This is a genomic window from Aeromonas sp. R7-4 (assembly GCF_040908055.1).
Classification (GTDB): domain Bacteria; phylum Pseudomonadota; class Gammaproteobacteria; order Enterobacterales; family Aeromonadaceae; genus Aeromonas; species Aeromonas sanarellii.
The window spans coordinates 57,672-150,624 of sequence record NZ_JBFODA010000054.1 but is presented as its reverse complement, the minus strand read 5'-3'; the positions used below and the strand labels follow the sequence as shown (position 1 = coordinate 150,624).

General features: G+C 63.3%; 87 protein-coding genes and 3 tRNA genes (1 of these 90 running past the window's edge). 49 read left to right on the top strand and 41 right to left on the bottom strand.

Annotated features, from left to right (window positions below):
- Positions 1 to 9: 9 nt before the first annotated feature.
- The 5 genes from AB5Y72_RS14820 to yjjG all read left to right on the top strand — a co-directional run bounded on the left by AB5Y72_RS14820 (position 10) and on the right by yjjG (position 2,774).
- A tRNA-Met gene (locus AB5Y72_RS14820) sits at positions 10 to 86 on the top strand.
- Between the two features lie 96 nt (positions 87 to 182).
- A tRNA-Met gene (locus tag AB5Y72_RS14815) sits at positions 183 to 259 on the top strand.
- Positions 260 to 355: 96 nt separating this feature from the next.
- Positions 356 to 432, top strand: a tRNA-Met gene (locus AB5Y72_RS14810).
- 144 nt (positions 433 to 576) lie between these two features.
- Positions 577 to 2,061 carry a leucyl aminopeptidase family protein gene (locus tag AB5Y72_RS14805; protein ID WP_368199119.1) on the top strand — a complete coding sequence of 495 codons (1,485 nt, stop codon included), beginning with the start codon at positions 577 to 579 and terminating at the stop codon, positions 2,059 to 2,061.
- A gap of 32 nt (positions 2,062 to 2,093) precedes the next feature.
- Complete coding sequence (gene yjjG / locus AB5Y72_RS14800) at positions 2,094 to 2,774, top strand: pyrimidine 5'-nucleotidase (protein WP_042075643.1); 681 nt, start codon at positions 2,094 to 2,096, stop codon at positions 2,772 to 2,774.
- Between the two features lie 73 nt (positions 2,775 to 2,847).
- Here the strand turns inward: yjjG and AB5Y72_RS14795 are convergent, their stop codons facing one another.
- From AB5Y72_RS14795 to elyC, 4 genes are all read right to left on the bottom strand, one after another.
- Entirely contained in the window at positions 2,848 to 4,104 is a 1,257-nt protein-coding gene (locus AB5Y72_RS14795) for an amidohydrolase (RefSeq protein ID WP_325782630.1), read from the bottom strand.
- 1,323 nt (positions 4,105 to 5,427) lie between these two features.
- Positions 5,428 to 6,399, bottom strand: a complete 972-nt coding sequence (gene pfkA, locus AB5Y72_RS14790; RefSeq protein WP_010674852.1) for a 6-phosphofructokinase — start codon at positions 6,397 to 6,399, stop codon at positions 5,428 to 5,430.
- 141 nt (positions 6,400 to 6,540) lie between these two features.
- The gene (gene tpiA / locus AB5Y72_RS14785) at positions 6,541 to 7,296 is read right to left on the bottom strand and encodes a triose-phosphate isomerase (protein WP_325782631.1); all 756 of its coding nucleotides are present in this window, start codon (positions 7,294 to 7,296) and stop codon (positions 6,541 to 6,543) included.
- Positions 7,297 to 7,431: 135 nt separating this feature from the next.
- Positions 7,432 to 8,217, bottom strand: coding sequence for an envelope biogenesis factor ElyC (gene elyC, locus AB5Y72_RS14780; RefSeq protein ID WP_325782632.1), 786 nt, complete (start codon positions 8,215 to 8,217; stop codon positions 7,432 to 7,434).
- Between the two features lie 97 nt (positions 8,218 to 8,314).
- Between elyC and cmoM the strand changes: the two genes are divergently transcribed.
- The 7 genes from cmoM to AB5Y72_RS14745 all read left to right on the top strand — a co-directional run bounded on the left by cmoM (position 8,315) and on the right by AB5Y72_RS14745 (position 17,448).
- A complete protein-coding gene (cmoM, locus tag AB5Y72_RS14775; RefSeq protein ID WP_325782633.1) occupies positions 8,315 to 9,091 on the top strand; it encodes a tRNA uridine 5-oxyacetic acid(34) methyltransferase CmoM in 777 nt (258 codons plus the stop codon).
- Positions 9,092 to 9,206: 115 nt separating this feature from the next.
- On the top strand, positions 9,207 to 10,526 hold the full coding sequence (mukF, locus tag AB5Y72_RS14770) for a chromosome partition protein MukF (protein WP_325782634.1): 1,320 nt from the start codon (positions 9,207 to 9,209) through the stop codon (positions 10,524 to 10,526).
- A complete protein-coding gene (mukE, locus tag AB5Y72_RS14765; protein WP_041997033.1) occupies positions 10,507 to 11,244 on the top strand; it encodes a chromosome partition protein MukE in 738 nt (245 codons plus the stop codon). Before mukF ends, mukE begins: the two co-directional genes overlap by 20 nt.
- Positions 11,245 to 11,289: 45 nt before the next feature.
- Positions 11,290 to 15,717, top strand: a complete 4,428-nt coding sequence (gene mukB, locus AB5Y72_RS14760; RefSeq protein ID WP_325782635.1) for a chromosome partition protein MukB — start codon at positions 11,290 to 11,292, stop codon at positions 15,715 to 15,717.
- Positions 15,718 to 15,888: 171 nt separating this feature from the next.
- The gene (locus tag AB5Y72_RS14755) at positions 15,889 to 16,284 is read left to right on the top strand and encodes a septal ring lytic transglycosylase RlpA family protein (protein ID WP_216991830.1); all 396 of its coding nucleotides are present in this window, start codon (positions 15,889 to 15,891) and stop codon (positions 16,282 to 16,284) included.
- A gap of 147 nt (positions 16,285 to 16,431) precedes the next feature.
- On the top strand, positions 16,432 to 16,905 hold the full coding sequence (locus tag AB5Y72_RS14750; RefSeq protein WP_042075628.1) for a cupin domain-containing protein: 474 nt from the start codon (positions 16,432 to 16,434) through the stop codon (positions 16,903 to 16,905).
- Positions 16,906 to 16,956: 51 nt separating this feature from the next.
- Positions 16,957 to 17,448: a histidine phosphatase family protein gene (locus AB5Y72_RS14745; protein WP_325782636.1), complete on the top strand. Its 492-nt coding sequence runs from the start codon at positions 16,957 to 16,959 to the stop codon at positions 17,446 to 17,448.
- A gap of 104 nt (positions 17,449 to 17,552) precedes the next feature.
- Here AB5Y72_RS14745 and AB5Y72_RS14740 read toward each other — a convergent pair whose 3' ends face one another.
- Positions 17,553 to 17,891 (bottom strand): hypothetical protein, encoded by a 339-nt coding sequence (locus tag AB5Y72_RS14740; protein WP_325782637.1) that lies wholly within the window; start codon positions 17,889 to 17,891, stop codon positions 17,553 to 17,555.
- Between the two features lie 384 nt (positions 17,892 to 18,275).
- Positions 18,276 to 18,479, bottom strand: a complete 204-nt coding sequence (locus tag AB5Y72_RS14735) for a hypothetical protein (RefSeq protein WP_325782638.1) — start codon at positions 18,477 to 18,479, stop codon at positions 18,276 to 18,278.
- Between the two features lie 238 nt (positions 18,480 to 18,717).
- On the opposite strand from AB5Y72_RS14735, the gene AB5Y72_RS14730 reads away from it, so the two are divergent.
- Positions 18,718 to 19,584, top strand: a complete 867-nt coding sequence (locus AB5Y72_RS14730) for a PhzF family phenazine biosynthesis protein (RefSeq protein ID WP_216990317.1) — start codon at positions 18,718 to 18,720, stop codon at positions 19,582 to 19,584.
- Positions 19,585 to 19,964: 380 nt separating this feature from the next.
- Here AB5Y72_RS14730 and AB5Y72_RS14725 read toward each other — a convergent pair whose 3' ends face one another.
- Positions 19,965 to 20,543, bottom strand: coding sequence for an alkylphosphonate utilization protein (locus tag AB5Y72_RS14725; protein ID WP_216990316.1), 579 nt, complete (start codon positions 20,541 to 20,543; stop codon positions 19,965 to 19,967).
- Between the two features lie 179 nt (positions 20,544 to 20,722).
- Here AB5Y72_RS14725 and AB5Y72_RS14720 point away from each other — a divergent pair, with 179 nt between their 5' ends.
- From AB5Y72_RS14720 to AB5Y72_RS14690, 7 genes are all read left to right on the top strand, one after another.
- Complete coding sequence (locus AB5Y72_RS14720; RefSeq protein WP_325782640.1) at positions 20,723 to 21,916, top strand: methyltransferase; 1,194 nt, start codon at positions 20,723 to 20,725, stop codon at positions 21,914 to 21,916.
- A gap of 196 nt (positions 21,917 to 22,112) precedes the next feature.
- Positions 22,113 to 23,558, top strand: coding sequence for a chitinase (locus tag AB5Y72_RS14715; protein WP_368199118.1), 1,446 nt, complete (start codon positions 22,113 to 22,115; stop codon positions 23,556 to 23,558).
- 133 nt (positions 23,559 to 23,691) lie between these two features.
- Positions 23,692 to 24,063 carry a VOC family protein gene (locus AB5Y72_RS14710; protein ID WP_325782641.1) on the top strand — a complete coding sequence of 124 codons (372 nt, stop codon included), beginning with the start codon at positions 23,692 to 23,694 and terminating at the stop codon, positions 24,061 to 24,063.
- A 174-nt stretch (positions 24,064 to 24,237) separates the two neighbouring features.
- Positions 24,238 to 24,636, top strand: coding sequence for a GFA family protein (locus AB5Y72_RS14705; protein WP_216990312.1), 399 nt, complete (start codon positions 24,238 to 24,240; stop codon positions 24,634 to 24,636).
- A 39-nt stretch (positions 24,637 to 24,675) separates the two neighbouring features.
- On the top strand, positions 24,676 to 24,885 hold the full coding sequence (locus AB5Y72_RS14700; RefSeq protein ID WP_209792468.1) for a DUF4287 domain-containing protein: 210 nt from the start codon (positions 24,676 to 24,678) through the stop codon (positions 24,883 to 24,885).
- Between the two features lie 71 nt (positions 24,886 to 24,956).
- On the top strand, positions 24,957 to 25,568 hold the full coding sequence (locus AB5Y72_RS14695) for a histidine phosphatase family protein (RefSeq protein ID WP_368199117.1): 612 nt from the start codon (positions 24,957 to 24,959) through the stop codon (positions 25,566 to 25,568).
- A gap of 124 nt (positions 25,569 to 25,692) precedes the next feature.
- The gene (locus AB5Y72_RS14690; protein WP_368199116.1) at positions 25,693 to 26,103 is read left to right on the top strand and encodes an SRPBCC domain-containing protein; all 411 of its coding nucleotides are present in this window, start codon (positions 25,693 to 25,695) and stop codon (positions 26,101 to 26,103) included.
- 41 nt (positions 26,104 to 26,144) lie between these two features.
- Here AB5Y72_RS14690 and smrB read toward each other — a convergent pair whose 3' ends face one another.
- Complete coding sequence (smrB, locus tag AB5Y72_RS14685) at positions 26,145 to 26,669, bottom strand: endonuclease SmrB (RefSeq protein ID WP_209792461.1); 525 nt, start codon at positions 26,667 to 26,669, stop codon at positions 26,145 to 26,147.
- 82 nt (positions 26,670 to 26,751) lie between these two features.
- Between smrB and prmB the strand changes: the two genes are divergently transcribed.
- Entirely contained in the window at positions 26,752 to 27,687 is a 936-nt protein-coding gene (prmB, locus tag AB5Y72_RS14680; RefSeq protein ID WP_042075606.1) for a 50S ribosomal protein L3 N(5)-glutamine methyltransferase, read from the top strand.
- Between the two features lie 16 nt (positions 27,688 to 27,703).
- Positions 27,704 to 28,792 carry a chorismate synthase gene (gene aroC, locus AB5Y72_RS14675; RefSeq protein ID WP_368199115.1) on the top strand — a complete coding sequence of 363 codons (1,089 nt, stop codon included), beginning with the start codon at positions 27,704 to 27,706 and terminating at the stop codon, positions 28,790 to 28,792.
- 74 nt (positions 28,793 to 28,866) lie between these two features.
- Here aroC and AB5Y72_RS14670 read toward each other — a convergent pair whose 3' ends face one another.
- Positions 28,867 to 29,670, bottom strand: coding sequence for a substrate-binding periplasmic protein (locus AB5Y72_RS14670; protein WP_368199122.1), 804 nt, complete (start codon positions 29,668 to 29,670; stop codon positions 28,867 to 28,869).
- A 315-nt stretch (positions 29,671 to 29,985) separates the two neighbouring features.
- On the opposite strand from AB5Y72_RS14670, the gene AB5Y72_RS14665 reads away from it, so the two are divergent.
- Positions 29,986 to 31,386 carry a DEAD/DEAH box helicase gene (locus AB5Y72_RS14665; RefSeq protein ID WP_368199114.1) on the top strand — a complete coding sequence of 467 codons (1,401 nt, stop codon included), beginning with the start codon at positions 29,986 to 29,988 and terminating at the stop codon, positions 31,384 to 31,386.
- A gap of 118 nt (positions 31,387 to 31,504) precedes the next feature.
- On the opposite strand, the gene AB5Y72_RS14660 is transcribed toward AB5Y72_RS14665, so the two are convergent.
- The 5 genes from AB5Y72_RS14660 to cra form a co-directional block, all read right to left on the bottom strand.
- On the bottom strand, positions 31,505 to 31,891 hold the full coding sequence (locus AB5Y72_RS14660; RefSeq protein WP_318161419.1) for an MAPEG family protein: 387 nt from the start codon (positions 31,889 to 31,891) through the stop codon (positions 31,505 to 31,507).
- A 179-nt stretch (positions 31,892 to 32,070) separates the two neighbouring features.
- A complete protein-coding gene (locus AB5Y72_RS14655; RefSeq protein ID WP_325782646.1) occupies positions 32,071 to 32,754 on the bottom strand; it encodes an RES family NAD+ phosphorylase in 684 nt (227 codons plus the stop codon).
- Positions 32,755 to 32,762: 8 nt separating this feature from the next.
- Complete coding sequence (locus AB5Y72_RS14650; RefSeq protein ID WP_325782647.1) at positions 32,763 to 33,167, bottom strand: MbcA/ParS/Xre antitoxin family protein; 405 nt, start codon at positions 33,165 to 33,167, stop codon at positions 32,763 to 32,765.
- Between the two features lie 252 nt (positions 33,168 to 33,419).
- Positions 33,420 to 34,613: an aromatic amino acid transport family protein gene (locus AB5Y72_RS14645; protein ID WP_368199113.1), complete on the bottom strand. Its 1,194-nt coding sequence runs from the start codon at positions 34,611 to 34,613 to the stop codon at positions 33,420 to 33,422.
- Positions 34,614 to 34,915: 302 nt separating this feature from the next.
- Positions 34,916 to 35,920: a catabolite repressor/activator gene (cra, locus tag AB5Y72_RS14640; RefSeq protein ID WP_209792449.1), complete on the bottom strand. Its 1,005-nt coding sequence runs from the start codon at positions 35,918 to 35,920 to the stop codon at positions 34,916 to 34,918.
- A gap of 308 nt (positions 35,921 to 36,228) precedes the next feature.
- Between cra and fruB the strand changes: the two genes are divergently transcribed.
- Genes fruB through fruA form a run of 3 tightly spaced genes read left to right on the top strand, consistent with a single transcriptional unit; the run spans position 36,229 to position 40,039 of the window.
- A complete protein-coding gene (gene fruB / locus AB5Y72_RS14635; protein ID WP_368199112.1) occupies positions 36,229 to 37,329 on the top strand; it encodes a fused PTS fructose transporter subunit IIA/HPr protein in 1,101 nt (366 codons plus the stop codon).
- Positions 37,329 to 38,318 carry a 1-phosphofructokinase gene (gene pfkB / locus AB5Y72_RS14630; protein ID WP_325782652.1) on the top strand — a complete coding sequence of 330 codons (990 nt, stop codon included), beginning with the start codon at positions 37,329 to 37,331 and terminating at the stop codon, positions 38,316 to 38,318. The genes fruB and pfkB overlap by 1 nt, the downstream gene beginning before the upstream one ends.
- Positions 38,315 to 40,039 carry a PTS fructose transporter subunit IIBC gene (gene fruA / locus AB5Y72_RS14625; RefSeq protein WP_209792444.1) on the top strand — a complete coding sequence of 575 codons (1,725 nt, stop codon included), beginning with the start codon at positions 38,315 to 38,317 and terminating at the stop codon, positions 40,037 to 40,039. Before pfkB ends, fruA begins: the two co-directional genes overlap by 4 nt.
- Before the next feature lie 73 nt (positions 40,040 to 40,112).
- On the opposite strand, the gene AB5Y72_RS14620 is transcribed toward fruA, so the two are convergent.
- Positions 40,113 to 40,364 (bottom strand): DUF1289 domain-containing protein, encoded by a 252-nt coding sequence (locus tag AB5Y72_RS14620; protein ID WP_325782654.1) that lies wholly within the window; start codon positions 40,362 to 40,364, stop codon positions 40,113 to 40,115.
- Between the two features lie 150 nt (positions 40,365 to 40,514).
- Between AB5Y72_RS14620 and mltA the strand changes: the two genes are divergently transcribed.
- A complete protein-coding gene (gene mltA, locus AB5Y72_RS14615; RefSeq protein ID WP_270821235.1) occupies positions 40,515 to 41,666 on the top strand; it encodes a murein transglycosylase A in 1,152 nt (383 codons plus the stop codon).
- A 111-nt stretch (positions 41,667 to 41,777) separates the two neighbouring features.
- Here mltA and yfaE read toward each other — a convergent pair whose 3' ends face one another.
- From yfaE to ubiG, 5 genes are all read right to left on the bottom strand, one after another.
- The gene (gene yfaE / locus AB5Y72_RS14610) at positions 41,778 to 42,077 is read right to left on the bottom strand and encodes a class I ribonucleotide reductase maintenance protein YfaE (protein ID WP_269472855.1); all 300 of its coding nucleotides are present in this window, start codon (positions 42,075 to 42,077) and stop codon (positions 41,778 to 41,780) included.
- Positions 42,078 to 42,146: 69 nt separating this feature from the next.
- The gene (gene nrdB, locus AB5Y72_RS14605; protein ID WP_368199111.1) at positions 42,147 to 43,280 is read right to left on the bottom strand and encodes a class Ia ribonucleoside-diphosphate reductase subunit beta; all 1,134 of its coding nucleotides are present in this window, start codon (positions 43,278 to 43,280) and stop codon (positions 42,147 to 42,149) included.
- Positions 43,281 to 43,358: 78 nt separating this feature from the next.
- Positions 43,359 to 45,626, bottom strand: coding sequence for a class 1a ribonucleoside-diphosphate reductase subunit alpha (gene nrdA, locus AB5Y72_RS14600; RefSeq protein WP_200164786.1), 2,268 nt, complete (start codon positions 45,624 to 45,626; stop codon positions 43,359 to 43,361).
- 566 nt (positions 45,627 to 46,192) lie between these two features.
- Positions 46,193 to 46,879, bottom strand: a complete 687-nt coding sequence (locus AB5Y72_RS14595) for an HAD family hydrolase (RefSeq protein WP_368199110.1) — start codon at positions 46,877 to 46,879, stop codon at positions 46,193 to 46,195.
- Positions 46,879 to 47,595: a bifunctional 2-polyprenyl-6-hydroxyphenol methylase/3-demethylubiquinol 3-O-methyltransferase UbiG gene (ubiG, locus tag AB5Y72_RS14590; protein ID WP_216990303.1), complete on the bottom strand. Its 717-nt coding sequence runs from the start codon at positions 47,593 to 47,595 to the stop codon at positions 46,879 to 46,881. The genes AB5Y72_RS14595 and ubiG overlap by 1 nt, the downstream gene beginning before the upstream one ends.
- A gap of 199 nt (positions 47,596 to 47,794) precedes the next feature.
- Between ubiG and gyrA the strand changes: the two genes are divergently transcribed.
- Entirely contained in the window at positions 47,795 to 50,542 is a 2,748-nt protein-coding gene (gyrA, locus tag AB5Y72_RS14585) for a DNA topoisomerase (ATP-hydrolyzing) subunit A (RefSeq protein ID WP_368199109.1), read from the top strand.
- 82 nt (positions 50,543 to 50,624) lie between these two features.
- Here the strand turns inward: gyrA and AB5Y72_RS14580 are convergent, their stop codons facing one another.
- The gene (locus AB5Y72_RS14580; protein ID WP_368199108.1) at positions 50,625 to 52,022 is read right to left on the bottom strand and encodes an alpha-amylase family protein; all 1,398 of its coding nucleotides are present in this window, start codon (positions 52,020 to 52,022) and stop codon (positions 50,625 to 50,627) included.
- Positions 52,023 to 52,319: 297 nt separating this feature from the next.
- Between AB5Y72_RS14580 and AB5Y72_RS14575 the strand changes: the two genes are divergently transcribed.
- Complete coding sequence (locus AB5Y72_RS14575) at positions 52,320 to 52,475, top strand: hypothetical protein (protein ID WP_368199107.1); 156 nt, start codon at positions 52,320 to 52,322, stop codon at positions 52,473 to 52,475.
- Positions 52,476 to 52,506: 31 nt separating this feature from the next.
- Here the strand turns inward: AB5Y72_RS14575 and AB5Y72_RS14570 are convergent, their stop codons facing one another.
- A complete protein-coding gene (locus AB5Y72_RS14570) occupies positions 52,507 to 53,562 on the bottom strand; it encodes a PA0069 family radical SAM protein (protein WP_368199106.1) in 1,056 nt (351 codons plus the stop codon).
- A 166-nt stretch (positions 53,563 to 53,728) separates the two neighbouring features.
- On the opposite strand from AB5Y72_RS14570, the gene AB5Y72_RS14565 reads away from it, so the two are divergent.
- The gene (locus AB5Y72_RS14565) at positions 53,729 to 54,319 is read left to right on the top strand and encodes a tetratricopeptide repeat protein (RefSeq protein ID WP_368199105.1); all 591 of its coding nucleotides are present in this window, start codon (positions 53,729 to 53,731) and stop codon (positions 54,317 to 54,319) included.
- A 4-nt stretch (positions 54,320 to 54,323) separates the two neighbouring features.
- Here AB5Y72_RS14565 and AB5Y72_RS14560 read toward each other — a convergent pair whose 3' ends face one another.
- The gene (locus AB5Y72_RS14560) at positions 54,324 to 54,536 is read right to left on the bottom strand and encodes a hypothetical protein (protein WP_128313741.1); all 213 of its coding nucleotides are present in this window, start codon (positions 54,534 to 54,536) and stop codon (positions 54,324 to 54,326) included.
- Positions 54,537 to 54,877: 341 nt separating this feature from the next.
- Here AB5Y72_RS14560 and thrS point away from each other — a divergent pair, with 341 nt between their 5' ends.
- From thrS to AB5Y72_RS14495, 13 genes are all read left to right on the top strand, one after another.
- Entirely contained in the window at positions 54,878 to 56,806 is a 1,929-nt protein-coding gene (gene thrS, locus AB5Y72_RS14555; RefSeq protein ID WP_042074195.1) for a threonine--tRNA ligase, read from the top strand.
- 21 nt (positions 56,807 to 56,827) lie between these two features.
- Complete coding sequence (infC, locus tag AB5Y72_RS14550) at positions 56,828 to 57,358, top strand: translation initiation factor IF-3 (RefSeq protein WP_234923365.1); 531 nt, start codon at positions 56,828 to 56,830, stop codon at positions 57,356 to 57,358.
- A gap of 86 nt (positions 57,359 to 57,444) precedes the next feature.
- Positions 57,445 to 57,642: a 50S ribosomal protein L35 gene (gene rpmI / locus AB5Y72_RS14545; RefSeq protein ID WP_005300673.1), complete on the top strand. Its 198-nt coding sequence runs from the start codon at positions 57,445 to 57,447 to the stop codon at positions 57,640 to 57,642.
- A gap of 15 nt (positions 57,643 to 57,657) precedes the next feature.
- On the top strand, positions 57,658 to 58,014 hold the full coding sequence (rplT, locus tag AB5Y72_RS14540; protein ID WP_010674800.1) for a 50S ribosomal protein L20: 357 nt from the start codon (positions 57,658 to 57,660) through the stop codon (positions 58,012 to 58,014).
- A gap of 309 nt (positions 58,015 to 58,323) precedes the next feature.
- A complete protein-coding gene (pheS, locus tag AB5Y72_RS14535; RefSeq protein ID WP_041211447.1) occupies positions 58,324 to 59,307 on the top strand; it encodes a phenylalanine--tRNA ligase subunit alpha in 984 nt (327 codons plus the stop codon).
- A gap of 12 nt (positions 59,308 to 59,319) precedes the next feature.
- Positions 59,320 to 61,707 carry a phenylalanine--tRNA ligase subunit beta gene (gene pheT / locus AB5Y72_RS14530; RefSeq protein WP_368199104.1) on the top strand — a complete coding sequence of 796 codons (2,388 nt, stop codon included), beginning with the start codon at positions 59,320 to 59,322 and terminating at the stop codon, positions 61,705 to 61,707.
- Between the two features lie 3 nt (positions 61,708 to 61,710).
- Positions 61,711 to 62,007 (top strand): integration host factor subunit alpha, encoded by a 297-nt coding sequence (gene ihfA, locus AB5Y72_RS14525; RefSeq protein ID WP_005300715.1) that lies wholly within the window; start codon positions 61,711 to 61,713, stop codon positions 62,005 to 62,007.
- Between the two features lie 54 nt (positions 62,008 to 62,061).
- Positions 62,062 to 65,982, top strand: a complete 3,921-nt coding sequence (locus AB5Y72_RS14520; RefSeq protein ID WP_368199121.1) for a transporter substrate-binding domain-containing protein — start codon at positions 62,062 to 62,064, stop codon at positions 65,980 to 65,982.
- Between the two features lies 1 nt (position 65,983).
- A complete protein-coding gene (locus tag AB5Y72_RS14515; protein ID WP_325782666.1) occupies positions 65,984 to 67,234 on the top strand; it encodes a response regulator in 1,251 nt (416 codons plus the stop codon).
- A 3-nt stretch (positions 67,235 to 67,237) separates the two neighbouring features.
- A complete protein-coding gene (locus AB5Y72_RS14510) occupies positions 67,238 to 67,852 on the top strand; it encodes a GNAT family N-acetyltransferase (protein WP_216990297.1) in 615 nt (204 codons plus the stop codon).
- A gap of 72 nt (positions 67,853 to 67,924) precedes the next feature.
- Positions 67,925 to 68,698, top strand: a complete 774-nt coding sequence (cobB, locus tag AB5Y72_RS14505) for a Sir2 family NAD+-dependent deacetylase (protein ID WP_042074190.1) — start codon at positions 67,925 to 67,927, stop codon at positions 68,696 to 68,698.
- Between the two features lie 84 nt (positions 68,699 to 68,782).
- Positions 68,783 to 69,259: a hypothetical protein gene (locus AB5Y72_RS14500; protein WP_042074189.1), complete on the top strand. Its 477-nt coding sequence runs from the start codon at positions 68,783 to 68,785 to the stop codon at positions 69,257 to 69,259.
- Complete coding sequence (locus AB5Y72_RS14495; RefSeq protein ID WP_325782668.1) at positions 69,256 to 70,914, top strand: diguanylate cyclase; 1,659 nt, start codon at positions 69,256 to 69,258, stop codon at positions 70,912 to 70,914. The genes AB5Y72_RS14500 and AB5Y72_RS14495 overlap by 4 nt, the downstream gene beginning before the upstream one ends.
- Before the next feature lie 57 nt (positions 70,915 to 70,971).
- Here the strand turns inward: AB5Y72_RS14495 and AB5Y72_RS14490 are convergent, their stop codons facing one another.
- From AB5Y72_RS14490 to AB5Y72_RS14460, 7 genes are all read right to left on the bottom strand, one after another.
- Positions 70,972 to 71,997: a substrate-binding domain-containing protein gene (locus AB5Y72_RS14490; RefSeq protein WP_325782670.1), complete on the bottom strand. Its 1,026-nt coding sequence runs from the start codon at positions 71,995 to 71,997 to the stop codon at positions 70,972 to 70,974.
- Positions 71,997 to 72,929 carry a ribokinase gene (rbsK, locus tag AB5Y72_RS14485; RefSeq protein ID WP_325782671.1) on the bottom strand — a complete coding sequence of 311 codons (933 nt, stop codon included), beginning with the start codon at positions 72,927 to 72,929 and terminating at the stop codon, positions 71,997 to 71,999. The genes AB5Y72_RS14490 and rbsK overlap by 1 nt, the downstream gene beginning before the upstream one ends.
- A 94-nt stretch (positions 72,930 to 73,023) precedes the next feature.
- A complete protein-coding gene (rbsB, locus tag AB5Y72_RS14480) occupies positions 73,024 to 73,899 on the bottom strand; it encodes a ribose ABC transporter substrate-binding protein RbsB (RefSeq protein ID WP_209792394.1) in 876 nt (291 codons plus the stop codon).
- A gap of 30 nt (positions 73,900 to 73,929) precedes the next feature.
- The gene (gene rbsC / locus AB5Y72_RS14475; protein WP_042074184.1) at positions 73,930 to 74,898 is read right to left on the bottom strand and encodes a ribose ABC transporter permease; all 969 of its coding nucleotides are present in this window, start codon (positions 74,896 to 74,898) and stop codon (positions 73,930 to 73,932) included.
- The gene (rbsA, locus tag AB5Y72_RS14470; RefSeq protein ID WP_216990291.1) at positions 74,895 to 76,427 is read right to left on the bottom strand and encodes a ribose ABC transporter ATP-binding protein RbsA; all 1,533 of its coding nucleotides are present in this window, start codon (positions 76,425 to 76,427) and stop codon (positions 74,895 to 74,897) included. The genes rbsC and rbsA overlap by 4 nt, the downstream gene beginning before the upstream one ends.
- 18 nt (positions 76,428 to 76,445) lie before the next feature.
- Complete coding sequence (gene rbsD, locus AB5Y72_RS14465) at positions 76,446 to 76,865, bottom strand: D-ribose pyranase (protein ID WP_216990290.1); 420 nt, start codon at positions 76,863 to 76,865, stop codon at positions 76,446 to 76,448.
- A gap of 262 nt (positions 76,866 to 77,127) precedes the next feature.
- On the bottom strand, positions 77,128 to 77,745 hold the full coding sequence (locus AB5Y72_RS14460; RefSeq protein ID WP_209792389.1) for a glutathione S-transferase family protein: 618 nt from the start codon (positions 77,743 to 77,745) through the stop codon (positions 77,128 to 77,130).
- A 272-nt stretch (positions 77,746 to 78,017) separates the two neighbouring features.
- On the opposite strand from AB5Y72_RS14460, the gene AB5Y72_RS14455 reads away from it, so the two are divergent.
- Complete coding sequence (locus tag AB5Y72_RS14455) at positions 78,018 to 78,773, top strand: hypothetical protein (RefSeq protein ID WP_216990289.1); 756 nt, start codon at positions 78,018 to 78,020, stop codon at positions 78,771 to 78,773.
- 63 nt (positions 78,774 to 78,836) lie between these two features.
- The gene (locus AB5Y72_RS14450; RefSeq protein ID WP_325782672.1) at positions 78,837 to 79,502 is read left to right on the top strand and encodes a DUF2987 domain-containing protein; all 666 of its coding nucleotides are present in this window, start codon (positions 78,837 to 78,839) and stop codon (positions 79,500 to 79,502) included.
- 72 nt (positions 79,503 to 79,574) lie between these two features.
- On the opposite strand, the gene ttcA is transcribed toward AB5Y72_RS14450, so the two are convergent.
- The 11 genes from ttcA to ccoN form a co-directional block, all read right to left on the bottom strand.
- Positions 79,575 to 80,483, bottom strand: coding sequence for a tRNA 2-thiocytidine(32) synthetase TtcA (gene ttcA / locus AB5Y72_RS14445; RefSeq protein ID WP_042074174.1), 909 nt, complete (start codon positions 80,481 to 80,483; stop codon positions 79,575 to 79,577).
- A gap of 67 nt (positions 80,484 to 80,550) precedes the next feature.
- On the bottom strand, positions 80,551 to 81,498 hold the full coding sequence (uspE, locus tag AB5Y72_RS14440) for a universal stress protein UspE (RefSeq protein ID WP_209792386.1): 948 nt from the start codon (positions 81,496 to 81,498) through the stop codon (positions 80,551 to 80,553).
- A 139-nt stretch (positions 81,499 to 81,637) separates the two neighbouring features.
- Complete coding sequence (locus tag AB5Y72_RS14435) at positions 81,638 to 82,393, bottom strand: FNR family transcription factor (protein WP_042076225.1); 756 nt, start codon at positions 82,391 to 82,393, stop codon at positions 81,638 to 81,640.
- A 68-nt stretch (positions 82,394 to 82,461) separates the two neighbouring features.
- Positions 82,462 to 83,148: a sulfite exporter TauE/SafE family protein gene (locus AB5Y72_RS14430; RefSeq protein WP_325782673.1), complete on the bottom strand. Its 687-nt coding sequence runs from the start codon at positions 83,146 to 83,148 to the stop codon at positions 82,462 to 82,464.
- The gene (ccoS, locus tag AB5Y72_RS14425; protein WP_318161387.1) at positions 83,132 to 83,332 is read right to left on the bottom strand and encodes a cbb3-type cytochrome oxidase assembly protein CcoS; all 201 of its coding nucleotides are present in this window, start codon (positions 83,330 to 83,332) and stop codon (positions 83,132 to 83,134) included. Before ccoS ends, AB5Y72_RS14430 begins: the two co-directional genes overlap by 17 nt.
- Before the next feature lie 131 nt (positions 83,333 to 83,463).
- Positions 83,464 to 85,860: a heavy metal translocating P-type ATPase gene (locus tag AB5Y72_RS14420; protein ID WP_325782675.1), complete on the bottom strand. Its 2,397-nt coding sequence runs from the start codon at positions 85,858 to 85,860 to the stop codon at positions 83,464 to 83,466.
- Between the two features lie 88 nt (positions 85,861 to 85,948).
- Entirely contained in the window at positions 85,949 to 86,437 is a 489-nt protein-coding gene (locus AB5Y72_RS14415; protein ID WP_042076229.1) for a FixH family protein, read from the bottom strand.
- Positions 86,438 to 86,562: 125 nt separating this feature from the next.
- Entirely contained in the window at positions 86,563 to 87,540 is a 978-nt protein-coding gene (gene ccoP / locus AB5Y72_RS14410) for a cytochrome-c oxidase, cbb3-type subunit III (protein ID WP_042076230.1), read from the bottom strand.
- Complete coding sequence (locus AB5Y72_RS14405; protein WP_042076232.1) at positions 87,540 to 87,719, bottom strand: CcoQ/FixQ family Cbb3-type cytochrome c oxidase assembly chaperone; 180 nt, start codon at positions 87,717 to 87,719, stop codon at positions 87,540 to 87,542. The genes ccoP and AB5Y72_RS14405 overlap by 1 nt, the downstream gene beginning before the upstream one ends.
- A gap of 11 nt (positions 87,720 to 87,730) precedes the next feature.
- Positions 87,731 to 88,345 (bottom strand): cytochrome-c oxidase, cbb3-type subunit II, encoded by a 615-nt coding sequence (gene ccoO, locus AB5Y72_RS14400; RefSeq protein ID WP_042076233.1) that lies wholly within the window; start codon positions 88,343 to 88,345, stop codon positions 87,731 to 87,733.
- A gap of 18 nt (positions 88,346 to 88,363) precedes the next feature.
- Entirely contained in the window at positions 88,364 to 89,788 is a 1,425-nt protein-coding gene (gene ccoN / locus AB5Y72_RS14395) for a cytochrome-c oxidase, cbb3-type subunit I (protein WP_042076236.1), read from the bottom strand.
- Between the two features lie 279 nt (positions 89,789 to 90,067).
- Between ccoN and AB5Y72_RS14390 the strand changes: the two genes are divergently transcribed.
- The 4 genes from AB5Y72_RS14390 to prc all read left to right on the top strand — a co-directional run.
- On the top strand, positions 90,068 to 90,526 hold the full coding sequence (locus tag AB5Y72_RS14390) for a hypothetical protein (RefSeq protein ID WP_368199103.1): 459 nt from the start codon (positions 90,068 to 90,070) through the stop codon (positions 90,524 to 90,526).
- A 111-nt stretch (positions 90,527 to 90,637) separates the two neighbouring features.
- Positions 90,638 to 91,096 carry a GAF domain-containing protein gene (locus tag AB5Y72_RS14385; protein WP_368199102.1) on the top strand — a complete coding sequence of 153 codons (459 nt, stop codon included), beginning with the start codon at positions 90,638 to 90,640 and terminating at the stop codon, positions 91,094 to 91,096.
- Positions 91,097 to 91,198: 102 nt separating this feature from the next.
- The gene (gene proQ, locus AB5Y72_RS14380) at positions 91,199 to 91,843 is read left to right on the top strand and encodes an RNA chaperone ProQ (RefSeq protein ID WP_042076240.1); all 645 of its coding nucleotides are present in this window, start codon (positions 91,199 to 91,201) and stop codon (positions 91,841 to 91,843) included.
- A gap of 8 nt (positions 91,844 to 91,851) precedes the next feature.
- On the top strand, positions 91,852 to 92,953 hold the 5' portion of the coding sequence (prc, locus tag AB5Y72_RS14375) for a carboxy terminal-processing peptidase (RefSeq protein WP_042076241.1). Its footprint extends 914 nt past the window's final position; the window shows 1,102 of its 2,016 coding nt (coding positions 1-1,102); its start codon is at positions 91,852 to 91,854; its stop codon lies beyond the right edge, outside the window.

Genomic DNA, 92,953 nt, shown 5'->3' with positions numbered 1-92,953 from the left:
CAATTCGGACGCGGGGTGGAGCAGCTCGGTAGCTCGTCGGGCTCATAACCCGAAGGTCGTCGGTTCAAATCCGGCCCCCGCAACCAACTATTTGTGTCCATGGCAAGGCAAACGCCTGGCGGTGGAGACGAAGACAGCAAGGGGCATCTGCTCAGCCTCTTGTGGTGGCAGTACAATTCGGACGCGGGGTGGAGCAGCTCGGTAGCTCGTCGGGCTCATAACCCGAAGGTCGTCGGTTCAAATCCGGCCCCCGCAACCAACTATTTGTATTCATGGTAAGGCAAACGCCTGGCGGTGGAGACAAAGACAGCAAGGGGCATCTGCTCAGCCTCTTGTGGTGGTAGTACAATTCGGACGCGGGGTGGAGCAGCTCGGTAGCTCGTCGGGCTCATAACCCGAAGGTCGTCGGTTCAAATCCGGCCCCCGCAACCAACTTCTGACTGCTTTTCTTCTGCGTTACCTCTCAGACTCTCTCCAGCATCTGTTGCTTGCACACAATAATGTGTGTTTTTCCGATCCCTCTCGCCAATTGTTCGGTATCATCCTGGTTTCTGTTCATGGATGAGGCCGCAACCTGTGATGACCCCTTTCAGCTATTCCCCTCCCACAATCACGATGCAGACCGCCTCCCTCGCCGAGGTGATGGCGAGCACGGTGCCCGTCAAGCTCCTGCTCATTGCCGAGTCAGAGCGGGAGACCCTGCTGGCTCAGGCCCCCTTCGCCCCCGTGGCGGCCCAGATAGCCCTGGGTCAGAAGGCCCCCTATTCCCTGACCGACAGCCAGGGCCTGCAACAGGTGATCTTCGTCGAGCCCAGCCCCGCCCTGGATCATCGACTCTACAAGCAGGTACGTACCTGGGTGGCCCCCCTTTCGGGGCTCAAGGCGACGGAGCTGGCGCTGCACCTGGAGGGCTTCGATGCCGTCCACAGGGTGCGGCTGGCGGAGCTGGTGATCGCCGCCCTGCTCGCCGCCGACGTCCCCCTGCCGACCCAAAAGCGGGACGAGGAGGCAAGGCCCGGCTATCAGCAGCTGTACCTCTCTCCCCCGTGCGAGCTGGACCCGCCCCGGGTGGCGGCGGAGGCCGAAGGCAACGGCTTGGCCCGCCACCTGGCGGTGCTGCCCGCCTCCGAGCTTGACGCCCAAGGCTACCGGGCCTTTGTGCAGCAACTGGCGCAGCAGGAGGGGTGGCAGTGGCAGGAGTTTGACGAGGCGGCCCTCGCCACCCTGGGCGCCGGCGCCTTCCTGGCGGTGGCCAGGGGCTCGGCGAACGGTCAGGCCGCCATCGTCAGGCTCAGCTACTGCCCGGCCAACCCGGTGCGCCGCCTCGCGCTGGTGGGCAAGGGGATCTGTCACGACTCCGGGGGCTACAACCTGAAAGTCGGTGGCAGCATGTATGGCATGCACCTGGACATGGGGGGCAGCGCGGTGGCGCTGGGGACGCTCCATGCCATCAGCCGGGCGAAACTGCCCGTTGAGGTGCACTGCTGGCTCGCCATCGCCGAGAACCACATAGGCCCGCAGGCCTACCGGCCCGGGGAGGTGGTGACTGCGCTGAACGGCACCACCATAGAGGTGGTGGACACCGACGCCGAGGGGCGCATGGTGCTGGCGGATGCCCTGACCCTGGCGGCCGGGGACAAGCCCGATCTGCTCATCGACTACGCCACCCTGACCGGGGCCTGCAAGCGGGCGCTCGGCAGCCGCTACAGCGGCGCCTTCACCAATCGATCCGAGTGGCTACCCGAGCTGATCAGCCTGGGCCAGCAGAGCGGGGAGCGCGTCTGGCCCTTCCCCCTGGACGAGGATTACGACGACAACCTCGAGAGTGAGTGGGCGGATCTGTTACAGTGTGCCCCCGGCGCATCGCCGGATCATATCGATGCCGCCCGTTTCCTCAGCCGCTTCGTGCCCGAGCAGACGCCCTGGCTGCACCTCGATCTGAGCGGTTTTCGCAGCAAGGGGGGCAACGGCGTGGTCGGCAGCGAGGTGACCGGTTTTGGCGTCAGGCTGACCCTGACCCTGCTCGACAGCCCATTGGGGATGGCCGCGCCCGACGCATGATACGTGGCCAAGCACAACCAATAAGGACAAGCGTGAAACAAGCAAGCTATGACTGGGTGCTGTTCGATCTGGACGAAACCCTGCTCGATTTTCCGGTCGCCAGGGCGCTGGAGCGGACCCTGCAGATCTACGGCGTGGCGCCGACTCCCCCCAAGATGGCGGAGTACCATGCCCTCAATCAGCGGCTCTGGCAGCAGTACAACTCGGGCGAGATCGACGCCGCCCACCTGCAGCAGACCCGTTTCTCCCTGTTTGCCGAACAGGTGAACGTGGCGCCCATGGCGATGAACGACACCTTCCTGCAGCAGATCATCGCCCTGAGCGTGCCGCTGGAGGGGGTGGAGGAGACGCTGAAGACCCTCAAGGACAAGGTCAGGATGGGGATCATCACCAACGGCTTCAGCCTGCCCCAGCGCGGGCGCCTCGACAAACTGGGCTGGAACGCGTGGTTTGAGCCTCTCGTTATCTCTGACGAGGTGCAGGTGACCAAGCCGGCGGCGGCCATCTTCCAGCATGCCCTGGCGCAGATGGGGCAGCCGAGCCCGGCGCGGGTGCTGATGGTGGGGGACAACCCCAAGACCGACATCGCCGGCGCCGCCGCCCAGGGGCTGGCCACCTGCTGGTACAACCCGGGCCGTGAGGCGGGGCCCTGCGACGCGACCCACGAGATCCACCACTTCGCCCATCTCTCCGCCATAGTGCTGGGAGCCTAGGCACAACCCTTGCCTGCAAGGGCGTAAAAAAACAAGGCAGCCCATGGGCTGCCTTGTTTGCATCCGGCGCCAGCTATCGCCCGAGGCGGGCGAGCAGCCAGGCTTCCAGCAGCGCCACACCGGGGGCCAGCACGGCCTCGTCGAAGTCGAACTGCGGGTGGTGGTGGGGCGCCGCCAGGTTGGCCCCCAGGATGACATAGGCGGCCTGACCGCCGTGCTGCTGCACCCGCTCGATGAGAAAACCGGCGTCCTCGCTGGCCCCGAAGCGGCGGGTGTGGATAGTCTCGAGCGCTATCTCCTGTGCGAGGGGCACGAGCTCCTCGATCAGGGCCGGGCTGTTCTCGATGCCGATGGCTTCCCCTTGTTTGCGGATGAGGTAGGTGGTGCCCTGCATCAGGGCGGCCCCTTCCACAATCTGCTGCACCTGGTTGAACATGTAGTCGTTGAGGGCCGGCGTCGCGCCGCGGGTCTCTCCCATCAGGCGGGCATGGCCCGGGATGACATTGCGCCCGCTGCCGCCGTTGAGCTGGCCCACATTGATGCGGGTCATGCCGTCCCGATGGCGGGGAATGCCGAGCATGGCCGTGGTGGCCATGCAGGCCGCCGCCAGGGCATTGTGGCCCGCGTTGGGCTCGAGCCCCGCATGGGCGGCTTGCCCCATAAACTCCACATCGAATTTGGTGGAGCAGAGAAACTCGGTGGGGTTGACCACCAGCTCGCCGCTGCTCGCGTGAATGCCGATATGCAGCGCCAGCAGGGCGTCCACGTCGTCGAGCTGGCCCCCTGCCGCCAGCGCCTTGCCGCCGCGGCAGCCCTCTTCGGCCGGCTGGAAGAAGAGCTTGATACGGCCATGGAGGCGATCGGCGAGGGCCGCGATCCGCTCGGCCAGCACCAGCCCGATGGCGGTATGACCGTCGTGGGCACAGGCGTGCATCCAGCCCGGGTTGGCGGAGTGCCACCCCTCCCGGCCGGGCTGGTGCGCCGCCTCCAGGCTCTCTTCGACCTCCACCGCATCGATGTCGAAGCGAAACGCCAGGGTGGGGCCGGGACGATCGCTCTCCCAGAGTCCCATCACCCCGGTGAGCTCGTCGATGCGTGCCAGCCACTCCGGGTGCGCACCTTGGTGCAAAGCGCGCGCCTTCTGGGCCTCGACGTCTACTTCCCGTCCCATGATGAGATTGCTGGCGAGCAGCTGATCCCCCAACACGACGGAGAAACCGAGCTCATGGAGACGTTGGGCGATGAGGGTGGTGGTGCGAAATTCACACCAGGCGGCTTCGGGGTGACGGTGAAGGTCGCGGCGCCAGTGGCGCAAGGCATCCTGAGTCATGGTGATTCCTGCATGGCAAATCCAGCGGCCATTGTGACGGGCAGGGGAGCAAGAGTAAATCCCGGGATGGCGGATGCGACAAGGGGAGCCTGGGGTCCCCTTGAAAGATGGCATGGATGCCGCGAGGTCGTTTTATGCGCGCAGATCGCATTCAACGATGGCTTGGCGCCATCCTTTGCCAGAGCGAGTCAAAAACCCATGTTTCAGTCTGTTTTTTGAACCCGTTCGGTCTGTATCGAGTCGCAGGCGAACAACAGTGGCTGATTGACCGGCTTAGAGCTGTGCCAATGAAGGCATGGAGACGGCAACCAGGGTGAAAAACACGGTGAAAACGGCGGTAACTACGAACTCTTTCATGATTCTATCTCCCTTGGTTGGCTCATGATGGAACCAAGATACCACAACGGAACGATAAAACAACGAAAAATGTAATTATGTGGCAAAAGTTGTTGGGAGGTGAAATATGGCTGCATTTGTGCAAGTTTAAGGACGTTTTTTGTCCTGACAAGGATTTCATGGTGATGTCAGTGAAAGAAGATATATATAAATCCTTTAAATACATTTAGTTATGTTGTTGTTGTAACTCTTTCTATTGTGGTTTCGATTGGAGTCTTCGTGGTGGCTTCCATTTTACGGTAGCAAAATGGCCTGCGGGATGCGCCGATTTATGTCGTCATGGGACGGTTGGTGGCTGCCAGCCAGGTTTTGTCATCCCATGTCATGTTTTCTCACGACTTGTGCCCTAACCCCAGTCTGCAAGGCTATTTCCAGCCAGGGTTATCCGATGAAGGCTCAATTTTCTGCTCATCCCAAACAGGATGGGAGCAAAAAGAGTACGGAAAAACGACAAAACGGTCGCCAAAGGAGCATGGAAGGGAAAGGGGGGAGGCGGGAACATGGGGGATCGATCTTCATGGGGCCTTGGGTGGCCGGACGCCCCGTTTCTCTCTGTTTTCTTGGGGGGCGAGCCACCGGGCCCGCGCGCAGGAGGAGCGGGAGATATCGTCGGCCCACCCGGGTTGCTATATGGCGCCTGTGTGATGGGATGAAGGGCAGGGGAGCCCTGGCGCAGGGCCGTGGCACTGCGGCACCAAGGCCTTTATCCGGACCTGTCGCGAACAAGGTGAGCAAGCAGAAAAGCAGGGGAAAGAAGTAAAGGAGAAGGTCGTGGGGTCAGAGGCTCAGGGCCGTCGGGCAGGGGTAAGACATGGCGACAGTGGCAAGTGGATAGTGGATAGTAGGGCCCCACAGAGGGGGCTGGGGGGTGAGGAGCCCGCATAAAAAAACCCTCCAGAGGAGGGTTTTTTTGTCAGGCCACCGCGCTTAGAACAGGGTGGTGGAGAGATCGTACAGCTCCTGGTTGAACGGGCGCTTGAGGTTCTCGATGCAGTCGATGATGTCGTGGTGCACCATCTCGTTGCCCTGGATACCGACGCAGCGGCCACCCTGGCCGGCCAGCAGCTGCTCGACGGCGAAGGCGCCCATGCGGCTGGACATGATGCGATCACGGGCAGTGGGGGAACCGCCGCGCTGGATGTGGCCCAGGATGGTGGCACGGGTCTCGCGGCCGGTCATGGCCTCGATGTCTTTTGCCAGGGCGTTGACGTCGGTGACGTGCTCGCAGATGGTGATGATGGCGTGCTTCTTGCCCTTGGCTTCGCCTTCCTTGATCTGTTGCAGCAGCTTCTCCTTGTCGAAGGCCACTTCCGGCACGATCACGTACTCGGCGCCACCGGCCACGGCAGCGGACATGGCCAGATCGCCGCAGTGGCGGCCCATGATCTCGACCACTGAGATGCGGTGGTGGGAGCTGCAGGTGTCGCGCAGGCGGTCGATGGCGTCAACCACCACGTTCAGGGCGGTATCGAAGCCGATGGTGAAGTCGGTACCGGCGATATCGTTGTCGATGGTGCCCGGCAGGCCGATGCAGGGGAAGCCCTCTTCGGTCAGCTTCTTGGCGCCCATGTAGGAGCCGTCACCGCCGATGACCACCAGGGCGTCGATGCCGTGCTTCTTCAGGTTCTCGACCGCCTCGGCACGGACTTTCGGGTCCTTGAAGGCGGGGAAGCGGGCGGAGCCCAGGAAGGTGCCGCCGCGGTTCACCACGTCGGAGACGCTGTGGCGCTCGAGCTTGACGATCCTGTCCTGATGCAGACCGAGGTAGCCATCATAGATGCCGTAGACTTCCAGGCCATGATGCAGACCGGCGCGCACCACGGCGCGGATGGCTGCGTTCATACCCGGTGCGTCACCACCACTGGTCAAAACACCAATACGTTTGATTTGTTTGGTCATGAGTGCCTCTGGATCTGAGTTGTCGAAAATCTATATCTGAAAAATACGGCGAGCCCGCTTTTACTATATCGGCTTTCCTATGGCGAAGGGTCCATAGGAAAGCGATATGAAGAGAGGGGCAAGCCCCTCTCTTCTGGCCGCTTACTTGGCGGCGCCAGCGATGATCTGGGAGAAGTCGTCCACTTTCAGGGACGCACCGCCCACCAGGCCGCCGTCGATGTCCGGCTGGCCGAACAGGTCGGCAGCGGTAGCACCGGTCACGGAGCCGCCGTACAGGATCTGTACCTTGGTTGCCACGTCTGCGTCAAAGCCGGCCAGGTACTGGCGGATGTGAGCGTGCACGGCCTGGGCGATTTCCGGGGTGGCAGTCTTGCCGGTGCCGATGGCCCAGACCGGCTCGTAGGCGATGACGGCGTTGGCAAAGGAGGCGATGCCGCAGCGATCGATCACGGCCTTGAGCTGGGTCTCGACGACCTGGTTGGTGGTACCGGCTTCGAACTGGGCCAGGGTCTCACCGATGCACAGGACAGGGACCAGGCCGCCCTTCTGGATGGCTTCGTACTTGGCAGCGACCACGTCGTCGGTCTCTGCGTGCAGGGTACGGCGCTCGCTGTGACCGACCAGGGAGTAGGTGCAACCGAAGGCTTTGAGCATGGACGGGGCGTTCTCGCCGGTGAAGGCGCCGGACTCGTGAACGTCGGCGTTCTGGGCACCGTAGGCGATCTTGCTGCCGGCGGTCAGCTGTTCAACCAGACCCAAAAAGATAACAGGCGGGCAGACGGCGACTTGCACGGAAGGATGAGCGGCAGCAGCCGGGGTCAGTCCTTTGATCAGAGCTTCCACGGAAGCCTTGGTGCCGTTCAGTTTCCAGTTACCCATTACCAGGTGCTGTCTCATCTTCTATATCTCCTAGGCATTTGATTGCGCAACATTATATGAATTGAACCGAGCCCAAGATAGCTGACCCGGCGGCAAATGACGTAATTTTTTTTCGCTTTCCTGATCCAAATCAGGAATGAAAGGCGCGATTGCTCACTCGGTGACCTGCCCCCGCAAACGGGCCCACCATACCCCAATCCACTCGTGAATGGCAGCCTCGGAATACATCAGATAGCGCCCCTTGGGGAGGTAGGTATAGAGGGGTTGCGGCACCTGACTCTGCTTGGCGGTGTAATCGGTGGGGGCCGGCACCGTATCGAGTCCCTGACCGCGATAGAGGGCCATGGCGCGAGGCAGATGGGTGGCCGAGCTCACCAGGGCCACCCGCTTGCCCTTGAGGTGGCGGGCGATGCTGACCGCCTCGTCATGGGTGTCTTTGTTGTTTTCAAACAACGTCATCCGGGCGCGGGGGATGCCGAGCGTCTCGGCCATGCGGGCGTTGACCTCGGCATTGGAGAGCGGATCCCCGGAAACATAACCGGAGAAGACCAGCTCGGCTCCTGGATAGGCCTGGGCGAGGCGCACCCCCTCCAGGGTGCGAGCCAGGGAGATGTTGTTCTGCCAGGAGCGCTCGGGCACCGCCGGATCGCTCACATGGCCGTTGCCGAGCACGACGATGGCCTGGATGTCCGGATGCTGGCTCACCTCGAACGGCGGATAGGTCTGCTCCAGGCTGCGGGCCAGTTCATAGCTCACCGGCCGGGTCCCCATCAGGGCGATGATCACCAAGGAGAGGGTCGCCAGCAGCCTGCCGCTTTTTTGAAAGCGGGTGAACCAGAGCAGCCCGAGCGCCAGCAGCAATAAGGAGAGGGAGAAGGGGAGCGGCATCAGCAGCTGGCCCAGCCATTTCTTGATGACAAAGAGGTTGAGCTCGAACACGGCAGCGACGTCCTTGAGTTTTCAGCAAATTCGGGATGTGACAGAATACCCCTCTTTTTGGTCTGGCCCAATCCTGCGGCCAAGAGTTGAGTGTGTCTTGAAGCAAGATCAGAGTTTTGACGGGCGTGCGGACAAGTTCGCCCGCAACATCTACGACTCCACCAAGGGGTGCATCCGCACGACCGTGGTGTGGAGCGACATCGAGGCCTGCCTGGCGCGGCTGGGCAACCGGCCACTGCGCATCCTGGATGCGGGGGGCGGCTTTGGCTACTTCACCCAGAAGCTGGCGGCCATGGGCCATCAGGTGGAGCTGTGTGATCTCTCGGCGGAGATGCTGGCCCTGGCCCGCACCCAGATCGCCGAGAAGGGGCTGGAGGACAGAATTCGTCTCATCCATTGCCCCATTCAGGATCTGAAGCAACACGTGACCGGTACCTTCGATCTGGTGCTCTGCCATGCGGTGCTGGAGTGGCTCGCCGAGCCGCGCCAGACCTTGCTGGGTCTGTTCCCTTTCGTCAAGGCTGGGGGCATACTGTCGCTGCTTTTTTACAATCGTCACGGCCTCCTGTTCCAGAGCCTGGTGGTGGGCAATTTCGATTATGTGCGCCTGGGCCTTCGCAAGAAGCGCCAGACTGCCCTGACCCCCACCAATCCCCAGATCCCCGAGCAGGTCTATGACTGGATAGGCCGGGGAGGCTTGCGGATCATCGGCAAGACCGGGGTGCGGGTCATCCACGACTACATGCGCCACAAGCAGGATCAGGTCGAGAAGTTCGACGATCTGCTGGCCATGGAGCAGCAGTACTGCCGGCAGGAACCCTTTGTCTCCCTGGGTCGCTATATCCATGTGATGGCCCAGAAACCGGCCGGTTGAGACACACCGGCGTGAATACGATGCGGGATCCAGCCGCCGGGGCGCCACCGACCCCGGCCTATATCACCACGGCGGGCGAGTGACCCGCCGGCTATAACAACGAGATGATAACGTCATGATGAGTACATCCCGTACCCTGCCAGAGACGGTGGGATGGGTCAGACAGGAGGGGTTGTCCCTGAACCTCCCCACCGACAGGCTGGCCTTTCTGATCGCGATCAAGACGCTGTCCGAGGACGAGTCTGATCTCTCCGAGGCCGCGCTGCACGATGCCTTTGGCTATGTGAGCAGTGCCTTCGGCCAGATGGACGAGACCCTCACCGGTCGCGCCAACAACGCCATCAACGATCTCATTCGCCAGCAGCTGCTGTCGCGTTTCACCACCGACATGGTGGCGGGGGAGAGCCTCTACCGCCTGTCGCGCCTTGGCATGAGCATCGTCGACTTCTTCCTGGAGAGCCGCCAGGTGGACTCCATCAAGCTCTCCATCCTGCTCGAGCACCTGGCCGCCGAGCTCGACACCGCCCGCAAGGCGGCGCTCGAGACCAACACCCGGGAGCAGTGGGATGCCGAGGTGCTGCCACGGCTCACCTTCTCCCTGGAGGAGACGCTCGGGCGCATCGATCTCACCCAGCGCGCCATGGACGAGCAGCAGAACCAGGTCAAGAGCGAGATCGCGGCCCTGCTGACCCAGAACTGGGTCGATGCCATCCACAGCTGCGAGAAGCTCCTGCATGAGACCGGCCAGACCCTGCGCGAGTTGCAGGACACCCTGGACGCCGCCGGCCACCGCCTGCAGGCGGGACTGCTCAACATTCAGGAAGCGGCCCAGGGGCGCGACGATCTGTTCCATGTCGAGGAGCTGACCCATGCCCTGCAGGGGCGTCTGGACGTCATCACCGCCTGGGGCCAGCAGTGCATCGAGCTCTGGTCCCGCTACGACAGGCACGTCCACAAGTTCATCCGCAACGCCATCGACATGGACAAGAACCGCGCCTTCAGCCAGCGGCTGCGCGAATCCATCCGCAACTTCGAGCAGCACAGCTGGTTGTTGCGGGTGGCCGAAGAGCCACGCCTGCTGGAGCTGCGGGATGAAACCATCGCCATCCACGACGAGGAGGTGACCGGCGAGGTGCCCCTCGAGATGGAGTACGTGGAGATGGTGGACATCAACCAGGAGCTGGCGGAGCGCATCGAGCGCTACCTGGCCCGCTATCCCGAGCAGGGGGATCGGCTGGATCTTGCCGACGTGCTGCGGGAATACCTGCTGGACTACCCGGCCCATGCCCACTTCGACGTGGCGCGCCTCCTGATCGATCAGGCCGTGCGTCTCGGCCATGCCAGCGGTGAGCGCGAGCACCACCGCCAACCCGCATGGAAACCCATCAACCAAGCTGGATCCAAGGTTCAGGCCTATGTCATCGATCAATACTGAATTCCCCTTGCCCCTGCGCCTCGCAGAGGCCATCGCCAACCCCTTGTTTCCGCGCATCGATACCGCCCTGCGCTCCGGTCGCCACATCAGTGCCGACGAATTCGAACAGCACTCGGCCCTGGTGGAGTACCACCAGGAGCTGGAGATCTTCTACGGCCGCTATCAGGTGGAACTCATCAAGGCGCCGGAAGGCTTCTTCTACCTGCGTCCGCGCCCGAGCGCCGATATCGGCACCACTGTGCTCTCCGAGCTCGATATGCTGGTGGGCAAGGTGCTCTGCTACCTCTTCTTGAGCCCGGACCGTCTCGCCTCTGAAGGGGTGTTCGCCATGAGCGAGCTGCAGGAAGAGGTGCTGGGTCTGGCGGACGAGAAGCAACTGCTGCGTATGGTCAACAGCCGCTCCGGCGGCACGGATCTGGACAAGAAGAAACTCCTCGAGAAGATCCGCACCTCCATGCGTCGCCTCAAGCGCCTCGGGATGATCACCCCCCTTGGCAACAGCGACAAATTCCGGGTCAACGAATCCGTGTTCCGCTTCGCCGCCGACGTGCGTTCCGACGAGGATCCCCGCGCGGTGCAGCTGCGGATGATCCAGGAAGGGGAGGCCATCTTCCACGACGACGAGATGCCGAGCAGCGATTCCCTGTTCGAGGATATCGAAGAGGATCTGGACGAAGAGCAGCTGGAGCTGGAGGTGGAAGATGATCTGCAACGTTAATGTGCCGGCACTGATGGTGTCTGCCGGTTTGATGGAGAGTGTGGCGTGAGAGGCAAATTCAAATCCCTGACCATGGTCAACTGGAACGGCTTCTTCGCCCGCACCTTCGATCTCGACCAGCTGGTCACGACCCTTTCCGGCGGCAACGGCGCGGGCAAGTCCACCACCATGGCGGCCTTTATCGCGGCCCTGATCCCGGATCAGTCCCTGCTTCATTTCCGCAACACCACGGAGGCGGGCTCCAGCAGCGCGTCACGCGACAAGGGGCTCTACGGCAAGCTGCAGCGCGGCCACTGCTATTCGCTGCTGGAAGTGATGAACAGCCGCGAGCAGCGGATCTGGGTCGGCGTCCACCTCGAACAGGTGGCGAACCGGGACAACAAGGTCAACATCACCCCGTTCGCCCTGGTGGATGTGCCCGAGCATCTGGCGCCCACGGATCTGCTGCTGGAGAAGCTCGACGACGGCAAGGGCCGGGTACGTGCCTTCGCCGATCTGAAGGGGGCGGCAGCGGAGCTCGGCGCGCTCAAGGTCGCCAAGTTCAATACGGTGACCGATTATCACAACTTCATGTTCGAGTTCGGCATCACCCCGAAGAAGCTGCGGGATCAAAAGGATCGCGGCAAGTTCTATCGCCTGATCGAAGCCTCCCTCTACGGCGGTATTTCGTCTTCCATCAGCCGCTCCCTGCGTGAATACCTGCTGCCGGAGAACTCCGGGGTACGCAAGGCGTTCCAGGACATGGAGGCGGCCATCTACGAGAACCGCCGCACCCTGGAAGCGATCAAAGAGACCCAGGGTCAGCGGGATCTGTTCAAGAATCTCATCACCGAGACCACCCACTATGTAGCGGCTGAGTATGTGCGGGGCGCCGCCGAGAAGAGCCGTCTCTCCGAGCTGGCCCTCAAGGCGCGCTCTGAACTCGCCGGCAAACGCCGTCTGTTGGCCGAGGAGAAGCAGCGTGCCATCTATCTGGCGGACGAGGTGGATCAGCTCACCAACCGCGAGAAGCTCCTGACCGACGAGCTGGAGTCTGCCGCCGAGCACCTGGCCAAGGTGATGGCGGCCGTGGCGCTGCAAAAGAAGATTGCCCTCTATCGCGCCGATCTGGCGGAGCTCAACGACAAGCTGGAGCAGCAGCAGGCGGTGGTGGAAGAGATCCACGGCCAGTTGCTGGAAGTGGAAGAGCGCAAGGAGCTGGCCCAGGCAGAGGTAGACAGCCTCAAGACCCAGCTGGCCGACTACCAGCAGGCGCTGGACATCCAGCAGACCCGCGCCATCCAGTACCGTCAGGCGGTGCAGGCCCTCGATGCTGCCCGCGAGCAGTGCGAGCTGCCGGGGTTGACCGCCGAACAGGCGAGCGACACCCTGCACCAGTTCCGCGCCGCCGAGCAGAGCCTCACCAGCCGGGTGCTGGGGGCCGAGCAGCAGCTGGCGCTGGCCAAGGCGGCGGTGGCCGAGCACGAAGCGGCCCTGGCGCTGCTACTCAGCATCGCCCCCGACACCGTGCGCGAGGCCGCCTGGCCCACGGCGCAGGCGCTACTCAAGCGCCATATCGAGGACAAGGCCCGCATTGCCCAGGGGCAGGGGCTGCGCGCCGCCCTGGCTCGCCTCGAGAAAGAGAGCGAAAGCCAGAAGAATCTCTTCAAGTTGCGCGACGAATTGCAGCAGGCTTGTGGCCAGCTGATCGCGAGCCAGGACGAGCTGGAGATCTTCCTCGAAGCCCAGCGCACCCGTCAGGAGGAGCTGAGTGAGCAGCAGGCGGAAGTCAACCAGCGCCGCGCCAGCCTCGAGCATCAGGGCACCCAGCTCGGCCGAGATATCGCGGAGCTGACCAAGCTGGCGCCGCGCTGGCTCAAGTCGTTCGAGAAGCTCGAACAACTGCGCGAGCAGAGCGGATTGCCGCTCGCCACCGCCGAGGCGCTCTCGGCCGGCATGCAGAGCGTGCTCGACAAGGAGCGGGAGTTCGAGCAGGAGAGCAACCGCATTCAGGGCCAGAAACAGGCGCTAGAGCTGCAAATTCGCAACCTGCAGCTGGGGGCCGGCGAGGCGGATCCCCGTCTTGCCCGCATCGCCGAGCAGGTGGGGGGCGTGCTGCTCTCCGACGTCTATGACGACATCTCCATCGACGATGCCCCTTACTACTCCGCGCTCTACGGCCCGGCTCGCAGCGCCTTGGTGGTGCTCGACCTCGAAGGCGCCATCGAGCGGCTGAAAAAGCTGGAAGATTGCCCGGAGGATATCTACCTCATCCAGGGTAACCCCGACTCCTTTGACGAGGATCTGGTCGAGGCCGACGAGTTGGGGGACGCCGTGCTGGTGCGCACCAGCAAGCGTCAGGTGCGCTTCTCCCGTTACCCCGAGCTGCCGCTCTTTGGTCGCGCTGCACGGGAAAAACGGATTGAACAGCTGGAGCTCGAGCGGGAAAACCTGGTCGAGGGTTACGCCAAGGCCGCCTTCGAACAGCAGAAGTACCACCGCCTCTACGGCCACTTCCGCGACTTTATCGGCCAGCATCTGGATATCGCCTTCCGCCCGGACCCCGAAGCCGAAGTGCAGGCCAAACAGCACGAGCAGCGCAAGCTGCAAGAAACCATAGCCGAGTGCAACAAGCAGCTGGCCGAGGCCAAGGCGGCCGCCGCCCAGCTGACTCGCCATATCCAGCTGGTGCAGGGGATGCTGCCCTTCGCCCACCTGTTTGCCGAGAAAGAGCTGGCGGCCCGCCTCGAGGCGGCCCGTGCCGATGTGGAGGCCCTTAACACAGCCGAAGCTTTTATCGCCAGACACGGCAAGGCGCTCGAGAAGCTGGAAACCCAGGTGCAGGTGCTGCGTCAGGATCCCCAGGATCTGGCCGCCCTGCAGGCGGCCTATGATGAGGTCAGCGACCTGCTGGCAGAGCAGAAGCGCCGCTGCTATGCCCTCGATCAGCTGGTGGCCCGTCTGCCGCACTTTGCCTATCAGGACGCGCAAGACCTGCTCGGCAAGGCCTCCGAGATGAGCGAGCGGCTCAAAGAGAAGCTCAAGGCGGCGGAGCTTGCCGCCCGCACCGCCGGTGAGCAGCACAAGCAGATCACCCAGCGCCACACCGAGGCGCTGCAGCTGCGCACCGCGCTCGATTCCAGCGCCTCGGCCAAGGGCCAGACCCTGGCGGAGTTCGAGCAGGAGCTGGCGGCCATGGGGCTGACCCTGTCGGATGACATGGAAGAGAAGGGCCGTGCCCACAAGAAGGAGATCGAGGAGCTGCTTATCCGCACCCGGACCCGTCGCACCAGCGCCGAGGCCCAGTTGCAGGTGTGCAAGCGAGAGATCGAATCCCTCGGCGGCCGCCTCAAGCTGGAGGGCAAGGATTACTACGGCGCCCGCAAATCCCTGGTGGGTCACAAGGCGAGCTGGTCGCGGGTGGTGCGTCTGGCGCGGGAGACCGACGTCGAGAAGCGCCTCAACAAGCGCGAACTGGCCTATCTTGACAGCGACGAGCTGCGCTCCATGTCGGACAAGGCCCTCGGGGCCCTGCGAGTGGCGGTGGCCCACGACGAGGCTCTGCGCGATGCGCTGCGTCTGTCGGAAGGCAACCGCAACACCGAGCAGAAGGTCGCCTTCTACGTGCAGGTCTACCGTTACCTCAAGGATCGCATCCGCAACGACATCATCCGCTCGGACGATCCGGTGGAGGCCATCGAGGAGATGGAGATCGAGCTGGCGCGGCTCGCCGACGAGCTCAAGCAGCGGGAAACCCATCTGTCGCTCTCCTCTCACGAGGTGGCGGCCAAGATCACCAACATCATCCGCCGGGAGCAGAACCGCATCCGGGTGCTCAACCAGGGCTTGCAGAACATCGCCTTCGGTCTGGTGCGCGGGGTGCGCCTCAACGTCAACATCCGCGAGGCCCACACCCGTCTGCTGACGGCGCTGGCCGACCAAACCGCCATGCACAACGATCTGTTCGCCGACAAGGATCTCAGCTTCTCCGAGGCGATGGCCAAGCTGTTCCAGCGTCTCAACCCGCAAGTGGAGCAGGGGGATCGCAGCTATCAGGTGATGGGCGACGTGCTGCTCGACTATCGCAATTACCTGGAGCTCGAAATCGAGGTGCAGCGCGGGGCCGATGGCTGGCTGCGGGCGGAGAGCGGTGCGCTCTCCACTGGCGAGGCGATCGGTACCGGTCAGGCCATCTTGCTGATGGTGCTGATCAGCTGGGAGGAGGAGTCCCGCCGTCTGCGCGGCAAGGACATCGCTCCCTGCCGCCTCTTGTTCCTGGACGAAGCGGCGCGGCTGGATGGCAAATCCATCGCCACCCTGTTCGAGCTGTGCGAACGCCAGGACATGCAGCTCCTCATCGCGGCGCCGGAGAACATCAGCCCGGAGAAGGGCACCACCTACAAGCTCATCCGCAAGGTGCAGGGCAAGCACGAGCACGTGCACGTGGTGGGACTGCGCGGCTTCGGTTTCGCCGACGACAAGCTCATCGCCTGAGGGGGATACCCTGACAGGGGCTGACGGAGCGATACGCAAAACGGGAGGCCTGGGCCTCCCGTTTTCCATGGGAAATATGAGAGAGTAGGCCCCTGTTCGCGGGAGCCCGCCTGGCCATGAAAGCCGGGCGGGGTAAACGCGATATCTCATAACGGGTCGAGGAAGTCGATGATGAGGATCATGGTGCAAAAAGGGTTGCTGGCCTCCCTGTGCCTGCTGCTGGCAGCCTGCAGCAGTCAGCCGGACGTGAGTGGCGGATCGGACGGCAGCTGGCGCGGTTATACTCAGACGGGGCTGGCCTCCTACTATGCCGATCGCTATCACAACAAGAAGACGGCGAGCGGCGAGCGATACAACAACAGTGCCAGCACCGCCGCCCACATGACGCTGCCCTTCGGTACCATGGTGAGGGTGACCAATCTCGCCAACGGCAAGAGCGTGGTGGTGCGGGTCAACGACAGGGGCAACTTCGCCAGGGGGCGCATCATCGATCTCTCCAGGGCGGCCTTCAGCCGCATAGGCAACACAAGATCCGGCCTTATCAAGGTCAGGCTCGAGGTGATCTAGGGTGTGGCAGGGGCCTCAGTCTGCGCCTGTGGCAAGTGCCCAGGACTGCTGACTAGCCCTTCCACCCCTTGCCCGTGTTTCGCCGCCAAGATCTGGGGTCAAGGTTCGGGGTATAACTAAGAGAGCATCCACAAGGAGGGTCAAAACATGGCTGGCAAGAGGCCCATTCAGGCAACGGCAATTCCCGAGAACACGGCAAAGTCCCTCTATCCGGAGCCCTTTGCCACCCTGGTCAAGCACCGCACCAAGCGCAAACTCGGGGATCATTTCGGCCTTGCCAACTTCGGGGTCAACCTGACGACCCTGGCGCCAGGCGCCATCTCGGCGCTCAAGCACCATCACGGCAGGCAGGATGAGTTCGTCTATGTGCTCTCGGGCACGCCCACCCTGCGCCACGGGGAGGAGGAGTACCAAATGTCGCCGGGGGAGTGCATCGGTTTCAAGGGGGGCAGCGGACTAGCCCACCAGCTGCTCAATCACGGGGAGGTGGACGCCGTCTATCTCGAAGTGGGGGACAGGCTGCCAGGCGACACCGTCGAGTACCCGGACGACGATCTGGCCCTGATGCAGGGTGCCGATGGCGCCTGGTCTGCCCGACATAAAGATGGCTCGCCTTATTGAGCATGGATTCGGCGGGCTGACGGTCGCAGCCCGACAAGTGAGGAAGGGCAGATGAAGAGAACGTTGATCCTGGTGCGCCATGGCAAGTCGAGCTGGGAGCAGGTCAGCCTGGCGGATCGGGAGCGCCCCCTGGCCGCACGGGGGCTGCGCGATGCCCCCCTGATGGGGGGGCGCCTGGCAAGGGAGGGGGTGAGGCCAGATCTCATCCTCTCGAGCCCGGCCTGCCGGGCGCTGTCGACGGCCCGGCTGCTCGCCCATGAGCTGGGCTATCCGGTGGGCAAGATAGCCATCGACGATCGCCTCTACGAGAGCGATGTCGAGACCCTCCTCGGGGTGATGGGCGAGCTTGCGGACGAGCTTATGAGCGTGCTGCTCGTAGGGCATGACCCCGAGTTCACCGCCCTGGCCCACGGCTTCTCCCGCGGGATCGTCCGGATGCCGACCTGCGCCGTCGCCCGCTTCACCTTCGATGCCCCCTCCTGGTCTAGCGTCCCGTTCCGCAAGCCGGTGACGGCGGTGCTTGACTATCCGAAACAGGGGTAGGGGGCCGCAGCGCTGCCTCCCGCGGGCCGACGGGCCCGCAAGCATGACGACAGATCAAACAGCAAGGGGAGCCTGGCGCTCCCCTTGCTGTCACCCTTGTGCGCCTATCTGGCTGCGATGGGGCCCTTGGTTCCTGCGTCCTTGTCGACCCAGCCATCTTCCCCCTTGAGTCGGCGATCCCCCTGGATGCGATAGGTGACCATGCCCTCCTCGAACACCAGGGCGCCGTCGGATTTCCTGGCCTTGACCTGCTTGTCGTTGACCCAGACCCTATCCCGGTCGTCGATGCGGATGCTGGCCACGGTGGCGCCCGTTTCGGGGAAGGTGGCGACCCAGTTGCCGGCATAGGGGCTGGTGCTGACCGCAACGGGGGCGGCGCCAAACCCGGCGGCGGCGTTCTCGGCTCTGGTCTTGTTGATGTCACAGCCATTGAGTTCGCTCACCTGGGTGCTGCAGCCAGAGCGCTCCAGCTTCAGCTCATAGCCCAGATTCAGACCGCCGTCGGCGGCCGGGACAGCGGTGCCAAATCCTGCCCTGGCATTTTCCGCCTTGCTCTTGTGAGTATCGCAGCCCTGGGCCTCGGTGACCTAGGTACAGCCGGAGCGTTCGAGTTGCTCGGCGTATTTGGCGTTGATGGCCTGAACCTGGGCGCTGCCCAGCAGGGAGAGGGTCAGGGCGAGAGCGGCATGTCTGAACATGGTCAATTCCTCGGGAGGTGGGTCATTCAGGCGCGCCGCCCCCTGGCGGCAACGCGCATGGGCCGGCAATGGCGAGCGCGAGACCGTCTCTCACGATAGCAGGGCGGCTCGGCGCATGACACCTCGCACTCAGTTTTGGGGAATGCGCACGCCCTTGTCGAGGTAGAGGCTGCTGTAATGGGCACGGTGGGTGACAAACATCACCTGATGGCGGCTGCCGTCGGAAAGAATGAGGAAATCGCCGGCCTGGGCCGGGCTTTGCAGGCGGATCTCGTGCTCGGGGGCGGTCAGCTTGTCGGCCTCCTCCCGGAAGGTGAGGGTGTAGGAATACATATGGCGCTCCACTGCAGGCTCATATCCGGACACATCAGTACAACTCTAGCCCCGACGCCCGGGGTCCGCGGCGCCCAAGCGGCACCGCTGCTGCAGAACACCCTAGCGCGCCTCCAGGCCCTGTGCGTCCGCCCCTTTTATGGGTAAGCTGGCCTTCAATCCCTGACGTGCGGGGCTGGCACGCCAGGATGAACGCAGGATCACCCTGAGTACGAGAGATGAGAGACAAGGAGTCACCATGACCACACTCGCCACCGAGCTGGTACGGATCGCCGCCTTTTCCGAGGGGGAGCAGGGGGGTAACCCCGCCGGTGTCTGGATAGGGGATGACCTGCCCGCGCCGGAGGCGATGCAGCGGATCGCCGCCGAGGTGGGATTTTCGGAGACCGCCTTCGCCGCCCCGCTGGCCGGGGCGCCAGGGGAGGGAATGCGCCGATGGCGGGTGCGCTACTTCTCCCCCGAGGCCGAAGTGCCTTTCTGTGGTCACGCCACCATCGCCCTCGGGGTGGCGCTGGCCCGCCGCGTGGGGGCCGGGGAGCATGAACTCTGCCTCAACCAGAGCCAGATCAGGGTAACCGGCTGGCAGGACGACGCGGGGCTGTGGCAGGCGGCGCTGCAATCACCGCCGACCCGCAGCCGGCCGGCGCCCGCCGATCTGATGCGCGAGGCCTTGGCGCTGTTTGGCTATGACGCGGCCAGCCTGGATCCCCGCCTTCCTCCTGCACTCATCCACGGCGGCGCCGACCACCTGGTGCTGGCGCTCAAGGAGCGCTCGGCACTGGCGGCCATGAAGTATGAGCTGGCCCAGGGGCGGCTGCTGATGCGCCGGGAGGGGCTGGTGACCATACTGCTGGTCCATGTGCAAGGGGATAGGCTGTTCCATGTCCGCAATCCCTTCGCCTATGGCGGCGTCTACGAGGATCCGGCCACGGGCGCCGCGGCCGCTGCCTTCGCCGGCTATCTGCGGGATCTCCACTGGCCCCACGGCGGGGCCATCGAGATCCGGCAGGGGGAGGAGATGGGCATGCCGTCGCGGCTCCATGCCGAGATCCCGGCCGAGCCCGGCAGCGGGATCCGGGTCTCTGGCCGGGCCCGTCTGATGTAGCCCTTGCAATAAAAAAACCGCCTGATGGCGGTTTTTTTATTGCGCAGCCCCTATTTCAGGGCTTTTTTCAGCTTCTTGATCTTGCCTTCGTGCTTGGCAATCTTCGCCTGGCGGGCGGCGATCTGCTTCTTGATCTCTTTCTTGCTGGCCATGGGGCTGCTCCTTGGTGTCTTGGGCGTCATGGGGATCATGGTGCCCGGGGTCTCTCCATGCGTGCCGGGAAGGCCCTCTCCATTGGCGCACTGGCAGCCAGGGGAGGGGGCATACCGCGGAACTGGTTTGCAGGATAGTCCAGTTTTCCGGTGGCGCCATTCCATTTGCGCCCGAAGGCGGCAACAAAAAAGCGCCCCCGGGGGCGCTTTTGGCTGGCTGGGGCGTTATCAGGCCTTCTTCAGGTAGGCGGCCACCAGCACGATCTGCATGCCGTTCACCTTGCCCTCGATGTGCAGCGGGTTGTTGGTCAGGCGAATGCCCTTGACCAGGGTGCCGCGCTTGGCGGTGAAGCCCGCGCCCTTGACGTCCAGATCCTTGATCAGGGTGACGGAGTCCCCTTCGACCAGCACGGCGCCGTTGGAGTCGACGGTCGGCACGCTGTCGTCATCGTCGCTCGCCATGCCGGCTTCTGCCCAGGCCTTGACCTCGTCTTCCATGTACATCATGTCCAGCATGTCCTGGGCCCAGAGCTCGCCCCGGGCGGCGAGGGCCTTCAACTGGCGCCAGGCCATCACCTGCACCGCCGGCACCTGGCTCCACATGCTGTCACCCAGGCAGCGCCAGTGGTTCACCTCGGTGGTGTCCGGCTGCTCCAGCTGGCCGCGGCAGGTGTCGCAGAGCGCCACGCTGTGGTCGTCGTCGCTGGCGGGGGAGTGCGGCACCGGGAAGGCAGTCAGCGCATGTTCTGCGCCACACAGCTCGCATTTGGCGTTTGCACGGGCTTGCAGGATGGCATTGATGGTCATGATTGGGTTCCGTTTATAGGGGTAAAGCGGCCCGCCGTGGCGGGCTGCGCGAATGAGGGGGCGGAATATAGCACAAATCCATGCTTTTTGTCAGGCTACCGGAGACCCACGGGCGAGTGCTTTTTGACGGCAGATCGCTAGAATAAGCCTCCCTTTTTGCGCCAAAGGACAGGTTCACCGTGCTGGCCCACCGTTTTCGACAACTGGACTGCTTGCTCACCGACGAGCGACGCTGGTGGCAATACCAGCCCTATCACCACCTGGGGCTCGCCTTTGCCAGCGAGGTGCCAGCTCTTGCCGAGTGCCTGGAGGCGCTGAGCCTGGAGGAGATAGCGCGCCTCGATGGCGACATGGATGCGCTCTGCACCCTGCTCGCCCCCTGGATCCCGGCGGGGGCCGAGTTGCAGGCCCTGAGCGAACTCGCCGACTTCGTCCCCGAACCCGTCCAGTGCGCCAGGACCATGGCGATGTACATGCCGGGGCGCAAGCAGGCGCAGATAGAGGCCTTCACCGGCTGTCTGCCCCCTCACCAGGGCCCCTATCTGGAGTGGTGCGCCGGCAAGGGGCATCTGGGGCGCCTGGTGTCGCTGCACCGTGGCGCCGACATCCTGAGCCTGGAGTGGCAGGGGGCGCTCTGCGAGGAGGGGCGACGGCTCGCCGCGCGCGACGGCGCCAGCATGCAATTCGTGGAGGCGGACGCCTTCGCCGCCGAGTCCGGGGGGCTCATCGCCCCGCACCATCACGCCATGGCGCTCCATGCCTGCGGCGATCTGCACACCCATCTGCTGGCGCGGGTGGCCGAGGGGCGCGCCCAGGGGGTGACTCTCTCCCCTTGTTGCTACCACCTCATCAGGGAAGAGCGCTACGCGCCCCTCTCCCGGGCCGCCAGGGCCAGCGCCCTGCGCCTTGGCAAGAGCGACCTGAAGCTGCCGCTGCAGGAGACGGTGACCGGCGGCGCCCGCATCGCCCGATTGCGGGAGCAGGAGGTGGTGTGGCGTCTCGCCTTCGACTGCCTGCAGCGCCGGGTACGCGGGGTGGATGAGTACCTGCCGGTGCCCAACCTGCAAAAGAGCCTGCTGGCGGGGGGCTTCGAGGCCTTCTGCCACTGGGCCGCCGAGCGCAAGGGGATAAGGTTGCCGACGGGGCTCGACTACGCCGCCTTCCTGGCACAGGGGGAGCGACGTTTTGGCGATGTCGCCCGCATGGAGCTGGTGCGCCACCTGTTTCGCCGCCCCCTCGAAGTCTGGCTGCTGCTCGATCGCGCCCTTTTCCTCGAGGAGCAGGGCTACCGGGTGGAGGTGGGCACCTTCTGCCCCAAACCCATGACCCCGCGCAACCTGCTGATCCGGGCGGTGCGCGTCGGCGGTGTCTGAGCAAGGCCCCTGACCGGCGCTGGCGGCTGCGCCAACAAGACCATGGGCTGGGGCTGGATATCCCTGCTAAACGAGCGCCATCTGAGTGCAGGGTGGCATGGCTCACAATTTCGCCAAATTCTTAATTCTTGTCGTGAATTTAGTTGTGCGGATGCCTATGCTCGCCCTGACATTTTCAAGACAAGGATGCTTACCCATGTTCATGCTCACGCGCACCGCCTGCCTGGTTGCCCTCGTCTGGGCGCTGCCCGGCCAGAGCGCCATGACAATCCAGCCCGATCCCCAGAACAGCGGCGGCTATGTGATCGCCGCCGCCGATCTCGCCAGTGCGGCCCAGGCCAAGACTGCCAACCCCATGTACGGGCTCTGGGCCAAGGCTCTGGCCACCCGGCCCAATACGGTGGTGGAGGCCATAGTGGCGCGAGCCCCCGGCAACCCGGACAACGTCAAGCGAGTCGAGCGGGTCTTCACTGAATCGGATTGGGAGTTCCTGACCCAGATGGCCGCCCCGGAGTACACCTACGAGCGCTTCCTGCGGGCGGTGGGCAAGTTCCCCGCCTTCTGCGGCGACTACACGGACGGGCGCAATGCCGACGCCATCTGCAAGAAGTCCATCGTCACCGCCTTCGCCCACTTTGCCCAGGAGACCGGCGGCCACATCGCCAGGGAAAATGTCTCCGACAACCCCCTGGGGCTGGAGGAATGGCAGCAGGCGCTGGTGCACGTGCGGGAGATGGGTTGGTCGGAAGGGCAGACCGGCTACACCACGGGGTGCGGCCAGAATGACTGGCAGAACAGGAAATGGCCCTGCAGCACCGGCCAGGGGTACTTCGGTCGCGGCGCCAAGCAGCTCTCCTACCACTTCAACTACGGCGCCTTCTCCGAGGCCATGTTCGACGGCGATGCCACCGTGCTGCTGAACAACCCCGGCCTGGTGGCGGACTCCTGGCTCAACCTCGCCTCCGCCATCTGGTTCTTCCTGACCCCCCAGGCCCCCAAGCCCGCCATGCTGCACGTGATCGACCGCACCTGGGTGCCCTCTCAGCGTGAGCTGGCGGCGGGCATCGGCTACGGCTTTGGCACCACCATCAACATCATCAACGGCGGCATCGAGTGCGGGGAGCAGAACAGGGACAAGGGCCAGCCGGTCAACCGCATCCGCTACTGGGAAGGGCTGGCGGCCCACTACGGGATCCCGCTGCTCCCTGACGAGAAGAACACCTGCTGGCAACAGACCCCCTATGGCAGCCTCAACCTGAACGGCGCCACCGACGTGCTCTACACCAACTGGGACGGCAACTGGAAATACTACCCGGACAGGCCGGGCGGCTACTCCTTCGAGTGCGAGCTGGTGGGATTCCAGACCGCCTACTCGGCCCTGGTGCCGGGGGACTACGAGAAGTGCGTGACCAACTTCTACGGCTCCCACGCCAGCTGGCCCAAGGTGCGTGTGGTGGCACAGCTGGATCCGGCACCGGTCGATCCCGGCACGCCGCCGGTGGACGGGGTACCGGCCTGGGAGGCAGGCAAGGTCTACACTGCGGGCAACAAGGTGAGCCACAAGGGCGTCATCTATCAGGCCAAGTGGTGGACCCAGGGCAACGAGCCGGGCAAGGGGGATCCCTGGGCGCCGGTGACCTGAGCGCCAGTATGAGAGGACGAACCCCAGGGGAGGCAGCGCGCCTCCCTTGTTGATCGGCGGTCGGGCCACCCCCTTGCTGCGCCTCTTTTGGCACTGATAGAGTGCGGGTTCACACCTAGGGAGGGGCTTTACCATGAACATCGCCATCCATTTTGAAATCCCGGTGCAGGATCTGGAGAGAGCCATCCGCTTCTACGAAGCGGTCTTCGACCTTGCTCTGGAGCCGGTCGAGATCGATGGCAACGAGATGGCGCTCTTCCCCCTGCATGAGGGGCAGGAGGGGAGTTCAGGCGCCCTGGCGAAAGGGGAGAGCTATGTGCCGAGCCTGGATGGCACCCGGATCTATTTGCAGGTGACTGACATCGACCGGACCCTGGGGCGGGCGCTGCAGTTGGGTGGGGAGTGTCTCTACCCCGTGACCCGGGTGAGCGAACAGATCCGGGTGGCGGAATTCAGGGATTGCGAGGGCAACCGCATCGCCTTGCAGGAGATGGGGCGAACCTGACTCATCAGGGGCATGGTGCCATGAACGGGATGGGACCATTCCCCGACTTGAGCCTTGTGATGGGCCTCAAGATGGTCAGTTGCCCCTTCCTGGTTTGCGTGCTACTTCATCGGGGGCGGCAAGGAGCCAGGATAGTCTTGGTTCCGTCTGCCGCCCCAACTCTTAGGAGGCATCATGGAAGGTCATTGTCTGTGTGGCGGGATCACCGTTTCGAGCGGCGATCACAAGGAGGTCAACCTCTGTCACTGCACCATGTGCCGGCGCTGGTCCGGCGGACCCATGTTCGCGGTACACGGCGGCAAGGAAGTGCGCTTCACCGGGATAGCCCCGGTGGCCTACCGCTCGTCCGAGTGGGCGGAGCGCGGCTTCTGTCCCACCTGTGGCACCCATCTTTTCTACCATCTGCTGCCGACGGACGAGTACATCCTCTGTGCCGGGCTGTTTCAGGAACAGGTGTTCGAGCTTACCGGGCAGATCTTTATCGACGAGAAACCCGACTTCTATGCCCTCAAGAACGACACCCCGACCCTGACAGGGCAGCAGGTGTTCGAGCAGTTCGCCCCCAAACCCTGAGCCTGTCGCCGCGCCGGCGCAAATCCCAAGGAGTCAATCATGGATGAACAGCAGAAGGTGAGGGGGCCTGCCTCCTATTTTCCCGCCATCGAGCAGAAGTACGGCCAGCCGATCGCTCACTGGCTGACCCTGCTGGCGGGGCGGGAGGAGCGCAAACACATGGCCCTGGTGGCCTGGCTCAAGGCCGAGCATGCCATGGGGCACGGTCATGCCAATGCCCTGGTGGCCCATTTTTTGGCGCAGGGCTGAACCCCGTCTCGGCCCTGATCGCTTTCGGGTGTCAGGGCTGTCGACCACGGCTGATGAAGCAAGGATGGAAGATGGAACTGGTGGTGATCCGCCATGGACAGACTCAGGCCAACGCCGAGGGACGTTATCTGGGAGCACTGGATATCGGGCTTAACGAGATAGGGTGGGAGCAGGTGGCAGCGCTGGCCCAGGATCTTGCCAGAGAGGTGCCGTTTCAGCGTTTGTTGACCTCCCCTTTGTTACGGGCGAGGCAGAGCGCGCTGCGGATCTCCTTGGCACTGGATCTGCCCATCAAAACGGTTCCTGCATTTCGTGAACGCCATGTGGGGCTGTTCGAGGGGCTGACTCAGACAGAGGCGAGGGATCGATACCCCGAGTTGTGGGCGTGCAACATCACCCGACGTTGGGCTGAGGGGCCGCCCGGCGGTGAGTCGCTGGATGCGGTGATAGTGCGGATTTCCCAGGGCTTGGCCGAGTTGGTGCATGACTACCCTGGTGAGCGGGTATTGCTGGTGGCACACGGGGTGGTGGCCAAGGTGATCCGCGCCCTCACGAGAGCAGGTTTTGACGACTTCTTCGAGTGGCAGTTGCATAACGGCGGCAGATTGGTGGTCAAGCTGGACTCGGCTCAACCACCGATATTTTACCATCGTCCCACAGGGCAGGATGAGCTTCGCTATTGACTAAGGCATAGCCGAGTCGTTCAGCTGGCGCCTTACCGGTGAGATCAGGGGGCCGGTTTTGTATTGCAAGAGAAAGTGACCGCTGGCCGGAGCGTCGGTCAGGCCTTTTGTACAGGAGTGTGAGATGAAGTTAAGCATCAGCGTCTGGGTCGCGCGGCCGATTGACGCCGTGTGGCAGGGCTGGAACACCCCCGCCAGCATCATGGCGTGGAACGCCGCCTCCCCCGAGTGGCACTGCCCCCAAAGCCGGGTGGATCTGCGGGTGGGTGGGCGCTTCTGTCACCACATGGCGGCCAGGGATGGCAGCATGGGGTTCGACTTCGAGGGCACCTTCACCGAGGTCACGGCGCCGACGGGGCTCGGCTACGTCATGGACGATGGCCGCGCAGTGAGCGTGCGGTTCGTGGAAGAGCGGGGCGGTACCCGGGTGGAGGAGGCGTTCGATGCCGAGTCCCTGCATAGCGGCGAGCAGCAGCGGGCCGGCTGGCAGAGCATACTCGACCACTTCAAGCGGTATATGGAAAGCGCGCCCTGAGGCGCGCTTTTCGATCCGGTGGATGGGGGCTGATGCGGCCTTTACTCTTCGACATCCAGCAGCACCAGGATGGCGCTCTCGCCGCCCCACTCGCGGGGGGCCTGATGGAAGGCGCGCACATTGGGGTGCTGGGCCAGCCAGCTCGGGATGCGCTGCTTGAGGATGTGCTTGCCGATGCCGTGCATCACCGAGGCGACGTGAATGTTCTCCTTTTGGCACAGGGTCAGCAGGGCCGCCAGCTCCTGCTTGGCCTGGTGCTGGGTCATGCCGTGCAAGTCGAGGTAAATTTCCGGCGGATAGCTGCCGCGCTTGAGCTTTTTCAGCTCGAATTTTGACACGTCTTCGCGCACGTAACGGGTCGGTCCGTCCGCCTCGAGATGGGGCTGGTACTCGTCGCTGAAAAAGTGGTCAACCCCAAGCTTTTCGCGGCTTTCCCGCACTTCGCGTTTCTGCTTGACCGGGCGCAACTCGGCCCTTATGGTATCTTGCCTAATTTTCCGGGTACCTTTGACCGCATCGCGAAACAGCAGGCTTTCCTCGTCTGTGGGGGAGGGCGTTTTTTTCATCAGAGACTCGTTTTTTAGAGATGCGTCTTGCCCGCTATACAGTGGGTGCTCGGGCCGGATATTACTCGACTTGGAGGTGGATTTGGACAAGATATTTATCGATGAGGTGGTTGCCGAGATGCACACCATCCAGGACATGTTGCGCTGGGCCATGAGTCGTTTCAACGACGCCGGGATCTTCTACGGACATGGTACCGACAACGCCTGGGATGAGGCCGTGCAACTGGTGCTGCCCGCGTTGCATCTGCCGCCGGACGTGGATCCCGCCATGCGCCACTCCCGCCTGACCACCAGCGAGCGTCACCGCATCGCCGAGCTCATCATCCGCCGGGTGCAGGAGCGCATTCCCGCCCCCTACCTGACCAACAAGGCCTGGTATGCGGGCTGGGAGTTCTACGTGGACGAGCGGGTGCTCATTCCGCGCTCCCCCATCGCCGAGCTGGTGGCCAACCGCTTCGCCCCCTTCCTGAAAGAGGAACCGACCCGGATCATGGATCTGTGCACCGGCTCCGGCTGCATCGCCATCATCATGGCCCACGAGTTCCCCCACGCGGAAGTGGATGCCATCGACATCAGCGTCGATGCCCTCAACGTGGCCGAGCGCAACATCAATGATCACGGGCTCGAGCAGCAGGTCATCCCCATCCGCTCCGATCTGTTCCGGGATCTGCCGGCGGGTGACAAGTACGATCTCATCGTCTCCAACCCCCCCTATGTGGATTCCGAGGACATGTCGGATCTGCCGGAGGAGTTCCGGCACGAGCCTGAGCTGGCTCTGGCGTCGGGCTCCGATGGCCTCAAGCTCACCAAGCGCATCCTGGCCAACGCCGCCGATTTCCTGAAGGATGACGGCGTGCTGGTGGTCGAGGTGGGCAACAGCATGATCCACCTGGAAGCCCAGTTCCCCGAGGTGCCCTTCACCTGGGTCGAGTTCGAGAACGGCGGCCACGGCGTCTTCGTGATGACCCGCGCAGAGCTCGAGCAGTACCAGGCCCATTTCGCGATTTACAAGAACTAAGCAGCAAGGAGCATCCATGGCAGGGAACAGTTTTGGCCAACTCTTTCGGGTCACCACCTTCGGCGAGAGCCACGGCCTGGCGCTGGGCGCCGTGGTCGACGGCTGCCCGCCAGGGCTCGAGATAAGCGAGGCGGATCTGCAGGGGGATCTGGACAGGCGCAAGCCCGGCACCTCCCGCTACACCACCCAGCGCCGCGAGGCGGACGAGGTGAAGATCCTCTCCGGGGTGTTCGAGGGCAGGACCACGGGTACCTCCATCGGGCTCTTGATCGAGAACACCGATCAGCGCTCCAAGGATTACTCCGAGATCAAGGATCTGTTCCGCCCGGGCCACGCCGACTACACCTATCACCAGAAGTACGGCCAGCGCGATTACCGTGGCGGCGGCCGCTCCTCCGCCCGTGAGACCGCGATGCGGGTCGCGGCGGGGGCCATCGCCAAGAAGTACCTGAAACAGGTGCACGGCATCGAGATCGTGGGCTTCCTCTCCCAGCTCGGCCCCATCAAGGCGGAAGGGTTCGACGAGAGCCAGATCGAGCAGAACCCTTTCTTCTTCCCCGATGCGGGCAAGCTGGAGGCGCTGGATGAATACATGCGTGCCCTCAAGAAAGAGGGCAACAGCGTGGGGGCCAAGGTGTGCGTGGTGGCGCGCAACGTGCCGGTCGGCCTGGGTGAGCCGGTGTTCGACCGCCTCGACGCCGACATTGCCCACGCCATGATGGGCATCAATGCGGTGAAGGGGGTCGAGATCGGTGACGGCTTCGCGGTGGTGGAGCAAAAAGGCTCCGAGCACCGGGACGAGATGACCCCGAGCGGTTTTGCCAGCAATCACGCGGGCGGCATTCTGGGTGGCATCTCCTCCGGTCAGGAGATAGTGGTGAGCATGGCCCTCAAGCCCACCTCCAGCATCACGGTGCCGGGCAAGACCATCACCACCAGCGGCGAGGCCACCGAGATGATCACCAAGGGACGTCACGACCCCTGCGTCGGCATCCGTGCCGTGCCCATCGCCGAGGCCATGCTGGCCCTGGTGCTGATGGATCACCTGCTGCGTCACCGCGCCCAGAACCTGGGCGTGCACACCCAGACCCCGCAGCTGCGCTGATCGCGCAGAGGTCAGGGTGAGTGATCACCAGAGACGACAAGGCGACCCCAGGGTCGCCTTTTTGATGGGGCGGGTTAAGAGCCCCCGTCGTCAGGGGGCGGGGTGGCATCGAGGCGGCACTCGGGCGCGGCAAAGGCGGGGCTGGGCGGGGGCAGGGTGGCGATGGCGGCATCGATGCGGGCCAGGGTTGCCTCGCTCACGGCTTCCCTTGCAAGCATCAGGCTCACCGGCTGCTGGTGCAGCAGCACCTGGCACTGGGTGAAGCTGCTTGCCCCGAGCTGTTCGAGCCTGTGGTGGGCGTGTTGCCACTCCATGATGACGCCGTCGAGGCGACGCGCCAGCAAGAGGGTGATCAGCCTGTCGTCCGAGTTGAATTCGGTTGCCTGCCTGAGGGCGGGGCACTCCTCGCTCAGGGGCAGGGGGCGGGTGCCCCGCAGCTTGCCAAGGTGCAGCCCAGTCGTTTGGCACAGATCCGTCAGCCGCTCCAGCCCTTGCCAGCGATCGGGTTCGCCCGGCCCGGGGCGATGGCTCAGCAGCACGAAACTGGCGCGCCGGTAGGGGGCCGAGAAGCGGGCAAACTGCTCCCGCTCCGGGGTCTTCAGGGCGCCCATGGCCACATCCAGCTGCTGGTGCTTCATGAGATGCAGGGCCCGGGCCCAGGGGAGGTTGCGAAACACGGGGTAAAAGCCCGCATCATGGAGGATCTGGCGGGTCAGGGTCACGTCCAGTCCACCCAGGGTACCGTCGGCGTCGATCTGGCTGAAGGGGGGCCAGTGGCTCCAGGCTACCGACATCGTCTCCCTGGCGCCGAGCGGCAGGCTCAGGAGTAGCGGCAAGGCGAGGGCCAGGGTGCGCCGGATAACGGCGGGGGTGAACATCCTTCTCAAGCAGAACCTCCTGTTCCATGTGTTGCGCCGCCCCCTCCCTCTTGCGCAGGGGCCCAGAGCCATACGGCCGCATTTTCGCCATTCTGCCGCGCCCTGACCGGCTTTTCCACCCGTGCTGGGAGGCCCATCACATTTTCCTCGTGTAAGTGCGCCAACTCCGTTAGACTGCACCTCTATTCTTTCCCCTTTGCTCTGCTCCCCGGGGAAATCGTGTTTTCTCCATAGGCCCGGATCCTGTGAGATGGCATCGGCTCGGCAGAGGAGCCCCTCCACAATCCCCGGCGCCGCTATCCCTAGCAGGTAACTATGAGTTTTACTTCCCTCGGTCTGGCCGAACCCTTGTTGCGTGCCGTTGCCGAGCAAGGCTACGACACCCCGTCTCCCATTCAGCAACAAGCAATTCCGGCCGTCCTGGCTGGCCGTGACCTGATGGCCGCCGCCCAGACCGGGACCGGCAAGACCGCAGGCTTCACCCTGCCGATGCTCCAGCGCCTCACCGAGAGCAAACGCAAGGTCTCCCCGAACCGTATCCGTGCCCTGGTGCTGACCCCGACCCGCGAGCTGGCCGCCCAGGTGGGCGAGAGCGTGCGCAACTACGGCAAGCACCTGCCGATCCGCAGCCACGTGGTCTTTGGTGGCGTGAGCATCAACCCCCAGATGATGGCGACCCGCCGTGGTCTGGACGTGCTGGTGGCCTGCCCGGGCCGCCTGATGGACCTTTACAACCAGAACGCCGTCAAGTTTGACGAAGTCGAGATCCTGGTGCTGGACGAAGCGGATCGCATGCTCGACATGGGCTTTATCCGCGACATCCGCCGCATCCTGGCCTTGCTGCCGAAGAAGCGTCAGAACCTGCTCTTCTCCGCCACCTTCGCCGACGAAATTCGCGAGCTGGCCACCGGCCTCCTGGACAACCCGGCGGTGATCGAAGTGACCCCGCGCAACAGCACCGCCGAGCGCATCGAGCAGCTGGTGCACCCGTGCGACAAGGCCAACAAGATCGCCCTGCTGAGCCACCTCATCTCCAGCAACGACTGGCAGCAGGTGCTGGTCTTTACCCGCACCAAGCACATCGCCAACCGGGTTGCCGAGAAGCTTGAGAAAGACGGCATCAGCGCCGCCGCCATCCACGGCAACAAGAGCCAGGGGGCCCGTACCCGCGCTCTGTCCGGCTTCAAGGATGGCAGTGTGCGCGTCATGGTGGCGACCGACATCGCCGCCCGCGGCCTCGACATCGACAAGCTGCCCCAGGTGGTGAACTTCGAGCTGCCCAACGTGGCGGAAGATTACGTGCACCGTATCGGTCGTACCGGCCGTGCCGGCGCCGCCGGTCACGCCATCTCCCTGGTGGCGGCGGACGAGGGCAAGCTCATCAAGGCCATCGAGCGCCTGACCAAGCAGAGCATCCCCTGCGAGCAGGTGGCGGGCTTCGAAGCCTCCCGCGAGACGCTGGACAACATCGCCCGTGGCATCGGTGCGCCGCTGCGCAAAGAGCCGCGCGACCCGAGCGAGCAGCGCCGTGCACCCCGTCCGCAAGGTCAAGGCCAGGGCCAACGCCAGGGCGCCGGCCGCTCCGGTAATGGTGTCAATGCAGGCGGTGGTCGTGGTGGCAACGGCGGCAAGCCCCAGGGCGGTGCCCGTCCGGAAGGCGGTGCAGCCAAACCGGCCCAGGCCCGTCGCCCCCGCCGCGCCAGCCATAACCAGTAAGCGGCTCGGGAGCCAGGCTCCCAGGCTGTTCGGTTGCTAAAAAAGCCCCGCCAATCTGGCGGGGCTTCTTTTTTTGGTGAATCGGGTTTTGGTGAATCAGATGTTGGCAGTGAAAGAGTCAGGGGAGCAGGGGGGTGATCAGGATATGGGCCGCGCTCACCAGGATCACCGTGAAGGTGAGCCCCATGCCCAATACCCTGTAGCGGAAATTCTCCGGCGTGCGGCTCATGCCAAAGGCGTGGCAGAGGCGGGCAAACAACAGGGTGGCCCCCAGCAGATGGACTAGCCAGGGCGTGTGGCCGGAGGCTTCGACAAAATAGATGAGCAGCAGCGCGAGGGGGACATACTCGGCAAAGTTGGCATGTACCCGCATGACTCGAAGCATGGCGGGATCATCCCCGTGCCCCAGCGCCACTCCCTGACGGCGGCGGGTGCGAATGGTGCGTACGCTGAGCAAGACAAAGAGTAGGGCGAGCAAGGCTGCGTAGATGGGCACTATGGTCATATGAGTGGCTCCGTGGTGGTTTGCTTGATTTTGCTGATGATCCAATGGCTTGTCTCTGAGGCTAGCAGCAATCTTTGCCGGGTTGGCACGTCCGTTGTCCACCCCAAAAGCCAAGCCCCGTCAACATCGGTTGGCGGGGCTTGTGTCATTCATGGTTGGTTTGAGGGGCCTTTCTCTGATCACTCTCCATACAGCCTGATCTGCAGCACATTGGCGATGGCGCTGCCGTTCCAGTGGTACTCCAGATGCTGGGTCTGGTGGATCTTGGTGATGAGGCGGGGGCGGTAGAGCACGTAGCAGTCGTGGCCGCTATGGCGTACCGAGCGGTAGTGGATGCCGTCCGTCCCGCCTCGCTTCTGCTCCCGGGCGAAGGCCTGGGAGTGGCCATAGTCGGTGGCGTGATAGAGGGGGGAGGCGAGGTAATCCTCCCCCCGGATATCGACGAGGCGGGCGCAGAACTCGGTGTGCAGCACCCGCATCTGCAGCTTCTGGGGCGGTTCATTGGTGTAGCCGAAGATCTGCTCCTGGTGATAGACGGTCTCTTTCACCGCGGTGTCGAGCAGGGGGGCGCAGTAGTAGCCGCCGAAGTCTCCCGTGGTGAAGCGGGCCCCCTCCGGATTGAGGTGAGTGAAGGCGGCCATCACATAGCTACCGCCGGCCAGCCCCACCAGCCAATCCTCTTTCGGCACTCGCGCCAGCTCCCCGGCCTCTTCCCGCAGGCGATCGTTGGTCAGGGCCTCGACGGCCCAGACCGCCTCCAGCTCGTCCGCGTTGGCCACGTCCTCATAGAGGCAGATGGGGGGATAGCGGCTCGGGATGATGCGAAAGGCCTGCTGATCCTGCAGCTCGCGCGATGGCGGCATCGCGGACATCAGGCCATGCCTCCGCGCCAGGCGTGCAACCGGGTGGCCACCTCATAGAGATCGGCGACGCGCCCCCCCTGCATGACGTCCATGGCGCTGCGCCCGGCGAAGAAGGGGTGGCTGTTGGGCTTGCGCACCCAGCCGTAGATGCTCTCATCGACGCTGAACAGCAGTCGCAGGCTCTTGTGGATGTTGAGGATGTAGCTCATCCGCTCCTGCAGATCGGCGCTGAGACGGATGCCACCGCTCGCCTCCTTGTACTTGTTCAGAGTTGAACGGGAAGAGATGCCGAGCAGCGTCAGCTGTTCATCCGTGCTGCACCGCCATTTGTCCAGGATGCGAAACACCACCGGCAGCGCCTTGCTGGGATCGACGGCATTGTCCCGGTGATTGGCTTGTACTGTGGCGACCATGGCTCCTCCTTATGGGTTGCATCGGGGCGAACCTCGGTGTGGGTTCGCCTTGTTCTCAGTATGGTGGAGTTGTCCATATATGTACAAACATATGGAATTTTGTTCATATCGGGACGCGGATGGAGAGAGTGCAAGCAGAGAGTGGAGGCTGAGGGACAAGGGCCGGCATCCCGCCGCAGGGCGGGCAAATGACGAGAGGCCCCGCCAACCCGGTTGGCGGGGCCTCTCGCGAGCCGCAGGGAAAGTCGCGGCTTAGAGCGCGGGCAGCATGCCGAGGCTGACGCTGACCTGGACGCCGACGATCAGTACCCCCATGGCACCGGCCAGACCCAGGGCCAGCACGCCGCCCGGAACCCGGTAGTGGTGGGGCTCGGCTTGCTTGCGGCTCTGCCACACCAGGGCCACCGGCAGTAGCACCGCCAGCACCGCGAGCGCGATGGCCGCGTAGCCGAGCGCCATGATGAAGCCCTGGGGGAAGTAGAGGGCGAACAACAGCGGTGGCACGAAGGTGATGAGACCGGTCTGGGTGCGCCCCTGCCAGTTGTCCTTGCGTTGGGTCACCTTGGCCATGAAGTCGAACAGCCCCAGCGTCACCCCGAGGAAGGAGGTGGCGAGCGCGAGATCCGCAAAGAGGTGCATGGCCTGGTTGAAGGCGGGCCAGTTCACCAGGTTGCCGACGCTGGCGAGCAGGCTGTCCAGAGCGCCGCCAGTCTGGATCAGGGATTGCTGGCCCAGCAGCCCCAGGATCGCCACCTGCCACAGCACGTAGAGGATGAGGGGGAGGGCGGAGCCCCACACGAAGACCCAGCGTAGCTGCCTGGGGCAATCGCCGAGGTAGAGCATCACGCTCGGGATGGAGCCGTGAAAACCGAAGGAGGTGAAGATCACCGGCAGGCCCGCCAGCAGCAAGCCCTGACCGAGCGGCATGGCAAGCAGGTGTTGTCCCTCGGCGCGCGGCAGCAGCAGGGCCAGTACCCCCACCATGATCACCAGTTTCACGGTGAACATCAGGCGGTTGAGGTAATCCACCTGTTTGGTGCCGACGCAGACCATGCCGCCGAACAGCAGGGTGAAGGCCCAGGCCGCCTGCTCCTGGCTGACGCTCATGCCGGCATCGGTCAGCGCCTGAACCAGCAGGCTGCTGCCGCCGCTGATGTAGGCGGAGGCCAGCGCGTAGAACAGCATCAGGATGCAGAAGGAGGCGATGCGCTTGCCCCAGGGGCCGAGCAGGTGATCCGCCAGCTGGTGCAGGTACCACTTGCCGGTGTTGAGGCTGGCTTCCACCTGCAGCATGGCGGTGAAGGCCATCAGGGCCCAGAGGCCGATCATCAGCAGCAGGGTGGCGGGCCCCCCCAGGGACGAAGAGGCCAGCGGCAGAGCCAGCATGCCGGCCCCTATGGTGGTGCCGGCGATAAGCAGGGTACAACCGAGAGTCTTGGTGTTCATAGTATCCATCCGGGATTGAGAAAAAGAGTGCCTGGGCAAGGAAGGGGGCGCCTCCGGGGTCGAGGCCGGAGGCTAGCAATATCGGAGTGGAGACATCGTTACGAACAGCCGCAGGTTGTAAAACAGGGTTGCCAACTTAACGGATTAAAATATCGAAAACAAGCGAGATTGCGCGAGTGTTCTGCTGTGAAAGTCAAAAAGGTGGAAATAAAAGATGACAGTTCGGCTATGGCCGTGGGGCGGCGCTGTGGGGCCAGCATGACCGAAGGCGACCCTGTCGCCCCCGGCGTCTGCGCCCTGGCCTAGCGGCGGCGTTTCAGGGTGCGGCTCACGTAGTGCAGGCCGGCGCGGTAGGTGCCATTGATGGCCTCGAGGGCCAGGGTGAGCGCCTGGCCGGCCAGGGCGTCATGCTGCTGGGGCAGGGAGTTGATGCCAAAGGGGAGGAAGTCGAGCAGACGGTCATCCCCGAAGGTGGCCATGGCGATCCGGCTCATGTCGCTCTCCTGCCCCAGCTCTCTTTCCAGCAGATAATCGAGCACCCCCTCCATCAGGATGTAGGAGGTGGTCACCAGGGCCTCGGGCAACTGGCCGAGTTGCCGGTGCAACGCCTTGATCAGGCGATACCCCTCGGCGCGGGAGAACTGCGCACCTTCGCAGATGTGGGCCGTCAGGGGGCTGGCATGGCTGGCCAGGGCCTGTTCGAAGCCGGCGCGTCGCTCATGGCTGATCGTGAGGGTGGGCAGGGCGGTGATCAGCGCCACATGGCGCAGGGCGGGGCTGAGCAGGGAGGCGGTGAGATCGAAGCTAGCCTTCTGGTTTTCGCTCGCGACGGTGACGAAGTGATCGGCGCTCATGGCCCGGTCGATGGCGAGGATCTGCACCCCCCTGGTCTGCTGTTCCAGATAGAAGGGATCCGCCGGGGGCAGGCAGCTCGCCACCAGCAGTGCATCCACATGACGGCTGACCAGCATGCGGGCCAGCTCCTTCTCGGTGTCCGGTTCGTCTTCCGAGCAGACGATCAGCAGCTGATAACCCTGGGTGCGGGCCCCCTGTTCGAGGCGCTTGGCGAGCTTGGCATAGCTGGCGTTCTCGAGGTCGGGCAGGATGAAGCCCAGTGTCCTGGTCTGGCCGCCACGCAGGGAGGCGGCGCGGCTGTCCGGCTGATAGTTGTGGGCATGGACCACGGCCATCACCTTGTCGCGGGTGGCCTGGCTGATGCGGTATTGATCGGCCTTGCCGTTGATCACATAGCTGGCCGTGGTACGCGAGACACCGGCCAGCGCGGCGATTTCATCCAGTTTCATCATATTGGCTCTGTTTGAGTTGCAAGGCCCGCGCCGGTTCCTGGTGGGGGCACCGAAAAAGTGTGCGCGGGATCATATCATTGAAACCTGCTCTTCGTGGGATCTTGAACAATTGGCTGAAACGATTCAGTCTGAGTATAAGTGAAACGATTCAGCTTGTCAGTAGGCGATGATTATCTGAGCTTTGAAATGGGTTGCGGCTCACCAAAGCGAGAGATCCCCGTCTATTGTCAGCAGGCTAGTTACCCGAAAATCAAGTTGAGTTGAGCCGGTACGCCGCGAGGCGCCGCCGGACCTGATGGAGAATCTCTATGTTGAAGTTGGCGCGACAGCAAATCCTGCTGGGACAAACGGTGGCGACCAAGGCGGACGCCATCGCCCTGCTGGCAAGCAAACTGACCGAGGCCGGTCTGGTGGAGGCGGGCTATGTGGACGGCATGCTGGCGCGGGAAGCGCAGCACGCCACCTACCTGGGCAGCGGCATCGCCATTCCCCACGGCACCACCGACACCCGCCATCTGGTGAAGAGCACAGGCGTCATGGTGGCCCAGTTCCCCCAAGGCATCGAGTGGGACGACGGGCAGACTGCCTATGTGGCCATCGGCATCGCCGCCAAGTCCGACGAGCACCTGGGCATACTGCGCCAGCTCACCCACGTGCTGGGTGATGAACAGGCGGCCGCTCAGTTGAAGGAAGCCACCGATGAAGAAACCATCATCAATATCCTGACCGGGGCGACGGCGGCCAAAGAGGTGCAGTTCCTGACCCTGGCCGACTTCCCGGCGGACGATCGCGACCAGCTGTTGCTGGGCGCCGCTGCCCGTGCCAAATCCGCCGGCTGGGGCGATGCCGCCATGGTGAGCGCCCTCCTAGCTAGCGAACCCGCCTACCTGGGCGAGGGCATCTGGCTGGCGCGGTCACAAGCGGCCCAGACCGGCTGGGTGTTGGCCACGCCTAGCACTGTGCTGAGCGTAGGGGGGCAACCGGTCAGCGCCCTGCTGCTGCTGTGCGCCGCAGATAGCAGCCATCTGGCGCAGCTCGATAACCTGGCCAAACTGGCCGCTGCCGGCCAGCTGGCCACGCTGGCAGGCAGCGAGGGGCTGGCCATGCTGCAAGCGGGGCCGGCCAGCGGTCTTTCCGACACCTTCACCATCGTCAACCCCCACGGCCTGCACGCCCGCCCGGGCGCCATGCTGGTCAAGGTGGCCAAGGAGTATGAATCCGACATTCGCGTCGCGAATCTGGATGGCAGCGGCGAGGCGGTCTCCGCCAAGAGTCTGATGAAGGTCATCGGCCTTGGGGTCAAGTGCGGTCATCGCCTCGCGTTTCGTGCCGAAGGGCCGGATGCCGAAGCGGCCCTCAAGGGGCTGGGCGAGGCCATCGCCGCCGGTCTGGGCGAGGGGGCGCACTGATGGACATCGTCACCATCACCCTGAACCCGGCGCTGGATCTCACTACCCGCCTGGAAGCCATGCACCTGGGGGAGGTGAACCTGGTGGGCGAGGCCAACTTGCGCGCCGCCGGCAAGGGGATCAACGTCGCCGTGGTCTTGAAGGATCTCGGTCGTGACGTGGGCCTGACCGGCTGGCTTGGCGCCGAGAACCAGCAGAGCTTCGTCACCCTGTTCGAGGAGCGTGCCCTGGCCGATCGCTTCGTGCGCGTGGCGGGGAGCACCCGGATCAACGTCAAGATCTCCGAGCAATCGGGCCGGGTCACCGATCTCAACCTGCCGGGCCTCACCGTGCGAGACGCCGACGTGAGCGCCCTGGAGGCGGTGCTGGACGAACTGGCCCCTCAGGCCGACTGGTTCGTGCTGGCGGGCAGTCTACCCAAGGGGGTCGCCCCCGACTACTGCGCCCGCCTCATCAGCCTGCTCAAGGCCAGGGGCAAGCGGGTGATCTTCGATTGCAGCGGGGCGGCCCTGGGGGAAGGGCTCAAGGCGGCGCCGACCCTGGTCAAACCCAATCTGGAGGAGCTTGAGCAGTGGGCCGGGCGCCCCATCAGGACCTTGAGCGATCAGGCCGAGTGTGCCCGTGCACTGCAGGCCGCCGGGATCCCCCACGTGGTGGTCTCCAACGGCGCAGACGGCCTCGTCTGGTTTGGCCCGGACGCCACCTGGCAGGCCATTCCGCCGCGCATGGAGGTGGTCAGCACGGTCGGTGCCGGCGACTCCCTGGTGGCGGGGCTGGCCCATGGCCTCAGCCTCGGCTGGACGCCGGAGCAAACCCTGCGTCTGGCCACCGCCGTCTCGGCCCTGGCGGTCAGCCAGGTCGCGGTCGGTTTCGACGATGTGCGCGAGCTGGATCCCTTGCTCGAGCGGGTGCGCGTACAGCGTCTGGATGACCTGGCACCGGCTCAACCCCATACCCATTCAATGTCTAACTCAGGAGATGCCCAATGAAAGCAATTCTGGTTACGGCTTGCCCGGCGGGCATTGCCACCAGCTTTCTCGCTGCAAAACGGATAGAACAGCAGGCCAAGCAAGCGGGTTGGGAGCTGACGCTTGACGTCGACTCCAGCGTGCAACCCCGTCAGGTGCCGGGCAAGGAGCAGATTGCCGCCGCCGACTTGGTGCTGGTGGTGGCAAGCAGCCCCGTTGATCTCGCCGCCTATGACGGCAAGCCGCTCTATCGGGGTGACATGGACCTGGCGCTGCAGGATCCTGCCGCCCTGCTGGAGGCCGCCGCGAGCGGCGCCAGCGTCTATCGCCACCAGGCCGCGCCCGCCGTGGCCAAGGCGGCTGCCGGTGCCAAGCGCATCGTCGCGGTGACCGCCTGCCCCACCGGGGTGGCCCACACCTTTATGTCGGCCGAGGCCCTGGAGACCATGGCCAAGCAACTGGGCCACCAGATCCGTGTCGAGACCCAGGGTTCGGTCGGTGCCCAGAACGCCCTGACGGCGGACGAGATTGCCGCCGCCGATCTGGTGTTCCTCGCCACCGACATCGAGGTGGACATGGCGCGCTTCGACGGCAAGCCTGTCTATCGCACCAGCACGGGGGCGGCCCTGAAGAAAACCCGGGCCGAGCTCGACAAGGCCTGGACCGAGGCCAAGACCTATCGCCACAGCGGCGGCGCCCAACCCAAGAAAGAGGAGAAGGCGGGCCCCTACAAGCACCTGCTGACCGGCGTCTCCTTCATGCTGCCCATGGTGGTGGCGGGGGGCCTTATCATCGCGCTCTCCTTCATCTTCGGGATTGAGGCATTCAAGGAGGAGGGAACCCTGGCCGCGGCCCTGATGAAGATCGGCGGTGGCTCCGCCTTCGCCCTGATGATCCCGGTGCTGGCGGGTTACATCGCCTACTCCATCGCCGACCGTCCGGGTCTGGCCCCCGGCATGATCGCCGGCATGCTGGCAAGCTCCCTGGGCGCCGGTTTCCTCGGCGGCATCGTCGGCGGTTTCCTGGCCGGTTACAGCGCCAAGTACCTGAGCGACAAGGTGCGCCTGCCGGTGACCCTGGAGGCACTCAAGCCCATCCTGATCATCCCGCTCTTTGCCAGCCTGTTCACCGGCCTGGTCATGATCTACGTGGTGGGCGGCCCGGTGGCCGGCATCATGAACGCCATGACCGAGTTCCTCAACAACATGGGCTCCGCCAACGCCGTGCTGCTGGGGGTCATCATCGGCGCCATGATGTGCTTCGACATGGGCGGTCCGGTCAACAAGGCGGCCTACGCCTTCGGGGTCGGCCTGCTCGCCTCCAAGACCTATGCCCCCATGGCTGCCGTGATGGCCGCCGGTATGGTGCCGGCACTGGGGATGGGCATCGCCACCTTCCTGGCCAGCAAGAAGTTCATCAAGGCGGAGCAGGAAGCGGGCAAGGCCTCCTTCGTGCTGGGTCTGTGCTTCATCTCCGAGGGGGCCATTCCCTTTGCCGCCAAGGATCCCATGCGCGTCATCCCGGCCTGCATGGTGGGTGGTGCCCTGACCGGTGCGCTCTCCATGCTGTTCGGCTGCGAACTGGTGGCGCCCCACGGCGGTCTGTTCGTGCTCTTCATCCCGAACGCCATCAGCAACGTCATGATGTACATACTGGCGATCGCGGCTGGCTCGCTGTTGACCGGGGTCTCCTACGCCATGCTCAAGCGCGGCGAGGAGCAGGCCAGGTTGGCTACCGCCTGAGTCGGATGTCGGTGAATGAAAAAGGCGGCCTGCGGGCCGCCTTTCTTATGGTTGGCAAAAAGGGTGGAAAGCGTCAGAGATCCAGACCGGGCTGCGGGGGGGATTCGGGCGGTTCGCCCTCTCTGGCCTTGCGCCGGGCGGCCTCGACCCTGGCCTTGCGGCCCCGGCACAGGCGCATCACCTCCTGCTGCTGGGCAGGGGTCATGGCAAGCCAGTTGAAACGCTCCTCGCGGCTTCGCAGGCATCCCTTGCAATACCCCTTGTTGTTCAGTTCGCAGACCCCGACACAGGGGCTCTGGAGCGGGAAGATTTCGAGCTGTTCCATCCATGACCTCTCACACCTTGTCACCTTGTTATAACCCAGAAGATCACGGCAGGAGAAATCCGTCGTCAGGGGCGTGAAGGCGTTTGCTTTCCCCGGGCAATTTTGGCATCTTCCCCGCCGTGCAAGACACTCGGTGTTATATGAGGACATATGAATAGACATGCGTACTGGTTGGCCGCCGCCGTGGTGGGGCTGGCCGGTTGTGCGGGCAACCCTGAACCGGTCAAGGTGCCCCAGAAGAAGGCGGAATCCGGATGTTTTCTGAACTGCGAGATCCCTGTGAATCTGGGCAAGCAGTATCTGGATGGTGCCCTGCCGGGGGATCTGGTGCGGGTGGAGCGGATCAACAGCCGCGCCCGCGCCGACTACAGCAAGTTCGGTCCCCAGAGCCGGATGGTGATGGAACGCTCCGGCCGCATGGCGAGCCGCTATGGGGAGCTCTACCGTCAACTCTCACGCTGGGTCGCCAATGGGGGCAATCCCGCCCATATCACCCAGTACGGCATCAGCCTGGCGCAGCTTGGCGGTGCCGACCGCATGGGCAACGTGCTCTTCACCGGCTACTACTCGCCGGTGCTGGAGGTGCGCCATCGCCCGGACGCCCAGTACAAGTATCCCATCTATGCCATGCCCAACTGCGGCGGTCGCTGCCCGAGCCGGGCCGAGATCCACCGGGGGGCGCTGGCCAACCGGGGGTTGGAGCTGGGCTACAGCAAGTCCCTCATCGACAACTTCCTGATGGACGTGCAGGGTTCCGGCTTCGTTCACTACGGCGATGACGACCGGCTGCAGTACCTCGGCTACAGTGGCAAGAACGGCCACGGCTATGTCAGCATTGGCCGGGTGCTCATCGACCGTGGCGAAGTGCCCGAGGAGCAGATGTCCATGAAGGCCATCAAGGAGTGGGCCAATCGTCAGCCGGAAGAGAGCGTGAAGGAGCTGGTGGAGCAGAACCCCTCCTATGTCTTCTTCGAGCGCCGTCCCACCAACGACGTGGTGGGGGCCGCCGGCATTCCGCTGTTGCCGATGGCGGCGGTGGCTGCCGATAAGACTCTGCTGCCCATGGGCACCCCCATCCTCGCGGAAGTACCGCTGCTGGACAAAGAGGGCAACTGGACCGGCAAGCACCAGCTGCGGCTGCTGATTGCGCTGGATGTGGGGGGCGCGGTGAAGAAGGGCCACCTCGATCTCTACCACGGTATGGGTGAGAAGGCCGGTGTCGCGGCCGGTCATTACAAGCACTTTGGCCGGGTCTGGAAGCTGGGTCTGCACCACGGGCCGACCGCCGCCCCCTGGTTGTAACGCAAGAGGGTCATGGCCCCTCATTTAAGAGACGGGACATTCCCATGAAAAAAGCCGCCGGAGCAATCCGGCGGCTTTTTGTTTGCGGGGCAGATCTGGCGATAAGGGCCGTCAGCCCTTTCGGATATCGAGCTTGATGGCGCCCACCGGCTGGCAGCAGCAGGGGAGGCACTCCCCCTGGGAGACAAAGGCGAGCGGGACGGCGGCGTAGTGCACCTTGCCCGCCAGCAGCGGGGTGCGGCAGGCGCCGCAATAGCCGCTGCGGCACTGGAACTCCACGTGATGACCGTGGCGCTCCAGGGTCTCCAGCACGCTTTCGCCGGGATGGGGGTGCAGCACACCGTCCAGGGTCTGTACCTGGGGGGCTTGTCCCTCCGGCGCCGTGGTGGCGGTATGCAGGGGCGCGTTCAGGGTGGCGGTGGCGTCACTCACGGACGTCGCTCTCCCGCATCATGGTCTGCCAGCAGAGGTCGCCTTGCATCACAGCTCGAAGTCACCCAGATCGTCGGCGTGCACTTCGCTGTCGATCTGGCCCACCAGATAGGAGCTCACCTCCACCTCCTGGGGCGCCACCTGCACGTTGTCGGAGGAGAGCCAGGTGTTGATCCAGGGGATGGGGTTCTGCTTGGTGCCGGCAAAGGCCGGTTGCAGGCCGACGGCCGCCATGCGCAGGTTGGTGATGTATTCCACGTACTGGCAGAGGATGTCCTTGTTCAGGCCGATCATGGAGCCGTCCTGGAACAGGTACTCGGCCCACTCCTTCTCCTGCAGGGCCGCTTCCTTGAACAGCTCGAAGCAGGCCTGCTCGCACTCGACGGCGATCTCCGCCATCTCGGGGTCGTCGTTTCCGCTGCGCATCAGGTTCAGCATGTGCTGGGTGCCGGTCAGGTGCAGCGCTTCGTCGCGGGCGATCATCTTGATGATCTTGGCGTTGCCCTCCATCAGCTCGCGCTCGGCGAAGGCAAACGAACAGGCGAAGCTCACGTAGAAGCGGATCGCCTCCAGCGCGTTGACGCTCATCAGGCACAGATAGAGCTTCTTCTTGAGATCCCGCAGGCTGATGGAGACCTCGCGATCCCCCACCCGGTGGGTCCCTTCGCCGTGCAGGTGGTAGACGGAGGTGGCCTCGATGAGATCGTCATAGAAGTGGCTGATGGAGCCGGCGCGCTTGAGGATCTGCTCGTTGGTCACGATGTCGTCGAACACCTGGCCCGGGTTGTTGACGATGTTGCGGATGATGTGGGTGTAGGAGCGAGAGTGGATGGTCTCGGAGAAGGCCCAGGTCTCGATCCAGGTCTCCAGCTCCGGGATGGAGACCAGGGGCAGCAGGGCCACGTTGGGACTGCGGCCCTGGATGGAGTCCAGCAGGGTCTGGTACTTCAGGTTGGAGATGAAGATGTGCTGCTCGTGGGGGGGCAGGGCCTGGAAGTCGATGCGGTCGTGGGAGACGTCCACCTCTTCCGGGCGCCAGAAGAAGGAGAGCTGCTTCTCGATCAGCCGCTCGAAGATGTCGTGCTTTTGCTGATCATAACGGGCCACGTTGACCGACTGGCCGAAGAACATCGGCTCCTTGAGCTGATCGTTTTGGGTCTGGCAAAAAGTTGAATAGGCCATGGTTCGAATGTCGTGAAATAGGGGAAACAGGAAGGCGGGAGCTTCTGCTCCCGCCCGGTTCATCGGATCGTTTCGCGGTTAGATCTTGCAGGCCCCACCGGCACAACCGTCATCCTGCAGATCGGTCTGGGTGTCGTCGGCCCCGTCGCGGGTGTTGTGATAGTAGAGGGTCTTGAGGCCGTATTTGTAGGCGGTCAGCAAGTCCTTGAGCAGCTGCTTCATCGGCACCTTGTTGCCTTCGAAACGGGCCGGGTCGTAGTTGGTGTTGGCGGAGATCGCCTGATCCACGAACTTCTGCATGATGCCGACCAGCTGCAGGTAACCGTCGACGCTCGGCTGCTTCCACAGCAGCTCGTACTGATCCTTGAGGCGGTGGTATTCCGGCACCACCTGCTTGAGGATGCCGTCCTTGGAGGCCTTGACCGAGACCAGGCCACGGGGCGGCTCGATGCCGTTGGTAGCGTTGGAGATCTGGCTGGAGGTCTCGCTCGGCATCAGGGCGGTCAGGGTGGAGTTGCGCAGACCCACGGTGCGGATCTCTTCGCGCAGCGCTTCCCAGTCGAGGTGCAGGGGCTCATTGCACAGGGCGTCCAGATCCTTCTTGTAGGTATCGATGGGCAGGATCCCCTGGGCATAGGTGGTCTCGTTGAACGCCGGGCAGGGGCCGAACTCGCGGGCCAGCTGCACGGACGCCTTCAGCAGGTAGTACTGGATCGCTTCGAAGGTGCGGTGGGTCAGGGCCAGACCGGAACCGTCGGAGTAGCGGGCACCGTTCTTCGCCAGGTAGTAGGCGTAGTTGATGACACCGATCCCCAGGGTGCGGCGGTTCATGCTGCCCTTCATCGCGGCCTTGAGCGGGTAGTCCTGATAGTCGAGCAGGGCATCCAGGGCGCGCACGGCGAGATCCGCCATCTCTTCCAGATCTTCCAGCTTCTCGATGGCGCCGAGGTTGAAGGCAGACAGCGTACAGAGCGCGATCTCGCCATCCTCGTCATCCACGTTGTTGAGCGGCTTGGTGGGCAGCGCGATCTCGAGGCAGAGGTTGGACTGGCGCACCGGTGCCACGGCCGGATCGAACGGGCTGTGAGTGTTGCAGTGATCCACGTTCTGGATGTAGATGCGACCGGTACCGGCGCGCTCCTGCATCATCAGGGAGAAGAGATCCACCGCCTTCAGGGTCTTCTTGCGAATGGCCGGATCCTGCTCGTACTTGACGTAGAGCTCCTCGAACTTGTCCTGGTCCGCGAAGAAGGCGTCGTACAGGCCAGGTGCGTCGGACGGGGAGAACAGCGTGATGTCGCCGCCCTTGATGAGGCGCTGGTACATCAGCTTGTTGATCTGCACGCCGTAGTCCATGTGACGGACCCGGTTCTCTTCCACGCCGCGGTTGTTCTTCAGCACCAGCAGGCTCTCCACCTCGGTGTGCCACAGGGGGTAGAAGAGGGTGGCCGCACCGCCGCGCACGCCGCCCTGGGAGCAGCACTTCACGGCAGTCTGGAAGTACTTGTAGAAGGGGATGCAGCCGGTGTGGAAGGCTTCGCCGCCACGGATGGGGCTGCCGAGACCCCGGATGCGACCGGCGTTGATGCCGATGCCGGCGCGCTGGGAGACGTAGCGCACGATGGCGCTGGCGGTCGCGTTGATGGAGTCCAGGCTGTCGTCGCACTCGATCAGCACGCAGGAGCTGAACTGGCGGGTCGGGGTGCGCACGCCGCTCATGATGGGAGTCGGCAGGGAGATCTTGAAGGTCGAGACCGCATCATAGAAGCGCTTGATGTAGTCCAGACGGGTATCTTTCGGATACTTGGAGAAGAGGCAAGCCGCCACCAGGATGTAGAGGAACTGCGGGCTCTCGTAAATTTCGCCGGTGACGCGGTTCTGCACCAGGTACTTGCCTTCCAGCTGCTTGACCGCCGCGTAGGAGAAGTCCATGTCGCGCCAGTGGTCGATGTGGGCGTTCAGCTCCTCGAACTCGGCCTGGGTGTAGTCTTCCAGCAGGTGCTTGTCGTACTTGCCCATGTCTACCAGCCTGGCGACGTGCTGGTAGAGGTGGGGCGGCTCGAACTGGCCGTAGGCCTTCTTGCGCAGGTGGAAGATGGCCAGGCGGGCGGCCATGTACTGGTAGTCCGGGCTCTGTTCGGAGATGAGGTCAGCAGCAGCCTTGATGATGGTCTCGTGGATGTCGGCGGTACGGATGCCGTCATAGAACTGGATGTGGGACTTGAGCTCCACCTGGGAGACCGACACGTTGTCGAGCTTCTCGGCGGCCCAGTCGAGCACGCGGTGGATCTTGTCCAGATCGATGGGTTCTTTGTGTCCGTTACGCTTCGTCACAAACAAGTTCATTGGCTGATGACCCCTTTAGTTGATGCCTGGCGGCATCGGTGGATTCCCGAAAAACCATCGCGCGACGCTCCCGACGGACCAATCCTGGCGACGGAGTAGGGGCGTAATACGCGATGAATCACAAGATATAGTGTTATTTTGAATGCGAACTACAAGATAGTGAGGTCGGCACGGCATTGCAATCTGTGGATAACGCAATTGCTGTGGATAAATTGTGGGTGTCGGGAGTGGAGTTAGTGGACGCTCACAGCGAACGGGTTTTCATGCGTCCGATCCGGCAAATGCAAGTCCGGCGATCGAAGATGGAAAATTAAAATAACTTTTTTTGCTTGCGAAAGCGGGGTGTTTTTACTAGCAAATTCAGCCTGGTTATCCCTTGCGCAGACAGGGTCAAAAGGTGTCCTGTCCCCCTCTCTGGAGGCTTGCCAAACCGTGAAAAAGAGGGATCGTTTGAGATCCCTCTCTCATTTGGCACGCCGGGCCGTCAGGCATGAATGGTGCTCATATGGACATTGATGATCCCAAAAGCTGCCCGGGCAATCCATCTATAAGACGGCGAGGCGAACTCAGCCCAGTTCGTAGCGCAGCCAGTGGTGCAGGGCCTGCACCGTATCGAAGTGCAAGTCAGCGCCCCAAAGGGCGGGATCCTCGTCGCCGTGCAGATAACCCCAGCCCGCCACCGCGGTACGCATGCCGGCGTTGCGGCCCGCCTCGATGTCCCGCACATGATCCCCCACATAGAGGCAGTGCGCCGCGTCCACCCCGAGCCGCTCGCAGGCAAAGAACATGGGGGCGGGGTCGGGCTTGCGCACCGGCAGGGTGTCGGCGCTGACGGTGACGCCGCAGTTGGCGAGCGCCGGCAGGGCGGCCAAGAGCGGCTCGGTCAGAAAGCCCGGCTTGTTGGTGACGATGCCCCAGGGCATCTTCCGTTCGTCGAGCCATTCGATAAGGTTCACCATACCCTCGTAGGGGCGGGTGCCGACGCAGAGGTTGGCCGCGTAATGGTCGAGCAGGGCGGTGCGAAGGCGAGTGGCCCCCAGCTCCTCGAGCAGCTCGTCGCCAAGACCGGCCCTGAGCAGCCCCAGGGCCCCGTGGGAGGTGGTCTGGCGGATGATGTCGTCAGAGAGCGGCGCAAAACCTTCGCTGACCAGCACGTGGTTGACGGCGGCGCCGAGGTCCGGCGCGGTGTCGAGCAGGGTGCCATCGAGATCGAACAGCACGCAGCGAAGGGGCATCGGGTGGGGTACGCTCATCAGCCTTGCTCCGGGCGCTCGAACGCCACCATGTAGTTGACGTCGACGTTCCTGCCGAGCTTGAAGCGGTTGGAGAGCGGCGCATAGTGCACGCCGCTCATGTCCCGCACAAGCAGGCCCGCCGCCTCACCCATGCGGCACAGCTCCGCCGGGGTGATGAACTTCTTGTGATCGTGGGTGCCCTTGGGGACCATCTTCAGCAGGTACTCGGCCCCGAGGATCATCATCAGATAGGCCTTCGGGTTGCGGTTGATGGTGGAGACGAACACCTTGCCGCCCGGGCGCACCAGGGTGGCGATGGCGCGCAGCACCGAGGCCGGGTCCGGCACGTGCTCCAGCATCTCCATGCAGGTGACTACGTCATACTGGCCGGGAGCTTCATCGGCGTGGGCTTCGGCGGTGATCTGGCGATACTCGAGCTCCACCCCCTGCTCCAGAGCGTGCAGGCGAGCGACGCCGAGGGGCTCCTTGCCCATGTCGATGCCGGTGACCCGGGCACCACGGCGGGCCATGCTCTCGGAGAGGATGCCGCCACCGCAGCCGATGTCGAGCACGCGCTTGCCAAACAGGCCGCCGCTCTTGTCGGTGATCCAGTCAAGGCGCACCGGATTGATCTGGTGCAGCGGCTTGAATTCGCCCTCCATGTCCCACCAGCGGGAGGCGATGGCTTCGAATTTGGCGATTTCTGTCAGATCGACATTGGCGTCACTGTGCATTTTTTGATGATCCTGTGGCAGGGCGCACGGCTTGGAGTCTGGTGCGCAATCTATTGTCCTGGCGGGCATTATAACGGACGGACTTTGTCACACCAGCCTGACTTGTTACCGGATTTGTGGCTTAAGGTATTTGGCTCAGTGTGTTACCATGTCGCGCTGTTTAAGCCAAAGAACAACTAATTAGGGATTAAGGCTTTCTATGAGCGATCTGGCCAGAGAGATCACGCCGGTCAACATCGAAGAAGAGCTCAAGAGTTCCTATCTGGATTACGCCATGAGCGTGATCGTAGGACGAGCTCTGCCGGATGTGCGTGATGGCTTGAAACCGGTTCACCGCCGCGTTCTGTATGCAATGAACGAGCTGGGGAACGACTGGAACAAGCCCTATAAAAAATCGGCCCGTGTGGTCGGTGACGTAATCGGTAAATATCACCCCCACGGCGACGTTGCCGTGTATGACACCATCGTCCGCATGGCGCAGGATTTCTCCATGCGCTACATGCTGGTCGACGGTCAGGGCAACTTCGGTTCGGTGGACGGCGACAACGCCGCGGCCATGCGTTACACCGAAGTGCGGATGGCGCGCATCTCCCACGAGCTGCTGGCCGATCTGGACAAAGAGACCGTGGACTGGGTGCCGAACTACGACGGCACCGAGATGATCCCGGCGGTCATGCCCACCAAGGTCCCCACCCTGCTGGTCAACGGCTCCTCCGGTATCGCGGTGGGCATGGCGACCAACATCCCGCCTCACAACCTCACCGAGATAGTCAACGGCTGTCTGGCGCTGATCGAGAATGGCGACCTCACCATCGACGAGCTGATGACCCATGTCACCGGCCCGGATTTCCCCACCGGTGGCATCATCAACGGTCGTTCCGGCATCGTGCAGGCGTACCGTACCGGTCGCGGCTCCGTCTATGTGCGGGCCAAGGCCGAGGTGGAGGTGGACGAGAAGAGCGGTCGCGAGACCATCATCGTCCACGAGATCCCCTATCAGGTGAACAAGGCGCGGCTCATCGAGAAGATCGCCGAGCTGGTCAAAGAGAAGAAGATCGAGGGCATCAGTGCCCTGCGCGACGAGTCCGACAAGGACGGCATGCGCATCGTCATCGAGATCAAGCGCGGCGAGTCCGGCGAGATTGTGCTGAACAATCTCTACAAGCACACCCAGATGCAGACCACGTTCGGCATCAACATGGTGGCGCTGGACAACAACCAGCCCAAGGTGATGAACCTCAAGGAGATCCTGGATGCGTTCCTGCTGCACCGCCGCGAGGTGGTGACCCGCAGGACAGTGTTCGAACTGCGCAAGGCGCGGGATCGGGCCCACATCCTGGAAGGGTTGGCGGTGGCCCTGGCCAACATCGACCCCATCATCGAGCTCATTCGCCACAGCGCGACCCCGGCGGATGCGAAAGTGGCGCTGGTGGCCAAGGGCTGGGCGCTCGGCAACGTGGCCGCCATGCTGGAGAAAGCCGGCGACGACGCGGCCCGTCCGGAGTGGCTGGAGCCGGAGTTCGGCATCCGTGAAGGGCAGTACTTCCTGACCGAGATCCAGGCCCAGGCCATCCTCGACCTGCGTCTGCACAAGCTGACTGGCCTCGAGCACGAGAAGATCCTGGAAGAGTACCAGTCTCTTCTGGATCTCATCGCCGAGCTGTTGCACATCCTGGCAAGCCCGGAGCGCCTGATGGAAGTGATCCGTGACGAACTGATGGCCGTGCGCGAGCAGTACGGCGACGAGCGTCGCACCGAGATCAGCATGTCCAGCGCCGAGATCAACATCGAAGATCTGATCACCCCGGAAGACGTGGTGGTCACCCTGTCTCACCAGGGCTATGTGAAGTATCAGCCGCTCTCCGACTACGAGGCCCAGCGCCGCGGTGGTCGTGGCAAGTCGGCCACCCGGATCAAGGAAGAGGACTTCGTGGAGCGTCTGCTGGTGGCCAACACCCACGACACCATTCTGTGCTTCTCCACCCGTGGCAAGGTCTACTGGCTCAAGGTCTATCAGCTGCCGGAGGCGTCCCGTGGCGCCCGTGGCCGTCCGATCATCAACCTGCTGCCGCTGGAAGAGGGTGAGCGCATCACCGCCATCCTGCCGGTGAAGGAATATGAGGCCGACAAGTACGTCTTCTTCGCCACCGCCAACGGCACCGTGAAGAAGACCAGCCTGTCCGACTTCAGCCGTCCGCTTTCCTCCGGCATTCGCGCCATCAACCTCAAAGAGGGGGATGAGTTGATCGGGGTGGACATCACCGACGGCAGCAACGAGATCATGCTCTTCTCCGACGCGGGCAAGGTGGTTCGCTTCGCGGAAGGCAGTGGCCGCGCCGATGCGGATGCCAGCGACGAAGTCGAGGCCGACGACGATGCCGGCAACGACGATGATGGCAGCGACAACGGCGAAGGCACCGAGAGCAAGGGCACCTTCAAGGGCGTGCGTCCCATGGGCCGTACCGCCGCCGGTGTGCGCGGCATCAAGCTGGGCGCCGGTGACAAGGTAGTCTCCCTCATCGTGCCGCGCGGCGAAGGCGCCATCCTCACCGCCACCGAGAACGGCTACGGCAAGCGCACCGCGCTGGACGAGTACCCGACCAAGAGCCGTGGCACCCAGGGTGTCATCTCCATCAAGGTGGACTCACGCAATGGCAAGGTGATCGATGCGATCCAGGTGGAAGATACCGACCAGATCATGCTGATCACCAACGGCGGTACCCTGGTGCGTACCCGGGTGTCCGAGGTGAGCGTCATCGGCCGCAATACCGGCGGCGTGCGTCTGATCCGTACCGGTGAAGATGAGACCGTGGTCGGTCTGCAGCGCGTTGCCGAGAGTGACGAAGAGGAAACCGAGACCCTGGCCGTCGAGGGGGAGGTGTCCGAAGGCTCCGATACCGCGGCTGACACGGGATCCGTCGATGCAGGGGAGGCGGGCGACGAGTAATCGTACCCCCTGACCAGAAAAAAGAGCGACCTTCACGGTCGCTCTTTTGTTTTCTATCTGGCTCGGCGTTACCAGCCCACTGTCACTCCTGCAGCCACATTCTGGCGCCGCGGGCCGGGATGGTCAGCCTTACCCACTGGCTCTGCACGTTGACCACGGCATTCTGGTCGAGCACATCCCGGTAGTTGCGATACCAGTTCATCTCGAATCTGGCGGTATCGAGCCAGTACTCCTGCTCGTAGTCGCACTTGTTGATGCCGACCAGACCCTGCTTGCCACGCTTGAACAGCACGAAGCAGTCGTTACTGCCGATGAGCTGCATCGGTTGACCCTGCACTGTGTTATGGAAGCGGATCATCCCTTTGAGATCGGTGCGCAGATAGTAGTCCTGCCAGCGCAATCCGTCCTTGTCCCTGGTTTCACCGTGATCGGAGTAGACCAGAGGCGAGCCGCCATCGCGACCGAGCAGGTAGGCATAGGCCAGTCTCTCGTCGGTCTGGTTGAGGATCTGGTAGCGGAAACCGTCGTTGGTGGGGATGTCGTGGGTGATGGCGAAGGTGACGGCGCGGCTACCCGGCAGCGCCTGACCATAGGCACCGGGATCGGCCAGCAGGTTCATGCTGCCGCCGTAGCCCAGCGCTCCACGCAGGGAGGCGAAGAGCGGGAAGTCGTAGGCCCCCTGGCCGCTGCTGTCGAGGTAGGGTTGGAGGAAGTTCTCATAGTCGCTGTTGCCGGCGCCCCCCGTGGTGATCACCTCGCCAAAGACGTGCATCCCCTGTTTGATCTCGGGGGTGAACACGGCGTTGATCTGGTAATCGCTCATGTGCTTGACCGCATCGACCCGAAAACCCTTGATCCCCATCCCCTTGAGCGCCTGCAGGTAAGCCTGTTGCTGGCTCACCACCCAGTTGTTGGGGTCCAGATCTGGCAGCCCCTTGTCACCCGCCCCGCCGCACAGTCGCCAGTACTGGACATGGCCCGGATTGTTCCAGTCGGTGATGCACCCCTCCGGATGAAAATCCTGGCCGGCGAGGAAGTTCTGCCCCAGATCGCCAAAGAGCTGCTGGCGTTCAAAGTAGGCCGGATTGCCGGCGTAACTTTGCAGCAGTTCGCTGCCGGGGTAGTTGAGGTCGCTGCGCTTCCAGCTTTCGTTGGCCATGTGGTTGAGCACCACGTCCGCGTAGACGGCAATGCCCCGGGTCTGCATCGCGGCGATCAGCTGCTCCAGATCCTGCTTGTTGCCAAGAGGGGTGTCGATAAGGCGCAGATCCTGGGGCTGGTAACGAGCCCACCACTCGTCGCCCGAGGACTTCAGAGGCGGTGAGATGAGCACCTGCTTGTAGCCGGCAGCCTTGATGAGATCGGCCTTGGCGGTGACTTCACTGTATTTCCAGTTGAAGGCGTGCAGTATGACATCGGCATGCGCCAAGGGGGCGATCAGCATACCTGCGATCGCCAGCATTCCCGCTGTGTGTTTCATTGTTATGTCCCTGTCTTGTTGTTGTGACTCTGCCTGAAATGGGCGGCTCAGCTTTGGCACAACCGGGAACACTCGCAATTGAATTCCGGTCGATTTGTGATGAATTTCAAGGTGAATTCGCTGAAGTTGTGAGTGGTTTCAGGTTTCAATGACGCTGACCGATAGGCTGTCAGGGCCGTACCATTTGGTCATTTGTCTGTCACTCGGGTGTCATGGCTGAGGGTTATCTTGCTCGGCGAGCGGTGCCTCCTGGCATCGCCTTCAGCGTGGATCACATCGAGCGAACGGGAGTGGCATATGACCAGTTGGATAACCTGGGAGATCTGGTGGAGCAGGGTATGGGGCAAGGCCGAGTTGTCAGCCCGTGGCGAAGAGTGGCTGGAAGTGGCCCATGAACCATCGAGGCTGCCCGCCGAGCTGGTGGAGCAGGGCAGGGACGAGCGCGCTCGATGAGATCACTCGTTACTGCCGGGGTTAGCCGCTCCTAGAAGAGCGTCAACTGCTCGCCGGGGCGGATGAAGGCATCCTGGCGCAACTGAACGTGGCGCTTGCCAAGCCCGAGCCGCTTGCTGATGAGCCGAAAACGCTGGGCCAGCAGATCGGCAAATTGCCCTTCACCGCGCATGCGGGTCCCGAATGCGGGGCTGTTGAGGGTGCCGCCCCGGCTGGTCCTCAGCTGATTCAGGATGGCCTCTTTCTGGCCGGGATAATGCTCATCCAGCCAGTCGCAAAACAGGGTGGTGAGCTCATGGGGCAGGCGCAGCAGGATATAGTCGGCGCAGCCGGCCCCGGCCTCTGTCGCCGCCTTGATGATCTGCTCGAGCTCGGGCTCGTTGAGCCGGGGGATCATGGGGGCCGCCAGCACCCCGACCGGCACCCCTGCCTGTGCCAGTTTTTCGATGACCTTCAATCGCCCTGTCCCGGTGCTGGCCCTGGGCTCCAGCTGCCGCCTGAGCGTCTCGTTCAAGGTGGTGAGCGACACCATCACCTGGCAGAGCCCGGCTTTGGCCAACTCGGCCAGTAGGTCCAGATCCCGCAATATCATGGCGCTCTTGGTGATGATCCCCACCGGGTGGCGGTGTGCCAGCATCACTTCCAGCAGAGCACGGGTCAGGCGGTAGCGATGCTCGATGGGCTGGTAGGGATCGGTGTTGGCCCCCAGCACTATGGTCTGTGGCTGGTAGCTCGGCTTGGCAAACTCCCGGCGCAGCAGTTCGGCGGCGTTGAGCTTGGCGAACAGCCTGGTTTCGAAATCCAGACCGGGAGAGAGCTCCAGATAGGCGTGGCTGGGCCTTGCGTAGCAGTAGATGCAGCCGTGCTCGCACCCCTGATAGGGGTTGATGGAGCGGCCGAACGGGACATCGGGGGAGTTGTTGTAGCTGATGATGCTGCGAGCAGTTATCTCCCGCACCTCGGTACGGGGATCGCTGGCGGCGAATGCCGCTTCCCACTCGGTTTGGGCCCAGCCGTCATCGATCGCTTCGACGAGCGGGCCGCTGAAGCGGTGATCGACATTGTGGGAGCTGCCTCGTCCTGCCATCTCATCAAATCCAAATACTGTTTATACATACAGTTATTCTGAGGCGTGGCACCTCAAACTGCAAGTCCGGGCCCGTGTAAAGGGATCGGGCTGGATATCTCCCGCTTGATCTGTTGCTACATTTCATTTACATAGACGAAATGCGAACTGGATCACGGAAATCATCATGCAACCCAACACCTCCCGCTGGCTCTTCATCGCCATCATCGCCCTGGTCATCTGGCGTCTGATCCCGCTCTCCACCGAGCAGGAGCTGGCGGCTGCCAACCGAGCCTGGCGCAGCGGCCATTTCGATGAGGCGACCCGGATCTGGCAGCCGCTGGCGGACCAGGGCGAGCCACGAGCGCAGGCGCTGATGGGCTGGAGCCACGAGGTGGGGCAGGGGAGCGAGCAGGACATGTTGCAGGCCATCAGCCTCTATCGCCAGTCCGCCGAGGCGGGGGATGCCTTCGGCCAATACCGGTTGGCAGAGGTTTATCTGCGCGGCGCCGGTGTGACGCGGGATCTGCGCGAGGCGTTTCACTGGATGGAGCGGGCCGCCCGCAACGGGGACGTGCCCGCCATGTTGAAGGTGGGTGTGCTGCACCTGATGGGGGCCAATGGCCGTGTCGACCTGGCCGAGGCCAAGCAGTGGCTCTATCAGGCCTCGCAAAAGGGCAACAGGCTGGCATTGCAGGTATTGCAGGAATTGGCGCTGGCCGAGGAGGGACGCAGCGCCTTCGATTTCAACGGACAGTCCTTCCTGAATGCCGGCTAACAGGTCAGCGGCTGGCGGTGACCTTGCCGGGCGTCACGTCGGTGACATAAAGCGTACTGCGATCGGCGCTGTGCACTATGCTGCATACCTCGCGCTTGCTGCCGTCGCTCAGGATCACCAGCTCCCCGATATGAACGGGGCAGTGTGTCGTCAACAGGTGGTCCGGGTGGATGATCTTCTCTGCATGCTCCGGAAACGAAATGTCATAGGTGTACATCTTGCTCTCCTTGCTCGGGCTGACGCCTCACTGGAAACCTAGCACAGGGCGCGGCGTTGCGGGTCGGGCATCGTCAGGGCACCACCCGGTAACCGGCGCCTGTCATGGCCGATGGTATGCAAAATCGCCAAGACAACTTGTCTGAGTTGTCGCGTCTGATACAATCCTCCGCTGTACCTGTCAATCGAGCGCCATGCACAGCCTGCGTCTGTGTGCCACGGCGTGTAGCAACCGCATTGTGAGCGGTGAAACACAAAGGTGAATAGCGCTCGATATAAAAGGACATCTCTATTTCACATGTGCCCTTTGGTAGGGGGCACCACTGTATAAGGAAACACCCAATGCCAATCATTACTCTGCCTGACGGCAGCCAACGTCAATTCCCCCACGCCGTTTCCGTCATGGACGTCGCCGCAGACATCGGTCCCGGCCTCGCCAAGGCGTGCATTGCCGGCCGGGTGAACGGTGAACTGGTGGATGCTTGCGAGCTGATCGAGGCCGATGCCTCCCTGGCCATCATCACCGCCAAAGACGAAGAAGGTCTGGATATCCTGCGCCATTCCTGTGCCCACCTGCTGGGTCACGCCATCAAGCAACTCTGGCCCCAGACCAAGATGGCCATCGGTCCCGTCATCGACAACGGTTTCTACTACGACGTCGACCTCGACCGCACCCTGACCGAGGAAGATCTGGCTGCCCTGGAAGAGCGCATGCTGGCGCTGGCCGCCAAGGATTACGACGTCGTCAAGAAGAAGGTCTCCTGGCAGGAAGCGCGCGACGTGTTCGAAGCCCGTGGCGAGACCTACAAGGTCGAGATCCTGGATCAGAACATTGCCCGTGATGATCAGCCAGGTCTGTATCATCACGAAGAGTACATCGACATGTGCCGCGGCCCGCACGTGCCCAACATGCGTCACTGCCACCACTTCAAGCTGCAGAAGATGTCCGGCGCCTACTGGCGCGGTGACTCCAACAACAAGATGCTGCAGCGCATCTACGGTACCGCCTGGGCCGACAAGAAGCAGCTCAAGGCCTATCTGCAGCGCCTCGAAGAGGCCGCCAAGCGCGACCACCGCAAGATCGGCAAGCAGCTCGACCTGTATCACATGCAGGAAGAAGCGCCGGGCATGGTGTTCTGGCACAACGACGGCTGGACCATCTTCCGCGAGCTGGAAACCTTCATCCGTGGCAAGCTCAAGGAGTACGACTATCAGGAGGTGAAAGGCCCCTTCATGATGGACCGCGTGCTGTGGGAGCGTTCTGGTCACTGGGAGAAATATGCCCAGGCCATGTTCACCACCCAGTCCGAGAACCGCGAGTACGCCATCAAGCCAATGAACTGCCCGGGTCACGTGCAGATCTTCAACCAGGGTCTGAAATCCTACCGGGATCTGCCGCTGCGCATGGCCGAATTCGGCTCCTGCCACCGCAACGAGCCGTCCGGTTCCCTGCACGGCCTGATGCGGGTGCGCGGCTTCACCCAGGATGACGCCCACATCTTCTGTACCGAAGAGCAGATCATGGAAGAGGTGTCTGCGTGCATCCGCATGGTCTACGACGTCTACGGTACCTTCGGCTTCGAGAACATAGTGGTCAAGCTTTCCACCCGTCCCGAGCAGCGCATCGGCTCCGACGAAGCTTGGGATCGCGCCGAGGCCGCCCTGGCCGAAGCGCTGGAGCTGAACGGTCTGAAGTTCGACCTGCAGCCGGGCGAGGGGGCCTTCTACGGTCCCAAGATCGAGTTCACCCTGCACGATTGCCTTGATCGTGCCTGGCAGTGTGGTACCGTGCAGCTCGACTTTGCCCTGCCGGGTCGTCTCGGCGCCACCTACGTGGGCGAAGACAACGAGCGCCACGTGCCCGTGATGATCCACCGCGCCATTCTGGGCTCGTTGGAACGCTTCATCGGGATCCTGACCGAAGAGTACGCCGGCTTCTTCCCGACCTGGCTGGCTCCCACTCAGGCGGTGGTGATGAATATCACGGATAACCAGGCCGATTATGCGGTGAAAGTTGCCAAAGCATTGAATGATGCGGGCCTTCGCGCAAAAGCGGACTTGAGAAATGAGAAGATTGGCTTTAAAATCCGCGAGCATACTTTGAAGCGAGTGCCCTTCATGCTGGTCTGCGGCGATAAAGAAGTAGAAGCCGGCAAGATTGCAGTGCGTACTCGTAAAGGGGCTGACCTGGGCTCTTATCCTGTTGAAGAGCTGATTGCTCTGTTGACCCAGGAAGTTCAGACCCGCGGACAAAAGAAAGTGGAGGAATAAGCTATAAAAGGCGGAAAAAAACTGGGCAAGCAACCGCAAGCCCGCGCTCACCGGATCAATGAAGAGATCCGTCTGAAAGAAGTTCGTTTGGCTGGTCTGGATGGCGAAGCCCTTGGCATCGTTTCCATTCAGGAGGCACTGAACTTGGCCGCTGAGGCCGAAGTGGATCTGGTCGAGATCAGTCCGAACGCTGAGCCGCCCGTTTGCCGGATCATGGATTACGGCAAATTCCTCTACGAAAAGAGCAAGACCACCAAAGAACAGAAGAAGAAGCAGAAAGTCGTCCAGGTCAAGGAAATCAAATTCCGTCCTGGCACCGACGAAGGCGACTATCAGGTAAAACTACGCAACCTGGTTCGCTTTCTGGAAGACGGGGACAAGGCGAAGGTCACCCTGCGCTTCCGTGGTCGTGAAATGGCCCACCAGGATCTTGGTATCAAGGTTCTGGAGCGAGTCAAGAACGATCTGGAAGAGCTGGCCGTAGTCGAATCGTTCCCGAAAGTCGAAGGCCGTCAAGCTGTGATGGTCCTCGCACCCAAGAAGAAATCTTAAGGCCCACAAGAAATTGACTCATGGGGCTTGCTCCATGAGTTGGTTCGCCTTGCGATTTTGTTGTCACTCACAATGCGGAGTATGAAATGCCGAAGATGAAAACCAACCGGGGCGCCGCAAAGCGCTTCAAGAAGACTGGCTCAGGTCGCTTCAAGTGCAAGCACAACCACCTGCGTCACATCCTGACCAAGAAGAGCAGCAAGCGTAAGCGTCAGCTGGGACCGAAGTTCTTTGTTTCCGCTGCCGACCACAAACGTGTTGTCGCTTGTCTGCCGTACGCATAAGGGGGGATGTGAAAAATGCCAAGAGTTAAACGTGGTGTGACCGCTCGTGCTCGTCACAAGAAAGTAATGAAAGCCGCCAAGGGTTACTACGGCGCCCGTTCCCGTGTCTACCGCGTAGCGGTACAAGCGGTAACCAAAGCTGGTCAGTACGCCTACCGTGACCGTCGCCAGAAGAAGCGTCAGTTCCGTCAGCTGTGGATTGCGCGTATCAACGCCGCAGCCCGTCAGAACGGTCTGTCCTACAGCCGTCTGATCGACGGTCTGAAGAAGGCTTCCATCGAGATCGATCGCAAGATCCTGTCCGATATCGCCGTTCACGACAAGCTGGCTTTCACCGCCCTGGTTGAAAAGGCCAAAGCAGCTCTGGTTTAATCCGGTTCTGTTTTATAGATGATAAAAGGAGGCTCAGGCCTCCTTTTTTGTTGCCTGCTGTTTTATGACGGCCAGGTAGCCAGCCTGATCAAGAGACGCGGCATTCGTCATATGCCAACAAACTAATATTGATCACCATATCGACATACAGTGAGGCAGCACTTGGGGCTCACTCGATATAACAAAATGATTTGCAGGGAGAAAAGCCCGTCATAACTATGGTCAGCCAAGGGGCTTTTTTTGTATTATTCCCCTCTTGACCTTATTTAGCCTAAAGGCTCCTGTTCCGGGAGTGGTGACGAGGAAGACATGCAACAGCTTGAAGAAGTAGTCGGCCAGGCCAAGGCCGAAATTGAGGGCGTGAGCGACATCGCCGCCCTCGACGAAATCCGGGTCAAATATCTGGGTAAAAAGGGCTTTTTTACCGAGCAGATGAAGGGACTGGGTGCCCTGTCCGCTGAAGAGCGTCCCGCAGCGGGCGCCGTGATCAACCAGGCCAAACAGCAGGTTCAGGATGCCCTAAACGCGCGTCGTGAAGCCCTCGAAGTCGCCGTGCTGAACCAGAAGCTGGCCGCCGAGACCATCGACGTCAGCCTGCCGGGCCGCCGCATCGAGAATGGCGGTCTGCACCCGGTGACCCGCACCATCGAGCGCATCGAGCGCCTGTTTGGCGAGATGGGCTTCAAGGTTGCCCGTGGTCCCGAGATTGAAGATGGCTTCCACAACTTCGATGCGCTGAATATCCCGGCTCACCACCCGGCGCGTACCGATCACGACACCTTCTACTTCGATCCTGATCTGATGCTGCGTACCCACACCTCCGGTGTGCAGATCCGCACTATGGAACATCAGCAGCCGCCGATCCGCATCATCGCGCCGGGCCGCGTCTATCGTAACGACTACGACATGACCCACACCCCGATGTTCCACCAGGTCGAAGGCCTGCTGGTTGACGAGCATGCCAGCTTCACCGAGTTGAAAGGCATCCTGCACGACTTCCTGCGCAACTACTTCGAGGAAGACTTGACGATTCGCTTCCGTCCTTCCTATTTCCCGTTCACCGAGCCGAGCGCCGAAGTGGACGTGATGGGCAAAAACGGCAAGTGGCTGGAAGTGCTGGGCTGCGGCATGGTGCACCCGAACGTGCTGCGTTCGGTCGGCATCGATCCGGAAAAATACTCCGGCTTTGCCTTCGGCATGGGCGTTGAGCGCCTGACCATGCTGCGTTACGGGGTCAATGACCTGCGTGCCTTCTTCGAAAACGACCTGCGCTTCCTCAAGCAGTTCAAGTAAGGGCGAGAGAACATGAAATTCAGTAAATCCTGGGTGATGGAGTGGGTCCGCACCGAGTTGAGTGACAATGCACTGGCCGAGCAGATCACCATGGCCGGTCTGGAAGTGGACGCCGTGGAAGCGGTAGCCGGCCAGTTCAACAATGTGGTGGTGGGTGAAGTGGTCGAGTGCGCCCAGCACCCGGACGCCGACAAGCTGCGGGTGACCAAGGTCAATGTGGGCGAGGCCGAGCTGCTGGACATCGTCTGCGGTGCGCCGAACTGCCGCGCCGGCCTCAAAGTGTGCGTGGCCAAGGTCGGGGCGACCCTGCCGGGTGATTTCACCATCAAGAAAGCCAAGCTGCGCGGCCAGCCGTCCCACGGCATGCTCTGTTCCTTCAGCGAGCTGGGCATCGACGTCGAAGCCGATGGCATCATCGAGCTGCCGCTGGATGCCCCCATCGGGACCGATATCCGTGAATACCTCGCGCTCAACGACGTCAGCATCGATGTGGATCTGACCCCGAACCGTGCCGACTGCCTCGGCATCGCGGGTCTTGCCCGTGAAATCGGCGTGCTCAACAGCGTGGACGTGGTCGAGCCGACCTGGGCGCCGGCTGTTGCCACTATCGATGCAACCTTCCCGATCCGGGTTGAAGCGTCGGCAGATTGCCCCCGTTATCTCGGCCGTGTCATCAAGGGGCTGAACCTGCACGCCCAGAGCCCGCTCTGGATGCAGGAGAAGCTGCGCCGTGGCGGTATTCGTTCCATCGACGCCATCGTTGACATCACCAACTACCTGCTGCTGGAATACGGCCAGCCGATGCACGCCTTCGATCTGGCCAAGCTGGAAGGGGAACTGGTGGTGCGTCGCGCCAAGGCCGACGAGCCCATGACCCTGCTCGATGGCAACGAGGTGAAGCTCAAAGAGACCACGCTCGTGATTGCCGATGCCAAAGGCCCTGCCTGCATGGCCGGCATCTTCGGCGGCGATCGCACCGGTGTCTCCGAGACCACCACCGACATCCTGCTGGAGTGCGCCTTCTTCGCGCCGCTCTCCATCACCGGCCGTGCCCGTGCCTACGGTCTGCATACCGATTCTTCCCACCGCTTCGAGCGCGGGGTGGATCCCGAGCTGCAGGCCAAGGTGATGGATCGTGCCACCCGTCTGCTGCTGGACATCTGCGGCGGTGAAGCGGGTCCGGTCATCGAAGTCAAATCCGATGCCCATTTGCCCAAGGCTGCCCCCATCAAGCTGCGCCGCACCAAGCTCGACAAGGTGATCGGCATCAGCGTGGCGGATGCGCAGGTGGTCGAAATTCTGACTCGTCTGGGCATGCAGGTAACCGTGGATACTGACGGCTGGACCGCGCTGGCTCCCTCCTGGCGTTTCGACATCGCCATCGAGGAAGACCTCATCGAGGAAGTGGCCCGCATCTACGGCTACAACAACATCCCGAACCTGAAACCCGCCGCCTCTCTGGCGATGGTGGAGCAGGCTGAAGGGCAGGTGACCCTGAAGCGGGTACGCGACCTGCTGGTTGATCGCGGTTTCCAGGAAGCGATCACCTACAGCTTCGTCGATCCCAAGACCCAGCAAACCCTGTTCCCGCAGAGCGATGCCATCGTGCTGCCGAACCCGATCTCGGTCGAGATGTCCGCCATGCGCGTCTCTCTGTTCCCGGGTCTGGTGCAGGCGGTGGTCTACAACCAGAACCGTCAGCAGCCACGCGTGCGCCTGTTTGAGCAGGGCCTGCGTTTCATCAAGGACGAGAATGCCGAGAACGGCATCCGTCAGGAACCCATGCTGGCCGGCATCATCACCGGCAACCAGAGTGACGAGCACTGGGACATCAAGAGCCGCGCCGCCGACTTCTTTGATCTGAAAGGGGATCTGGAAGCGGTACTGGATCTGACCGCCGAAGGGGCCACCTTCACCTTCGAGCGTGCCGAGCACAGCGCCCTGCACCCGGGCCAGAGCGCGGCCATCCTGCGCAATGGCGCCGTGATCGGCCATATCGGCGTGATCCACCCGAGCCTCGAGAAGAAGCTGGGACTCAAGAGCCGGGCCGTGATGTTCGAGCTGGAGCTGGACAAGCTGACCCCGGCCAAGGTGCCGGTTGCGGCCGAAGTATCCCGCTTCCCGGCCAACCGCCGCGACATCGCCGTGGTGGTGGACAGACAGATCCTGGCAGGCGACGTTCTGGCAGTAATTAAAAAAGTTGGCGGAAATCAGTTAGTTGGAATAAACTTGTTCGACGTATACCAGGGTGCTGGTATGGCAGAGGACAAGAAGAGCCTGGCCATCAGTCTCGTGTTGCAAGACACCCAGCGCACCCTGGAGGAGAAAGAGATCGCCGAGACCGTAGACAATGTCGTGCGGGCCCTTGGTGAAGAGTTGAATGCATCCTTGAGGGATTGATCTATGGCGCTTACCAAAGCCGACATTGCAGAGCACCTGTTCACCCAGCTCGGGATGAGCAAGCGTGAAGCCAAAGATATGGTGGAAGCCTTCTTTGAGGAGATCAGACAAGCGCTTGAACGTGGTGAGCAAGTCAAGATTTCAGGCTTCGGTAACTTCGATCTTCGCGAGAAGAACCAGCGTCCCGGACGCAACCCCAAGACGGGGGAGGATATTCCCATCAGCGCCCGTCGCGTGGTGACCTTCCGGCCCGGCCAGAAGCTCAAGGCCAGGGTAGAAAATGTTGAACCCAACGAGTGACAAAAAGCCAGGCAATCGCCTGGCTTTTCCGTTTCGATGATAAAAATCCTGCTTCTGTCCGGCGCGCTGCTGGCCCTGCCACTGCGTGCCGCCATGCTTCCCCTGTCACCCGGTACCCAGGCCTATGCCGATTCGCTCACCGGGTTGACCTTCTGCTATCCCGCCCTGCAGCGCCCTCCTTATCTGGAAGAGCAGGGGGGGTTGCTCATCGATCAGGTGACGCGCCTGGCAGGACTGCTGCCGGTGCCGCTGCGCTTCGAGACCCTGCCCAGCTGGGCGGCGACCCTGCAGGCCCTGCAGGATGGGCGCTGCGATCTCGTTCCCCATGTGGGACCATTGCGGCATTCACCGTCCGGCATGGGGCTGAGCCGGGCCATGCTGGAGGCGGAGTCCGCCATTCTCTACCGGGGGGAGCTGGATAAGGCCAGGTTTCTGATGTCGCCCATCTGGCAAGCACAGGACATCCTGACGCGGCTCTATCCCCACGCATCCCAGCTGCAGCTGACCGAGGCGGAGAACTGGTACGGCGCCCTAGTGGCGGGGCGGGGCAGCGCCTACCTCGGCGACTATCTGCAACTGCGTTACCTGATGCGGGAGTACCCGGACGAGGGGCTCAGGTTGCGTCGCCTGCGCAGCGACGATCTGGTGATCAGCTACCGGCTGATGATGCGAGACAAGCCCGAGCTGCGCGAGTTGGTGGACACGGCGATCCGCTTCCTGCCGCCGGGCAGCCTCTATCGGGATCTGGGGCGTTACCTGCCCCAGAGCGAGCAGGATGTGAACCCCTTGCACTTCACCGACAAGGAGCAGGCCTGGCTCGTGGGCAAGGCCCACACCATCAGGGTGGTGGCGGATCCCGGCTTCATGCCCTACAGCGGCGTCAGCCAGCAGGGAGAGCTCATCGGCTGGAGTGCGGATGTCTTGCGGGAAGTGAGCCGGCAGACGGGGCTGCGCTTCGAGCTGGTGCCAGCCGCCAGCAAGGAGGAGGCGCTGGCCAAGCTGCGCAGCGGGGAGGCGGCCATGATGGCCGGCCTGCTGGAGTCTCCGGCGCTGGGGTCGGAGTTTGAATTCACCCGGGTGGTGGCGACCAGTCGCTACGCCCTGGTCAGCCGCAAGCAGGGGGCCCCCAGATCCCTGGCGGAGGTCAGCGGCAAGGTGATGGTCCCCAGGATGCTCTATGACACCAGCCTGCTCGCCCGCTTCGGCCAGCACGAGTGGGAAGTGACCGACAACCTGCTGCAAGGGCTGGCGGCGGTACAGCACGGCGATGCCCAGGCCATGCTGGCGGAGCTGTACCAGCTGCAATACCCCCTTCGCAACAACCAGTTGAGTGACCTCGCCATCACTGAGCTGCCCCAGCGCTTTGGCCTCGGCTTTGCCATCCGGCCGGGCCAGTCCAGACTGGCGGGGGTGCTGGAGCAGAGCCTGATGACCATCAATGATCGCCAGGTGAACGAGCTGGATCAGCGCTGGCGGCGTCTCGTCCTGAACCAGCAGGAGGGGGTCAGCTACGGCTTCTGGCTCGGCTCCGTCATGCTGGCCCTGGTGATCAGCATGGCGGTGATCTGGCTGATCTGGCGCTCCCGCCAGCAGCTGGCCCAGGAGGCGCGGGAGCGCCAGAAGGCGGAGCAGGCGCTGGCGCTGGAGAGCAAGTTCCGGGAATCCCTCTTCCAGGCGCTGCCGGTCCCCGTGTTTCTTCGCAATGACAAGGGGGAGGTGATCAAGCGCAACAAGCGGGCCAAGCGGATGGAGGCGCGCTACGCCGCCGATCTGGTGCTGCCTGCGCCCCAGTTGCAGGGGGCGGAGGGGGAGCTGGCGCTGCACGAGCAGGTCTACTCCTATGCCCAGATCCCGCTGCGCCTGGGGCCGCAGGCCCCGGCCGGGGATCTCATCGCCCTCTCGGACATCAGCGCCCTGCGCGAGCGCACCCGGTTGCTGCGCCAGGCGGAGCGGCGCCTGCGGGCCCTGACCAATACGGTGCCCGGCGTGGTGCTGCAATTCACCCTGCTGGACGGGGCCATCACCCGGGTGGAGTTTGTGAGCCGCGGCAGCCACGAGCTGCTGGGGCTGGCCAGCCAGCAGATCCGGAGCAATCCCAACGAGACGCTCACTCGCATCTCTCGCCAGGACAGGCGCGAGATGCGGGCTCCCATGCTGACCATGTTGCAGGCGGGGCGCCCCTTCTCCCATCTGCTGCGCTACCAGCACCCAGCCAAGGGGCTGCGCTGGCTGCAGTTCTCCGGCAGGGGACGTCGCCAGGGGGAGGGGTGGCGCGTCTACGGGGTGGTGCAGGATGTGACCAGCAGGGTGGAGCAGGAGCACTCCCTGCAGCTCTCCCACGAGCAGGCCCAGCAGGCCGTGCTCGCCAAGGGGCGTTTCCTCGCCGCCGTGAGCCACGAGATCCGCACCCCCATGAACGCCATGCTCGGCCTGCTGGAGTGGCTGGATCAGACCGAGCTCTCTGCCGAGCAGGCCTCGGTGCTGGCGCACGTCAGGCAGGCGGGCAACGAGTTGCTGGGGCTGCTCAACGACGTACTCGACTTCAGCCGCAACGAGACGCGCCAGCTGCGGCTCTCCTTGCAGCCCACGGATCTGGTGGAGCTGTGCGAACACGTGGCGGCGGTGCACTGGTCCAAGGCGCGCTCCCGGCATCTGCAGCTGCGCCTCAACCTGGATCCGGCGCTGCCCGCCCTGATGGAGCTCGATCCCCACAGGGTGCAGCAGGTGCTGCACAACCTGCTCTCCAACGCCATCAAGTTCAGCGAGCGGGGAGAAGTGGTGCTGTGGGCTCGCCGGCAGGGGGAGTGGATCTGGTGCGGCGTGGACGATCAGGGGCCCGGCATCAGCGCCGAGCTGCTGCCCCGGTTGTTCCAGCCCTTCGAGCAGGGGGAGGAGCCGGGACAGATCCGGGCCCAGGGCACGGGGCTCGGGCTCGCCATCTGTCGCCAGTTGATGGAGCAGATGGGCGGCGAGATCCGGGTCGAGCCCGTGGCCACCGGCGGCAGCCGCTTCATCTGTGTCTGGCCCCTCAGACAGGTGCAGGAGAAAGCGCCCTGGCAGCCCAGAGTCAAGCGGCTGTCCCTGCAACTGCCCCCCGAGGAGCAGGCCTACCTGCGTCCCTGGCTCGCCGAGCTGGGGGTCGCCGAGGATGGGATGGCCCCCGGCCTCGGCGTCCTGGTGGATGAGCGGGGGCTGCGCGCCTGGTCCTGGCAGGGGGAGCCCTGGATCCCGGGCTCCGTGGTCAGCCTGCTGCAACCCAGGCTTGCCCAGGAGGGGGAGGAGATCAGGGATCTGCCGGGCGCCGGCCTGCGCGTGCTCCTGGTGGAAGATCACGAAGTGAACCGGGTGCTGATCAGCATGCAGCTCGGTCAGCTGGGGGCCCGGGTACTGAGCGCCGCCAACGGCCGCCTGGCCCTCGACATCCTGCGATCGGAGACGGTGGATCTGGTGCTGACCGATCTGCAGATGCCGGTGATGGACGGGGCCGAGCTGTGCAGGCAGCTGCGGGCCTCGGCACACTGGCAGCATCTGCCGGTCTACGTGATCACTGCCGATCTCAGCGAGCAGGCGGCGCAGCGGCTCGCCGAGTGCGGCTGCCAGGGACATCTGGACAAGCCCGTGCTGCTGAAGGAGCTGGCCATCCTGCTGCGCACCGTCTCCGGTCGCAACGGCGCTGAGGTGGCACAGGCTCCTCAGGCCATGCCCCTGTCCGCGCTGCTGAGCCCGGCCCTCATCGGAATTTACCTGACCTCGGTTCGCCAGGAGCTGGCGGACATTGAGCAGTGCCTAGCACAAGGGGACCCCCATGCCCTCAATGCGGCTTTACACAAGATGAAGGGGGCCGCCAAAATGGTGGGGGCCACCTCGCTGGTCCGGGTGATCGACCGTTGGCAGGAGGCCCCCGACCACCCCCTTGCAACTGAGTTGAGGCTGGCCGTGGAAGAGGTCTGTCGGCAACTGGGCGAAAGAGCATGAGATGATCATCACCGATGAAGAGTTGTTGGCCCTGCTGGAGTCGGATGACAGCCAGGGGCCCGTGTTTCACCCCGTCAGCGTCTATGCCCTGGACGCCGCCTCCCATCAGGCGGCGAAGGCGGCGGGCCTGCCGGCCTACGCCAGCCTGCATCGCACCCTGCCCGATGCCGGCTGGCAATGGGAGGGACTGTTTGCCGCCGGGGCCATCGCCCTGTTCGATCCCGCCTCCCATGCCGGGGCCGACTACCTGCCGCAACTGCTGACCCCGGGAGTGGGGATCTATCGCCTGTCAGATCCCTGGCTCGAAGGGGTACAGGCACGGGAGCGGGAGTGGCGGGCCTGGCTTGCCCGGTTGCAGATCCTGCTGCTCGAGGATCACCCCTTCCAGGGGGCCTGCATCCAGCAGGAGATCCAGGCCCTGGGGACACCCTGCCACTGGGTGCAGGATGGCGAAGGTTGCCTGCGGGCCCTGGAGGAGGGGGGCGTGGGGCTGCTTATCTGCGATCTCAGCCTGGCGGAGCAGGATGCCATCAGCCTGCTGATGAGCCATCCCCAATATCGTCACAGCGGCCTGCCCATCATACTGCTCTCCGCCCACGATCAGACCCTGATCGACGGGGCCAGGCGTCTGCTGCACGACGCGGGTTTCAACGTGCTGGCGGCCCTGGCCAAGCCGCTGCAGAGCGACGATCTACTGCGGCTGCTCAAGGTGCTCTATCTGGGGCCCCAGCGCCGGCGCCGACTCGGTGGCCTGAAGCGAACCATCCGCAGTTGGCAGGGGGAGCAGAGGGGGCAGCTTGGCCTGCTGGCGGAGGCGGAGTCGTTCACGCTGCCCGTCTGGCTGACCCTGAACGGCCTGTCGCCGTACTGGGAACCGCTCAAGGCCTGGCTGGAGCACCACGGGCGTCCGGCGAGCGAGCTGACCCTGGTCATCCATCGGCGGGATAACCTGCTGAGCCATGCGGATCGCTTCGCCCTGGTGTTGCAGGCAAGCCTGGCGGGGGCGAGGCTGGCCCTGCTGCTCGACAACGCTCAGCACCTGCCGTTCGATCTGCTGGAGCGTCTGCCGCTGCAATCCCTGCTGCTGGGGCAGCACATGCTGCCCGAGCTGGAGGCGATGGCCGCGGATTCCCTGCTGGCACGCTTCATCCAGCGGGCCAGGGAGCTCGGCATCGCCCTCTACCTCGATGATCCCTTCAATCTGCTCGACGCCGCACAGTGGCAGGACTACGGCATGGCGGGGCGCTGGTAAGCCGTGCCGCACTATCTCTGCTGGCCCCTCGATGAGGCGCGCCTGGACAGGGGTCTGAGCGGCTGGACGTCCCCCGTCTCGCGGGCTTCCCTGCCGGTGAAGATGACCGTGGGCGGGGTGCGCTGCCGGCTGCAGGAGCTGGCTGGCAGCGATCCCGAGCGCGTGCGGGCCGCCTATGAGGCGCTGAGCGAGCAAAGCGTCTACCTGCGCTTCATGCGCGCCAAGCAGCCCCCGACCCCGGAGCAGCTCGCGCTCTTTCTCGACTACCCCAGGGCGCCCCAGATAGGGCTGCTGCTCACCGATGAGCAGGGCCTGCCGCTGGCCATGGCCCAGTCCGTGCGCCGGCGCCTGCATCCCGACAGGGCCGAGTTCTCCTGCATAGTGGCGGATCATTTCCAGCATCGCGGCGCCGGGCGGCGCATCCTGCTGGCGCTGGCCCTGCTGGCGCACGGGGAGGGGATCCGGGAGTGGACCGCCGAGGTGCTGGGCCAGAATCGGCCCATGCTGGCGCTCTTGAAGGGGCTGGGGCTGCCGCTGACCCTGGTGACGGGGCGGGAGATGGTCTTCGCCAGGCTGGACCTGAGCGTCCTGGCGGGTCGTATTGCTGCCCGGCCATAAGACCAAGGGCGAATGGGCCGGCCCCCTCTCTTGTGCTAAGGTCAGCCTGTCACCCGTTGGAGGAGAACAACCATGGTGCAGTCAGCCAAACATATCGTGATCCTCACCGGTGCCGGCATCTCGGCCGAATCCGGTATCAAGACCTTTCGGGCCTGTGATGGCCTCTGGGAGGAACACAGGGTGGAAGACGTGGCGACCCCGGAGGGCTATGCGCGAGATCCCGAACTGGTGCAACGCTTCTACAATGCCCGGCGCCATCAGTTGCAGCGGGACGAGATCCACCCCAACCCTGCCCACTATGCCCTGGCCCGCCTCGAGCGCCTGTTGCCCGGGCGCGTGACCCTGATCACCCAGAACATCGACAACCTGCACGAGAGCGCGGGCAGCAAGAACCTCATCCACATGCACGGGGAGCTGCTCAAGGCGCGCTGCCCGGGGTCGGGCCAGGTGATCGAATGGCGCGGGGATCTCCACCAGCACGAGCTCTGCTCCTGCTGTCAGCTGCCCCAGCCGCTACGGCCTCATGTGGTCTGGTTCGGCGAGATGCCGCTCGGGCTGGATCGCATCTATTCCGCCCTGGCCCAGTGCGATCTCTTCCTCTCCATCGGTACGTCCGGCGCCGTGTATCCGGCTGCCGGCTTCGTGCATGAGGCCGGCCTGAACGGAGCCCATACAGTGGAGCTCAATCTAGAGCCGAGCGAGGTGGGAAGCCAGTTTGACGAGAAGCGCTACGGCCCGGCATCCCTGCTGGTGCCGGCCTTCGTGGACGAACTGCTGCAAAGCTGCGGCGTGCACCAGCCCAGACAGATAGAGGGGCACAACTGGATGGAGATGCGTGGCTCATAACTATTGAGAATAAACACAGTTGCATTGGCTCTATGAAGTCGCCACACTGACTCCAACAACAAGGATGTGGCTGGCGAAACATATATGGATATTCGAAAGTTCGGGTTCATTTCCCTTCTGCTGGTGCTGATCTCATTCGGGACTCAGGCTGCTACTCCCCTGCTGCAATTGATCCTGCCGGACAAGCGGGAAGTCACCCTGGACGAGGCGGCACTGGCCGCCTTGCCCCAGGTGGAATTCGAGACGGCCACCCCCTGGACCGTCGGTGTCCACCGCTACCGCGGTCCGACCCTGGTCAGCGTGCTGGCGGCGCAAGGGGCCGCCGGGGCCAGCGTGCTCGATGTGGTGGCGCTCAATGGCTACCGACAACGGGTCGATCTCTCCCTGTTTGCCAAGGTGCCGCTCACCCTGGTGCGCCATCAGGATGGCAAGCCGCTGACCCGCCGCAACAAGGGGCCGCTCTGGCTGCTGATCCCTCTCTCGGCGCACCCCGAGATGGATGTCTCCGCCATCCACAACAACATGGTCTGGCAGACGATCCGCATCGAGGTCGTCAAGTGACCCGTCGACAGCGCCACAATCTGCTGCTGGCAGCCATCTCGCTCTGCTTCCTGTTTTCCTCCGTGTGGGGCCTCTATCTGCAGAGCCGGCACGAACAGCTGGTCGACATCTTCTACCGCAACACCCACTGGAACATCAGCCAGGTGATGCTGGAATCCCAGCGTTTCCTCTACGACCTGCGCCTCTACCGGGCCGACGGCCTCGACATGGAGACCCTGAGCCTGGATTACGATCTGCTGTGGAACCGGCTGGATGTGTTTCTGGTCGGCACCGAAACCGCAGATGCCCGCACCCGGCATGGGCTGGGCGAGGTGTTGACCAGGCTGTTTGACGAGATCAAAATGCTGGAGTCCCAGGTCCAGGCCGGTGCGCTGCAAAAGGGCGAGGCCCTCGATCGGGCGCTGGTCCGGATTGCCGACCTGACCCGCCAGGTGGAGCTGATAGGGGATCAGATCCTCTCCGGTCAGGAGCGGGAGGCGTCCCTCAACCAGCTGCGTCAGAGCTTGTTCTGGATCCAGATCTGGCAGCTGATCCTGCTGGTGATGGGGGGCGTGCTGGTCTTCGCCCTGATCCGCACCAACCTGCAGAATCGCCGGCTCTCCCTGCTCGATCCCATGACCCGGCTGGGCAACCGCCGGGCCTTGCAGGGGCAGCTCAGGCAGTCCCTGCAGCGGGGCCGGATCCAGGCCTTGGTGGTGCTCGATCTCAAGCGGTTCAAGCAGGTCAATGATCTGCTCGGCTACCAGGTCGGTGATCGCCTGTTGCAGGCGGTCGCCGCGAGGCTGCGGCAAGCCTGTCCCGGCCTGGCCTATCGCCTGGGGGGAGATGAATTTGCCGTGGTGCTGGCCACCGACCATGAGGAGCTCGAGGCCCGCATGGAGGCCATGGTGAATCTGCTGCAGTTCGAGTTCGTGACCCGGGAGAGCAGTTTCGACCTCGCCTGCCGCTTCGGGGTGGCCAGGGTCGAGGGGGGCGAGGAGGCCGAGCAGCTGCTGGAGCAGGCCATATTGGCACTGAATGAAGCCAAACGCAGCAATGGCACCCTGGTCTGGTACCAGTCGGCGATGAAGGCGACCCTCAGCATGAACCAGCGGCAACTGCACCAGTTGCGGGAGTGGCTGGCGGGGGCGGCGCCCTCGCCCCTGGAGACCGTCTTCGAGCCCCTGCAAGACGAGCGGGGAGAGCGGGTGACGGCCATCGGCGTGCGCTGGCGGGTGGGGCAGCAGGTGTGTGACGTGGACTGGATGCAGGAGCGCGGCGTTCTCGGTCCCGTGGTGGCCAGGTTGCTGATGGACGCGGATCTCCGCCAGCCCCTGCTGCTGGCGCTGCGCCAGCCGTCGCAACTGGCCCATGTGCTGGCCTTCCTGCCGTCCCTGCCACAAGGAGCACTGATCCTGGCGCTGCCGACCCTGACGGAGGACGCGGCCCTGCTGGACAAGGTGCGCCAGCGTGACTGCGTGCTGGCGCTGGGTGAGCTCGGCAGCCGGGTTCCCGCGCTCTTGCAGGCGGGCTGGCCGATCCACTACTGGCTGCCCGACCCCTCAGATCACCTTGCCCTGCTGCACCCCCTTGCCAGGCAACTGGGGTTGCGGCGCCTGAACCGTACGGAGGCGGCGGGGCAGGGCGACGTGCTCAAGCAGCGCGAGCCCTATTGACGGGGCAAGGAAATGCAAAAGGGCGGCTCGGGCCGCCCTTCTCATATCTGCTGATCCTCAGGAGTCCTTGCCGTCCGGGGAGGGGAAGGGGGCGCAGGAGTGCCTGATCACCAGATCCGGCTCCACGGTGATCCTGCGATTGTCTATCTGCTCGCCGTTGATGCGAGCCAGCAACCGGGTGACGGCGAGGCGGCCCAGCTCCTCCTTGGGCTGATTGACCGTGGTGAGTGGCGGCGACATATACTGGGCCAGTGCCACGTTGTCATAGCCGACGATGGAGAGGTCGCGCGGGATCACCAGCCCCGCCTGATGGGCGGCACTGATGGCCCCCATGGCCATCATGTCGTTGCACACAAAAAGAGCGCTGGGACGCACGGGCTGTGCCAGCAGGCGGGTCATGGCGGCGGCGCCGCTGGCGCAGTCGAAGTCCCCCTCCTGGATCCAGCCCGGATTGACGGCTAGCCCCGCCTCCTGCATCGCCTGCTCGAAGCCCGCCAGCCGCTGATCGGCAGGGGCGCGCTTGTGGGGACCCGTGATGCAGCCGATGGCGGTGTGACCCAGCCCCAGCAGGTGGCGGGTCGCCAGGTAGCCGCCGCGATGGGAGTTGTCGGCGATGAGATCCACTTCGCCGTTCTCCATGCCCCAGTCCATCACCACCACCGGCAGGCTCTTGAGCCAGTCGAGCTGGTTGAACACCTCCTGCTGCCCCTCGCTGCACATGATCAGCAGGCCATCCACTCGTTTTCTGAGCATCATCTTGAGGTAGGAGAGGGCGGTCTCGGCCTGTCCCTCGGTGTTGCCCAGCATGAGGTTGTAACCCTGCTCGAAGCAGTAGCGCTCCACCCCGCGCACCACCTCGGCGAAGAAGGGGTTGCTGGAGGTGGTAACCAGCATGCCGATGCTGTTGGTCTCCTTCACCTTGAGGCTGCGGGCCACCAGGCTGGGGGCATAGTTGAGCTCGCGCATGGCGGCGAAGACCCGCTCCCGGGTCTCCTCGGCCACGAAACGGGTCTCGTTGATGACATGGGAGACTGTGGTGGTGGAGACCCCCGCCTGCGCCGCCACCTCCTTGATATTGGCCATCAGTGTCCCTGCGCTGTCTGTTCAAGGAGGAAGGATTCCACCTCCTGCTTGCTCGGGATGGAGCTCTGGGCCCCGAAGCGGGTCACAGAGAGCGCCGCCGCGCCGTGGGCGAAGCGCACCGCGTCGTGGAAGTCGGCGCCGGCGAGCTCGGCCGCCAGCAGGGCACCGTTGAAGGTGTCGCCTGCTGCCGTGGTGTCCACCGCCTTGACCCGAAAGCCTGGAATAAGTTGCTGTTGTGTCCCGTTGCTGCAATAGACCCCCTGGGAACCCAGGGTGATCATCACCTCCGCTATGCCCATCTGGTGGAAGCGGGCGGCGGCCTGGGCCGCAGTCGCCTCGTCGGTGACCTTGACCCCGGTCAGCAGCTCCGCCTCGGTCTGGTTCGGGGTGATGAGATCCACCAGCGCCAGCAGCTCCTGCGAGAGCGGCCGGGCAGGCGCGGGGTTGAGCACCACCCGGGTGCCGTGGGCACGGGCCAGACGGGCGGCCTCCAGCACAGTCTCCAGGGGCACTTCCAGCTGCAGCAACAGGGTGTGGGCAGCGGCGATCAGTCCTTCGTGGCCTTTCACCACGGCCGGGGTGAGGGCGCCGTTGGCCTCGGCGGAGATGCCGATGCTGTTCTCCCCCTCGTCGCTCACATAGATGATGGCGATGCCGGTGGGGAGCCTGGGGTCGAGCTCGACGGCGCTGACATCGATGCCGTCGTTGGCAAACCCGGTTTTCATCTGGTGGCCGATGGCGTCATCGCCGATGCGGGCGATGAAGGAGACTTCTGCACCTAACCGAGCGGCGGCCACCGCCTGGTTGGCACCCTTGCCACCGGGCACCACTTGATAGCTGTGGCCGGTCAGGGTTTCACCGGGGCGGGGAAAGTGGGGGACACGCAGCACATGATCCGCATTGACGCTGCCGAGGACTACGAGACGATTCATTCCTATCACCCTTGTTGAGAACATCTTGATCTGGGTGGGCCCAGATCGGGAGGCTCTGCCGAAGAAAGGGGGAGGCGAGCCTCCCCCCACGGACTTACTTGTTGACGATCTGCAGCGGTACCGGGATGGATTTTTCCACCGGCTGGCCCTTGAGCACCTTGTCGGCGGTTTCCACGCCGATGGCGCCGATGAGGGCCGGCTGTTGGGCCACGGTGGCGGCCAGTTTACCCTTGGCCACGGCGGCCTTGCCATCGTCGGTGCCGTCGAAGCCCACGATCATCACCTCTTTGCCGGCGGCCTGCACGGCGCGAATGGCCCCCAGCGCCATCTCGTCGTTCTGGGCGAACACGGCTTGCACGGTCGGGTGCGCCGCCAGCAGGTTCTCCATGACGTTCAGACCCTTGGTGCGGTCAAAGTCGGCGGGCTGGGAGGCCAGCACTTCCAGCTTGTTGGCGGCCACCGCCAGGGCGAAGCCTTCGCCGCGGTCACGGGCGGCGGAGGTGCCGGCGATCCCTTCGAGCTGGATCACCTTGGCGCCGCTGCCCAGCTTCTCGGCGATGAAGTCGCCGGCCAGCTTGCCGCCCGCCACGTTGTCGGAGGCGATGTGGGCCTTGACCTCACCCTGGGCCGCACCGCGGTCCAGGGTCAGCACCGGGATGCTGGCCTTGTTGGCCAGACGGATGGCGTTGCCCACGGCTTCGGAGTCGGTCGGGTTGATCAGGATGGCGTTGACCTTGCGCACGGTGAGATCTTCCACGTTGGAGAGCTCCTTGGCCGGGTCATTCTGGGAGTCCAGCACCACCAGCTCGTAGCCAAGTTCCTTGGCCTTGGCTTCGGCCCCCTCCTTCATGGTGACGAAGAAGGGGTTGTTGAGGGTGGAGACCACCATGGCCAGGGTCTGATCGGCGGCCTGGGCGGTACCCAGCACGGACATGATGGCGGCAGCGAGCAGGGTATTGAGCTTTTTCATCATTTCATTCCTTGTGTGTGGCTTGTGGTATCAACGGTTGCTTTTGTTATCGATCATCACGGCGAGCAGGATCACGCTGGCCTTGGCGATCATCTGGTAATAGGAGCTGACGTCGAGCAGGTTGAGGGCGTTGTTGAGGAAGCCGATGATGAGGGCGCCTATCAGGGTCCCCATGATGCGGCCCTTGCCCCCCATCAGGCTGGTGCCCCCCAGCACCACGGCGGCGATGGCATCCAACTCGTAACCCATGCCGGCAGTCGGCTGGGCGGAGGATAGGCGGGAGGTGACGATGAGCCCGGCCAGTGCCGACAGCATGCCGCACAGACCGTAGACCGCGAGCTTGACCCGATCCACATTGATGCCGGAGAGGCGGGTGGCCGACTCGTTGCCGCCCAGGGCATAGATGTAGCGGCCCAGGCGAGTGTGGTTGAGCAGGTACCAGGCCAGCAGGAAGACGATGGCCATCAACCAGATGGGCACCGGCAGGCCGAGCAGGTAGCCGGTCCCCAGCCAGGCGAAGTGATCGGCGCCGTCACTGAAGCCGGTGGAGATGGGACGCCCCTCGGTGTAGACCATGGTGATGCCGCGCAGGGCGGTCATGGTGACCAGGGTGGCGATGAAGGCCTGCACCTTGCCCTTGGCGATGATGAGACCGCTGATGCCGCCGAGCAGGGCGCCGGCCCCCAGGGTGAGGGGGATCACCAGGGCGATAGGCAGCTCCATGGCGACCATGGTGGCGGCCAGGGCGCCGCACAGGGCCAGCACCGAGCCGACCGAGAGATCGATGCCGGCGGTGAGGATGACCAGCGTCATGCCGACCGCCATGATGGCGTTGACCGAGGTCTGGCGCAGGATGTTGAGCAGGTTGTCGGCGGTGAAGAAGTTCGGACTCAGGAAGGAGACCACGCCGATCAGCACCAGCAGCGCCACCAGGGATTTGTTCTCGATCCACCAGGCCTTGCTCATGATGCCGCGGCGGGGAAGGGTTTGGGTTGTCATTGTGCTGCCTCTTGCTCTGCTTGCCACTGTTTACCCACGGCGGCCGCCATCAGCTTCTCCTGATTGGCGTCCCGGGTATTGAACTCTGCGCTGATGCGCCCCTCGTGCATCACCAGGATGCGATCGCTCATGCCGAGCACTTCCGGCATTTCGGAGGAAACCAGGATGATGCTCATCCCCTCCTGCTTGAACTGGTTGATGAGCTGATAGATCTCCTTCTTGGCCCCCACGTCGACGCCGCGGGTCGGCTCGTCCAGGATCAGCACCTTGGGCCGGGTCAGCAGCCCCTTGGCGATGGCCACCTTCTGCTGGTTGCCGCCGGAGAGCAGCTTGATCAGCTGATCCTGGCTCGGGGTCTTGATGTTGAAGAGGCGCACGTAGTCCCCCACCGCCTGGCGCTCGGCCTGGCCGTCAATCTTGCCGGCGCGGATGAACTCGCCGAGGGCACAGAGGCTCATGTTCTCCCGCACGGAGAGCTCCAGCACCAGGCCGTCGCCCTTGCGATCCTCGGAGATGTAGGCGATGCCGGCCGCCAGGCCATCGGCCGGGCTCCTGGGGACCAGGGCGTGACCATCCACGGTGATGTCACCGCTGCTGATGGGGCTGGCGCCGTAGATGAGCTTCATCAGCTCGGTACGGCCAGAACCCATCAGGCCGCTGAAGCCCAGAATTTCCCCCTGACGCAGGGAGAAGCTCACCCCGCGCACGCCGGGGCCGGCCAGATCCTTGACCTGCAGGCTGATAGGGCCGAGCTCGCGCACCAGGCGCGGGTACTGCTCCTCCAGCCGGCGGCCCACCATCATCTCGATGATCCTGTCTTCGTCGAGATCGCTCACCGCCTGCTCGCCGATCCACTTGCCGTCCCGCAGCACTGTGACCCGATCACAGATCTCGAAGATCTCCTTGAGACGGTGGGAGATGTAGACGATGCCACAGCCCTGCTGGCGCAGTTCGCGAATGACGGTGAACAGCTGCTCTGTCTCGGTGTCGGTCAGCGCATCGGTGGGCTCGTCCATGATGATGACGCTGGCATCGAACGACAGCGCCTTGGCGATCTCCACCATCTGCTGTTCGCCGATGGAGAGATCCCCGAGTCGGGTGTCTGGGCCGTGTCTGACGCCCAGACGGGCCAGCAGACCGCTGGCCCGCTCGCGCAGCTGTTTGTGGTCGATGCTGCCAAAACGGGTACGGGGCTCGCGGCCGAGAAAGATGTTGGCGGCAATCGACAGTTCAGGCAGCAGGTTCAGCTCCTGGTGGATGATGCTGATCCCCTGATCCTGGGAGTCACGAGGGCCCTTGAAGTGGACCGGCTGGCCGCGGTAGCTGACGGTGCCCGCATCGGCCTGATAGATGCCGGTCAGCACCTTCATCAGGGTGGACTTGCCGGCGCCGTTCTCGCCGAGCAGGGCCATCACCTGGCCCGGATAGACCTTGAGGCCCGCCTCGTCGAGGGCGCGTACCCCGGGGAAGGTCTTGACGATCCCGGCGAGCTCCAGAATGGGCGAGGGGAGCGGGGAGCTTGTGCTCATGGCTGCGTCCTCCAAGACTTAGAACGCCACACCGGCGCAGAGGATGAGGTTGGCGTAGGGGGTCACCTCGCCGCTGCGCACAATCGCCTTGCTCTGGCGGGTGCGGGTCTTGAATGCCTCGTGCAGGCAGTACTCTATGGTGATGGGCTTGCCTTGGGCAGCGGCGTGCGCCTCCAGCTGATCCACCAGCGCCTGGTGAGCGGCGGGGCTGATCAGCTTGATCTCGCTCGCCATGATCACCTTCTCCACCACCAGATCGGTGAGCAGGGCGCTCAGCACTGTGTCAAGGCTGGGAGTGCCTGCCATCAGCGCCAGATCGATGCGCTCGGGACCCGCCGGTATGGGCAGCCCGGCGTCGCAGACGGTGATCTCGTCGGTATGGCCCATGTGGGCCACCAGCGAACTCAGGGGAGCGTTGAGCAGCTTGCCTCGTTTCATACAGCACCTCGGCGGTTTGTGACCGCATATCCGATATTGAGCAGGGCAACCGGTTACGCAACCGGTTGCGTCGTTGATGCGAAAGATAGGCGCTAACCGTTAACGGGTCTAGGTACAGATGACGAAAATGTGAAAACGATCTCAGTGATGGGGATCAAAAGAGGAAAAAGGGGTGCCAGAAGAGCACCCGTCAGGTCATAGGAACCGGGTGCCCGGGAGCGGGGTCGGTGCCTCGAGGGAAGAGCGACAGAATGGGGCGGGATCAGACGGCGAGCGCCTCCTGCACGGCGGGGCGGGCCTGCATGCGCCTGTAGTGGTCCGCCACCCCGGGAAACTCGTCGATGGCCACCCCATCGCTCTCGAGCCAGCTTGCCACCACGAACAGGTAGATGTCGGCCAGGCTGAAGCGCTCCCCCAGCACCCAGGGACCGGTCAGGTAGTGGCGCTCTATCTGGTCGAAACCCTCGCGCATGTTCTGGGGCATCTTGGCCAGCATGGCCGCGATGGCCTGCGCCTCATCGGCCCAGCGGCTGCCACGCCGGCCGTGGGCGTGGGCGACGTGCACGGTGGAGGCGAGGAAGCTGTGCACCTCCTGCATGCGGGCCAGCAGGAAGGGGTCCTCCAGGGGCGCCAGTTTGGCCTCCGGGAAGCGCTGGGCCACGTAGAGCAGCAGGGCTGGGGTCTCGGTCAGCACGCCCTGCTCGGTGACCAGGGCCGGTACCCGGCCCTTGGGATTGATGGCCAGATATTCAGGAGTACGCTGCTCGCCGGCGGCCAGATCGAGGCGCTTGACCCTGTGTGGGGCGCCGGCTTCCACCAGGGCGATGCGGACCGCCATGGCACAGGTGCCGGGGGCGAGATAGAGGGTCAGTTCGGACATGGCCGTTCTCCTTGTGTGAGCGATGGGGGAAGGAACCCGCCGATGAGTGCACCAGAGTCTGACGGGTCCAGGCATCATCCTACGCCCGTTGACGGCGGGGGCCAAGCCACGGAGTGCGCTGCCAGGGCTGGCCGTATTTTTGCGGCTGGTATCAACGGCTTTCTGAACGGAAGATAACAGGAAAAACGGCTACGCATGCCTGGTCAAACCGCTATAATGTGCCACCTTGGATCAGTCGCTAGTGAATGTTGGATAGTCAATTGAGTAATAGAATGCGGATCGGTGGAACCCTCGAACAGTCCCTCAGCCAGGGATACCGTCTGGACCTGCAAGGGGTGCTGAAAGAGGCGTGGCAGCAGACCCGGCGGACCGGTTTCGGCTTGGCGCTGGCCATCGCCGGTGTCATGGCAATCTGGATCCTGCTGAGCAATACCCTGCTGGCCCCCCATGTCGCCCAGGAAGGGGGGGACATGGACATGGCCCTGATCCTGAGCTTGCTCATCACAGTGATCATGTCCCCCATGACCTCTTCCCTCGACATGCTGGGGTTGCAGCAGTCGGTGGGAGTGCGGGCCCGGCCGAGCCAGGTGTTCGACTTCTTTCGCCACTTCCTGCGCCTGGGGAGCCTGAGCCTGCTCGGCAGCCTGATCACCAGCCTGTTCGGCCCCCTGTTCGAACTGCTGGGACTGCCGGTGATGCTGGCCTTCATTCCCTCTGCCCTGGTGGGCATGGGTCTGGTGTTCACCGTCCCCCTGGTGCTGGAGCGCGGCCTGTCACCGGCCCAGGCCATTCTGGTCTCCCTCAGGCTGTTTGCCCGCGGCTGGCCCAGCATAGTGTTGCTGCACGGGGTCATGCTGGCGCTCTTCTTCCTGGCGCTGATCCCCATGGGGCTGGGGCTTGTCTGGGTGGCGCCCCTCTATTTCAACTGCAAGGGGATCCTCTACCGGGATCTGTGCGGCGTCGCCGTGGAGGTGACCGAGGTGGCGGACAACGCCGGTGGGCAGGGGCCGGACCATTTCAATGCCTGACGGGCAGGCCGTGGCGATGGCCGATGTCGGCCCAGAAGAAGGCAAGATGCAAGAGGATGGCATATGACGAATCGACACGGGGTGGCGGCGGCCCTGCTGCTGGTGCCCATGCTGGGGCAGGCGGCGCCGTCCCTGGAGCTGGCCTACGGCACCTTCTACAGCCAGATGAAAACCTTCGCCAAGGGGGAGTTCGGCCACGCCAGGCTGGGGTTTTATCTGACCGATCCGCAAAATGGCCGGCGCTGCGGGCTCGCCTCGGCCAGGGTCTCGACCCCGGACAGGGATGTGCCTGCCGAGGTCACGGTGGACAGCGAGCTGCGCCTGCCCTACGACGATGATCTCAATCTGGACAAGGCGACCGTGGTGGTCGAGCTCGCCGAGCCACACGCCGCCTGCGACATGTCGGTGCAGGTGATGGCTGACGCCCCCGCCACCCCCGAGGTGCCGCTGGCGGAGATCGCCCTGCGCCAGCAGCAGATGCAGCAGTTGCTCGACAAGATGGCTGGCATGGTCGGCAAGTATTTCCTGCCGCAGATGGAAGGGGTGCGCTTCTCCCTGGTGGCGCCTTCGGGGACGGCCTACCTAGTCGAGGGCGCCCGCCAGGAGGCGGTGCCCTGGCAGCAGGGGCAACTGCTGCTGAGCAATGCCCAGCTGGCGGCCTTTGCCAACGGCAGGCTGCAACTGCAGGGAGAGATACTGCGGCTGACCCCCTGGTTGCACAAGGGCTGAAGAAGCCGGGTGCCAGACAGGCAAAGAAAAGGAGCGCATCGCGCTCCTTTTTCGTGCTCGCTGGCAGGGTGCTCAGCGCACCTCGATCACGTCCAGCATGTCCATCTCGTCGATGTCCAGCAGCGGCGCCTTGGGCAGCTCGGGCGGGTCGAATGCCTTGTCGCCCCCGTCGATGATGCCGGAGTCCCGGTTGATGCTCTTGAAGTCAAACAGCTTGTGATCGAGCAGGTGGCTCGGGATCACGTCCTGGATGGCGGTGAACATGGTTTCGAGACGGCCGGGGAAGCGGCGATCCCACTCCTGCATCATCTGTTTGATGGCCTGGCGCTGCAGGTTCTCCTGGGAGCCGCAGAGGTTGCAGGGGATGATGGGGAAGGCCTTGACCTCGGCATAGCGCACCAGATCTTTTTCCTTGCAGTAGGCGAGCGGGCGGATCACCACGTTCTTGCCATCGTCGCTCACTAGCTTGGGCGGCATGGATTTCAGCTTGCCGCCGTAGAACATGTTGAGGAACAGGGTCTCGAGGATGTCGTCCCTGTGATGGCCGAGGGCAATCTTGGTGCAACCCAGCTCCTGGGCGGTACGGTAGAGGATGCCGCGGCGCAGGCGGGAGCAGAGCGCGCAGGTGGTCTTGCCCTCCGGCACCTTCTCCTTGACGATGGCGTAGGTATCCTCTTCGACGATCTTGAAGTCGATGCCGAGGGTGCTCAGGTATTCCGGCAGCACGTGCTCGGGGAAGCCGGGTTGCTTCTGATCCAGGTTGACGGCCACGAGATCGAAATGGATGGGGGCGCTGGCCTTCAGGCTCATCAGGATGTCGAGCATGGCAAAGCTGTCCTTGCCGCCGGACAGGCAGACCATGATCTTGTCACCCTCTTCAACCATGTTGAAGTCGGCGATGGCCTGGCCCACGTTGCGCCGCAGGCGTTTCTGCAGCTTGTTGAAACTGTATTTCTCTTTGGCGTTAAGCTCTTCTAGCATGGCCTCAAACCCGGGACAAAAATAAGCGGCTTATTATAGCCATGTCCCGGGGGAGGGCAAGAAACGCTTATGCGGTATGCCGCCTGTCATCCACCGGGCAGCTGTAATCGTCGGGTTTGAGGATGAGAATGTCGCAGTTGAGCCTGTCCACCACGTGCTCCGCCGTGTTGCCGAGCAGGGCGGCGGAGAGCCCGGTGCGACCGACGCAGCCCATGATCATCAGGGTGGCCTTGAGCTCGTCCGCCATGTCTGGCAGCACCTCTTCCGGCAGACCCTCCGCCACCTTGGTCCACATGTGGTTGATGCCGAACTGATCGGCATGCTCCCTCAGCAGGTCTTCGTGATGCTTGCGGATGGCGTCGTTGTAGGCGTTGGGATCGAACTCGGGCAGTTCTATGGCCACGTTGACCGGGGTGCCCGGGTAGGTGTTGACCAGATAGAGGTTGGCGCCGAGCAGCTCGGCGATGGCGATCCCCTCGCGGGTGATGCGATCATTGAGGACCTTCTGCTCCTTGTCATCGCTCGAGCAGTTGATGGCGGCGATGAGGCTGCCGCCCCGTTGCCAGTGACCCTCCTTCACCAGCAGGACAGGGCAGGGACACTTGCGAAGCAGGTGCCAGTCGGTCGGGGTGAAGATGAAGGTTTGCAGGAAGGAGTGCTTGTGGGTCGCCTTGACCACCAGATCGTGGCGCTGCTCCAGCACCTCCTGAATGACGCACTCGAAGGGACGATTGTGCCACAGCACCTTCACCTCGCACTCCACCCCCCTGTCTCGGTAAGGCTGGAGGATCTCGTCGAGCCACTCCCGACGTTGGGCGATGACGCCATGGCGCATCTCTTCCCGCTCGTCCGCCGACAGCATGGCAGTCATTTCATACGAGAAGTCGTAGATCGTCAGGAGCAGGGTCAGCTGGGCGCCCTGCTCCAGCTCGGCGACCTTGACCGCGCGTTCGAGGGCGATCTGGCGCTCCTCTTCCGGGTTGATCACCACCAGAATGTTTCGGTACTTGACCATGTTCTCCTCCTTGGCAAAAAGGCCAATGATGGCAACTCTTTAGCCATTACAGCTTAGTCCAAGGGGGGAGGCGGGAAGGTGTGCCGGATCAAATTTCAGGGCGAACAGATCCGGCTGAGAATGGGGTGGGCGGGGGAAATCAGCCGCAGGGGGGACGGGTAGCGCCGGCCATGACGCCGAGGGCCACGTGATCCAGCACGGTAATGTACTTGCCCTTGACGCTGATGAGCCCTGACTTCTGGAAGCGGCCGAGCAGACGGCTGATGGTCTCGACGGTGAGGCCGAGGTAGTTGCCGATGTCGCCCCGGGTCATGGAGAGGCGGAACTCCTTGGCGGAGAAGCCGCGCTCGGAGAAGCGTACCGACAGGTTGTGCAGGAAGGCGGCGAGGCGCTCCTCGGCGTTCTTCTTGGAGAGCAGCAGGATCATCTCCTGATCCCCCATGATCTCGTTGCTCATCAGGCGCATGATCTGCTGGCGCAGCTTGGGCATCTTGCCGGAGAGATCGTCGAGCACGTCGAACGGGATTTCGCACACCATGGCGGTTTCCAGTGCCTGTGCGAAGGAGGGGTGTGCCTGCTTGTGGATGGCGTCGAAACCGACCAGATCGCCGGCGAGGTGGAAGGCGGTGATCTGCTCGTCACCCTGCTCGGTGATGGTGTATGACTTGATGGTCCCGGAACGGATGGCGTAGAGCGACTTCAGCTCGTCGCCGGCCTTGAACAACTCTTCACCCTTCTGGATCGGCTTCTTGCGCTCGATGATGCTGTCCAGCTGATCGAGCTCGTTGTCGTTCAGGGTGAAGGGGATGCAGAGCTGGCTGATGCTGCAATCCTGGCAATGAATTGCACAGCCACCGCTCTGAATACGTCTGCCAGGTTTCTTGTCCGGGATCATAGGCTCAAATGAATAATTGATTTATATCAAACAAGTTTACCACCATCTCATCCGTTTTGGATAGGGTTTCAAAAGGATGCCAGCCCGATCCAGAGGGTATGAAGTCCGTATGCCATGAGCAGCAAGGCGCCGCCCAGGCGCAGGCTGCGCAGGGTCAGCCAGTAACGCAGCCGATCAGCAAGCCCCCCCAGGGCAAACAGGGTTGGCAGGGTGCCGAGGCCGAAAAAGAGCATAATGAGTGCCCCGCCACCGGCCGAGCCTGCCGCCGCGCTCCAGGTCAGCATGGAGTAGACCAGGCCGCAGGGCAGCCAGCCCCATACCATGCCAAAGGGAAGGGCCTGCCAGGCCGATGTGAAGGGGATAAACTTGCCCGCCAGCGGCTTGATATGGGGCCATAGTCTGGCGCCCATGCGCTCCAGCAGCAGCACACCCTGCCACCAGCCGGCCAGATAGAGGCCGAGCGCTATCATCAGCAGGGCCGCAATGAGACGCAGCCCTGCCAGGGCGTGCCTGCCCGCACCCAGCTCGCTGGTGGTGGCCAGCAGCCCCCCCACCAGGGCGCCGGCGATCACGTAACTCAGGATCCGGCCGAGGTTGTAGTTGAGCAGATAGCCGAGCCGGCCCCAGAAGTGCTGCTTCCGGGCGGGAATGGCCATGGAGAGCGCGGCCGAGACGCCGCCGCACATGCCGATGCAGTGACCGGATCCCGCCAGCCCCACCAGCAGGGCCCCCATCAGATCAAGGCTGGTGGTCATGATGCTTGCCGTCCTCCTCTGGCGTCTTCTCCCGGGGGGCCGGCTGCTCCTCGTCAAACAGGATGTTGGAGCCCTGCCTGTCGAGATCCTCGAACTGCTCGGAGCGGATGGCCCAGAAGAAGACCACGCCCGCGATGATGACGAACAGGATGGCGATGGGGATGAGGACGAAGATGATGTTCATGATCTCTACCTTGGTGAAGGAGTCGCTTTGACGACTCGGCTCATGTTAACCCCGTTCGGGCCCAGAGCCAGCCGCCATTGGCGAGAAATGTGGCCCGCCACGCAGGCTGGCCGTTCAATCCATGGCCGGGATCAGCGATTGAGCCGCATGGAGTTGGTGACCACGATGAGGGAGCTTAAGGACATGCCTGCCGCCGCGAGATAGGGGGGCAGCCAGCCGCTCGCCGCCAGCGGCAGTACCAGCAGGTTGTAACCGATGGACCAGGCGAAGTTCTCCTTGATGATCTTGCGGGTGCGCAGCGCCAGGGTGCGGGCGGCCAGCAGGCGGGAGAGATCGTCCGCCAGCAGGATGGCGTCGGCGCTGTTCTTCGCCAGATCCGTGCCTCCCGCCATGGCGAAGGAGGCGTGGGCACCGGCCAGCACCGGGGCATCGTTGATGCCGTCCCCCACCATGATGCTGATATCCCCGGCCGCCTCCCGGGCCTTGAGGTACGCCAGCTTGCCATCCGGGGTGACCCCCTTGACCAGCTCGTCGACTCCCAGCTCCCGGGCCAGCCTGTCGCTCTGGGCCGAGCCGTCACCGGTGAGTATGGTGGTCTGGAGACCGGCGGCCTGGAAGGCCTGGATCAGCGCCCTGGCATCCGGACGCAAGGTATCCGCGAGCACAAAGCGGGCCAAGGGCCCGTGCTCGTCGGCCAGGTAGATGGCCAACCCTTGTGCGGCATCCTCGTCATCAGCCAGCCCGAGCCAGCGGGCGCTGCCGAGGCGATAAGGCTTGCCCGCTATCTTGCCCTCTATGCCGTGACCGATGACGGGAGTGACGTCGCTTGCAGCCGGCAGCACCCCGTACACCACGGGCTGGCTGCGAAACGCGCGGGCGATGGGGTGTTCGGAGTAGGCCTCCAGGGCCTGGGCTATGGCCAGACACTGTGCCTCGTCGAGCTCGGCCAGCGTCCGAGTCTGCACCAGGCTGATGTTGCCCGTGGTCAGGGTGCCCGTCTTGTCCATCACCACCCGGTTGGCCTTGGTCAAGATGTCCAGCACATGACCGCGGCGCAGCAAGATGCCGCTGCGGGTGAGATGGGCGGTGGCCGAGGTGAGCGCGGTCGGGGTGGCCAGCGACAGGGCGCAGGGGCAGGTCGCCACCAGCACCGCCAGAGTGACCCAGAAGGCGCGCTCGGGGGCGTGGAAGTGCCAGAAGGTCCAGACCAAGGCGGCAATCACCAGCAGCACCAGGATAAAGTGGCGGGATAGCACGTCCGCCAGCTGGGCGATGGCGGGTTTGTCGTCCAGCGCGTGATCCTGCAGGCGCATGATCTGGGCGAGGCGTGACTCCTCGATGGGGTGGCTGACCCGTATCTCCAGCGGCGCGTCCGTGTTGATGGTGCCGGCGTAGACGGGATCTCCCGCCTGCTTGAGCAGCGGCAACTGCTCGCCGGTCAGCATGGCCTCGTTGAGGCTGGCCTGACCCTGGAGAATGAGGCCGTCTGCAGGCAGGGTGGCACCGGCCAGCACCCGGACCCTGTCTCCGATCCGCAGCGTCTTGGCCGCCACCTCGCGCTCGCCATCGTCGTCGATCCGGGTGGCCATGACGGGGACCAGGCGCGCCAGGTTGGAGCTGGACTCCGACGCCTTGCGCCTGGCTCTCAGCTCGAGCAGGCGCCCCAGCAGCAGGAAGAAGACGAACATGGTGATGGAGTCGTAATAGACCTCGCCGGTGTTGGAGACGGTGGCCCAGAGGGAGGCGACGAAGGCTCCGATGAGGGCCAGCGACACCGAGACGTCCATGGAGAGGTGGCCCTGCTTCAGGCTGCGCCAGGCCCCCAGGTAGAAGGGCTGGGCCGAGTAGATCATGATGGGGGTGGAGAGCAGCAGGCTTATCCACTTGAAGTAGATCATGAACTCCTCCTCCACGCTGATGAAGAGGTCCATGTAGAGCGCCACGGCGCACATCATCACCTGCATGGAGCCGAGGCCAGCCAGCGCCATGCGGAACATGTAGCTGCGCACCTCGCGGGCGTAGAGCGCCTCCTGGCTGTGGGTCTGGAAGGGGTAGGCGCGGTAACCTATCTTGGCGAAGCCCTTGAGGATGTCGCTCAAGCTAAGCCTCTCCGGATCCCACTTGATGCGGGCGCGGTGGGTGGTGGTGTTGACGTTGACATAGTGCAGGCCAGAGAGCTTGCTCAAGTGGCGCTCGATAAGCCAGGCGCAGGCGGCGCAGGTCAGCCCCTCCACGGTGAGCTGGATCTCCCGCATTCGCTGGCTCCCCGTGCCCGTCTCGGTGACGAAGTCCTGTTGCACCTCGGCAAGATCATAATGGGTGAGGGCGGCCAGCTCGCTCGGCACCAGCTCCCCCTTGCTGCCCGGTGCGGTGCGGTGTTCGTAGTAACTGGCGAGGCCGCACTCGAGAATGGTCTGCGCCACGGCCTGGCAACCGGGGCAGCACATGGGCTGGACTATGCCTTTGATCTCTAGGGTAAAGTGACTGTCAGTGGGAACCGGTTCACCACAGTGAAAACAGCCGGTCATGGGCATGATCCCTCTTTGCAGCAGCCCTCGTGGGCAAGATAAGGGAGGAGGCGCGCATGCCGGGAGACGGCTGCTGCTCCTCCATGGTTCAACGTCCCTTGGGATCGAGTTCGACGGGGGCCCGGGTCGGCAGTTGTGTCGTCTCCTGCAGGCGCCATTCATGATTGAAGGCGTCGACCCGGACATGCCATTTGCCGGTGACGGGTTTCTCCAGCAGCAGGCGATAGACGCCGTTGCCGTCGGCCGTCAGCAGGTGTTCGCTGTCCAGGCCCGCCAGGGTCGGATGAAACAGGGAGAGGCGCAGCGCCTGGCCGGGGGGAATGTCTCCCGACAGGGGTTTCAGGGTCAGCTCCTTGTCGCTGACCGAGAGGGCGATGCGGATGCCGAGGGCCTCGGCGCGATCGAACTTGCTGAGATCCTGGTTGATCTCCTTGCCCTGCTTGTAATAGTCCTCCGCCACCAGGTTGACACCGTCCTGGCTGGCGATGATGGCGGTGGCGATGCTGCCGATGACGGCGGCGCAGGGGAGGGCGATGATGAACCAGGGCCAGAATTGGCGATACCAGGGTTGGGACATGGTGTTACCGAAACCTATGATTAACAAAATGGAGGCTTTTCAGCCAACACAAGATAACAAAAAGCCTCGAAGAGTCGAGGCTTTTTGCTGAGTAATCACGTGCTTATCACATGTTACTGCTTATGTTACTGCGCCTGGTGGGACAAACTATAGACATAGGATGCCAGCAGGTGGACCTTGTCTTCACCAAGTATATCCTTCCAGGCTGGCATCACGCCGTGACGCCCGTGGGTGATGGTCTGCTCGACCACCTGACGGGAGCCGCCGTAAAGCCAGGTGTTGTTGGTAAGATCCGGCGCCCCGAAGGCGATGCCGCCCTTGGCATCCGGGCCGTGGCAGGCGGCGCACATGGCGAAGCGCGCCTCACCCTTCTTGGCTTCCACCAGATCCACCTTGCGGCCGGAGAGACTCAGCACGTAGGAGGCCACCTCCTTCACCCCGTCCTGACCCAGGATCTCGCCCCAGGCGGCCATGACCCCCTGACGACCGCCCATGATGGTGGTCTTGATCTGGTCGGGCTGGCCACCCCACTGCCATTCGCTGTCGGTCAGGTTCGGGAAGCCGCGACCACCGCGGGCATCGGAGCCGTGGCACTGGGAGCAGTTCTGCAGGAACAGGCGCTGACCCACCTTCAGGGCTTCAGGATCCTTGGCGATCTCGGTGATCTCCTTGTAGTTCTTGCCATCCGCCTGATAGGTCAGCTCGCGGAACTTGGCGCCATAGACCTCGTCGGCCTTGGCAAGCTCACGGTCGTACTCCACCGCGCGCCCTTCGGCCTTGGCAGACTCGGCTGCAGCCTTGGACTCGGCCAGCGAGCGAACGTCCTGGTTGGAGCTCTGCCAGCCCAGCAGACCCTTGAAGTTGCCAAGGCCCGGGAAGGCGAGCAGGTAGATGAGCCCGGTGACGATGAAGAAGAGGAACATATAGGACCACCACTTCGGCAACGGGTTGTTGATCTCCTCGATGCCGTCGAAGGCGTGGCCCATGGGCTTGCCCTCTTCGGTTCCCATCTTGTCTCTCATGCACCAGGCCAGCAGCAGGAAGCAGCCGAGAATGGTGCCAAGACTGATGACGGTCACAAAAATGCTAAACAGAGTGCTCATTATTGCTTCGCTCCTGCGTTCTTGTTATCAGCACTGGGTTGCTCGTCGTCGGCAAAGACCAGGTTGGCGGCCTCGTCGAAGGAGGCCTTGCGGCGCTTGCTGTAGGCCCAGACGATGATGCCGATCATGATGGCCATCAACAGCAGGGTGTACAGGCCGCGGAAGGTGCCGTAATCCATATTTCGACTCCTTATTTCAGGGCATGACCCAGTGATTGCAGATAGGCCACCAGGGCATCCAGCTCCGTCTTGCCCTTGACCGCGTCGCCCGCGCCCTGGATATCGGCATCCGTGTAGGGCACGCCGAAGTGATCCCGGAACAGGGCCAGCTTCTTGCCGGTCAGCTCGCCGCTCAGCACGTTGGTCTCGAGCCAGGGGAAGGCAGGCATGTTGGACTCGGGCACCACGTCGCGCGGGTTGATGAGGTGGGCACGGTGCCAGTCATCGGAGTAGCGGCCGCCGACCCGGGCCAGATCCGGACCGGTACGCTTGGAGCCCCACAGGAAGGGGTGCTCCCACACGCTCTCGCCGGCGACCGAGTAGTGGCCGTAGCGCTCGGTTTCGGCGCGGAACGGGCGGATCATCTGGCTGTGGCAGACGTTGCACCCTTCGCGGATGAAGATGTCGCGCCCTTCCATCTGCAGGGCGGTGTAGGGCTTGAGGCCCTCCACCGGCTCAGTGGTCTGCTTCTGGAAGAACAGCGGGGTGATCTCGACCAGGCCCCCCAGGCTGATGGCAAAGATGATGCCGACCACCAGCATGGGAACGCTCTTTTCAAAAATTTCGTGACGGTTGTTGTTGCTCATGCGTAAGACCCCTTCAAATCAGGCTGGCTGTGCGACGGGTTCCAGGGAACCCTTGGGCGCAGTGACGGTGCGATAGGCGTTGTAGGCCATCAGCAGCATGCCGGTGACGAAGAAGCAGCCACCCAGGAAGCGCACGAAGTAGAAGGGATAAGAGGCCTGCAACGCCTCCACGAAGCTGTAAGTCAGGGTGCCGTCGTCGTTGACCGCACGCCACATCAGACCCTGCATCACCCCGGAAATCCACATGGCGACGATGTAGAGCACTGTGCCCACGGTCGCCAGCCAGAAGTGGACGTTGATGAGCTTGATGCTGTACATGCGGCCCTGGCCGAACAGGTTCGGGATCAGGTGGTACACGGCGCCGATGGACACCATGGCAACCCAGCCCAGGGCACCGGAGTGAACGTGACCGATTGTCCAGTCGGTGTAGTGGGAGAGGGCGTTGACCGTCTTGATCGCCATCATGGGGCCTTCGAAGGTGGACATGCCGTAGAAGGACAGGGACACGATCAGGAAGCGCAGTATGGGGTCATAGCGCAGCTTGTGCCAGGCACCCGACAGGGTCATGATGCCGTTGATCATGCCGCCCCAGGAGGGGACGAACAGGATGAGGGACATCACCATGCCCAGCGACTGGGCCCAGTCGGGCAGGGCGGTGTAGTGCAGGTGGTGCGGACCGGCCCAGATATAGAGGGAGATCAGCGCCCAGAAGTGCACGATGGAGAGGCGGTAGGAGTAGACAGGGCGGCCCGCCTGCTTGGGCACGAAGTAGTACATCATCCCAAGGAAGCCTGCGGTCAGCAGGAAGCCCACCGCGTTGTGGCCATACCACCACTGCACCATGGCATCCATGGCGCCGGAGTACATGGAGTAGGACTTCATGCCGGACAGCGGCACTTCCATGTTGTTGACGATGTGCAGCACGGCCACCGTGATGATGAAGGCACCGAAGAACCAGTTCGCCACATAGATGTGGGAGGTGGTGCGCTTGGCCAGTGTGCCAAAGAAGACGATGGCGTAGCTGACCCAGACCACGGCGATGGCGATGTCGATAGGCCACTCCAGTTCGGCGTACTCCTTGGAGGTGGTGTACCCGAGCGGGAGGGAGATGGCGGCCGAGAGGATAATCGCCTGCCAGCCCCAGAATACGAAGGAGGCGAGCGGGCCACCGAACAGTCGGGTCTGGCAGGTGCGCTGCACCACGTAGAAGGAGGTGGCCATCAGCGCGCTCACGCCAAACGCGAAGATGACCGCGTTGGTGTGCAGGGGACGCAGGCGACTGTAGGTCAGCCAGGGGGTATCGAAGTTGAGGGCAGGCCAGATCAACTGGGCTGCAATCAGTACACCCACCGACATACCGACAATTCCCCAGACGATCGTCATGACGGTGAACTGGCGCACAACGGTGTAGTTGTACTCAGGGTGGTTTGTTGTATGGCTCATCGTTGTATTCCGCTTCCGATGCTGTTGTTTGTCGTGCCCGGTGTGCTGGGCCATTTTCACCCCTGTTTTGCAAAATCCTCTCGTTAACATCTGTTAATAAAAGGAAAAGCAAAAGGTGGTTAAATGAAAATTCATTGGGAATGATACTGAAGTGACCAGTAAAATAACAGTACAAACAGTGATATATTTGGCTCCAGCGGGTCTGGTGTCCGCCAGTTTTTACCTTGCGCCAGATCACGAAAATCGCATTTTCAAAGTACCTTACAGGGCTGTTTTTTCATGAAAGAGAGACTCACTTCACGCAAAATCGGGCACTTGACCTTGGTGCTGGCCATTTTGCTCTCCCTGATGGCTTATCGGACCTGGTTTTCGGGCCCCCAAAGCGCGAAATCGGAGGAAACAAATGATCAGATTTGTGATCTGTCCCACAGCCCCTGCCCCCTGCTTGTCGGCGATGCCCCCCTGACGGTCAGCGTCGACGGCCTGCCGATCCGTCCTGAACATGACTTTGTCTTGCGCCTTCAGGGAGGTAATCCGGCCATCACACCGGTCACATCCTGGCTGGAGGGAAAGGAGATGTTCATGGGACGGATCCCGGTGCAATTTGAGGCCGGCAACGGGGGCTGGCAGGGAACGACCCAGGTGGGGAGCTGCACCACGGAGACCATGGACTGGTTGCTCAATATCGAGTGGAGCAATGGCCAGCGCCAGCAGCTGGCGCTCTCCGTCGCCCGCTGACCGGAGAGAACCTCAGGTGCCCCGGGAGGGAGGAGAAGTGAAAATTGATTTGAATTTTTCAGGCAGGACGGTACCTTGCATTCACTATCAAGGAGTGAAGCTCATTTAATCATGACTGAAAAACAAGCATTTTATCGCACCCTCAACCAGCAGGCCCAGGCATTGCTGGAGGGGGAGCCCGATCTGATCGCCACCCTGGCGAACCTCTCCGCCCTGCTCAACCAGGAGCTGACCGACATCAACTGGGTCGGCTTCTACCTGCTGCAGGGGGATACCCTGGTGCTGGGGCCCTTCCAGGGCAAGCCCGCCTGCGTGCGCATTCCGGTCGGGCGTGGCGTCTGTGGCACCGCGGTCGCCGAGGGCAGGACCCAACTGGTGGACGACGTGCACCAGTTTGCGGGTCACATCGCCTGTGACGGTGCCAGCAACTCGGAGATCGTGATCCCCCTTCGCCGCGCAGGCGAGATCATCGGGGTGCTGGATATCGATAGCCCAATCTTTAACCGTTTCGACGAGCAGGACCGCATCGGCCTCGAAGAAACGGTGCAAATTTTGGAAAGCATGCTCTAAGTCATTGCTAGATGGTTCGCAAAAGGTCCCAAGCTCTCTATAATGGGGCCTTTGTTGTGTTCGGGGCTGCCCCGTGCGTCTATATGAAAGCCAAGGTTATACATGGAAAACACTGAAAAGCTGAAGAACAGTAAAGAGATCGTCGCCTACCTGGTCGAGAAATTCCCGGCCTGCTTCATCGCCGAAGGAGAGGCCAAGCCGCTCAAGATTGGCATCTTCCAGGATCTGGCTGCGCGTCTTGCCGACGACGAGAGAGTCTCCAAGACCATGCTGCGCTCTGCTCTGCGTCAATACACCTCCAGCTGGCGTTACCTGCATGGCCTCAAGGCTGGCCAGGCCCGTGTCGATCTGGACGGCAACCCGGGTGAACTGCTGACCGAAGAGCACATCGAACACGCCAAGCAGGCCCTCAAGGAGAGCAAGGAGCGTGTCTTTGCCAGCCGCCGCACCAACACCAAAGAGAAGGAAGACAAGCCCAAGCAGCCTCGTCGTCCCGCTCCGCGCAAGGCTGAGGCCGCTGCCAAATCCGGCAAGCCGAAAGTGGCGCCCAAGGCGGCTCCCGTTGCCGACGAAGCCCCTCTGGTCAAGGTGGATGCCGCGACCCTGAAAGTGGAACAGGGTGTGCGCGTCGTGCTCGGCAAGTCTCCCGTGCCTGCCACCATCAAGGAAGTGACCAAGGATGACGTACAGGTTCAATTGCAGACCGGCATGATGTTGCGGGTCAAGTTCGAGCATCTGGTTCTCTAAGGAGACGAATGTTGAAGCATGGCGTGATTCGTTTTTCCCTCGTTGCCTGTAGCCTGGCGCTTGCCGGGCTCGCACAGGCCATCGAGCCGGTGCTCAAGGAAAGTGATTTGCCTGTGTTGGCTCAGGAGAGCCAACATGCTACGGCCAGCAAGCGAATTGCCAATCTGTTTACCCGCTCCCACTACAAACAGTTCAAGCTGGACGATGCCTTTTCCTCCGTGGTCTTCGACAAGTACCTGGAGAATCTGGACTACAGCCGCAACCTGTTTCTGGCCTCTGACATCAGCCGTTTTGAAAAGTACCGTACCGGCTTTGACACCGACCTCGAGAGAGGGCGGCTGGCGCCGGCCTACGAGATGTTCAACCTGAGTCAGCAGCGGCGTTACGAGCGGTTCGAATACGCCCTCAAACTGCTCGACACTCCCTTCGATTTTACCCAGCAGGACGACTACGTCTTCGATCGGGAAGGGGCTCCCTGGCCCAAGGATGAAGCCGAGCTCGACGAGCTGTGGCGCCAGCGGGTCAAGTTCGATGCCCTGAGCCTCAAGCTCAGCGGCAAGGAGTGGCCCGAGATCAAGGAGCTGCTTGGCAAGCGTTACAACAACGCCATCAAGCGGATGTCCCAGACCGAGAGCGAGGACGTGTTCCAGCTCTTCATGAACTCCTTCGCCCGTGCCATCGAGCCGCATACCAGCTACCTGTCGCCGCGCAGCGCCGATCGCTTCAACACCGAGATGAACCTCTCGCTGGAAGGGATCGGGGCCGTGCTGCAGGCGGAAGATGACTTTACCGTCATCCGCTCCCTGGTGCCCGGCGGCCCGGCGGCCAAGTCCAACCACCTGAAGCCCGATGACAAGATCACCGGCGTGGGACAGGACGACGGCAAGATCGTCGATGTGATCGGCTGGCGTCTGGACGACGTGGTCGAGCTCATCAAGGGCCCGAAAGGCAGCAAGGTGAAGCTGGAGATCCAGCGCGGCAAGGGCGCCAGTGCCAAGACCGAGCTGGTGGAGCTGACCCGCGACAAGGTGCGCCTGGAAGACAGGGCCGCCAAGTCTAAGGTGATCACCGCCGAAGGCAAGAAGATAGGGGTGCTCGAGATCCCGAGCT

Excerpts from the sequence above, each read along its gene's own strand:
- AB5Y72_RS14795 (WP_325782630.1), bottom strand. The coding sequence starts at position 4,104 with ATGACTCAGGATGCCTTGCGCCACTGGCGCCGCGACCTTCACCGTCAC.
- pfkA (WP_010674852.1), bottom strand. The coding sequence starts at position 6,399 with ATGACCAAACAAATCAAACGTATTGGTGTTTTGACCAGTGGTGGTGAC.
- tpiA (WP_325782631.1), bottom strand. The coding sequence starts at position 7,296 with ATGAGACAGCACCTGGTAATGGGTAACTGGAAACTGAACGGCACCAAG.
- mukF (WP_325782634.1), top strand. The coding sequence starts at position 9,207 with ATGATGAGTACATCCCGTACCCTGCCAGAGACGGTGGGATGGGTCAGA.
- mukE (WP_041997033.1), top strand. The coding sequence starts at position 10,507 with ATGTCATCGATCAATACTGAATTCCCCTTGCCCCTGCGCCTCGCAGAG.
- AB5Y72_RS14755 (WP_216991830.1), top strand. The coding sequence starts at position 15,889 with ATGAGGATCATGGTGCAAAAAGGGTTGCTGGCCTCCCTGTGCCTGCTG.
- AB5Y72_RS14750 (WP_042075628.1), top strand. The coding sequence starts at position 16,432 with ATGGCTGGCAAGAGGCCCATTCAGGCAACGGCAATTCCCGAGAACACG.
- AB5Y72_RS14745 (WP_325782636.1), top strand. The coding sequence starts at position 16,957 with ATGAAGAGAACGTTGATCCTGGTGCGCCATGGCAAGTCGAGCTGGGAG.
- AB5Y72_RS14735 (WP_325782638.1), bottom strand. The coding sequence starts at position 18,479 with ATGTATTCCTACACCCTCACCTTCCGGGAGGAGGCCGACAAGCTGACC.
- AB5Y72_RS14730 (WP_216990317.1), top strand. The coding sequence starts at position 18,718 with ATGACCACACTCGCCACCGAGCTGGTACGGATCGCCGCCTTTTCCGAG.
- AB5Y72_RS14725 (WP_216990316.1), bottom strand. The coding sequence starts at position 20,543 with ATGACCATCAATGCCATCCTGCAAGCCCGTGCAAACGCCAAATGCGAG.
- AB5Y72_RS14715 (WP_368199118.1), top strand. The coding sequence starts at position 22,113 with ATGTTCATGCTCACGCGCACCGCCTGCCTGGTTGCCCTCGTCTGGGCG.
- AB5Y72_RS14710 (WP_325782641.1), top strand. The coding sequence starts at position 23,692 with ATGAACATCGCCATCCATTTTGAAATCCCGGTGCAGGATCTGGAGAGA.
- AB5Y72_RS14705 (WP_216990312.1), top strand. The coding sequence starts at position 24,238 with ATGGAAGGTCATTGTCTGTGTGGCGGGATCACCGTTTCGAGCGGCGAT.
- AB5Y72_RS14700 (WP_209792468.1), top strand. The coding sequence starts at position 24,676 with ATGGATGAACAGCAGAAGGTGAGGGGGCCTGCCTCCTATTTTCCCGCC.
- AB5Y72_RS14695 (WP_368199117.1), top strand. The coding sequence starts at position 24,957 with ATGGAACTGGTGGTGATCCGCCATGGACAGACTCAGGCCAACGCCGAG.
- AB5Y72_RS14690 (WP_368199116.1), top strand. The coding sequence starts at position 25,693 with ATGAAGTTAAGCATCAGCGTCTGGGTCGCGCGGCCGATTGACGCCGTG.
- smrB (WP_209792461.1), bottom strand. The coding sequence starts at position 26,669 with ATGAAAAAAACGCCCTCCCCCACAGACGAGGAAAGCCTGCTGTTTCGC.
- aroC (WP_368199115.1), top strand. The coding sequence starts at position 27,704 with ATGGCAGGGAACAGTTTTGGCCAACTCTTTCGGGTCACCACCTTCGGC.
- AB5Y72_RS14670 (WP_368199122.1), bottom strand. The coding sequence starts at position 29,670 with ATGTTCACCCCCGCCGTTATCCGGCGCACCCTGGCCCTCGCCTTGCCG.
- AB5Y72_RS14665 (WP_368199114.1), top strand. The coding sequence starts at position 29,986 with ATGAGTTTTACTTCCCTCGGTCTGGCCGAACCCTTGTTGCGTGCCGTT.
- AB5Y72_RS14660 (WP_318161419.1), bottom strand. The coding sequence starts at position 31,891 with ATGACCATAGTGCCCATCTACGCAGCCTTGCTCGCCCTACTCTTTGTC.
- AB5Y72_RS14655 (WP_325782646.1), bottom strand. The coding sequence starts at position 32,754 with ATGCCGCCATCGCGCGAGCTGCAGGATCAGCAGGCCTTTCGCATCATC.
- AB5Y72_RS14650 (WP_325782647.1), bottom strand. The coding sequence starts at position 33,167 with ATGGTCGCCACAGTACAAGCCAATCACCGGGACAATGCCGTCGATCCC.
- AB5Y72_RS14645 (WP_368199113.1), bottom strand. The coding sequence starts at position 34,613 with ATGAACACCAAGACTCTCGGTTGTACCCTGCTTATCGCCGGCACCACC.
- cra (WP_209792449.1), bottom strand. The coding sequence starts at position 35,920 with ATGATGAAACTGGATGAAATCGCCGCGCTGGCCGGTGTCTCGCGTACC.
- fruB (WP_368199112.1), top strand. The coding sequence starts at position 36,229 with ATGTTGAAGTTGGCGCGACAGCAAATCCTGCTGGGACAAACGGTGGCG.
- pfkB (WP_325782652.1), top strand. The coding sequence starts at position 37,329 with ATGGACATCGTCACCATCACCCTGAACCCGGCGCTGGATCTCACTACC.
- fruA (WP_209792444.1), top strand. The coding sequence starts at position 38,315 with ATGAAAGCAATTCTGGTTACGGCTTGCCCGGCGGGCATTGCCACCAGC.
- AB5Y72_RS14620 (WP_325782654.1), bottom strand. The coding sequence starts at position 40,364 with ATGGAACAGCTCGAAATCTTCCCGCTCCAGAGCCCCTGTGTCGGGGTC.
- mltA (WP_270821235.1), top strand. The coding sequence starts at position 40,515 with ATGAATAGACATGCGTACTGGTTGGCCGCCGCCGTGGTGGGGCTGGCC.
- nrdB (WP_368199111.1), bottom strand. The coding sequence starts at position 43,280 with ATGGCCTATTCAACTTTTTGCCAGACCCAAAACGATCAGCTCAAGGAG.
- nrdA (WP_200164786.1), bottom strand. The coding sequence starts at position 45,626 with ATGAACTTGTTTGTGACGAAGCGTAACGGACACAAAGAACCCATCGAT.
- AB5Y72_RS14595 (WP_368199110.1), bottom strand. The coding sequence starts at position 46,879 with ATGAGCGTACCCCACCCGATGCCCCTTCGCTGCGTGCTGTTCGATCTC.
- ubiG (WP_216990303.1), bottom strand. The coding sequence starts at position 47,595 with ATGCACAGTGACGCCAATGTCGATCTGACAGAAATCGCCAAATTCGAA.
- gyrA (WP_368199109.1), top strand. The coding sequence starts at position 47,795 with ATGAGCGATCTGGCCAGAGAGATCACGCCGGTCAACATCGAAGAAGAG.
- AB5Y72_RS14580 (WP_368199108.1), bottom strand. The coding sequence starts at position 52,022 with ATGAAACACACAGCGGGAATGCTGGCGATCGCAGGTATGCTGATCGCC.
- AB5Y72_RS14575 (WP_368199107.1), top strand. The coding sequence starts at position 52,320 with ATGACCAGTTGGATAACCTGGGAGATCTGGTGGAGCAGGGTATGGGGC.
- AB5Y72_RS14570 (WP_368199106.1), bottom strand. The coding sequence starts at position 53,562 with ATGGCAGGACGAGGCAGCTCCCACAATGTCGATCACCGCTTCAGCGGC.
- AB5Y72_RS14565 (WP_368199105.1), top strand. The coding sequence starts at position 53,729 with ATGCAACCCAACACCTCCCGCTGGCTCTTCATCGCCATCATCGCCCTG.
- AB5Y72_RS14560 (WP_128313741.1), bottom strand. The coding sequence starts at position 54,536 with ATGTACACCTATGACATTTCGTTTCCGGAGCATGCAGAGAAGATCATC.
- thrS (WP_042074195.1), top strand. The coding sequence starts at position 54,878 with ATGCCAATCATTACTCTGCCTGACGGCAGCCAACGTCAATTCCCCCAC.
- rpmI (WP_005300673.1), top strand. The coding sequence starts at position 57,445 with ATGCCGAAGATGAAAACCAACCGGGGCGCCGCAAAGCGCTTCAAGAAG.
- rplT (WP_010674800.1), top strand. The coding sequence starts at position 57,658 with ATGCCAAGAGTTAAACGTGGTGTGACCGCTCGTGCTCGTCACAAGAAA.
- pheS (WP_041211447.1), top strand. The coding sequence starts at position 58,324 with ATGCAACAGCTTGAAGAAGTAGTCGGCCAGGCCAAGGCCGAAATTGAG.
- pheT (WP_368199104.1), top strand. The coding sequence starts at position 59,320 with ATGAAATTCAGTAAATCCTGGGTGATGGAGTGGGTCCGCACCGAGTTG.
- ihfA (WP_005300715.1), top strand. The coding sequence starts at position 61,711 with ATGGCGCTTACCAAAGCCGACATTGCAGAGCACCTGTTCACCCAGCTC.
- AB5Y72_RS14515 (WP_325782666.1), top strand. The coding sequence starts at position 65,984 with ATGATCATCACCGATGAAGAGTTGTTGGCCCTGCTGGAGTCGGATGAC.
- cobB (WP_042074190.1), top strand. The coding sequence starts at position 67,925 with ATGGTGCAGTCAGCCAAACATATCGTGATCCTCACCGGTGCCGGCATC.
- AB5Y72_RS14500 (WP_042074189.1), top strand. The coding sequence starts at position 68,783 with ATGGATATTCGAAAGTTCGGGTTCATTTCCCTTCTGCTGGTGCTGATC.
- AB5Y72_RS14490 (WP_325782670.1), bottom strand. The coding sequence starts at position 71,997 with ATGGCCAATATCAAGGAGGTGGCGGCGCAGGCGGGGGTCTCCACCACC.
- rbsK (WP_325782671.1), bottom strand. The coding sequence starts at position 72,929 with ATGAATCGTCTCGTAGTCCTCGGCAGCGTCAATGCGGATCATGTGCTG.
- rbsB (WP_209792394.1), bottom strand. The coding sequence starts at position 73,899 with ATGAAAAAGCTCAATACCCTGCTCGCTGCCGCCATCATGTCCGTGCTG.
- rbsC (WP_042074184.1), bottom strand. The coding sequence starts at position 74,898 with ATGACAACCCAAACCCTTCCCCGCCGCGGCATCATGAGCAAGGCCTGG.
- rbsA (WP_216990291.1), bottom strand. The coding sequence starts at position 76,427 with ATGAGCACAAGCTCCCCGCTCCCCTCGCCCATTCTGGAGCTCGCCGGG.
- rbsD (WP_216990290.1), bottom strand. The coding sequence starts at position 76,865 with ATGAAACGAGGCAAGCTGCTCAACGCTCCCCTGAGTTCGCTGGTGGCC.
- AB5Y72_RS14460 (WP_209792389.1), bottom strand. The coding sequence starts at position 77,745 with ATGTCCGAACTGACCCTCTATCTCGCCCCCGGCACCTGTGCCATGGCG.
- AB5Y72_RS14455 (WP_216990289.1), top strand. The coding sequence starts at position 78,018 with ATGCGGATCGGTGGAACCCTCGAACAGTCCCTCAGCCAGGGATACCGT.
- AB5Y72_RS14450 (WP_325782672.1), top strand. The coding sequence starts at position 78,837 with ATGACGAATCGACACGGGGTGGCGGCGGCCCTGCTGCTGGTGCCCATG.
- ttcA (WP_042074174.1), bottom strand. The coding sequence starts at position 80,483 with ATGCTAGAAGAGCTTAACGCCAAAGAGAAATACAGTTTCAACAAGCTG.
- uspE (WP_209792386.1), bottom strand. The coding sequence starts at position 81,498 with ATGGTCAAGTACCGAAACATTCTGGTGGTGATCAACCCGGAAGAGGAG.
- AB5Y72_RS14435 (WP_042076225.1), bottom strand. The coding sequence starts at position 82,393 with ATGATCCCGGACAAGAAACCTGGCAGACGTATTCAGAGCGGTGGCTGT.
- AB5Y72_RS14430 (WP_325782673.1), bottom strand. The coding sequence starts at position 83,148 with ATGACCACCAGCCTTGATCTGATGGGGGCCCTGCTGGTGGGGCTGGCG.
- ccoS (WP_318161387.1), bottom strand. The coding sequence starts at position 83,332 with ATGAACATCATCTTCGTCCTCATCCCCATCGCCATCCTGTTCGTCATC.
- AB5Y72_RS14420 (WP_325782675.1), bottom strand. The coding sequence starts at position 85,860 with ATGACCGGCTGTTTTCACTGTGGTGAACCGGTTCCCACTGACAGTCAC.
- AB5Y72_RS14415 (WP_042076229.1), bottom strand. The coding sequence starts at position 86,437 with ATGTCCCAACCCTGGTATCGCCAATTCTGGCCCTGGTTCATCATCGCC.
- ccoP (WP_042076230.1), bottom strand. The coding sequence starts at position 87,540 with ATGAGCACTCTGTTTAGCATTTTTGTGACCGTCATCAGTCTTGGCACC.
- AB5Y72_RS14405 (WP_042076232.1), bottom strand. The coding sequence starts at position 87,719 with ATGGATTACGGCACCTTCCGCGGCCTGTACACCCTGCTGTTGATGGCC.
- ccoO (WP_042076233.1), bottom strand. The coding sequence starts at position 88,345 with ATGAGCAACAACAACCGTCACGAAATTTTTGAAAAGAGCGTTCCCATG.
- ccoN (WP_042076236.1), bottom strand. The coding sequence starts at position 89,788 with ATGAGCCATACAACAAACCACCCTGAGTACAACTACACCGTTGTGCGC.
- AB5Y72_RS14390 (WP_368199103.1), top strand. The coding sequence starts at position 90,068 with ATGAAAGAGAGACTCACTTCACGCAAAATCGGGCACTTGACCTTGGTG.
- AB5Y72_RS14385 (WP_368199102.1), top strand. The coding sequence starts at position 90,638 with ATGACTGAAAAACAAGCATTTTATCGCACCCTCAACCAGCAGGCCCAG.
- proQ (WP_042076240.1), top strand. The coding sequence starts at position 91,199 with ATGGAAAACACTGAAAAGCTGAAGAACAGTAAAGAGATCGTCGCCTAC.